The sequence below is a fragment of the Listeria sp. ILCC796 genome, from assembly GCF_900186175.1.
Classification (GTDB): domain Bacteria; phylum Bacillota; class Bacilli; order Lactobacillales; family Listeriaceae; genus Listeria; species Listeria goaensis.
Genome location: NZ_FYBV01000001.1, coordinates 288,357 through 403,699 on the forward strand (window position 1 = coordinate 288,357; position 115,343 = coordinate 403,699).

A 115,343-nucleotide genomic window follows, 5' to 3' on the forward strand; every position below is an offset into this window, starting at 1 on the left:
TGGAAATCGCATGGTTTTAAGCGCGAAAGAACAAGACTTATACCATTTTTATGCGCATATTGTGCCAAAGCTTAGCGAATATGTTGCAATCTTCATGGCAGACGGTATGGAAAACATGGCATTTCAAGATATTCAGCCAGTGACTTCCTTTGATGTGGCAGAAAACAATACGTTTCTATCAGTGTCCTTCCAATTTTTGGGCATTCCAGAAGATGAAACAAAAGATGTACTTTTATCCTTACGTGAGAAAAAAACGTATCATCGTTTAAAAAATGGCCAATTTTTATCGCTTGAAGACGAAAGCTTTGAGCAAATTAAACGGATTTTCGAATTGCTTGATGTTCGGCAAAATGAAGTCAAACAAACGATGCAGTTGCCCGTCTATCGCGGCATCCAGCTTTATGAACTGGAAAAAGGCCAACAAGATCGGCAAAAATTCAGTAAGAAATATCGCGAATTGCTCGAAGAAGTCCAACATTTTTCCGATGAACATTATAACGTTCCAAAAGCGCTAAATACCACACTTCGCGACTACCAAATTGTTGGCTTTGAATGGATGAAATCCCTTTCGAAATACCAACTAGGTGGCGTGTTAGCTGATGATATGGGGCTTGGGAAAACCATTCAAACGATTGCATTTCTTTTATCTGAGCTGGAGGAAAACGCAGAACTCGAGCCAATTTTAATCGTGACACCAGCCTCGCTCCTCTATAACTGGCTAAATGAATTCCAGACGTTTGCAAGTAGCATAAACGTGGAAATAGTGGAAGGAAGCAAGTTTTCACGCGCAGAACAATTGGCGGAACTCAAAAAAAATCAAGTGTATTTGATTTCTTATCAAACGCTGCGCCAAGATGCGGATTTGCTTGAAGGCAACTTGTTCCATACAATTATTTTAGATGAATCACAAATGATTAAAAACTATACGACGAAAGTTTCTCAGGCAGTCAGATTGCTCGACCGTAAATCGATGTTTGCGCTTAGCGGAACACCACTTGAAAATTCGGTGGATGAATTATGGACGATTTTTCAAACGATTTTACCAGGCTTTTTCCCGTCACTACGCAAATTTAAAGAGGTCGACCATCAACATGTAGCTGCGCTCATTCGACCGTTTTTACTTCGACGGCTCAAAAAGGATGTCGCGCGTGAATTGCCTGAGAAAATCGAAACGAATCTTTATTCAGAGCTTACAACTGAACAGAAACAAATTTATTTAGCCTATGTGGAAAAAATTCAAGCTGAACTTGCTTCCGGCGGCTTAAATCAAGGTGAGGAGCATATTCGTTTGCTTGCCGGTTTGACGCGCCTTAGACAGATTTGCTGTGATCCGCGCTTATTTATGCCAGAATACACAGGGGAGTCAAGCAAAGTTACGCAACTGTTCGATACGCTTGGGACAGCACTTCAAGGGGAGAAACGTGTTCTTATTTTCTCTCAATTTACAAGTATGCTACAATTAATTGCAGAAGGATGCGAAGAACAAGAAATTCCGTATTTTTATCTCGATGGAAAAACGAATGCAAAAAAACGTGTCGACGATGTCTTAGCTTTTAATCAAGGAGAAAAAAATGTGTTTTTAATATCCTTAAAGGCAGGCGGCACGGGTTTAAATTTAACGGGTGCCGATACGGTCATTCTATTCGACCTGTGGTGGAATCCCGCGATTGAAGAACAGGCGGCTAGTCGAGCGCACCGAATTGGACAAAAGAAAGTCGTGCAAGTCATTCGCTTTATTGCAAGAGGAACGATTGAGGAACGCATTTTTGAGCTTCAACAAAAGAAACAAGCCTTAGTAGATGCGCTCATTCAACCTGGTGAACAATTGCTTAACAAACTCACCATTGATGAGATGAAAGCACTACTTACATTTAATAAAGAAGGGATGCGTTGAAAAATGGATAAATGGGAAGTTTTGTCAGTAGAAAATGAAGAGGAAGCAGTCAAACAAATCGAACAACTTGTTCAAAAAGGATATACAAAAGAGGATATTTCTGTTCTAGCTAAAAATAAGAAAATGAGTGAGGAAATAGCCGAACGAACTGAAACAGAACAGGAACGCCCAGTAAACGAAGAAGCATTCGGCATCATTTCGGGTATTCTGCAAAGTTTAAGTGGCGCCATTGTCATTCCGCAAGCATATAATCCGAAGTACGGTGCACTCTATGCAGCAGGCCCATTTGCTAAATGGTTTTCACGTACAAATGATAAAACGGTGAAACGTCTACTAGAGGATTTCGATTTAACAGATGAACAAATCGCTCATTTTGTTAGCGAACTTGATGAAGGTAAATTATTATTGCTCGCAAGATAGGCATAAAAAGGCATAACTTTATGCCTTTTTTTATGCTTATAACTAAAACTTATTGTGTTTATGCAAAATAACTTAGTTTACTTATCATGTACTTTCCAGTAAAATAAAGTAGGGAATATCAATCGTTTCGAAATGAAGGAGGAAACGTGGATGACAAACTTGAAAGCGAAAGCAAAATCATCTTTTCAATTGGATGATAAAACGTATCACTATTTTAAATTAAAATCGTTAGAAGCGAACATTGAAAGGTTGCCTTATTCGATTCGAGTGCTCTTGGAATCGGTTTTAAGACAGAGCGACGGCAAGGCAATCACAGAAGAACATATTAAGGGGCTTAGCAATTGGTCGAAAGAAGCAAGTCAAAACGACGGAGAAGTTCCGTTTAAACCTGCACGAGTGATTTTACAAGACTTTACGGGTGTCCCTGCTGTTGTTGACTTGGCTTCACTACGTAAAGCGATGGCGGACTTGGGGGGCGATCCGGAGAAAATCAATCCGGAAATTCCAGTAGACCTTGTTGTGGACCACTCTGTTCAAGTAGACAGCTATGCAAATCCAGAAGCGCTTAAAATCAACATGGAGCTTGAGTTTCAGCGCAATATGGAACGTTATCAGTTCTTGAACTGGGCGCAGAAGTCATTTGATAATTACCGCGCTGTGCCGCCTGCAACTGGAATTGTGCATCAAGTCAATCTGGAATATTTGGCGAGCGTTGTTATCGCAAAAGAGGAAAGCGGCGAAACTATCGTGTTCCCAGATACACTCGTTGGGACCGACAGCCATACAACGATGATTAACGGTATTGGGGTGCTCGGCTGGGGCGTTGGCGGGATTGAGGCTGAAGCAGGAATGCTCGGACAACCTTCGTATTTCCCAATTCCTGAAGTTATCGGTGTGAAGCTGACAGGCGCTCTACCGAACGGCGCAACGGCTACGGATTTTGCACTTAAAGTGACACAAGTTCTTCGGGAGAAAAAAGTCGTAGGGAAGTTCGTGGAATTTTATGGACCAGGCGTGTCGACGTTACCGCTTGCAGACCGCGCAACGGTGGCTAACATGGCGCCAGAGTACGGGGCAACTTGTGGATTTTTCCCTGTTGATGCCGAGTCACTGACATACTTGCGTTTAACGGGCCGCAACGAGGAACAAATTCGCCTTGTTGAAGCTTATTTAAAAGAAAATGATTTATTCTTTACGAAAGAAAACCGTGAGCCTGATTATACAGATACGGTAGAAATTAACTTAAGCGAAATTGAAGCGAATCTTTCAGGACCGAAACGTCCGCAAGATTTAATTCCTTTATCTGATATGAAGGAAACGTTCCAAAAATCCATCTCAGCGCCTGCTGGTAATCAAGGATTCGGCTTAGAGCCAGATGCGCTAAATAAACATGCGAAAGTCGTGTACGGAAACGGCGATGAATCCGTGATGAAAACAGGTTCGGTTGCCATAGCCGCGATTACAAGTTGCACAAACACGTCCAATCCATATGTCATGCTTTCAGCCGGCTTAGTCGCAAAAAAAGCAGTGGAACTTGGACTTGAAGTGCCTAAATTTGTGAAAACTTCGCTTGCTCCTGGTTCAAAAGTAGTAACCGGTTATTTGGAGAAAGCAGGATTGCTACCTTATTTAGATAAACTTGGCTTTGATTTAGTCGGCTACGGTTGTACAACATGTATCGGGAATTCTGGTCCATTAAAAGATGAAATTGAAGCGGCGATTCAAGAAAATGATTTGCTTGTGTCAGCTGTTCTTAGTGGAAATCGAAATTTTGAAGGTCGGATTCATGCGCTTGTAAAAGCGAACTTTTTAGCTTCGCCTCCGCTTGTTGTGGCATATGCCTTAGCGGGCACAACAAATATCGATTTAGAAAATGAGCCAATTGGGCACGGAAATGACGGAAAGGCGTACTTCCTAAAAGATATTTGGCCTTCTTCAAACGAAGTGAAACAACTTGTGGAAGAAACCGTAACACCTGAACTATTCCGCGAACAATACGCGCGTGTTTTTGATGAAAATAAAGCATGGAATGCCATCAATACAACAGATGAGGCGCTTTATCAGTGGGACGATACTTCAACGTATATCGCTAACCCACCATTTTTTGAAAACTTATCGAAGGAAAAAGGAAAAGTGGAAACTTTGTCTGACCTTCGGGTGATAGGGAAGTTCGGTGACTCCGTTACGACTGACCACATTTCACCGGCCGGCGCCATTGGGAAAGATACTCCAGCAGGTCAATTTTTACAAGCGCAAGGTGTTGCGATTCGCGACTTCAACTCATATGGCTCAAGACGAGGCCATCATGATGTGATGATGCGCGGAACGTTTGCGAATATTCGCATCAAAAATCAAATCGCAGAAGGTACAGAAGGTGGCTACACAACTTATTTCCCGACAAAGGAAGTCATGTCTATCTACGATGCTTCACGCAAATATATGGCTGATGGCACTGGTCTAGTTATCCTTGCCGGCGATGATTACGGAATGGGGTCTTCACGCGACTGGGCAGCCAAAGGAACAAATTTACTTGGGATTAAAACGGTCATCGCGAAAAGCTACGAGCGAATTCACCGTTCCAACCTCGTCATGATGGGCGTCTTGCCACTTCAATTTAAACAAGGTGAAGGTGCTGACGCACTCGGCTTGACAGGCGAAGAAACATTCCACGTTGCCATTGATGAATCCGTCACACCAAGAAGTCTTGTTGAAGTGACCGCTACTTCACCAAACGGTAAAGTAACGACATTCGAAGCGATTGCCCGCTTTGATTCAGAAGTTGAAATCGACTACTACCGCCACGGTGGTATTTTGCAAATGGTTTTACGCGGAAAACTAGAAAATTAATCCGAAAGACCGCTTTTCAGAAAGCGGTCTTTTTTTAATTGCATTTAGCGAACTAATGTTCTATAATGGGTGGAGAAAGGAAAATGAGATGCGAAAAAACACGTTATTAATTTTACTTATTATTAGTTTGATGCTTAGTTTAATCACGTCTATAAGTGGTTATAAAATTCCGTTGCCACCACTTGTTTTAGTTATTTTCACAGCAATCTGTCTTGCACTAGGGCTGATGGAGTGGCGAGCAAAGCATTTTTATTTTGCGTATGTCGCGTTTTTTTGTGGTGCATTTCTGTGCATGCAGTATATTTTAGGAGGATGAGTGTTTATGAGTGAACAAAAGCGATGTAGTTGGGCAGCGAATGGCGATGCTGTCATGCTGGCGTATCATGATGATGAATGGTGCAAGCCGAGCTACGAGGATACATATCTTTTTGAGCTTTTAAACTTAGAGGGGGCTCAAGCTGGCTTATCTTGGCGCACGATATTGAATAAGCGAGCAGGGTACCAAGAAGCCTTTTTACAATTTGATATTGACGCTTGCGCCAAACTGACAGACGAAGAGTTGGCAGACATCGTGAGTAATGCCGCCATTATCCGAAATAAAGCGAAAGTGAATGCCGTTAGAACGAATGCGCAGGCTACCCAAAAGGTGCAGGCAGAATTTGGTTCATTTTCAAAATATATGTGGCATTTTACAGACGATAAAGTGATGAATCATCAACTTAGTGAAGATCAGGAAATGCCGGCGAAAGATGAACTCTCCGAACGAGTAAGTAAAGACATGAAAAAACGCGGCTTTAAGTTTGTCGGCCCCGTCATTGTATATTCCTATCTACAGGCAATCGGTGTGATTAATGATCACGCGGTAACTTGTGCTTATAACCAGCAATGAGTTAAAATTAAAAGAAGCATAAATCCAGGAATAGTACCATTTTCAAAAATGGTTTTTCTGGAATTATGCTTCTTTTTATTGTCGTTTCAAATTTAGATTAACTAAGTGCGACATCTCGTTTTCTAAAGAAATAAAAGCTGATGCCAAGAAATATCAGCACATAGACTGCAAGCCCCGAAATGATTTGCCAAATCGCTAAATCTCCAGCGATGGGGTTTCCAGTAACAGCACTGTTCAAGTTTAACAAGTTAAATATAAGCCATTTCAACCAGTCATATTTTTCGATTGCGATTGGTAAGAGGGCTGAAAGAATAGAACCAGAGAACAATACCCCTAAACTTACACCAACAGCAAGTGCTTGAGAGCGAACAACGGCTGAGAACAAGAAGGCAATACTTGCATAAACAATCATCATAATAAAATTAGAGCCGAGCAGAAGTAGCGCAGATTGCAACGCATTTAATGCCCCAGAATCTGGTGATACTGGCATGAGATACGCCCCGCTAGGCAAAATGAATGAGAATAAGAATGCAGAAATAAATAGCACAATGCTCGTAATCACAGCATACAGAATGACAACCGCAAGCTTAGATGCAAGAATTTGACTTCGTGAGTAAGGCCGAGCTAAAAGCAATTTAATTGTTCCACCCGAAAATTCGGAAGCAACGATCATACTTGCTATGACAGCAACTAGAATGCTCGCAATCATATTCATAGTACCAAGACTTGCAAAAAATTCTGCACCAGTCATAGAACTTACAGATGACATTGGTATTTTACCTTCATCAGCATAAACTTGATAATAATCTATTTGTTTTTGGATGTTTTCCTGATCTTCTTTTGGAGCTGCTTCCTTTGAAACTTTTAAAGCAGCGACAGAATCTTTAGGAGAAAGGACCTTTTCTGTATAACCAGTTGCTTTATTCTCATTTTGTGCGTTCCAGTAGTCATCTTCTGAAATAGGTTGTCCGTCCGCATTATAATAAGATGTAATTCCTTGTGGTTGCAGCTTTTCTTCCACACCGTCTGTTCTTGAAATCGTGAACATCAACATAGTCATCAAGAAAATCAGAACAACAAGAATAATTTGCATACTCCAACTTGATTTTTTTAGAAATAATTTTTGAAACTCGTTTTGAATTAAACGCATTAGATTTCCCCCCCGTTTGTAAGTGCTAAGAAGCGATCTTCGAGTGAGAATTGAACTTTGGATAATTCAAGAATGTCCAAATTAGCCCGGATAAGTGCGCGGGCGATTTCTGGAAGGACTTCGCGCGTCACATTTAACACAAACTGATTCTCTCTTTGTTCAATGATTTCGAGGTCAAGCGTGTCTAATACGAGCTTAGCGCTAGCGCCGTCTGAAACCTCAAGTGTGACTTTTAACGTTTTATCCGCAGTTAAATCTGTCATTTTCTCAATGTGCGTCAGATGCCCTTTGTCAATAATGGCAAAGCGATCCGTAATTTGTTGAATTTCAGCTAAGAGATGACTTGAAATTAAAACAGAAGTGCCATTTGCAGCGAGTTCTTTAATCAGCGTTCGAAATTCCGCCATGCCTTGTGGGTCAAGCCCATTTGTTGGTTCATCGAGAATGAGTAGGGCAGGTTCATGAATTAAAGCTTGTGCAACGCCAAGACGCTGGCGCATACCAAGAGAATACGTTCTAACTTTATTATGAATCGCATGACTCAATTTTACTTTTTCCACAATCGCGCTAATTTCCTCATCTGAAATATCTTTTCGACTCATACGCGCAAATTGCTTTAAATTTTTCCAGCCAGACATATACATGTAAAATTCAGGATTTTCAATGATAGCCCCAATATTTTGAATGGCTTCTTTGAAGTTTTCGTCTAAATTGACCCCGCAGATGGAAACTTGCCCATTTGTTTTCGAGATTAACCCAACGATGGAGCGAATAATCGTTGTTTTTCCTGCACCATTTGGTCCAAGTAAACCGAAAACTTCCCCTTTTTCAATTTCAAAACTAATGTTATGTATGATTTCTTTTTTGCCAATTTTTTTCGAGATATTTTCAAGTTGTAACACCGTTTCAGGCATTTGCTCACTTCCTTTTTCACAGAATATAATCAGTATACACAAAATCTACACAATTAACATGAATCTATAGATTGGTCATCGATTAGGTCTTTAGGTGTAGAAAAAAACAACTTGCTATGTAAGCTTGGCATACTTACATGCAAGTTGTTTTTAGAGATTGTATATTGGGGAATGAAGATAACAATCTACGCTACTCATTTCTTTAAAGGTGGGAGCGAGTCTTCATTAAACGCCTTTGTAAGCTTCAACATAAATTTGTTTCAATTCGCTGACAAGAGGTTGTTTTGGATTCGCTGTTGTACATTGGTCCATAAAGGCGCGATCAGCTAATGTGTCTACAACGGCATCAAATTGTTTCTTATCAACATTTTGTCCTTTAAGACTCATATCAATTCCGATGTCTTTACCTAACTTAATGATGGCATCAACAAGGGAAGCAACGCCTTCTGCCGCAGTATTCGCTTTTAATCCAAGAATACGAGCAATGCGAGCATAATCTTCGTCAGCAGTAAAGCTTTCATATTTAGGGAATAAAGCATGTTTTCTAGGTTTAAGCGCATTGTAGCGAATAACGTGTGGCATTAAGATAGCGTTCGCACGACCGTGTGGAATGTGGAATTCCGGTCCGATTTTATGTGCTAAACTATGGTTGATTCCAAGGAATGCATTCGCAAAAGCCATACCAGCTAGGGCAGAGGCATTATGCATTTTCTCACGTGCATCCTCATCCCCTTTAAGAACAGAATCGCGTAAGTTGGCGAACACTAATTCAATCGCTTGAATGGATAAACCACGTGTATAGTCGCTTGCCATAACAGAAACGTAAGACTCAATAGCATGCGTTAACACGTCCATACCAGTATCAGCTGTGATGTGTGCTGGAACAGTTGTGACATACTGTGCATCAACAATAGCAACATCTGGCGTAAGTTCATAATCAGCAAGCGGATATTTAATGTTGTTTTCTTTGTCAGTAATAACTGCAAATGGCGTTACTTCAGATCCAGTACCACTTGTAGTTGGGATAGCAACAAATTTAGCTTTTTCCCCAAGTTTAGGGTATTTGAACGTACGTTTACGAATATCCAAGAATTTTTGTTTTAAGCCAAAGAACGAAGCTTCAGGATGCTCATAAAACAACCACATACCTTTTGCCGCGTCCATAGCGGAACCACCACCGAGCGCGATAATGCAATCTGGTTTAAAGTCTTTCATAAGTTCTGCACCTTTATAAACGGTGACATCAGACGGATCTGGTTCAACGTCAGCAAACACTTGATAATCCACATCGTTTGAACGACGTTTTAAGTGGTCGATAACAACGTCAACGTACTTAAATTGTACCATTCCAGGGTCAGTCACGATAAATACGCGATTTAAACCTTCCATTTTTTGCAAGTATTGCGTGGAATATTTTTCAAAGAATACTTTCGGTGGTAATTTAAACCATTGCATATTATTTCTCCGATCTGCGATACGCTTTACATTTAAAAGGTTCGTTGCACTAACGTTTTGCGAAACAGAGTTTTTACCGTAAGAACCACATCCAAGTGTAAGGGAAGGGATAAAGCCGTTATAAATGTCTCCGATACCGCCTTGAGCAGATGGTGCATTCACGATAATACGGCAAGCTTTCATACGAATACCAAATTGTTTTTGCGCTTCACTATCTGTTGAATGAATAACAGCTGAGTGACCTAAACCGCCATATTCAAGCATTTCTTCTGCGCGGTCGAAAGCTTCTGCTTGATTTTTCGCTTCAATGAAAGCAAGAACTGGGCTTAATTTTTCATGAGAAAGCGGATATTTATCACCCACGCCTTTAATTTCAGCGATTAAAATTTTCGTTGTTTCTGGAACTTTAAAGCCAGCTTGTTCAGCAATCCAAGCAGGGGATTTACCAACAACGTCAGGGTTTAATGTGCCTTTTTCAGGGTTGATAACATAGCTTTCAAGTTTTTTGAATTCAGCGCCTTTTACAAAATAGCAATCGTTAGCAGCGAATTCTTCTTTCACTTCTTTCACAATTTCTTTGTCAACGATGACAGCTTGCTCAGACGCACAAATCATACCTTGGTCAAATGATTTAGAAAGAATGATGTCGTTAACAGCGCGTTTAATTTTTGCTGTTTTATCGATGTAAGCAGGAACGTTACCAGGACCAACGCCTAGTGCCGGTTTACCAGTTGAGTAAGCGGATTTAACCATTCCAGCTCCACCTGTAGCAAGAACTAATGCAACTTTATCATGATTCATAAGTTGTTTTGTTGACTCAAGAGATGGCTTTTCAACCCATTGAATACAGTTTTCAGGTGCGCCAGCTTTTACAGCTGCTTCATATACGACACGTGCCGCTTCAGACGAACATTTTTGAGCACTTGGGTGGAAAGCAAAGATAATAGGATTACGCGTTTTAATGGCAATAATCGCTTTAAATAAAGTTGTTGAAGTTGGATTGGTTACGGGTGTAACACCAGCAACAACGCCAACTGGCTCAGCAATTTCGATAACACCAGTTTGTTTATCTTCGTTAATGATGCCTACCGTTTTATTTGCTTTAATGTTATTCCAAATATATTCCGTTGCGAAAATATTTTTGATACATTTATCTTCATATAATCCACGACCAGTTTCTTCTACAGCCATTTTTGCAAGTGGCATATGTTGGTCAAGTCCTGCAACAGCCATTGCATGCACGATGGAATCAATTTGTTCCTGCGTGTAATTTTCAAAGGCTTTTAGCGCTTCTGCACCGTTGTTTGCTAACTTATCAATCACTTTTTGAACTTCTAAAACTTCGCGAGTAGCTTCTTCTTTAATTGCCATATTTACAACCTCCTAGAATTATAAGGGACTTAAAATGTCCAACAAAGACTTAAAACGTCCCTATGTGTTTAAAAAAATTTGGCAGTCGACTTTTACCAGCTTTTTTAAGGTGTGACTTGATTACACCGTTAGTATACCTCAGCATAAAAAGTTTGTAAATAGTTTCACGTGAAAAGATTCACAAAATATTAAAATTAAGTCTTAAGGTCTATTTCGAAAGCGTTTTCTGGTTCTTTTGTTTTAGAAAAAAAGGGGAATGAAAAATTAGGCTTGCAATTTAAATTTAATTTTGTTAAGATGAGAACAACTTAAAATAACAGCGTGAATGAAAGAGTAAGTAACCTAAAAAATTGTTTCAAGAGAGCCTGCGGTTGGTGTGAGCCGGTAACAATGATTAGTGTGAATGGACTTTCTAGCTCTAAACTGAACGGGGTAACCAAGTAGGATTTAGCGATTAAGCCTTATCGTTATACAAGGCACCATTTAGCTTTTGGCAGATGGAATAAAGTGAACTTAAATTTTTAAGTTAATCAAGGTGGCACCACGGGTCTTCCGTCCTTGTCTAGTAATTAGACATGGACGGGAGACCCTTTTCGTTTTATATGAAAAAGCACGAAGCAGGAAGAGTACTTTATTCGGAAAGTATAGAGAGCAAGCGGTTGGTGGAAGCTTGTCTGGAAAAATAAAGGAATGGGCCTTGCGCGTTCAATCTTGAACTAATAGTAGGGATTGACGGTTTGTTACCGTTAAAAACAAGAGATTAAGAAAGCATTTTCTTAAACAAGAGGTGGTACCGCGACACGTTCGCCCTCTAAAGGACAATTTGTTCTTTAGAGGGCTTTTTATTTTGAAAAAGGAGAGATGTGTGATGCAAAAAACAATTGAAGCAGATACATTGACGATTCCGCTAATTTATAAGCGATTAAGTGGAAAAAATAAAAGCTTGCTGGAAGGGACGGCAAAAGATGCTGAGGCAGGCAGATATTCGATTATCGCGTTTAATCCCGTACATGAAATTCAAATTTTTGGCAACACGTTCATTTTGGACGGCATCGAAACATTGGCAGAAGATCCGCTTGAAAAATTGTACGAACAAATTGTATTTATGGAAAGAGAAAAATTACCACTTCCATTTGAAGCAGGGGCCATTGGTTATGTTGGCTATGATATGGTGCGCCTTTATGAAAATATCGGAGAACCAAAATGCGATGATTTAAACCTGCCAGATGCGCACTTCTTTTTATACGATTCCTACGTCATTTATGATCATAAATTGGAGCGCTTGACGCTAGTTGAGGATAATGCCTATTCTAAGCGTGAGGACACGGAATTGCAGGCGGCGCTTGTAGACTTGGAACATGAAATTTTCACCCCCAAAAAAGGGGAAGCAGATCCGGCTCGGCTTGAATCGTTCGCCTTTAAAAGTCGACTTGAGAAGGCAGCATTTATGGAAAAAGTAGCGCGTGCGAAAGCATTTATTGAAGCGGGGGACTTTTTCCAAGTTGTCTTGTCGCAGCGGCTCGAAGCAAAGTTCACGGGCGATGCCTTTTCGTTTTATCGCAAGCTCCGCCTCCTTAATCCATCTCCGTATTTATTTTTTATCGACTTTGGAGAAACGAAGCTAATTGGTTCATCGCCAGAAAGCTTAGTTAGCGTAAACGGCGACTTTGTGCAAACCAATCCAATTGCTGGCACTAGAAAACGAGGTCAGTCAGCAGCTGAAGATAAAATGTTAGCCGCCGAACTGTTGGCTGATGAAAAAGAGCTTGCAGAGCACCGTATGTTGGTCGACTTGGGGAGAAATGATATCGGGCGTGTGAGCTCGGTCGGCTCCGTTTCAGTTCCCATCTATTTAACTATCGAACGCTATCGTTTCGTGATGCATCTCGTATCTGTTGTGGAAGGACGACTATTGCCGGAATTGCATGCTTTTGATGCTCTGAAATCTGTTTTGCCTGCTGGAACCGTAAGCGGTGCCCCGAAAATTCGAGCGATGCAGCGACTTTATGAATGGGAAGATGTGAAACGTGGCCCGTACGGTGGTGCGGTAGGCTATGTGACGAAACGGGGAAACGCCGATTTTGCGCTTGCTATTCGGATGGCGGTCATCCATAAAGAGCATGTTTATGTTCAAGCGGGGGCTGGTATTGTTTATGATTCTGACCCAGAAAGTGAATATGATGAAACGTTACAAAAGGCAAAAGCGTTACTGGAGGTGGGAAAATGATTCTTTTGGTCGATAATTATGATTCGTTCACGTATAACTTGGCGCAATTTATTCAGGAGTTTGCCGAAGTTGAAGTTATTCGAAATGATGCGGACAACTTGTTCCAACGTGCAGAGATGGCGAGTGGCATTATTTTATCACCGGGACCGGGAAAACCTTCTGCTGCTGGAAATTTAGAAGCGCTTATTCAGAAGAAGGCGAATGAAACGCCGATTTTAGGAATTTGTCTAGGGCATCAGGCAATTGGTGAGGTTTTTGGCGCGAATGTCAGCCAAGCAAATGAAATTCGCCACGGGAAAATTTCGCAGATGACATGCGCCGAATCGGAACTATTTCAAGGCTTGCCAACAACGTTTGAAGTAATGCGCTATCACTCACTAATTGTTCAAAAAAACAGTTTGGGTGCAGAACTTTGCTCGCTTGGGGAAGCACTTGATGACAAGGAAATGATGGCGATGCAAGTTCGCGGTAAGCCGGTGTTCGGTTTGCAATTCCACCCTGAATCAATTGGCACGCCTTTTGGAAAACAGATTATTGGGAATTTTATTGAAATTACAAAAAAGGAAGGTGGAGTGAAAAATGGATAGGACGATGGAAAAATTATACGCGAAAGAAAATTTGTCAGAACTAGAAATGAGCAGTTTAGCGACAGACATGCTCCAAGGAAAACTATCCGAGATTGAAATTTCCGCAGTCTTAATGGCTTTGAAAATAAAAGGCGAGACACTAGATGAAATTTCCGGTTTAGCAAGCACTATGCAAAAATTGGCTATGAAAATCCCGTACGCAAAAGGCGATGCGATGGACAATTGCGGCACAGGTGGAGATAAATCGAATACATTTAACATTAGTACAACAAGCGCATTTGTACTTGCGGCAGGGGGAATCAAAATGGCCAAACACGGCAATCGTAGTGTATCGAGTCGCTCTGGAAGCGCTGATGTTTGTTCGGAGCTAGGTATTGAAATTGCTTTAACGCCTGACAAAATGGCTTATCTCCTCGAAAATGTCGGAATCGCCTTCTTGTTTGCGCCAAACATTCATCCCGCAATGAAATACGTGATGCACGTCCGCCAAACACTTAAAACACCGACCATTTTCAACTTAATTGGACCGATGACGAATCCCGTACCACTCGAGGCGCAGCTCATGGGGAGTTACCGGCGAGATCTTTTACGCGAAACCGCACTAGCACTCGGAAAACTTGGCCGCAAGCGTGCGGTTGTAGTCAATGGCGCGGGTTATATGGACGAAGCCACTTTACTTGGGGAAAATCATATCGCCGTGTATGCGGACGGAAGCCTCCAAGAGTTGACGTTTTCGCCTGATGATGTGGGATTAAAAAAGACGACGCGTGAACAAATTCAAGGTGGCGATGCGAAACGAAATAGCCAAATTTTAACACGTGTTTTAGACAATGAAGAAGGACCTTGTTTGGATACGGTTTTACTGAATGCAGGACTTGGTTTTTATGCGTACGGGAAAGTCACGACGATAGAAGAGGGTGTTCTCATGGCTCGAAAAATTGTTGCAAGCGGTGAAGCGAAGTACAAATTGCAGGAATTGTTAGCTGCACAAAAGGAGGTTTTAGTAGGATGACAACATTTTTAGATAAAATATTAATGGAAAAACGCAAAGAAGTGGCGAAAATGGAAGAACAAGTGCTGCAAGTTCAGCCTGACAAGCCAAATTTTCTAACGTTTTTAGCGAACAATCCTGAAAGAATGCAACTAATTGCAGAAGTGAAGCGAGCTTCGCCGTCTAAGGGAGCGATTAATTTGAACGTGGACCCAGTTAAGCAAGCAAAAGCCTATGAGCAAGCGGGTGCTGGTCTCATTTCTGTTCTAACAGATGAAATCTTTTTTAAAGGTTCCATGGCGGATTTACAAGCTGTTGCGCAGGCGGTTTCTGTCCCCGTTTTATGCAAAGACTTTATTATTAGTGAAAAGCAGATGATTCGTGCGAAAAATTGCGGTGCGTCAGTTATTTTACTTATTGTGGCGGCGCTTAGTGAGCCACAACTTAAAAGCTTATATGAAAAGGCTGTTGAAATCGGCTTGTTGCCACTTGTTGAAGTGCATGACCTCGAGGAATTAAAAATTGCTGAGTGGATAGGCGCTAAATTAATTGGTGTGAATAATCGAAATTTAAGTACCTTTGAAGTAGATATTGCGGTGAGTGAATCACTTGCAAAAGAAATGGTCAATCAATCCGCATTTTATATAAGTGAATCAGGATTTAAGACGGCAGAAGACGTTCAGCGCGTGCGGAAAAATTATCGTGCTGTTCTCGTTGGCGAAGCGTTAATGCGTGAAAAAAATCCGCGCGAGGCAGCAGAAAGGTTGCGTGTTCTGCGATGAAAGTGAAGATTTGTGGTTTGAAAACAGTAGCTGATGCGAAATTCGCAGCCGAAATGGGGGCAGACATGATCGGCTTCGTTTTCGCTAAAAGCAAGCGCCAAGTGCAAGTCGAAGAAGCACGCAAAATGGCAGCAGTCTTACCAGATAATGTTTTAAAAGTAGGCGTTTTTGTGAATCCTGATTTGGAGGAAGTTTTATTTTTAAAAGAAAATGTGCCGCTTGATATCGTTCAACTTCACGGGAGTGAGACACCGGAATTTGCGGCGAAAGTTGGCCCAACAATCAAGGCTTTTAAAGTGCGGGACGGCGAAATAATTGGCGATGTTTCTGCGTATCAGGATAGCCTAATTTTGCTCGATGCACCACCTAAAGAATTTGAAGGCGGTTCAGGCGAGACCTTTGATTGGGAGAAAATAGGTATGGGCGATTTGCCAAAAAGCCGCCTTATCATTGCCGGCGGGCTAAACCCGCAAAACGTCACAGAAGCCATTCAAATTTTCGAGCCGTTTGGCGTGGATGTTTCGTCTGGCGTAGAAACAAATGATGTGAAAGACCAAATGAAAATCAAAGCATTTATTAAACATGCAAAAGGAGCGGATAATCATGCACTACGATGCACCGAATGAAAAAGGTTTTTACGGGAGTTACGGCGGACGCTTCGTTCCAGAATCACTGATGCGTGCGGTTTTAGAATTAGAAGAAGCGTATCAAAAGCTGTCTGAAACGAAGGAATTTAAGGAAGAACTGGCGGATTATTTAAAACAATATGTGGGGCGCGAAACGCCGCTTTATTTAGCCCAACAACTAACGGATTATGCTGGCGGGGCGAAAATTTATTTGAAGCGTGAAGATTTGAATCACACGGGTGCGCATAAAATCAACAATACGATTGGGCAGGCGCTCCTTGCGAAGTCGATGGGCAAGAAAAAGGTGGTCGCAGAAACAGGAGCGGGTCAACATGGTGTTGCAACGGCAACGGTTGCAGCGTTGTTCAATATGGAATGCACCATTTTTATGGGCGAGGAGGATATTAAAAGGCAGTCACTAAACGTGTTTCGCATGGAGCTTCTAGGTGCGAAAGTCGTGAGCGTCACTTCTGGGAGTAGAACGCTAAAAGATGCGGTGAATGAAACGTTACGTTACTGGGTGGAACACATTGAGGATACACATTATATTATGGGTTCTGTGCTCGGACCGCACCCTTTTCCGCAAATTGTTCGCGATTTCCAAAGTGTCATCGGAAAAGAAGCGCGAGCGCAACATTTAGCGGCAGAAGGAAAACTGCCAGATGCAGTCGTAGCCTGTGTTGGCGGCGGCAGTAACGCCATGGGATTATTCTATCCATTTGTGGCAGATGAAGCTGTCGCAATGATTGGCGTTGAGGCCGCGGGATTAGGATTAGAAACAAATTTCCAAGCTGCATCGATTACAAACGGGAAAAAAGGGGTGCTACACGGTGCGATGATGGACGTGTTGCAAGATGAAAATGGCCAAATTTTAGAAGCCTTTTCGATTTCTGCCGGATTAGATTATCCAGGGATTGGACCGGAACATTCTTATTTTAATCAATTGGGGAGAGCGAGCTATACGTCCGTTACTGATGATGAAGCGGTTCAAGCATTCCAGCTACTTTGCCAAACAGAAGGGATTATTCCCGCGTTAGAAAGTTCCCATGCAATTAGTTATGCCGTTAAACTTGCAAAGACGCTTCCAAAAGATGCAAGCATCATCGTTTGTTTGTCAGGCCGCGGGGACAAAGATGTCGATCAAATGAAGGCGAGATTAAAGGGGGAAGCAGAATGAAAACTTTGACGCGCGTACTAAACGAACGAAAAGCTCAACATAAACCACTTATTGTGCCCTACATTATGGCGGGGGACGGTGGACTCGATACATTACCTGAAACCATTTCTTTTTTGGAGGAAAACGGAGTCGCTGCCATCGAAATTGGTATACCGTTTTCCGACCCAGTTGCAGACGGACCAATTATTCAGCAAGCGGGACTACGCGCTTTAAACGAGCAAATAAGCTTAAGAGACATTGTGAAGACGCTGCAACACACACAATCAAACGTGCCACTCGTCATGATGACCTATTTTAATCCCATCTTCCAAATTGGTGTCCCGACATTTATCGAAAGTTTGCGCGGAACAAACGTAAAAGGCTTAATCATTCCCGATTTGCCGTATGAGCATCAAGATTTACTGACGCCATACCTTGACGATGCAGATATCGCCCTCGTGCCACTCGTTTCCTTAACTAGTTCCAAACAGCGAATCGAGCAGATTGTAAAAGATGCAGAAGGCTTCATTTATGCTGTAACGGTGAACGGAACGACAGGAACAAGACAAACGTTTGGAGAAAATATTGGCTCTCATTTGCAAAACTTAAAAGCGCAAACGGACATTCCTGTTTTAGCTGGCTTCGGTGTATCAAAAGTGGAACATGTCGAACAATTTATGCAAGTCGCGGACGGGGTTGTCATCGGGAGTAAAATTGTGTCGCTCCTTCATGAGGCGAAGCACGCGGAATTGGCTGATTTTTTAACCAAAGTCAGTGAGGTTTAGCTCGGTTTGACGGGTCGCTTGCGGTATGGTAAAGTCAGTGAGAAAGCGTGGTGTTTGTATGCCTGAAATTTATTTAAAACAAGCAAAAACGACAACGATTATTATTGCGCTTGTTTCCATTTTGCAAGCGATTCTTGCGATCGTAGGCTTAGTCACAGTGGTGCTCGTGATTCCTAATCAGGAAGAATTAAAGCTGACGCAAGCAGTGATTCGTACGGCACTTGTGAATACGTCAATCAACGTGATCTTTTTCGTGCTTTTTTCGGTTTTATTCTTGCTTGCGTATCGCCGTTTAAGAAAAGGGCTTCTCGTTCGTGTAAGACTCTATATGTTTTATATTGTATTCATGATTCTTTCTATCATTCTTGGCATGGTGAATGGCGGATTTAATTTGAGCAGTTTACTTATACCGGGAATGTTAATTCTACTCAGCGTGATTGCGATTTCTTCACTGCGTAAGGGAATGAGCGAGAAGGTAGAATGAATAAAAGGAATGAACTTTGAAAAAGGGCTTTAGCTTGCTACTTACAGTTCTTTTTAAGTTTGTTCTTTTTTTTTGGAGAATAAAGTGGTAAAGTTAACAAGAGACTAAACGGTTGGCAATACCTGTCATCTGTTTGAAGAATATTCTAATTTTTAGTAAAGGAAGTTTGAAGATGGGTTCAAAACTGCTTAGAGGAACGTTTATCCTGACACTTGGTACGCTTCTTTCCAAGGTGCTCGGGATTTTGTATGTCATACCTTTTTACGCGATTGTCGGGGGCGACGATCCGATGCTTCTTTACAACTTTGGTTATGTCCCGTACCAATTGTTTTTAAGTGTGGCAACTGCTGGGATTCCACTTGCTGTTGCAAAATACATAGCGAAATATAATGCGATGGAAGAATATGAAATTGGTCGCCGCTTGTTCCGAACGGGGATTTATCTAATGATTGTTTCAGGTATTATTTGCTTCATCGCAATGTACTCACTTGCACCATTTCTTGCTAGCTTACAACAGCTAGAAGGTGGCTACAGTCTGGCAGATGGTATCCAAGTCATTCGAGCAGTTAGTTTTGCTCTTCTTATCATTCCAGTCATGAGCTTACTTCGCGGTTTTTTCCAAGGATACAATTCCATGGGACCGTCTGCAGTATCGCAAGTCGTCGAACAACTTGTGCGCATTTTGTTCTTGCTTGCCAGCACATTTGTAGTACTTTACGTATTAGATGGCAGTATCGTAACAGCCATTAGTATGGCGACGTTTTCTGCCTTTGTCGGTGCGCTAGCTAGTTTTGCCCTATTAGTTTGGTATTACTTTAAACGTAAACCTGGGCTTGACCGCATGTTAGTAGACAGCCGAAATGAGCTTAAAGTATCGATTCCAACCTTATATAAACAAATCATTTTATCGGCGATTCCTTTTATCATTGTTGGCTCAGCCACTTCACTTTACCAATTAATCGATCAGTTTACGATGGGGCGAGTTTTACAATATATCGGCGTAACAGCCAACCAAGTAAAAGAATATGTGGCGGTTATTAACTTCGACGTTCAAAAATTAATCATGATTCCCGGAACGCTCGCGATAGCCTTCTCCATGGCGCTCGTTCCACTCGTAACAGCCGCTTACGTACGCAACGAAAAAGAACAAGTAAAACGCCAATTAAATGATGTCTTCCAAATCTTGCTCTTTTTAACCATTCCAGCTTGCATCGGTATCGCTTTACTTGCAAGACCTTTATTTACGGTTTTCTTTAAAGCGAATGAAGTAGGGACTGACTTGCTGCAATTTTTTGCGCCAATCGCCGTCTTATTTTCCTTATTCGGAGTAACAGCTGCGGTTCTTCAAGGGATTGACGAACAGCGTTTCACCGTTTTAGGATTACTTCTCGGCCTGCTCGCAAAATCAGTCTTACAAATGCCGCTTATCATGCTTTGGGAAGCGAAAGGTTCCATTCTAGCAACTGGTATCGGCTATGCCGTTTCATGCGTATTCATGCTCATTATTATTAAAAAATACGTGCGTTTTTCATTCGGACTTGTCTTCCGAAGGGTGATTCTATTTATCTTTTTAACGCTCATCATGTCGGCAGCCGTTTTAGCAGTCTACTTCCCACTATCATTCGTTTTAAGTCCGGACCACAAAATGACTGCCACTATTTTAGTCATCATTTGCGGCGGTATCGGAGCTGTTGTATATGCCTATCTTGCCTTTAAATTGCATCTTGCAGATAAATTATTTGGCCCACGAGGAACGAGATTGCGCCAAAAATTAGGCATTAAATAAAAGAAAAAACGTCTTGCTTACATCATGCAAGGCGTTTTTCTTTTACTTTTTTTTAGAAAAGCAGAGATTTCCTTAGGTGATTTGAAAATTTTCACAGGTGTTGTTTCTTGCTTAAGCCGCTTGAGAAGCTCATTGCGTCTTTTCGGAAAATCCCAAACGAATTTCAAAAATTCGCCGTCTAGTCGTTCTGGACAACCAATTGCAGCATCTGGTCGCGTTTTGCCATAATTTTGAATTAACCGTTTTAGGACGCGAAAAAAATAAATGCGCCTCGGATAATCTAAAAAGATGATGCAATTGGACGGCGGAAATCTTGTTTTCCATGTATCCGTATAATTGCCTTCGATAATCCAGTTTTCCGCTAAGGAGGTGAGTTCTTCCACTTGTTTCAGAAATTCATCTTTAGGAATAGGCTCCCAGTTAGGCTTGCAAAATAAAGTATCTAAGTGAATAACGGGAATTTCGAGCGCATAACCAAGTTCTCTAGCCAATGTTGATTTTCCGGCCCCAGAAGGACCAATAATGTTAATGCGATACATATTTTCCCCCAATCAGTGCTGAAATGGATAGCTATTCTCTCATTTTACAGCACAACTGTCAATTTTCTTATTCATCTTGCATTTCGCTAAAAATCTTCAAATAAGTTGGTAGCTCTCGTGAAATTTGCGTCGGAAGCACAACGAAGTTTTTTTTCGCTAAAATATCGCCAATATAACTATGGAAGAAAACGCCAGCTAAAACACCGTGTAGCGGTATGGTCGTTTGTTTCATCAAACCGGCAATGATACCACTTAGCGTATCGCCCATTCCACCAGTCGCCATGGCAGGCGAACCGTATATATTTTGCCAATTTTCCTCCGCAGTCAGCACTTTCGTTCGATGCCCTTTTAAAACAATCGTGGCGTCAAGTGAATGGCGAACTTCATCTGGTGTCGCTTCGTCTTGGGGTGCCAGTTTTTTTAAGCGCTCCCATTCACCAGCATGTGGAGTGAAATAAAGCGCGCAATTTGTTTTAGGTAAATTGCCTTTCGCATAAAGTGTAATCCCGTCACCATCAATAATGATGTTTTGGTGATTTTCAGCATGTTGTAATATAAATTCCATTAGCGTATACGCTTCATCATCAAGACCAAGTCCCGGACCAATTAGAATGGTATCAAAAGTTGGCAACAAGCGTTTTAATTCAACTAATTTTGCGTAATCTAAAAACATGCATTCTGGTAAGCGGCTATGTAAACTAGAACGATTGACGCGGTGCGAGGCGAGTGTTGTTAATCCAGCGCCGCTATACACGCTTCCCTCTGCTGCTAGAATGGCTGCTCCGCCGTACATTTCGTTGCCAGCAACTATGAGAACTTTGCCGTATTGATTTTTATATCCTTCATCTTCACGTTTTGGAATAAAGCTGCAAATCGCTTTTGGCGTTATTTTTTTCATAAATGCCACATCCTTTTATAAAAATTGGATTTTATTCGCCAAAGAAGATAAAATAGGTGGCGGATAATTTATTTTAATTTTATCGAAGGATAGGGGTGTTTGTAAAATGAAACCTGTATTTCCAGCCGTAAAAGCCGTTATCGTACAGGACGGGCATTTTTTAGCTTTAAAACGATCGGAGCAAGAAGAAGAGGTATACGATTTACCAGGAGGGAGAATGAACTACGGTGAAACGCATGCTGAATGTCTTTTTCGTGAGGTTTATGAAGAAACAGCTTTACAAGTACAACCATTTATTTTGTATGATACGTGGGAATTTTTTCATACAGATTACCAAATTACAGGCGTGATTTACTTAGTGTCAATGCCAAATGACGGCGAAATTAACTTGTCGGATGAACATAAAGCTTACAAATGGTTGCCGCTTTCAAAAGCGGGTATAGAAGATTTAGATGTTGTCTTTAGTTCGCGAATGAATCGTTGGGATTTTGATGCGATAAAAGGGATCATGTAATTATTTTATGAAAACCTAGGTTTCTACTTTCTTATGTAGGAAAAAGGGTTTACAATGGTAGTGCAGAGTTTATTTTGGAAGGAATGAAGAAAATGACGGAAATCAATTGGCAAAAAGAAGTAGAAAGTAGAAAAGACGCTTTCTTAAAGGATTTAGAAGGGCTACTCCGGATTCCAAGTGTACGTGATGACGCAAAAGCAACCACTGAAGCTCCTTTTGGACCAGATGTAAAACAAGCACTAGATTATATGATTGCTTTAGGTGAAAAAGATGGTTTTACAACAAAAGAAGTAGGCAATGTTGCTGGACATATTGAGTACGGAGCAGGCGATGAACTTGTTGGTGTTCTTGGACATGTTGACGTCGTACCAGTTGGAGATGGCTGGACAAATGGACCTTTTGAACCAGTACTGAAAGATGGCAAACTTTATGCGCGCGGCGTAGCCGACGATAAAGGACCAACAATTGCCGGTTATTATGCACTAAAAATCTTAAAAGAGTTAGATTTACCGATTTCAAAAAGAATTCGCATTATTGTGGGTTCAGATGAAGAAAGTGGTATGAGCTGTGTTGAGCGTTATTTTGAAACAGAAGAACAGCCGACTGTCGCGTTCGTTCCAGATGCTGAGTTCCCAATCATTCATGCTGAAAAAGGGATTTCTGAACTTGACGTTTCGTTTAAAGACAGCAAATCAGACAGTTATCAAGCTTTCCAATTGGTAAGCTTTGAATCAGGTGCGCGTTATAATATGGTGCCAGATCATGCGAGTGCTGTTTTACAAGAAGTAAAAGACGTTGATTTGTTAAAACAAGAATTTCATAATTTCCTTTCAAGCCATGATGTAACAGGGGAATTTGACGTGAGTGCGAAGTCCGTTACACTTTCCGTTGTAGGTAAATCTGCGCATGCGATGGAACCGAATAACGGCGTCAATGCAGGACTCCACCTAGTTGCCTTTTTAGGTAAATTCGAGTTGACTGGAACGGCAAATGATTTTGTCACGTTCGGTCGCGATTATTTATACAATGATTCGCGCGCAGTTAAACTTGGTATCAACTATGAAGATAAAGAAAGTGGCGACTTGACGATGAACGTCGGCATCATTCGCTACAGCTTAGAGGAAGGTGGACGTTATGGTCTTAACTTCCGCTATCCAGTAACAGCAAACATGGACCGTCTTAAAACGAAGATGGAAACAGTTGTATTTGAATATAACGGTCGCTATACGCACTATGATGATTCCAAACCATTGTTCGTACCACAAGACCACCCGCTTATTCAAACGCTGCAAGAAGTATACACGAACCAAACAGGCGAAGAAGCAACTCTTCTTGCTATTGGTGGTGGGACTTACGCGCGCCATTTAGAAACAGGTGTCGCATTTGGAGCTCTCTTCCCAGGACGTGAAGACACAATGCACCAAAAAGATGAGTTTAGCTATTTTGATGATTTATTAAAAGCGACAGCTATTTACGCTGAAGCTCTTTACAAATTAGCAAAATAAGGAGTATAATTGAAAAAATTCTAGCTGCTGCGTTAGTTTCGTGGCAGCTTTTACTTTAATAAAGGAGTGAGTTACTTGAAAGTATTAGTTGGAGATAAAATCGTAGACCGAGAAGATGCCTACGTTGATATTGAGGACCGCGGGTATCAATTTGGTGACGGTGTTTATGAAGTGGTACGTATGTATAACGGGAAATTTTTCACCGCCGAAGAACATATTGATCGCTTATATGCGAGTGCGTCAAAAATTGATTTAGTCATTCCTTTCCCTAAAGAAAAGCTCTATAATTCTCTTTTAGAGCTTGCAAAAGCAAATCAAATTTCGACAGGAAATGTATACTTACAAGTAACACGAGGCATACAGCAACCGAGAAACCATATTATTCCCGACGAGTTTCCCCTTGAAGGAATTTTGACGGCAGCAGCCCGAGAAGTGCCACGAAATGAAGCACAATTTGTCACTGGCGGAACGGCAATAACGGAAGAAGATGTACGCTGGTTACGCTGTGATATTAAGAGCATTAGCTTACTTGGCAATATTTTAGCCAAAAATAAAGCCCATCAAAAAGGGGCGCTAGAAGCTATTCTCCATCGTGGTGATTTAGTCACAGAATGTTCAGCTTCCAATGTTTCAATTATTAAAGATGGTACATTAATTACGCATGCCGCGGATAATTTAATTTTAAACGGGATTACAAGACAAGTGATTTTAAAAGCCGCAGAAAAAGGGGCAATCCCTTATGAAGAACGCGATTTTACAGTACAAGAATTATTGAATGCCGACGAAGTTTTCATTTCGAGTACAACGCTTGAAGTAACCCCCATCACAAAAATTGATGAAACAGTCATTGGAAACGGAGAACGTGGACCGCTTACAGCACAATTACATCAATTATTTGAAGAAGAAATTGTCGCAGCTTGCGGCGCTTTTGTGAAAGAAAATATTTAATTATGACAGGGAGGAACACTCCCTGTTTTTTATATGTAAAAAATTACATATATGGCCTAAGCGCTCGTATATAAGGATTGATAACGCTTTCTCTTGGGGAGAGACGAAAAAACCGCCTTGACCTGATTAGAATAAAGGCGTATAATTCATTTTGCTAATTGTTCGCATGCGAATTATTCCTATGCAAACAATTGTAAAAGGGGGTAAGATTTTGTGGATGAGAAGTTAGTAAGAGAAGTTATTTTGTCTTTTCGTGAAGTGTCTCGAAAAACGCATCAATATCTAGCTGAAGAGGCAGACAAACGTGGTATCACAACAACACAATTACTTGCTCTAAGTTCATTAAAACGTGAGCCTCATCTTACGCTTGGTGAGTTAGCAGACCGAATGAAATTAAGTAAAAGTACGACATCAGGAATCGTTGATCGTCTTGTTAAAGCTGGATTTTTAACACGAAATCGGGTGGAGCTAAACCGCCGGACGTTAAATTTAGCCTTGACAGAACTTGGCGAAGAGAAGGCGTCCACTACATATGATGTTTTCTTTAAACGACTTGAACCAATACTTGAAATTGGTGAGCGCGAACTTACGGAAATGCTTGCAACACATCAGCAAATGATTCAAATTTTAGAAAGAGGGATGCAAGAATGAATGTACAGGCGAAGACGACCTCGGTAAAAAGAAACGGTATTTTAATAGTTATGCTGATGGGTGCTTTTGTAACAATTTTAAATCAGACACTAATGAATGTAGCTTTACCGAGTATTATGAAAGATTTTAACATTACAGCGAGTCAAGGACAGTGGCTATCTACAGGTTTCATGCTTGTAAATGGTGTCATGATTCCAATGACCGCATTTTTGATAGAGCGATTTACAACTAGACAGCTTTATTTATTTGCGATGATTACCTTTGCAATTGGGACCGCAATTGGGGGATTTGCGCAAAATTATACGATGCTTATTGCTGGGCGTATGGTTCAAGCGGTTGGTGCCGGAATTGTTATGCCACTTTTAACGGTGGTTGTTTTAAATCTATTTCCAATTGAACGACGTGGCCGTGCGATGGGACTTATTGGCCTTGCCATGAACTTTGCACCCGCAATTGGTCCGACGCTTTCAGGGTGGATTGTCCAAGAATATGCTTGGCGCGATTTATTTTTCATCATCATTCCATTTGCGATTGTCGATATTATCGTAGCCATTTTCTTACTGCGAAATGTTGGGAAACGTTCATTTCCTAAATTGGATGTTCTTGGCGTCGTCATGTCAACAGTTGGTTTCGGGAGCTTATTACTCGGATTTAGTAATGCTGGAGACCATGACTGGCTTACGTTTAAAGTCGTTGGTTTTATCGCGATTGGGCTTGTTGTTCTTTCGCTATTCATTTGGTACCAAGGGAGAGCCAAAACGCCACTTCTTAACTTTAAGGTTTTTAAAAATCCAACCTTTGCTTTAACCACGATTATTAGTTTCTTTGTTTTTATGGGTCTTTTTGGAGGCATGCTGTTACTGCCAATATTCTTGCAAAATGTGCGCGGCTTTTCACCGCTAGATTCTGGTTTAGTTCTGCTTCCAGGAGCGCTTATAACGGCTGTTTTATCGCCAGTTACGGGGATGATGTTTGACCGATTTGGTGCGAAATATTTGTCGTTAGTAGGTCTTATTATTATGACTGGAGCGACGTTTATGTTTTCGAACATTGGTGAATCGACAACACTTACTTATATTGTTATAGTCCAAACGATTCGTGCGGGTGGAATGGCCATGGTCATGATGCCACTTCAAACAGCGGCGCTCAACTCTCTTCCGCTTGAGATGGCGTCACACGGCTCTGCAATGTTTAATACAATGCGACAAGTTGCCGGGTCAATTGGAACAGCAGCGCTCATCACTGTAATGTCTAAAAGTGCTAGCAGCTTCGCAAATTCACTCAGCGCAACTGATGTCGTTGGAAAGACGAAAGAACAGCTTGCGAATCACGTTCTGATTCACGGGATTGATACAGCCTTTTTGATTGCCGCACTCTCAAGCGTTATTGCGTGCGTTCTAACGTTATTCATTCGTAAAAATCCTTCTGGACTAAATCCAGTTGTCCATAAAAATTAATTTGAAATCCGCCTAAAAAACCAGTAGGCGGATTTTTCACTTCAAAAAAATGAAAGCCCGAACATATGTTGACTTGACTTACTTCCGTTGGAGAAGTACAATCAATTTTAGACATGATTTATTTGCGAAGTAATGAATCATTTACTAAAAAGGTGTGTTTCAAGATGAAGGATTATTTTTTTGGGGCTGAATATGAAATAAGTTCTGCCGGCGGAGAAACCGGTCAAGCTTTTGTTGCGAGAAAGGAAGACGAAAAATTCTTTTTAAAGAGGAATTCTTCGCCTTTTTTAGCTGCGCTCTCTGCTGAGAACATTGTTCCTAAACTTGTATGGACAAGACGTGTTGAAAATGGAGATGTTATTACAGCGCAAAAATGGGTCGAAGCTCATATTTTAGACGCAGATGAAATGATGGATAAACGCGTGGCACAACTTTTAAGTAAAATTCATCGCTCGAAGCCACTAAAAAAAATGTTGCGGAAAATCGAGAACAGTTCTTTATCTTCTGAAAAAATGCTCGCGAATTTAAACAGCTTTAAGGAACAGTTTAACGAAGCAGAAAATGTGGCCTATACATACCTTTTAGATCATGCTGAGCAAATAAATTCAGATGAGCTGGTCGTTTGTCACGGGGATATGAACCATAGCAACTGGATGATTTCCTTAAAAGACGAGCTCTATTTAGTTGATTGGGATTCCGCGATGCTTGCCGATCACGCAAGCGATTTAGCGATGCTCCTTTATCAATATATCTCACGAAATAAGTGGGGCGAGTGGCTAAGTGCATACGGAGAAGCATACTCGGAAAAACTGCACCACAAGTTAAAATGGTACGGTTTATGTCAGGCATTAACACGTATTTATGCGGCTAATCTAGCCGAGCAAGAACGTTCAAAAGCGAGCGAGCTTTTAAAAGTAATCTTAGAAGATAATGAGGTGTAACCAATTCATGCGTGTAAAGCATAAACCATGGGCGAAAGATAAATTGCTAAGCCATCCTGAAGTTTGCGTCGCAAATCCGGCTGACTTTAAAGGGAAGTGGCAAGAGCTTTTTGGCAATCAAAATCCCATTCACATTGAAATCGGCTCAGGAAAAGGCCAATTTGTAAGCGGCATGGCTAAACAAAATCCGGAAATCAATTATATCGGCATTGAAGTCGTTGAAAGCGTACTTGTTGTTGCGCTTGATAAAGTATTAAATGCGGGCGTTTCAAACGCACGTCTATTGTCTGTTGACGGTGCAGCACTACTTGAATATTTTGAACCGGGCGAAGTGGCGCGAATTTATTTGAATTTTTCTGATCCATGGCCAAAAAAACGGCATACGAAGCGGCGCTTGACGAACCCGACCTTTTTAGATATTTATAAAGCGCTTTTGCCAACTGATGGTGAAATCCATTTTAAAACGGATAATCGTGGATTGTTTGAATATTCGCTCGTTGCATTTTCTGACTATGGCTTGCAACTAAGCTATGTGTCACTCGATTTGCATGCCGACGAAATCAGCGACAATGTGATGACGGAATACGAAGAGAAATTTTCACAAAAAGGCTTTCCAATTTACCGTTTAGAAGCATCATTTAAATAAACGAAACAAGAAGTTGCTCAGCGCGACTTCTTTTCTATAATAATATTATGTAAACAAGGGGTGCTCTTATGAAAATTGGCAAAATTGAAATTCATTGGTTAAGAGGCGGAAAATTGGCGTTTGATGGTGGGGCGATGTTTGGCGTTGTACCAAAAGCGCTTTGGAAGAAAAAATATCCGGTCAATGAAGCCAACCAAATTGCGGCATATGCCGATCCAATGTACTTAAAAGTCGCAGGCAAACATGTCCTAATTGATGCAGGACTGGGGGTAAACCGACTTACAGAAAAACAAAAAAGGAATTTTTCCGTAGAAGAAGAATCTTTTATCGTTCAGGATTTAGCTCGTTTAGGTGTGACGCCTGAAGAAATTGACTTTGTGCTCATGACGCACTTGCACTTCGATCATGTGACAGGGTTGACGGGAACTGCTGAGGACGGAACACTCACATCGGTTTTTCCGAATGCAAAAATTATTGCTTCTGAAACGGAATGGGACGAGATGCGCGCCCCAAATATTCGCTCAAAAGCGACGTACTGGCCGGAAAATTGGCAAAAAATTGAAGCCCAAATACATACTTATTCGGAAAAAATGGAGGTTCTTCCTGGCGTGACGATGCATCATACGGGGGGCCACAGTGCGGGACACGGTATCGTTGAAATTTCTTCTGACGGGATGCACGCCGTTCATTTAGGCGACATTTTCCCAACACACGCGCATTTAAATCCACTATGGGTGACTGCCTATGATGACTATCCAATGGACAGCATTTTTGCGAAAGAAAAATTGTTCGCCAAATGGATGGATGAGCAAACATGGTTTTTATTTTACCATGATGCATTTTATGAAGCGATTCAACTCAATCGCGCTGGCGAGATAACGAATAAAATGGAAAAGAAAAGGGGCTGATAAGCTTCTTTTTTTTGCGCTCAAAATTAACATAGGGGGCAGGGGTATATCTATCTGAATACTTATAGGGGGTATTGTAAAATTGCATAAAAATGCCCCTTCATGTAAAAGGGGCATGCTCTCTTATGTAAGGTATACGTCAATAATCGTACCCGTTTTTGCATCTGCAATAAATTCAAACTGTTTCTTTTCGCCTTCGCGAATTGCCGTAATTCCGCCGTGATATACGAAAGTATCAATCGCATATTTTTTATAATGCTGTTTTTTTAGTTGAATCCAAGAGCCTTCAATAGGTCCTTCCTTTTTAAAAGCATCTTTGACATTTTCTAAAATAACATCACCAGATATCGATTTATCCGAAAGACAGTAATGGTTCAGTAAATGACCAGCAGCAGCGCCAAAAGCAGCACCTGCAATAAAAGCTTTCCAGTCCATGTTTTTCCTCCCTCAATAATTTCCCTCTATGTGCGAAATTTACTCACGTACTCATTATACTACACTTTCGGAAAATGGAAAGTATTTTTAATGACGCTTTCAAAACACACGTAATCTTGCTATACTAAAAGAGTTAGAGCGAAAGGGTGGTTAACAGTGAAAGAAGAAACATTAAAATTGTTTAAAACATTGACCGAGTTACAAGGAACATCCGGTGATGAATTTCGAGTGCGGGATTTTGTACGAAAAGAAATTGAACCAGTTTCAGACGAGGTCATTCAAGACGGGTTAGGCGGCATTTTTGGTGTGCGACACGGCGACGCAGCTGGCCCGCGCATTCTAGTTGCTGGACATATGGATGAAGTAGGCTTTATGGTGACACAGATTACAAAAGCCGGTATGCTCCGCTTTCAAACAATTGGTGGTTGGAATCCGCAAGTCATGCAAGCGCAGCGCGTTCAGGTTATGACAGAGAGCGGCCCAGTCATTGGCGTCATCGCGTCTGTACCGCCACATTTAATGTCCGATGCAGAACGAAATAAACCAACGGATCCAAAAAACCTCCTGATTGATATTGGCGCCGACTCCAATGAAGAAGCAAAAGAACTCGGACTTAAACCGGGGCAATTTATCGTGCCAGTATCTGAATTTACACCGCTCGCAAATCCGAAGAAAATTTTAGCAAAAGCTTGGGACAACCGTTATGGTGTCGGGCTCGCAATTGAACTTTTAAAAGAGCTTAAAGGCGAAGCACTCCCTAATACATTGTTTTCAGGAGCTAACGTCCAAGAAGAAGTCGGACTTAGGGGCGCTGGCGTAAGTGCTAATATGATTCAACCAGACTTGTTCTTCGCTTTAGATGCTAGCCCTGCAAACGACACAACAGGAGACAAAACACAGTTTGGTCAACTTGGTAAAGGCTTCTTAATGCGGATTTTTGATCGAACGATGATTATGCACCGAGGCATGCGCGAATTTTTACTCGATACAGCCGAAAGCAATCAAATTCCGTATCAATATTTCACATCACCAGGTGGCACAGACGCTGGGAAAGTACATACTTCGTTAAGCGGCATTCCAAGCGCGGTTATCGGTATCCCATCAAGATATATTCATTCCAGCAATTCTATTTTGCACGTCGATGACTACGCTGCTGCCAAAGAAATGATTACAACCATCATTCGAAGTCTCGACCAAACAACATACAACACCATACGTGAAAATGCTTAGGTTTTTGAAAAAAGCGACGGTTTTAATCGGTGTGGCTCTTCTCATGAGTGGCGTCATCTGTTTCATTTTAAGTGCGCTAAAGATTGGAAACTTCGAGCAAGGCTGGGCGCTCACCGCTTTTGTAGCAGGGGTGATGATACTCATTTATGAAGGCTTGCAATTTTATATCGCAGAACGCAAAAAAGCACGAAAATCAAATCGCTGATTTTCGTGCTTTTTTGCGACTAGCCAAATGTATAATGAAGCACTTTTGCCGCAGCTTCAATGGTTGCAACAGTCACGTTCGCGCGTTCTGACAATTCTTTTAACGGGTGATGCAATTTTTCCGGGCGAATTAAGATGAGCGGTTTTCCGCTCGCAACAGCGAACGAGGCGTCCGATGCCGTATTCCACTGCTTAAATTCTTCCCCAAAATAGGCCACCACAAGATCGGCTTTATTTAAAAAAAGCTGTGTTCGGAGATTGTTGATTTTGGAAGCTTGGATGTCGCGATATAGCGCGTTTGGTTGCTCGCCTAGGATAACTTCGCCGATAGAATCTGATTTTTCATGGTTTTCTTCTGGACCAGTGAATGTGAATGAAACACCTTGTATGTTGCTAATTGCATGACGCAATTCGTTTCGCCAATCAGAATGGATTTCGCCAGCTAAATAAATGTTATAGTTCATTTTTATAACACTCCTTTCTCATTTATCATAACGAAAAAAAGAAAACGCTTCAAATGTTTTACAGAAAGCGGATTTCTGGACGAATGGCACAACTTTAGGTACGATTTAACAAGGAAGAACTTAAAGGAGCGTTTTAAAATGAAAAATTTAGAATCTGTTGAGCAGTTTCAACAAGTAAAAGAACAAGGAAAAACCGTTTTTATGTTTAGTGCGGATTGGTGTGGCGATTGCCGTTTTATCGAGCCTGTCATGCCAGAAATCGAAGCAGAAAATGAAGACTTTGCTTTTTATCATGTTGACCGTGATGAATTTATCGATTTATGCGCAGAACTAGCGATTTTCGGCATTCCAAGTTTTTTAGCATTTGAAGACGGGGAAGAAATTGGCCGCTTTGTCAGCAAAGATCGTAAAACAAAAGAAGAAATCAATGACTTTTTAGCTGCGCTTTAAAAGGAGGAAGCTCTTTGAAAATCACGACACTTGCCATGAAAGCAAAATTAGAAGACATGTTACGAAAAGATGGAAGAACGTTTTCTTTCGATAGGGAAAAAGAACGTTTAAAAGTTTCAGAAAATGAGCATACGATAACGCTATCCGTTCCGCAAATCATTGCACGATTTGAAGAAGAAGGGGAGGCCTCCTTTCAAAAAGTCGTGTATTACGTCAATGAAGGCTTTCAGGCGAGCCGTCAAAAAGTCAATTTAAGTGGAAATAGCGACAAAATTTTGCCTGTTATTCGTGCTGGCTCTTTTCCGCAAAAAACAAAAGCGGGAGAAAAATTATTTTGCGAGAAACATACAGCCGAAACAAACATTTTTTATGTTTTTGATACAGGAAAAGCCTACAAATTTTTAACGGAAAATGATTTAGAAGCGGCGAACATTTCGCCAAATGATTTGCGCAACAGCGCCATGCAAAATGTAAGAAAACTAGATACGCCACTGAAGAAGGATACAGTTTCCGGCAATGACTTTTATTTTTTAAGAACGAATGATGGTTATGACGCCAGTCGCGTTTGCAATGACGCCTTTTTAGCGGAGATGCGTGCCAAGTTCACGGGTGAAATGGTCCTTGCGATACCACATCAAGATGTACTGATTTTAGCCGACATCAAAAACAATACTGGCTATGATGTGTTGGCACACATGACGATGCAATTTTTTTCAGAAGGAATTGTTCCAGTTACCTCTTTGCCATTTGTGTATAATAATGGTAAACTGGAACCGATATTTATTATGGCGAAAAATAGACCAAAGGAGTAGGGGAACTTGATAGCAAACGTATTTTACAATGAAAAAGGAATCGGCGACACCCTAATTGTTGCCATCAAAGACATTAATCGATACACACGTTCTTTTGAGAAAAAAGGCGATGTAGTACGAATTTTTGACACTGAAACAGGCGATTTAAGCGGCTTTAACATTTTCAACGCTTCCAATTATTTCGCACTACAAGCAAATGGAAAAGTCAAATTGACGGAAGAATTTGTCGCAAAAATGCAAGAGGTGATTAAAAACGCCGGCTTTGCTGACAATTTAGATATCGATTTATCACCAAAATTTGTCGTGGGTTACGTTGAAAGTATCGAAAAACATCCAAATGCCGATAAACTTCGCATTTGCCAAGTGAGTGTTAAAAACGAGCAATTACAAATTGTTTGCGGCGCACCAAATGTTGATGCAGGCCAAAAAGTAGTTGTTGCAAAAATTGGTGCAGTGATGCCAAGCGGACTGGTCATCAAACCATCTAACTTACGTGGTGTCGATTCTTTCGGGATGTTATGCGCTGCGCGAGAATTAGCGATTCCAGATGCGCCACAAGAAAAAGGTATTTTAGTTTTAGAGGCCGACAATGAAGTCGGCGCAGCTTTTCCAGTTTCTTTTTAATCCAATCAAACTAGCTAGCATCGTCTAGCTAGTTTTTTTTGTAAATAAAAGTGTGTACAATACTGCTTCGAAATGTTCTTTTTTTACCTAAGAATTGGGATATAAGATTATATTATGACCCCTTTGAAGCTTTATACAGCAACGGTTAAAGTAGGTTCTGAAATATTAATGACGAAATTACGATGGTCATGTATAGCTTTAATTATTTTTCTCTGTTAGAATCAAAAAAGAAAATCAAAATTAGGTGTGATAGATATGGGATGGTTAAAAGATTTTTTCTTTGGGGATTTTGAAGATTCAAAAGAAGAAGTGCCGAAACAGCAGACGGCAGTCGTAGAAACCAAAATAAAACGAGAACAACCAAAAGTGAATATGAAAAGGACCGCAGAACGTCCAGTAAATATAGGGCAAAAAAAACGGACAGTCGCAACGAAAATGGTATATGAATACCCAAAAGGTAATTTTCGCTTTCCAGTTATACCTGACAAAGCGCAGGCAGAAAGGGTACCAGTTGTGCAAACGAGAAATAATACAATCGATAAAGTGGCACAAACGCACACTACTGTAGAAAATAAAGTTGTAGCGAAAGAAAAATTCACGCCGACAGATGTTCCGTCGCCAGTTTTTGCTTTCCATAAACGACCAAGCCATTTTGAATTTGATTTAGATGACCAAACATCTGAAAAGCCAACACAAGAACGCATTTCGTTAATTACTGAAGAAGTGGAGCAGTTTGTGGAGGAAAAACCGGAAGTTATTGAGGATTTAAATACAGCTGTAGTCACGGAAGAACCAGTTTTCCAAAAAAGCGAAGAAGTGAAAGAACCTCAAGTGAAAAAAACAGAAAAAACGTTTTCGCAGAAAAAAACAGCAACGAAATCGCATATTCCGTTTAATGTCATGATGGTAAATAACGATCAGAAAGACGAGTCAAAAGAGGAAGCGGATTCCTATTTGGCGCAAACGGAGCAAGTTGTGACCGTTCCTGAGAAAAAAGTGCGAGAAGAGGGGGAGCAACCGTCCTCTTACTATCTTCCTTCGCTGCGCCTATTAAGTCCTCCAGTTTCATCGAACAAGGATGAGGGCTGGCTTGATTATCAGGAAGAGCTTTTGAATGAAACGCTAAAAAACTTTAATGTGGAAGCGCATGTTGTGAACCGAACGCAAGGTCCATCAGTGACGCGTTTTGAAGTACAACCTGAAAAAGGTGTTAAAGTAAGCAAAATTACGAATTTAACTGATGATATTAAATTGAGCTTGGCGGCAAAAGATATTCGAATTGAAGCACCGATTCCAGGGAAAAGCACAATCGGTATTGAAATTCCCAATCCTTCTAGCCGACCAGTGATGATTTCTGAAATTATGAATACATCGATTTTCCAAGAGAACCATTCTCCGCTAACCGCCGCGCTTGGGCTCGATATTTCAGGAGCGCCTATCGTGACGGATTTGCAAAAAATGCCACATGGACTTATTGCAGGGGCAACGGGTTCAGGGAAAAGTGTGTGTATTAACTCGCTCTTAGTTAGCTTGCTTTATAAAGCGCGACCAGATCAACTAAAACTACTTTTAATTGATCCGAAAATGGTCGAGCTAGCACCGTATAATCGTATTCCACACCTCGTGAGTCCGGTTATTACTGATGCAAAAGCAGCCACAGCAGCGTTAAAATGGGCTGTTGAAGAGATGGAAAGACGCTACCAGCTATTCTCGCATACAGGGGTTCGCAATATGGAGCGTTATAATCAATTATCAGAAGCAGAAGGGCACTCTGGGGAAAAACTCCCGTATATTTTAATCGTAATTGACGAATTAGCCGACTTAATGATGGTCGCTCCAAATGATGTGGAAGAGTCAATTAGTCGCATTGCTCAAAAAGCTAGAGCTTGTGGTATTCATATGATTGTGGCGACACAACGTCCGTCTGTTGACGTTATTACGGGACTTATTAAAGCAAATATTCCAACACGTGTTTCCTTTTCCGTATCGAGTTCGATTGATTCACGAACGATTCTTGACGCCACTGGTGCTGAGAAGTTGCTTGGAAAAGGGGATATGCTCTTTTTACCAAGTGGCGTAAGTAAACCAGTCAGACTGCAAGGAACGTTTGTAAGTGATGAAGAAATTGATGCAGTTGTTAGTCATGTACGTAACCAAGGAGAGCCAAGCTATTTATTTGTGGAAGAAGAGCTCCTTGCGAAAGAAACGCTACGTGAGGAGGAAGATGAACTTTTTGATGAAGCTTGCGATTTTGTGATGAATCAAAAAGCCGCTTCAACTTCGCTTCTACAACGTCATTTTAGAATTGGCTATAATCGCGCGGCGAGACTGATGGAAACATTAGAAAACTATAATATTGTTTCAGGTACGAATGGTTCTAAGCCACGAGATGTAATTATCACACATGAGCAGCTTGAAAAGTTGCGGAATAAAGATACGGCAAACTAGGGCTAAATTCATATGAAAGCGCAGATAATGAATAAATTAAAACGTTTTCTTACTTGATTATCTAAGCCTTTTTCCGTGATTTAGAAGAATCGTTGTTCTAAACAGGCGATAAATGCTATAATATAACGAGTGAACGAGTGCATAAACTATTTTACATTAAACACTATTATGAACAGGAAATAAGATGATGTCTAAAATTACAGGATATATATCTTTTTAGACACCCTCTTCAAGTTGAAAATACGGGGGTTCGAAACAATGACAACTTATCATTTTGTTGGGATTAAAGGCGCGGGAATGAGTGCGTTAGCTCAAATTTTACATGATAAAGGATACAAAGTGCAGGGCAGCGATGTTGAGAAGTATTTCTTTACACAAAAAGTATTAGAAGATAAATCTATTCCAATTTTCCCATTTGGTGCAGAAAACATCAAAGAAGGTTTAACTATTGTGGCTGGTAATGCTTTTCCAGATACGCATGAGGAAATTTCAAAAGCATTAGAAATGGATTTGCCAGTTATTCGTTACCATAAATTCTTAGGCCAATTGTTAGATGGTTATACTAGTGTGGCGGTGACAGGTTCTCATGGCAAAACATCAACAACGGGTTTACTTTCGCATGTATTAGAAGCCATCAAACCAACGTCTTATTTAATTGGTGACGGTACTGGTAAAGGGGATAAAAACGCGGAATATTTTGCTATAGAAGCGTGTGAATATCAACGTCATTTCCTTGCATATAAGCCTACATATGCGATCATGACAAATATTGACTGGGATCATCCTGATTACTTTAAAAGTGTCGATGATGTTTTTAACGCGTTTGAATCTTTTGGTAAGCAGGTAAAAAAAGCTGTCTTTGCTTTAGGTGATGACGTTCAACTTCGTCGCTTAGAAGACGTGTTAACTATTCCAGTTGTTTATTTTGGCTTTGGCAGTGAAAATGAATACATCGCAAAAAATGTTGTTAAAAAAACAACAGGCACTTTATTCGATGTTTACCATGAAGACAAACTTTTAGGGAACTTCGAAATTCCAACTTACGGGGATCATAATGTTTTAAATGCTCTTAGCGTTATTTCGCTTGCTCATTATGACCAGTTAAGCATGGAAGAAGTGAAAAAAGAGTTACTTACATTCGAAGGTGTAAAAAGACGTTTTAGCATTACGGAAAAAGCGAATCAAATTTTAGTGGATGATTATGCACATCACCCATCTGAAATTCGTGCAACAGTGAATGCGGCGCGACAAAAATACCCTGATAAACAAGTAGTTGCGGTTTTTCAACCACATACTTTTACACGCACAAAAGCATTTTTACAAGGTTTTGCTGATAGTTTGAATTTAGCAGATGAAGTTTATCTGTGCGATATTTTTGGTTCAGCCCGGGAAAAAACTGGGAATTTAACCATCTATGATTTGGCCAAAAAAACAAAAGGAAATCATGTTATTAAAGAAGAGCATACTGATGCACTTCTTGCTTACGATAATGCTGTCATTTTATTTATGGGGGCTGGAGATGTTCAAAAATTCCAAGCCGCTTATGAAAAAGTACTAGATAACCAATCGAAAACACAAGCATTAGGAGAAAAAGCTGCATTTTAATTTGAACGATTAAGCTGGTACTTTTGTATCAGCTCTTTTCTAAATATGACACTAAAAAGCAACTAGGAGGGAATTTTGACGTGGCTATTCGTTTAGTAGGCAATAAGGCGCCAGATTTCTGTGAACTGGCAGTAATGCCGGATTCGACCATCAAAAAGCGAAGTCTAGCAGATTTTTTAACATCTGATAAATGGCTCGTGCTGTTTTTTTATCCGAAAGATTTTACGTTCATTTGTCCGGCAGAAATCAACGCGATTTCGGCTAGAGTAAAGGAATTCCAAAAACTGAACACGGAAATTGTCGGCATCTCAACAGATAGTGTTCAAACGCACTTAGAGTGGATACAAACGCCCATTTCAAAAGGCGGAATTGGTCAACTCACCTATCCTTTACTTGAAGATGTATCGCGCACTGTAGCGCTGAATTATGGTGTTTTTGACGAAGAAAATGAAGAAGCCTTGCGTGGACTTTTTATTATCGACCCAACTGGAAAAATTCAATACGAAACGATTCATGTGAACACCGTATCACGCGAAGTCGATGAAATTTTACGAGTACTTACAACTTTGCAAACCGGTGGACTGTGCGAAATAGAGTGGTAAAAAGAGTCCGTGACATAAATGAAAAGAAGCATAAACTCAGTAAAGCCCGATGGCATTATTACTGGATTTATGCTTCTTTGTTTTTCCGCTATCTAATTACCTGTATCTTTTAAACTAAGTTTGCGGGATTTAAAATTTCTAATTCAGGTAACACGAATAAACCATCTTTACGAATTAAAACATCGTCAAAATAAATTTCCCCGCCGCCGTATTCCTTGCGCTGAATGTTAACTAAATCCCAGTGAATTGCAGAAGTGTTGCCGTTATACGCCTCGTCATAGCATTGTCCCGGCGTGAAATGGAAACTACCTTCGATTTTTTCATCAAATAAAATGTCGCCCATCGGTTCATGAATGAATGGATTCACACCAATTGCGAATTCGCCGATGAAACGGGCTCCGTCATCTGTGTTTAAAATTTCATTGATGCGTTCGGTATCATTAGCTGTAGCTTCAATAATTTGACCGTTTTCAAATGTAAACGACACATTTTCAAAAACAAAGCCTTGGTAGGGACTTGGCGCGTTGTAGCTTAATGTTCCTTGTACAGAGTCGCGAACCGGTGCCGTATAGACTTCGCCATCAGGAATATTTAGTTCGCCTGCACATTTAACAGCAGGAATATCCTTAATCGAAAAACGCAAATCAGTCCCAGGGCCCACGAGATGCACCTTATCAGTTTTATTCATTAAAGCAACTAAACTATCCATGGCAGCACTCATTTTCGCGTAGTCGAGTGTACAGACATCAAAATAAAAGTCCTCAAAACCTTCCGTACTCATACCGGACAGTTGCGCCATTGAAGAAGTTGGATAACGTAAAACAACCCACCTCGTTTGTTTTACACGAATATCCGTGTGCATTTTTCCAAGCGTACCACCAGAAATTTTCATTTTTTCAGCAGGAACGTCAGATAATTCGTTAATGTTGTCGCCGGAACGAAGACCGATGTAAGCGTCCATTTCTTTCATCACAGCCCCTTCAAAAGAAGCCATAAGTTCGTACTGCTCTTTATTTGCTCCGAGTAAAAGGGCGCGGTCGATTTTAGGTTCTTTGATAGAAACAAATGGGCAACCGCCAGCGTCATAGGCTTCCTTCACCAAAGCTTGAACAAGTTCTGTTTGCAAACCAAAGTTTTCAATTAATACTTTTTCGCCTTTTTGAAGTTTGATGGAATAGTTGATGAGATTATAGGCTAATTTTTGGATACGTGGATCTTTCATTTAAATGCCTCCCTAAAAGTTTTCTCTCTTATTTTACATGAAAAAAGAAGGAATGGGAACGCATAAAAATTCATTTTATTTTATTTTTTCGTTTGAAATTGCTAAAATAGATGTGTAACACGTGAAATCGTTTTAGTTTTACATAATTAACGATAGGGTAAAGAAGTAGAATATGGAGGTGTGAGTACATGATTGTCATTCTATATATTGCAGCACTCATCGCGGCAATCGGCTTATTTGTTATTGCAATTTACTTAAGCAAGACGTTGAAATCAACATCACAAACACTTGATGAAGTAGCAAAAACAGTAGACAAGATGGCGACAGAGCTACAAGGAATTTCGGGGGAAACGCAAAAAATACTCGACAAAACAAATGATTTACTTGAAGATGTGAACGGAAAAGTTGCGAAAGTCGACCCAGTTTTTGATGCTATTGGTGATGTTGGAACTTCTCTACTTGGCTTAAGTCAATCTGTTCGTGAACTTGCAACATTAGCGACGAACAAAGTTTCTGCAAACGATAAAAAAATTGCTCAAGCAGTTTCGATCAGCAACTCAATCCTTGCTTTTAAAGACAAAATGAAAGCAAGCAAAAGAGCTAAGGAAGCCGCAAAAGAAGCTACGAACGAAACAATATCTTGATGGAGGGGAAAAAAATGGCAGATAAAGATGGTTTAAATGTAAAAGATTTTCTAATTGGTGGTTTAATCGGCGGGATTGTCGGTTCAGTAACGGCTTTGCTTTTAGCGCCTAAGTCAGGAAAAGAATTGCGTAGTGATTTAAATGAACATGTGGATGTACTTAAAGAAAAAGGTAACGAATGGAAAGATGTTGCCTACGAAAAAGGTATTGAAATTGGCGGTGTTGCTAAAGACAAAACAAGCCAATTAAAAGATTCCGCAGGTGGTTTTGTAGAAGTGGTAAGAGACAAGTCACAGCAATTAGCAGATACAGTTGCTAAACAAGGTAAATCAGTAAAAGATGTCGTTTTAAAAAATAAAGAAGAAGATATTGAGGCTGCGTCTGAAGCTGCTGAAAACGTGAAAGAAGAAGTGGAAAGCGCTTCTAAAGGCGTACAAAAAGCTGCTGATAAAGCTAAATCCGATGCTAAAAAAACAATCGAGTCAGGCAAAGAGGAAGCCGAAAAAATAATTAAAAAATAAAGCTTAAAAACATTGCACTAATTTGGTGCAATGTTTTTTTGTCGAAAAGGTTGCCAAATCATGTGAGGAATGATAATATAACTGGTATAACTCTTTATCACTTAAAAGCGATTAAGCGTAAAAGAATGATGACAAAGAACGAGTTATCCTCTATAATGAATGGTAATCTTTATATAAGGTAACAGAAGGGTGGAATACTGATGGTGAACAAAGACTTAGATGCGCTTCGCAATCAAGTGGACGAGCTCAACCTTGAATTGCTAAATGTGATTAACAAGCGCGCAAATTTAGTGCAAGAAATTGGTAAAATTAAAGGAGTGCAAGGTTCGCTACGATTTGATCCACTCCGCGAAAGAGAAATGTTAAATCAAATTGTTGAAAGCAATAATGGACCATTTGAGGATTCAACAATTGAACATTTGTTTAAAGAAATCTTTAAAGCTGGACTCGAATTACAAGAAGAGGACCATTCCAAAGCGCTTCTTGTTTCTCGTAAAAATAAAAAAGAAGATACCATTGTCAATGTCAATGGCCTTCCAATTGGAAACGGGGAACCGGTTTTTGTTTTTGGACCATGTTCGGTTGAATCCTACGACCAAGTGGCAGCAGTGGCAGCTTCTATTCGCGATAAAGGCCTCAAATTAATTCGTGGCGGAGCGTTTAAACCGCGCACAAGTCCGTATGACTTCCAAGGTCTTGGTCTTGAAGGCTTGCAAATTTTAAAGCGCATTTCAGATGAGTATGGTTTAGGCGTGATTAGCGAAATTGTGACGCCTGCTGATATTGAAACGGCACTTGATTATGTGGATGTTATTCAAATTGGCGCACGCAACATGCAAAACTTCGAACTATTAAAAGAAGCTGGTCGTGTGAATAAACCTATTCTTTTAAAACGTGGTTTGTCGGCTACAATTGAGGAATTCATTGGGGCGGCAGAATATATTATGTCCCAAGGAAATGGTCAAATTATTTTATGCGAGCGCGGAATTAGAACGTATGAGAAGGCAACTCGGAATACGTTAGACATTTCTGCTGTTCCGATTTTAAAGAAAGAAACGCATTTGCCTGTTATGGTTGATGTGACGCATTCCACTGGCCGTAAAGATTTACTCTTGCCATGTGCGAAGGCGGCGCTTGCGATTGAAGCGGACGGTGTGATGGCGGAAGTTCATCCAGATCCTGCTGTTGCGCTTTCTGATTCTGCACAGCAAATGAACATTCCAGAGTTTGATGCTTTCTGGGAAGAAATTTTAGCATCAAAATTAATGGCTCATCGAGTAAAATAAAAAAGGAGTAGCTTTCTGCATGCGGAGAGCTACTATTTTCCATTCAAAAGTAAGCCTTTTCATATCGAAATATGTATATTCATGGTGTATCCATGCTATTTTAATATGAAAATAAATGAAAAACAGAGATGAAAACAATTGCATAACACAAATGTTTGCTGTATGATAAAGTGAAGGTAAGCATGTTTACGTTTACATTGGAAGCAACTTGCTTCTTTAAATATTTTTTTGGAGTGTGAATTGAGATGAATGTGACCATTTATGATGTTGCACGTGAAGCGAATGTGTCAATGGCAACGGTATCACGTGTCGTGAACGGAAATCCAAATGTTAAACCCGTAACAAGAAAAAAAGTTTTAGATGTCATTAATCAGTTAGGCTATCGTCCAAATGCTGTCGCACGAGGGCTTGCTAGCAAACGAACAACAACAGTTGGCGTTATTATTCCTGATATTTCCAACGTTTTTTATGCGGAGCTTGCACGAGGGATTGAAGATATTGCGACGATGTATAAATACAATATTATTCTAAGTAGCTCGGACGAAAACGAAGATAAAGAACTGCAAGTTTTGAATACTTTATTAGGAAAGCAAGTGGATGGCATCATCTATATGGGTGAAAAAATTACGGCGCAATTGCAAGAGGAGTTTGATCGCTCGCCAGCACCTGTAGTACTCGCTGGAGCTGTCGATATGGAACAGAAACTTGCTTCTGTCAATATTGATTACCGGGAAGCTACAAAATCGGCTGTCGCGCGCTTTATAGCAAACGGGCACAAACAAATCGCGTTTATCACGGGTTCTTTAGATGAGCCAGTTAACCGCGAGTTTAAGCTAGAAGGGTATAAAGATGCGCTTAAAGAAGCTAAAATTAAGTACGACGAAACCTATGTCATCGAAGCGGATTATAACTACGATGCTGGGGTAAAAGCTTGGGAAAAACTTTCTGGATTAAAATCGAGACCAAATGCGGCTATCGTGACCGATGATGAACTGGCTATCGGCGTCTTAAATGCCGCACTAGATGCTGGTGTCAGCGTTCCTGATGAGCTAGAAGTGATGACAAGCAATAATACGAAACTAACACTTATGGCGCGCCCACAATTATCGACAATTGTTCAACCGCTTTATGATATTGGTGCCGTAGCCATGCGTCTTTTAACGAAGCTCATGACAAATGAAGATGTCGAAGAAAAAACAGTTGTTTTACCGCATAGCGAAAAACTTCGCGGTACGACAAAGTAAAACAAATCTTGACGAACGATTTTAATAATGGTATAACTAAAACTATAATTTGAATATGTAAATGACAATGAACGGACGAAGTAGTTTCTTATCCCTGTTACAAGAGAACCAGTGGTTGCTGTAAACTGGTACAAATAAGGAATGAATTACATCCTGGAGTCACGTTGCAGCAGTGCAGCCGGTTAAAAACCGTTAAACAATGAAGTTCAAAGTTGGGTGGTACCACGTTAACACGTCCCTTCGCTATTTTTAGCGGAGGGCTTTTTTATTGACTAAAAACGAGAAAGAAGGTTTTAAAATGAATATTATCGATGAACTAGAATGGCGCGGAGCAATTTATCAGCAGACAGATGAGGCTGGCTTGCGCGAATTAACCGCAAAAGAGTCCATTTCATTATATTGCGGCATTGACCCAACAGGAGATTCCATGCATATTGGACATTTGATTCCCTTTATGATTTTGCGTCGCTTTCAAGACGCTGGTCACCGTCCGATTATTTTAGTTGGCGGCGCTACAGGAACGATTGGAGACCCAAGTGGCAAAAAAGAAGAGCGCAAGCTGCAATCGCTTGAACAAATTAATCAAAACGTCGCAAGTTTACGCGCCCAACTTGGTCAAATTTTTGACTTCGAGGGAAATAGTGCTGCAACCATGGTGAATAACTATGACTGGACAAAGGATTTATCCGTACTTGATTTTCTTCGTGATTACGGGAAAAACTTTAACGTGAATACAATGCTTGCCAAGGATATCGTAGCAAGCCGTCTAGAGGTCGGTATTTCGTTTACGGAGTTTGCTTACCAAATCTTACAGGCGATGGATTACAATCATCTATATGAACACAACAATTGCCGCTTGCAAATCGGCGGTTCCGATCAGTGGGGAAATATTACGGCAGGCCTCGACTTAATCCGCAAAAAACAAGGTGAAAACGCGAAAGCATTCGGCTTAACGATTCCACTTTTAACGAAAGCAGACGGAACGAAATTCGGGAAAACAGAAGGCGGCGCAATTTGGTTAAACGCAGAAAAAACAACGCCATATGAATTTTATCAATTTTGGATTAATACAGATGACCGTGATGTCGTGAAATACTTAAAATACTTTACATTCTTGTCTGAGACAGAAATTAACGATTTAGCACGTCAAGTAGAAGAAGAGCCTCATTTGCGTGCGGCACAAAAAACGCTTGCGGCAGAAATGACAAAATTCATCCATGATGAGGCGGCTCTTAGTCAGGCGATAAAAATTTCGGCGGCGCTTTTCAGTGGCGATGTAGCGAGTTTGACGGCAGCAGAAATTGAACAAGGTTTTAAAGATGTGCCAACTTTTGAAGCGGGAACAGATGAAGCAAAATTAGTTGATTGGCTAGTTGATCTTGGTATCGAGCCTTCTAAACGCCAGTCGCGCGAGGATATTTCTAATGGTGCCATTTATATTAACGGAGAGCGGACGCAAGACCTTGAAAAAGTAATTGGTGCTTCTGACCGCATTGAAGGACAATTTACGATTGTTAGACGCGGAAAGAAAAAATATTTCTTAGTCCGTTACGCGTAAATCAAAAAAAGGAATTTCACTTTAACCAGTGAAATTCCTTTTTTTAATTAACTTTTTCTTGTGCTTCTTTTGGAATGTCTGTTTTTTGAACTTCTTCATAGGAAGTAACGCCTTTTATCGGTTTGGTATAGATTTTCAAGTAGGCGCCTTTGCGCAAGTTTTTAATGGCAGAAAAATCAAGCTCTTTTTTCTCACCGTCTTCATTAAAGCCCGGAAGCGAGTAGTTATAACGTGTGGATTGGGCATGTTCATTTTCTTTTTCGCCATCTGTTGTGATTTTTGTATAGTAAGTGTCTGCCCCGATGTGATTATAATTCATAAAATAGTAGCCTCCACCAATAAGTAAGGCTAAAACAGCTACTGTAATAATTGTACCCCATAATGCTTTCATAAAAAATACCAACTTTCTTTTGTTATTGTATAAATGTAGTATAGCAAGCGAAAGTAGGGGATTCCCTCGATGTAGATGACAAAGTGGAATGTTTGGCTTACAGTTTTGAAAGTGTGATTGTCATATAAAAAAACCCTTTGCAAGAAGCAAAGGGTTTTGACTGAAGTGTCATTAGACGATTAACGAGAGTAGAACTCAACGATAAACGCTTCATTAATTTCAGCAGCAAGTTCAGAACGCTCAGGAAGGCGGTTTAAAGAACCTTCTAATTTATCAGCATCAAATGTTACGTACTCAGGTACGAAGCTAGATACTTCTAAGCTTTCAGCAATTGCAGAGTTTTTAGCAGATTTTTCACGAATGCTGATTGCTTGACCTACAGAAACTTGGTAGGAAGGAATATCAACACGTTTTCCGTCTACTAGAATGTGACCATGGTTTACAAGTTGACGAGCTGCACGACGAGTGCGCGCAAGACCCATGCGGTAAACCAAGTTGTCAAGGCGTTGTTCAAGTAAAATCATGAAGTTTTCACCATGTTTACCTTGAAGTTTGCCTGCTTTGTTGAACGTGTTTTTGAATTGACGTTCAGTTAGTCCATACATATGACGCAATTTTTGCTTTTCAGCTTGTTGCAAACCATATTCAGACATTTTTTTACGTTGGTTAGGACCATGTTGTCCTGGAGCGTACGGACGACGCTCTAATTCTTTACCAGTACCGGAAAGTGAAATCCCAAGACGACGGGAAATTTTCCAGCTTGGACCAGTGTATCGAGCCATTAAAGACTCCTCCTTTTAATTTGTTTTTTGGCATAAAACAAACGAGTTTGCATCACTGCTAGGGCAGTTTACCTTCATATATCTTCACCTATGCAGCCGCAGGGTTACACAATATACCACAGAAATCTGGGGGTAAACAACTTACTAGAGCTCATCAAACAAGCTGCATTTTACACGCCTTCTAGTATAGTATAAAAACACCAGTATTGTCAACTGATTTCAGCGATGATTAAGTCTCTCATTTTCTCAAGCCATTTTTGATCAGTTGCATCAAAACGTGATGTGATAGGGCTGTCGATATCTAACACGCCAATCATTTTGCCGTTTTTTGAAAGAGGAATCACAATTTCGGATTGACTCGCCGCATCACAAGCAATGTGTCCGGGAAAGGCGTTAACATCTTCAACGATATACGTTTTCTGGTCTTTCAATGCACTTCCACAAACGCCTCGACCGTTCGGAATACGAATGCAGGCTGGGAGACCTTGAAATGGACCGAGAACAAGTTGATCGCTCTCTTCTTCATATAAATAAAAACCAACCCAATTAATAGTGTCTAAAGCTTGATTTAAAAGGGCGGATACATTACTTAAATTCGCGATCATGTTTGATTCACCTTGAATGAGTGCAGCCACTTGTTTAAAGGCTAGTTCGTAATTTTGTTCTTTTGAGCCTTGAAATTTTGGGATTTCAATCATAATTTCACCACATTTCTATGTTCATTTATGCAAGAAGTATAGCATAATTTAAAAAGTAGCTTCTAGCAGAATGACTTTTTTTCAAAAAAATGAAGTTAACGGGAGTAAAATTTTCTAAATCATGGTAGAATAAAGGATGAATTAGGTCGTGCCTAGCACTTTAATTAGGGCTTTGTAAGAAAGCTAAGGACAGCATTTGTGGAAATGGAGGATTTTGGATGTTTTTTTATATTTTAATAGGGATAATACTTGTTGCTATTGCCCTTTTCGGCGCTGGCTATTTACTAAAAAAGAAACATTATACGAGAATTAATTCACTTGAGGAGCAAAAATTGGCGCTTAGGGATCGTCCAGTAATTGATGAGCTTTCAAAAGTGAAAAAATTAAAATTGACGGGGCAAACGGAAGAATTATTTGAATCTTGGAGAAGGTCATGGGATGAAATTGAAACGCGACTTTTCCCTGATGTTGAAGAAGTATTGATGGAAGCAGAGATGAATACGGATAAGTACCGTTTTGGCTCGGCGACCCAAAATGAAAATGATTTAGAGCAGATGCTAGTTATGATTGACCGGCAGATGAATCAAATTTTAAACGGCTTAAAGGAACTTCTAACGAGCGAGGAAAAAAATGCGCAGGAAAGCCGGGCGACGAAGGAAAAGTTAGCGGAAATGCGTCGCGTGATTTTAACACAAGGTTTTAAGCTTGGTGGAACGCTTGAACGTTATGAGGCGGCACTTAATGAAGCGGGTGAAAAAATTAACCGCTATGATGACTACACGGATCAAGGGGATCATTTAGAGGCTCGTGAAATTATTATTTTAGCCAAAAAAGATTTACAGGTTTTAGAAGAAGAAATGGAGAAGACGCCGAAACTGCTACATGAAACCGAAACAGTGTTAGCGGGCGATTTAGAGCAGCTTAAAGAGGGCTATGCGGAAATGATACAGGCTGGCTACTTTTTGGAACAACTTGAGTTTGATAAAGAACATGCGAGATTGACGGATCAAGTGAAGAAAGCCAATGACCTCGTGCTAAAGGGGGAACTTTCTGATGCGGAAACGTTAATTGCTGAAATACATACGGAAATTAATTTGTTTTATGATGCGCTTGAAGGCGAAGTTCATGCGAAAAATTTTGTTAGTGAAAACCGCGCTGCAGTTTCTGATAAACTTGAGGCGCAAATTGAACTTTCAGCGAAACTTGCTGAACAAATTGCGGAAGTGAAAGAAACGTACCATGTTTCTGAAGAAGAGCTTGCGACTTATCTTGCCACTTCAGCAAATCTCGCGGATCAAAAAGAGATTTTCAGCCAAACACTTGCGAAGCTTAGCGAGCAAAAGATGGCCTATTCTGTCATTCAAGATGCATTAAAAGAGATTGACGATAAACTGTTAACTATTGCAGTTGAGCAAGATAAAATTGGCGAGGATTTACGCTCGCTTAGAAAAGATGAACTTGAAGCGCGTGAAGATATGGAGCGTATGAAGCGTCAAACGGTACAACTGAAGCGCCAAATTGACCGAGCGCGCCTGCCTGGTGTTCCAGCTGAATATGATGAACTTGAAGGACATATGTATGAAGCGCTTGAAAAAATGGAAGAAAGTTTGAGTGATCGCCCGCTTAAAATGAAAACAGTTTCGAAAAACTGGCAAACTGCGAAAGAAGATTTAGAACATATTTCGGGTAAGGTCGCTGAGATTATTGAAAATGCGGCGCTTGTTGAGTCGGTTATTCAATACGCGAACCGTTATCGCTTTGAAAGTCAAGAGCTTGATGCGGAACTCAAAAAAGCAGAACAGCATTTCTACGAAGATTTCCAATACAAAAAAGCACTTGAAATTGCTGTCACCGCACTTGAAAAAGTGGAAGTCGGTGCATTTAAGAAAATCGAAAAAGCATTTTCTGAGGTGTAATCAATTTTGTTTATTAAAGACAATCAGACTGATGATAAACGGCACTCTTCGTCGTTTGCCATCAGTCTGTACTTCTTTTTCTTGACATGTGTGGTAAAATAGTGAAGGATAACTTTTAGGAGGCGCATGTCCCAAATGATTTATTTTGATAATAGTGCTACGACAAAGCCTTATGCAGCAGCACTTGAAACATATACAAAAGTGGCGAGCCATTATTTCGCTAACCCTTCTTCTTTGCATAAATTTGGACAAAAAGTGCGGGAGCTTCACGAGGAAGCGAGGAAACAAATTGCGACACTCATGTCGGCTCGCACTGAAGAAATTATTTTCACATCAGGTGGAACAGAAAGTAATAATTTAGCCATTAAAGGCATTGCCCATGCATATCAAAATCGCGGTAAACATCTTATTACAACACAAGTCGAACACCCTTCGGTTAAAAATGTGATGCAAGAGCTCGAACAAAACGGCTTTAGCGTGACTTATTTACCAGTGACAGAAACCGGGCAAATTCGCCTTGAAGATTTAAAAAAAGCATTACGTAAAGATACGATTTTAGTGTCGATTATGCATGTTAATAATGAAGTTGGTGCGGTTCAGCCCATTCAAGAAGTGGCCGATCTTTTAGCAGAAACAGAAATGCCGCTTTTCCATGTTGATAACGTACAAGGATTCGCAAAAATGGAGCTTGACCTTGCGAAAATTGATGCGATGTCCATCTCTGGGCATAAATTGCACGGTTTGCGTGGTACAGGCGTCCTATACAAGAAAAACAAGCTAAACCTCCAACCAGAAATGCTTGGCGGTGGTCAGGAGCTGGGGTTAAGGAGCGGCACAGAGAATACAGCAGGCATAGTAGCGCTTGCCAAAGCAATGCGTTTATCGCTCGAAGATTTCCAGAAGAAAGTTTCTAATTTGACCAATTTACGCGACTTCCTACTAGCAGAAATTAGCAAGCTTGACGGTGTCACGATTCACACTGATGCAGCTAGTTCCGCGCCGCACATCATTTGTTTTTCCGTTAAAAAGCAACGCGGCGAAGTGCTTGTTCACGCTTTGGAGGAAAAGGAGGTTTTTGTTTCGACCACAAGTGCCTGCTCCTCGCGCGCTAAGCTTGAAAGCAGTACGCTCCACGCAATGAAAGTCCCGGAAAACCAGGCGACGGGGGCCATTCGGCTAAGCTTATCTTATGAAAATACAAGCTATGAAGCGGAACAATTTATTGGAATTTTAAAAGATATTTTACAAAAAATTAATGAAGTGGTGAAATAATGAAATTCGAACGTATTTTAATTCGTTACGGCGAATTATCGACAAAAGGAAAAAATCGCAAACAATTTGTGGCGCGCCTGGCGACGAATGTTAAGCGCGTTTTAAAGGATATGCCAGAAATTAAAGTGCACGGCGAACGCGACCGGATGCAGCTCTATTTGAACGGCGCGGATTATAAGCTTGCGATGGAACGTTTAAAGCCGATTTTTGGGATTCAATCATTTAGTCCCGTCGTGAAAGCTGAACTTGATGTGGCTAAAATAAACGAAGCGGCTTACGAACTTGTGAAGGCACATCATCAAGCGGGTGGCACGTTTAAAGTGGCGGCTAGACGGAGTTTTCGTGACTTCCCGCTCGATTCAAACGAGCTCAATCAAGAAGTCGGTGCTTTTGTGCTTCGAAACCTAGAAGATTTATCGGTTAATGTCAAAAAGCCAGACTTGAAACTAAACGTTGAAGTCCGTTCAGACGGCGTGTTTTTATCCTGCGAAACGATTTTAGGGGCTGGTGGTTTGCCAGTTAGTTCTTCGGGGCGTGCGATGCTCATGTTATCTGGTGGAATTGATAGTCCTGTTGCGGGTTATCTGGCGATGAAACGCGGTGTTGAGGTAGAAGCGATGCATTTCCATAGTCCACCGTACACGAGCGAGCAGGCGAAGCAAAAAGCGATTGATTTGGCGCGTAAGATTGCGAAATATAGCGGGCAAATTCAAATGCATATGGTGCCGTTTACAGAAATTCAAGAAACCATTAAGAAACAAGTGCCGGAAAGCTATATCATGACCGTCACGCGGCGTCTGATGCTCCGAATTACGGATCTGCTTAGGCAAAAGCGAAATGGTCTTGCCATTGTAAACGGCGAGAGTTTGGGCCAAGTGGCGAGTCAAACGCTAGAAAGTATGCTAGCTATTAATGCAGTGACGACAACGCCGATTATTCGACCGGTTGTATCGATGGATAAAAATGAAATCATTAAAATTGCGCAAGACATTGATACATTTGAGCTTTCCATTCAACCGTTTGAAGACTGTTGTACGATTTTTACGCCAGCAGCACCAAAAACAAAGCCAAAATTAGAGAAAGTCTTGCACTATGAAAGTTTCATTGATTTCGATGCGCTTATAGACAAAGCTTTAGCAGGAATTGAAACATTTTCTGTGGAAGTAGCGGAAGAGGCTGAAATCAAAGATGAGTTTGCAGACTTATTTTAACTAGAAAGAGAGGCTGCTAGATGGAAAAGCTGAAAAATTGGTTAATTCAAACGTTCCCGTGGTATACGGAGAAGATTCATAGTATTTTTATGTATCTTGTTATGGGAGGATTTGCAACGGTTATCAATGTTGTTTCCTTTTGGTTCTTTGCTTCTTTCTTGGAGTGGGATTACCGACTTGCCAATACGATAGCGTGGATTTTATCTGTGCTGTTTGCTTATTTTTCAAATAAAAAGTATGTATTCGAAAGCTATACACCTGGTTTTAGAGAAAAATTAGCTGAATTTACGTCATTTGTAGGATTTCGATTTATTACTTTTCTAATCGATATGGCCCTAATGGTCGTGTTCATTGACGTTTTCTACATGAACGAAACGTGGGCGAAAATATTGGTAAATATCGTGGTTCTCGTACTGAATTACGTATTTAGCAAATGGATAATTTTTAAAATAAGAAAGCCAAATTAACGAAAACCTTAAATTGAAGTGATAGCACTTTGATTTAAGGTTTTTTATTTTTTTATAAAAAACCATTTGACATTATAAATATACAATATTATAATGAATATTAATATTTTGAAAATCAGATATGGGGTGATGTGCATGAAAGTTTCTATTGTAGGAGCAACAGGTTATAGCGGTTTAGAGCTGATTCGGATTTTGCATAATCATCCGAACTTTGATATCGTTTCTATACATAATTATTCAAATGTCGGTATAGAAATTACGACGCTTTTTCCACATTTAAAATCGATATACAGCGGCATTTTAGAAGAAGTCATCCCAGAACGCATTATGGCACAAGCTGATTGCGTTCTTTTTGCAACTCCAGCTGGTGTTTCGAGCACGGCAGCAATTCCGTTTATGAAAGCTGGTTTTCCGGTGATTGATTTATCAGGCGACTTTCGGTTAGGGGCAGAAAGCTATGAAAAATGGTATAACAAAGCGCCGGCGGATGCCGTTTATTTAGAAAAAATGGCATATGGCTTGGCGGAATTTAGGCAAAACTTGGCGGCGAAATGGGTCGCGAATCCTGGGTGTTATGCCACGTCTGTTTTATTACCGCTATTGCCGCTCATTTCAGAAGTGAAGCTTTCTAGTCCGATTGTGATTGATGCGAAATCAGGCGCTTCAGGAGCGGGGAAGGTGCCAAGTGAGGCGAATCATTTTGTTCATGTTCATGACAATCTGAGTGTCTATAAATTGAACGAGCATCAGCATATTCCAGAAATCATGCGAATTTTAAAGCAGCGAAATCAGTTGAGCCCTAAAATTCAATTTTCAACGTCGCTTTTGCCAGTTGCGCGGGGCATTTTATCGACGATTTATCTTGCACTTGATGAAGTGGAGGCTAGGCGGTGCGAAGCGATTTTGCAAACTACTTTTGCACAGAAAAAGTTTGTTCGGATTCAGCCGCTCGGCAAGCTGCCAAATATTAAACATGTTATTGGCTCAAATTTCTGTGATATTGGGCTGGCGTATAATACTGAAACAGGAATTTTAACTGTCGTTTCTGTGCTGGATAATTTAGTAAAAGGGGCTTCTGGGCAGGCTGTTCAAAATTTAAATTTGATGTTCGGTTTGGAGGAAAGTACTGGGCTCCTTCATTCGCCGATTTTTCCTTAGAAAGGGGAGCTTTTACATGGAAGTAATCAAAGGGAGCATTGCATCGCCAAAAGGCTTTTATGCAGACGGAAAGCATGCGGGATTAAAACGGAAGAGGAAAGATATAGGTTGGATTTTTTCGGAAGTTCCAGCAAGTGCGGCGGTTGTTTATACGACCAATCAAATTCAGGCGGCACCAATTCAAGTGACGAAACAGGCGATGAAAGTAAGTGACACGCTCCAAGCGGTTGTCGTAAACAGCGGTAATGCTAATGCATGCACGGGAAAACGGGGACTCGAAGATGCTTTTTATATGCAAGACTGTGCGGCGAAGCAATTGGGTGTCGCGAATGAGGCGGTCGCTGTCTGTTCAACGGGCGTAATTGGGGAGTTTTTGGAGCTCGATAAAATCACGAATGGGATTAAAATGTTGCGGTTAAAACATGGTCAGGCAAGTGATTTCGAGGAAGCCATTTTAACCACAGATACGCGAGAAAAACAAATAGTAGTGCAGGACATGATTGGCGGACAACTTGTGACGCTGAGCGGTGTTGCGAAAGGATCTGGAATGATTCATCCGAATATGGCAACGATGCTGGCATTTTTGACGACTGACGCCAATATTTCAAGTGAAATTTTGCAAGTGCTAGTGAAACAATTAGTGAATGAAACGTTTAATCAAATTACAGTTGATGGAGATACATCAACAAATGACATGGTAATTGTACTCGCGAATGGTCTTGCCGAACACGAAGCATTGACAGAAGAAAATCCTGAATTTAAAAAATTTTCGGATATGTTATATGTGGTCTTTGAACATTTGGCAAAGGCGATTGCTCGTGACGGTGAAGGTGCAACGAAACTTATTGAGGTGGCTGTTAATGGGGCGACGAGCGAACTTGACGCGAGGATGATTGCGAAAAAAATTGTTTCTTCGAGTTTGGTGAAGACGGCAATGTTTGGCGGTGACGCGAACTGGGGGCGCATCATTTGTGCGATTGGATATTCTGGCGGCAGGTTTTCGCCTGACTACATTTCGATTCGCGTAGGGCCACACCTTATTTTAAACAAGAGTGAAGCTTGTAAGTATTCGGAAGCGGCGCTACAAGATTATTTGCGGGAAGCGGAGCTGATTCGGATTGAAGTGGATCTGCATGTGGGACTTGAAACGGGTCTTGCTTGGGGCTGTGATTTGAGTTATGAATATGTCAAAATTAACGCCTGTTACCGGACGTGAAGGAGTTGTGTTGATGGAAGATATCATTGTTGTGAAACTTGGTGGACTGGCGAGTCAGGCGTTAGATGAGCAGTTTTTTGGTCAAATTCAAAAATGGCGTCTGGAAAACAAGAAAATTGTGATGGTTCACGGTGGTGGGAAATACATTAGCGAAATGATGGCGCGCCTAAACATGCCGGTTGAGATGAAAAATGGGCGACGGGTGACGACGAAAGAAACGCTTGAGATTACAAAAATGGTGTTGATTGGGCAAGTACAACCGGAAATTTCTGCAAAGTTTCAAAAAGAAAATATTCCGCTCCTTGGTCTAAATGCAGGCGATGCGAGTTTGCTTGAAGCGATGCCGGCAAATGAGGCGGGGCTAGGATTTGTTGGCGAAATAAAGCGGGTAAATGCGGGATTGCTGATGGAACTGTTAGCGGTCAATTCGGTTCTCCTACTCGCACCGCTCGGCATTGACGAAAACCAACAGTGGTGGAATGTGAACGCTGATTCGGCTGCTTGCGCTGTAGCGTCAGCTCTGCAAGCGCGTACCTTTTACCTGCTAACAGATGTTCCGGGTGTCAAACAAAATAATGTTGTTTTACGCGATATGACGACAAATAAAATTAATTTTTTGATTGAAAATGGAGATGTTAGTGGTGGCATGATTCCCAAACTTGAAAGTGCCAAGCTCGCTATTCAAAGTGGCGTCGAAAATGTTTTCATCACAAGCCAAATTGGTATAGCAGGAACGCAAATAAAACAGGAGGTAACGACATCATGACACATTTATTCCCAACCTATCAACGCTTGCCAATTGAGCTAGTTTCAGGAAGCGGTACGGTGGTATACGATGAACAAGGCAAACATTATTTAGATTTTACGAGTGGAATTGGGGTTTGCAATTTGGGGCATGTTAATCCTTTAGTACATCAGGCGGTTAGCGCGCAACTAGACCAAATTTGGCACACATCTAATTTATTTTTAAACCAAAAGCAAGAACGTGTGGCGGCGCTACTTGCGAAGGGGAATTTAACATATGCTTTTTTCTGCAACAGTGGTGCCGAGGCAAATGAAGCGGCAATTAAGCTTGCTAGAAAGCATACAGGACGTACGAAAATGATTACATTTGAGCAGTCTTTTCACGGGCGAACATTTGGGGCAATGGCGGCGACGGGACAAGAAAAGGTGAAAACTGGTTTTGGAAAGATGCTAGAAGGTTTCATTTATGCGCCTTACAATGACTTCGCTACTTTTCAAAATTTATTGGATAAAGATGTGGCCGCGGTAATGCTTGAAATTGTGCAAGGTGAAGGTGGTGTCCACCCGGCGAGTCATGAATTTTTGCAGAAAGTTTCGGGGTTATGTAAGCAAAACGGAACGCTCCTCATTGTAGATGAAGTACAAACGGGAATGGGGCGCACTGGAACGATGTACGCGTATGAACAGGCTGGAATTGAACCAGATATTATAACGCTTGCAAAAGGGCTCGGGAATGGCTTACCAATTGGTGCGATAGTTGGTGACGCGAAATTGTTTGCTACTTTTTCAAATGGAACGCATGGCTCAACTTTTGGTGGGAATCAAGTTGTGCTGGTAGCGGCTGAAACGGTCGTGACGCAAATTTCAAATGCTGCTTTTCTAGCAGAGGTTAGAGAAAAGGCAGCTTATTTCAGAGGGAAGTTAGCTACGCTTACAGAATACGAGGTCGTGAAGGAAGTCCGCGGCGAAGGTTTCTTGCTAGGCATTGAACTTCAAACGAATGCAGGAGGTATCCTTCAAAAGGCAAGGGAGAACGGTTTGTTGCTTTTAAGCGCGGGAGAAAAGGTTGTGCGAATTATGCCACCACTCACGGTTTCACGGCAGGAGCTCGATGCTGCATTTTTAGTTCTACAAAAAATTTTGAAAGAAGGGTGAAAACATGCAAATAAAAGCGGAGAAAACAGTTGGGAAAGATTTATTGACACTTTTGGAATGGGAAAAAGAGGAGATTTTGGATTTGCTTACGGTCGCACTTGATATGAAAACAAACCCTGCCGATTATAGCCACGCGCTTAGCGGGAAAATTCTTGGCATGATTTTCGATAAGCCTTCAACGCGGACGCGTGTTTCGTTTGAGGCGGGGATTTTGCAACTTGGTGGACAAGCGATTGTGATGAACGCAAAAGAGCTTCAAATTGGGCGGGGCGAGCCGATTATCGATACGGCTAACGTGCTTGATGAATATTTGGACGCTATAATGATTCGAACGTTCAGTCATGAAAATGTTGAAGAACTTGCGACGCACGCTAAAATCCCGGTTATAAATGGGCTGACCGATCTGCATCACCCGTGCCAAGCGCTAGCGGATTTACTCACCATTTTTGAAGTGAAAGATCGGTTTGATGGCGTAAAGCTGGCTTATGTTGGCGACGGAAATAATGTTTGTCATTCGCTACTCCTTGCCTGTGCGAAGGTGGGGCTTGATATGACGTTTGCAACGCCAGAAAATTTCGCTGTAAGTCCTAACATTCTGGCGCTCGCGAAGCAACTCGCGGCAAATAGTGGGGCAAGTATAGAGCACACTGCCGATCCAGTTACCGCAGTAAACGATGCCGATTTCATCTACACAGATGTGTGGACGAGCATGGGGCAAGAAGAGGAAAATCAAGTACGATTACAAACTTTTGGGGAAAATTATCAAGTAAATGAAACGCTAGCAAGCCACGCAAAACCAGATTATCACTTCCTGCATTGTTTACCTGCACACCGCGGCGAAGAAGTGAGTAGTGAGGTCATTGATAATCCGCTGCATTCGCTTATTTATCAGCAAGCGGGTAATCGACTGCATGCGCAAAAAGCTTTGCTAGTTGCCGTTTTAAAAGAATCTGTACGCTGATTTTTAATAAGTAAAGAACCTACCATTTGGCAGGTTCTTTTATTCATTATAAGAAATTGCGTTTTACTTTGTCCCAGAAAGAGTTGTCTGGAAGTTTAATAATGTTGATGAAACGGTCGCCGACTTCTAAGTTGATTTCGTGGACGTGTTGAATACTTAGTGCTTCGCTATCCATGCCGATAAGAGGGAATTCATTGTTTCCTTCAGAACCTAGGACGATTTTAAGTTTGCGTTTTGGACTTAAAATGAACGATGAACCGAGCGTTCTGAAACGATTGTTGTTGAGTGATGCTAGTTCACTAACTTGCATAGAAGGGAGTAAAGGGTCAACAATAGAGCCATTAACAGACTTATTGTAAGCCGTACTTCCAGTTGGCGTTGAAATAACCATGCCATCGCCACGGAATGTTTCAAAGTGGCTACCGTTAATGTAAAGGTCCATGGTTAGCGTTCGGATAATTGAAGAACGAATGTTAAACTCATTTAGTACATAAAAAGCTTTCGTATTGTTCACGGTTCCGTAAATCGTTGGATATCTTCTAACGAGCCAGCGTTCCTCAGAAGCCGCTTTGATGATTTCATCTAATTGATGGATATGGAAGTCGCAATATTGACCGAGCTGTTCAGTTAGAGCAATCCCAGCGTATAAGCAATCTTGACGATAATTTGTTTCACGAACGGATTTTAGAAAAGCACCATCACCACCGATACTAATAATAACGGTTGCTTTTTGATAGTCTTCTGTTAGTTCAAAACCATAATCTGTTGTGATTTTCTTTAAATCTTTCGCGATTTTATGCAGTTCTTCGGTTTTCCGGTAAGAAAAGTGGAAAATTTGTTTTGACATGTTTGTCCCTCCAGTGGCAATTTCAAAATTTTAGTAGAAAATCTTCTTTATTATCATATCATGCTTTTCAAAAGATTGCTTTTTAAAACTGAAAATTTTTAGTTGTCGAGATGTTTTTCTCTTGATACACTTACATTATCTGTAAATAAAAAAGGAGAGAAAATAATGAATGCTAAACGATGGATTGCACTGTTACTTGTTTTTGTTATCGTCATCATCTCAGGGGTTGCAAAAATCACCTCTACATTTTTAACGAGTGACAAGGAAGAACAGCGTACAAAAAGCGTTGTGAGTTCGCTACTTTCTAACAATGAATTAACAGAAGAAGAAATTAAAACCGGAGATGCCGATAAGGTAGCGATTTTATCTGTAGATGGCACCATTCAAAACACGGGAGAAGACGCATCGTTATTTAGTTCAACAGGTTATAATCATGTTACATTTATGGAAGAGCTTGAAGCTGTTCGAAAAGACACCAAAGTGAAAGCTGTATTGCTTTATGTCAATTCACCTGGTGGTGGAGTGATGGAATCCGCACAAATTCGTGATAAAATCTTGCAAATTAAAGCTGAACGAAAAATTCCATTTTACGTTTCGATGGGAAGTATGGCCGCATCAGGCGGTTATTATATTTCGGCACCGGCCGACAAAATTTTTGCAAGTAAAGAAACGTTAACTGGGTCGCTCGGCGTTATTATGCGTGGCTATGATTATAGTGAATTGATGAAAAAAGTAGGAATTTCTGACAATACCATTAAAAGTGGTGAATATAAAGATATCATGAGTGGCTCAAGACCGATGACCTCTGAAGAGAAGCAAATTATGCAACGTATGATTGATGATTCCTATAATGAATTCGTTCAAGTTGTCGCAGAAGGACGCGGCATGCCAGAAGCAGAAGTGAGAAAAATCGCCGACGGTCGGATTTATGATGGTCGCCAAGCAAAGGAAAACGGCTTGATTGATGAATTCGGCTATCAAGAAACCGCTCTCGCCGCTTTACAAAAAGATTATGATCTACAAGACGCAACGGTTTTTAAATATGATACACCAACAGGCTTTAGCAGTTTCTTCTCAAGCGCCGCTACTTCGCTAAGCGGAAAAAACGCTGATTTAATCGCGATTATGAAACAAACCGGCACGCTTGAAGCACCACGCATGATGTATCTTTACGGAGAATAAGGAGGGGATTATTTTGGAAGAAAAAGAACGACAAGTTTATCATTACGAAGCGCCAAGTTCACCTTTTCGGAAAATACCAAAACCCTATTTCGCCGGATTTTGGATTCGCTTTTTTGCCTATATCGTGGATTTAATTGTGATTGCCGCTTTAAATGGGATAATTGTCAATCCGGTTTTGCGCGTATTACAAGTTGACATGTCAGGCGGACTTTTTAGTTTGGTTGGTTTCGTCAAAACCATTCTTTTCTTGCTGTATTTTATTCTAATGACAAAGTTTTTCGCGCAAACACTTGGGAAAATAATTTTTGGGTTAAAAGTCATTCGAGAAGACGGCGAAAAATTAACATGGCTCAACGTTTTATTTCGCGAAGGTGCCTTGAGATTTATCCAAAAAACCATTTTGCCGCTTTACTTCGTTGTTGCCTTTACGCCGCACAAGCAAGGTGTTGCAGATTTGATGGAAAAAACAGCCGTTGTCCATGAAAATTTAATGGCGCTTTCTGAAAGCAGATTAATGGCTTGAAGGACAAATTTTCCCTACAATAGAGAAGTGGAAAGCTAAAGGAGGAGATTTTTATGGCAAATGTTACATTTAAAGGGAATCCGGTAACACTTCTAGGTAGCGAACAAAAAGTTGGAGCATTGGCGCCTGATTTCACGGTGTTAAATCGGGATTTAGAACCAGTCACGCTACATGATTTTGACGGCAAAGTGCGCATCATTAGCGTCATACCATCGATTGATACGAGTGTCTGCTCACAACAAACTCGCCGTTTTAATGAAGAGGCGAGTGGGTTAGAAAATACGGTTGTGTTAACGATTTCGGTTGACCTACCTTTTGCCCAAAAGAAATGGTGTGCTTCTTCCGGACTTGAAGACGTGATTACACTTTCTGATCACCGCGACTTGTCGTTTGGAGAAGCTTACGGGGTTGTTATGAAGGAGTTACGCTTGCTCGCCCGTGCCGTTTTTGTTGTAGACGCATCAGGTAAAATTGTTTATGCGGAGTATGTGCCAGAGGGAACGAATCATCCAAACTATGAAAAAGCGATTGAAAGTGCTAAACAAGCCTAATAAAACCAGTCGCCTTGATGGCAAATAGTAAAGCTTCTTGTTTAACAGCTCTCTGTCTTGTGATAGGGAGCTGTTTTCCTGTATCAATTTTGCCTAGAAACTGTATTAAAAGAGCATTTTTCTTTAAAAGAAAATGCTTTTAAGTTGGTAGGAAATGCTGTATAATATTTTGTGGTGTTAGTAATGAAAAAAATTCGAGGTGTTATTTTTGGGAAATACAGCAACTCCGGAAATATTCCAAGTGCTTGATGAAACGGCAATTATTTTGCAAAATGCACTTGAAATGAGCTATTTGGAAGCCGTTTATGAAACTAGCGAGAATTTATTTCAACATGAAGTTTTGCAAAAAGACGAATTATCCGATGAGCAAGTCAAAAAATTGATGGCGCAATATGACACCATTCAATTAGCGGATTTTGCCGCAGAAGATATTCGTAAAAGTTTTCAACTCGCGCTTTTAAAAGGCATGAAGCATGGAATTCAAATGAATCATCAAATGACGCCGGATTCGATTGGTTTTATTTTAACGTATTTAGTGGAAAAGGCTATGAAATCAAGAGAACAAATCACTGTGCTTGATCCAGCTGTTGGAACGGCCAACTTGTTAACAACGATGATGAACCAACTGACATTAAAAGATAACGTTTCGGTTGCGGCTACTGGTGTCGAAGTGGATGATTTGCTTATTTCGCTTGCCCTTGTGAGTGCTGATTTGCAAGGTGTACCAGTCAATTTGATTCATCAGGATGGTCTTAGCAATTTATTAGTTGATCCAGTAGATGTTGTGATTAGCGATTTGCCTATTGGCTACTATCCGAATGATACACGTGCGGAAGATTTTGAGTTACACCGAACAGACGGACATTCATTTGCTCACTATTTATTTATCGAGCAAGGGATGCGTTACACAAAACCAGGCGGCTATTTATTTTTCCTTGTGCCAGATGCCATGTTTAGCACAGCTGATTTTGCAAAACTAGATCGCTTTGTAAAAAAATATGGCTATATGCAAGGAATCATCAAGTTACCTGATTCTCTATTTAAGTCAGAAGAAGCACGAAAAAGCATTTTAATGTTACAAAAAGACGGAGACAATGTCCGTAAGCCAAAAGAAGTTTTACTGGCCAATCTATCTTCACTTTCTGATCCGCGCATTACTGCGCCGATCTTGGCACAGATTGAAGATTGGTTCCGTGAAAATAAACGAGAAGGGAATTGAACAAAACAAAATGGAAAAAACAATTGCGATTAACGCTGGAAGCTCATCACTCAAATTTCAACTTTATGACATGCCCTCTGAGGAAGTCATTACGAAAGGTATTGTCGAACGTATTGGCTTAAAGGATTCAATCTTCACGATTTCTGTAGACGGAGAGAAAATCACCGAAACAACAGATATTCCGGATCATGAAGTAGCCGTTCAAATGCTACTAGAAAAATTAATTTCTAACAACATTATCGCATCTTATGATGAAATTACAGGTGTTGGTCATCGTGTTGTACATGGTGGAGAAAAATTCCCTGATTCTATTTTTATTGATGAACAAGTTATTCAAGATATTGAAGAGCTTTCCGAGCTTGCGCCGCTTCATAATCCTGCGAACGTAACCGGAATTAAAGCTTTCAAAAAAATCTTACCTAATATTATTTCGGTTGCTGTATTTGATACAGCATTCCATCAAACGATGCCAGAAGCGAGCTACTTATACAGCTTGCCGTATAGCTATTATGAGGATTATGGCATTCGTAAATATGGTTTCCACGGTACAAGTCATAAATATGTATCGGAACGTGCGGCAGAGCTTCTAGGTCGTCCTGTAGAAGAATTACGCCTATTAACATGTCACCTCGGAAATGGCGCAAGTATCGCTGCTATCGAAGGTGGTAAATCGATGGATACTTCAATGGGCTTCACGCCACTTGCAGGGGTTTCCATGGGAACTCGTTCAGGAAACATTGACCCAGCACTTATTCCTTTCATTATGGAAAAAACGGGAAAAACGGCTGAACAAGTTTTAGACGTTTTGAATAAAGAATCAGGCATGCTTGGGGTATCTGGTATTTCAAGCGACCTTCGTGACCTTGAGCAAGAAGCTTCAAAAGGAAACGAACGCGCTGATTTGGCGCTGGAAGTTTTTGTTGACCGTATCCATAAATATATCGGTTCTTATGCAGCGCGCATGAACGGTGTTGATGCTATCATCTTTACAGCTGGAATCGGTGAAAACAGTTCTTTCATTCGTGAACGTGTTTTACGCGGCTTAGAATTCATGGGCGTTTACTGGGATCCAGCACTTAACCAAGTTCACGGCGAAGAAGCATTCCTAAACTACCCGCATTCGCCAGTTAAAGTTATTGTTATCCCAACAAATGAAGAATTAATGATTGCACGTGATGTTGAACGGATTAAAGCTGAGCGCGCATAATGAATAGATTTATAGAAGTGGAATTCAAGCAGAGTATTAGTGCTTGACTCCACTTCTTTTATTTTCCCCTATATATCTTTGTTTTTTAGTCAGTTAATTTGATATAATTATATTAAAATGAATTAACTACAAATGGGGAGGAAGCAACATGGCAAAAAGCTTTTACAGTACAATGAAGAAAATAGGTAGAGAAGTCGATCGTCAATCGAGAGCAAACGCTAGAGAAGTAGAACGACGACGTAAAGAAGAAATCAAAAGACAAAAGGAGTATGAAAAACAACAGTTAGCTTATGAAAAAGAACGTGCAATAGAATATGCAAAATCAACCACTGAAGAAGTACAATCTGAAAGAGAGGCGTTGAACAATGTCATTGATACGATTCAATTTGACAGTGAGGCGTCGAATTTTCAAGATTTAAAAGAAGTAACACCATTTTTAAATGAAAAACCTGTTCCACCTATTACTAAGAAGAATCCAGAAAAACCTGTTTTAAAATATAATTTTGTAGATAAATTATCGAATAATAGGCAATTAAAGAAAAAGGAAGCCTATGATAATGCATTAATTAAATGGGATAGTGAGCTCAAAAAAGTTGAAGAGTACAATGCAAGTTTATATAAAAAATATGAAGCAGATTTAACTGTATATTTGAAAGGCGAAGAGGAATTTCTAAAAAAACAAGATGAGCATAATAAATATATTCAAGAATTAGAAGATGGTTTAATAATGGGCAAGCAGGAAAGCATTGAATTATATTATAACCGTGTATTTGAAAGCTTGATATATGATTTTGATTTAGAAACATTATCTAACATAGAATACAGAGAAACAGGTAAAATACTTCTCGTTGATTATTATTTACCAACTCGAGAAATTATTCCTAGACTTAAGTTAATGAAGTATGTCCAATCTAGAAAAGAGTTTACTGAATCACAAATTTCTGAAAAACAAACAAATGATGTATACAATAACTTGCTATATAGCCTTATTTTAGAGGTGACAAATGTTATCTATAAAGCTGATGAAAACGCGCATATCGATTCTGTTGTAATAAACGGTTGGTTAGAGGATATCAATCAAGCAACAGGAAATCTAGAGAATTTTTGTCTTATGAGTCTACAAACTAACAAGGAAGATTTTCAAGAACTAAACTTAAGCAGAGTTGAACCGAAAGAATGCTTTAGAAAATTAAAAGGTGTTGCCAAATCGAATCTAAATGATTTAGTTCCAGTTGTTCCGATTCTTACATTAAATCGGGAAGATGAAAGATTTGTAGAATCAAAATCTATTGGAGAAAAAATTAATGGTACAAACCTCGCTACGATGAATTGGGAGGAATTTGAACATCTTGTTCGAGAGTTGTTTGAAAGAGTATTTACGGAAAAAGGAATTGAAATCAAAACTACTCGTTCTTCTAAAGATGGTGGTGTTGATGCAGTAATGTTTGATTCAGACCCTATAACAGGTGGGAAGTTTATTGTTCAAGCTAAAAGGTATACAAATTTAGTTGGTGTTTCTGCAGTTAGAGATTTGTATGGAACTATCATGAACGAAGGTGCTACAAAAGGGATTTTAGTAACAACTTCTGACTATGGCCCTGATTCCTATGAATTCGCTAGAAACAAGCCTATTTCTTTGTTAAATGGGAATAATTTATTAAGCATGTTATCAGAGCATGGATATGAAAATATTCGAATTGATTTAAAAGAAAAATAAGAAAGACCCTAGACAATTTCATCTAAGGTCATTGGCGACTATGGTTATCCTAGTCGTTTTTTTTACTCTACATACTCAGGTTCATCATTTCTCACAACAAGCACGTCGCAAGGGGAGTGACGAATAATGTACTCAGAAACACTACCAATAAGTAAACGTTCAACCGCATTCAAACCGGTTGCACCACACATAATTAAATCAGCTTGGAATGCTTTTGCAGCTTCTTTAGTAATCGCTGTTTTCGGGGAGCCATATTCAATGTAAGTTTCTACGTTTGTTACGCCAGCTTTTAAAGCATCTTCTTTATAACCACTTAAAAGTTCATCCGCATATTCTGTCGCTTTATCTGCCATGCTCGTGTCATAATTCGCCACTGATGAAAAAGCACGTGTATCGATAACATGAACAAGTCCAAGGGAACCATCATTTCGTTTTGCCACTTGGATCGCTTTTTGGAATGCGCGCTCCGCTTCTTTTGATCCATCCACCGCTACTAGAATTCGTTTGTATTGTTGTAACATAAAATAACCTCCCAAGATAATTTTTTCTATACTTTATATTTTACCCCTTTTTGGAAAAAACAACCACAAAAATGGCGAAAATTTTTGAATAAGAAGAGGTAAGTTTATTCATCCTTTTGCATAGGAAAAGATTGTGATAAAAAGCGCATAAAGGCAGGGCATGACGTAATGAATAAATTTGTTAAAATTGAAGTTTTATTATTGCTCAATTTAGGAATATTGTGTTAGAATTTAAATGTAAGCGGTTAACTATAGGTATATTTCACTACAAAAGGAGAGGTTTTAAATGATTATAGGTGTACCGAAAGAAATAAAAAACAATGAAAACCGAGTTGCAATGACACCAGCTAGCGTACTTTCTTACGTCAATGCTGGACACCATGTTTTAGTCGAAAAAAATGCGGGTTTAGGTTCGAATTTTCATGATGCTGATTACGCGAGTGCAGGGGCGAAAATCGTAGACACAGCAAAAGAAGTTTGGGCTGCTGAAATGGTCGTAAAAGTAAAAGAACCGATTGCTTCTGAATATCAATATTTCCGTGAAGGCTTGCTTCTTTTCACATATTTACATTTAGCGAACGAACCAGAACTAACCGAAGCTTTAGTTAAAAATAAAGTAAACAGTGTGGCGTATGAAACCGTAGAACTCGATGACCGCTCGTTACCGCTTCTAAGTCCAATGAGTGAAGTGGCAGGACGAATGGCGACCCAAATTGGTGCGCAGTTTCTCCAAAAAATCCACGGTGGCATGGGCGTTTTACTTAGCGGTGTGCCCGGGGTTGAGCGGAGCAATGTCACCATTATTGGCGGAGGTATGGCAGGAACCAATGCTGCTAAAATTGCAATTGGTTTAGGTGCCAAAGTCACGATTTTAGATTTAAATTTGCATCGTCTTCGCGAATTAGATGACATTTTTGGCAATGATGTTACGACGTTAATGAGTAACGATTTCAACATTGAAGAGTCCGTGAAAAATTCCGATCTCGTCATCGGCGCCGTTTTAATTCCCGGAGCAAGAGCACCGAAACTCGTGAAAGAACATATGGTTAAACAAATGAAACCAGGCTCTGTTTTAGTAGATATCGCCATCGATCAAGGTGGCATCTTTGAAACGAGCGACCGCGTGACAACTCATGACAATCCAACCTATGAAAAATATGGTGTTGTTCATTACGCAGTAGCAAACATGCCAGGTGCCGTGCCGCGTACATCAACAATGGCACTTACAAACGCAACATTACAATATGGCTTAAAACTGGCGAACCAAGGTCTTATTCAAGCCGTGACGAACGATTTCCATCTCTATAAAGGTGTCAATACCTTTGAAGGAAACGTCACTTATCAAGCAGTAGCCCGCGATTTAGGCTATGATTATAAGGAGCTAAGCACACTCTTAAATAATACAACAGCGAAATAGGCAAACAAAAAACGAACTTTTCGTTCCTTGAAAAGTTCGTTTTTTGTTTCTTAATGAATCACTAATAATTCTTTCGGGAACTCCGTTAAAATTTCATATCCCTCTTTTGTCACCACAATATCATCTTCAATCCGAACGCCTGCAACACCCGGAACATAAATACCTGGCTCGATTGTAAAGACCATATTTTCCGCAAGCGGCATATCATTTGTTTCCGTAATAGAAGGGAATTCATGAACGCTAGCACCCAAACCGTGTCCAAGCCGGTGCGGGAAATAATCGCCGTATCCAGCGTCACGAATCGTGTTTCGAGCCGTCAAATCGAGCTCTTTAGCCGGCGCACCAGCGCGAACTTTCGCAATCGCTTTTTGCTGCGCATCTAAAACCGTATCGTAGATGTTCTTTTGCTCCGCGGAAATCTCACCAAACGCAACTGTGCGCGTAATATCCGAACAATAACCTTTATGAACAACCCCTAAATCAAATAGGACTAAATCGCCTTTTTTGATTTTTGTGTCACCCGGTGTTCCATGTGGAAGTGCGCCATTCTTGCCGGTCAAAACCATCGTATCAAAACTCATTTTAGAAACGCCTTTTTTCTTCATTTCGTATTCGATTTTGGCCACAATCTCGGCTTCTGTTTTCCCCTCAGCAATTTCATCAATGCCAACTTGAACGGCATAATCAGCAAGGAGTGCGGCTTCTTTTAAAATTTTAAGTTCGTCTGGTGTTTTGACAAGGCGAATCATTTGGATTTTATGCTCAATTGGCGCAAAAGAAGTGGAGCTGAATTTGCCTGAAAGTTGCTCAAAACGGTCCAAAGTAATGTGGTTTTTCTCAAGCGCAATCTTGGTCGGATTTTTAACCCGAGCTTGAATTTGTTCGGCAATGATTTTAAAAGGATCTTCGGTGTCGCTGTAGCCGTAAACATCGTGTTTCCAGCCACTCGTCTTCGCATCTTCGACTTCAAGACCGGGCGTGAATAGAAACGGCGGATGGTCTGCAAAAACAATTAATCCGAGTACGCGTTCGTGTGGATCGCTGTGATAGCCTGTGAAGTACGCAATGTTTTCTGGCTCGGTAATAAAGGCAGCCGAGGCATTTTGCTCTTTTAACCAATTTTCTAAAACATCAATATTTTTCTCCATTTTTTTTACCTTCTTTCCGAAGCGAGTTCCTCTTCATCATAGCACGATTTTTAGCTTTTCGCACGCTTTCAGTTGCTTTTCTATTCTAATAAATATAAAATTAGAGTGGTACAGATAAAGCTATGTATATCAGTGGTTCGTTTTATTTTTTCTGTAGCTTTGTCATCTATACTATAGCAGTTTATAACACAAAAAATGCGAAGGGAAGTTTTGAATGTGAAAATTTCATTTCACGGGCAGTCATGTATCAAAATGACAACGGGCGAACGGACAATACTCATTGATCCTTTTATTTCAGGCAATCCAGCATGTGATTTAGTTGTAGCGGAACAAAAACCAGATTATATCGCGGTAACTCACGGACATGATGATCATGTTGGGGACACAGTGGAAATCGCCAAACAATCAGGCGCAACGATAATTTGTAACGCAGAACTCGCTGCTTTTTTCAGTTTACAAGGCGTCCAAAATATTGCACCCATGCACATTGGGGGAAAAAGGGAGTTTGACTTTGGAACGGTTAAATTGACACAAGCCTTCCATGGTTCTTCTACCGTTGTAGACGGCCAAATTGTCAACTTAGGTTTGCCAAATGGATTTGTTTTTACTTTGGAAGGAAAATCTGTTTACCATGCTGGCGATACGGGCCTTTTCTCCGATATGAAACTAATTGGCGAACGAAATTCGCTTGAATTAGCCTTTTTGCCAATTGGTGATAATTTTACGATGGGACCAGATGATGCCAAAATTGCGGCTGACTTTTTACAGGCGAAAACAGTTATTCCAATACATTACAATACATTTCCACTTATCGAACAAAATGCCGAAGCGTTTGTAAATTCACTATCTGCGAATATTACTGGAAAAGTGATGGAAATAGGAGACGAAATCGAAGTTTAAAGAAATAGGTGAAAAAATTGGCTACTAAACATGAACAAATATTAAAATACATTGAAAATCTTGCTGTTGGCGAAAAAATTTCGGTGCGAAAAATCGCAAAAAATCTATCTGTTAGTGAGGGTACCGCTTATCGGGCCATTAAAGACGCAGAAATTATCGGTTTCGTGTCAACGATAAAAAGAGTTGGAACACTCCGAATTGAACGGAAGCAAAAAGATAGTATTGAAAAATTAACATTTGCTGAAATAGTCAATATGATTGATGGTCAAGTGCTCGGTGGACGGGAAGGCTTATATAAATCACTGAATAAATTCGTCATTGGTGCGATGACGGTTGAAGCGATGGAACGCTATACCGACGCTGGAAATTTAGTCATTGTCGGAAATCGCGAACGTGCACATGAACTGGCACTACATAGAGGCGCTGCCGTTTTGATTACAGGTGGTTTTGATACAAACGATGAAGTGAAACGTTTAGCAGATGAAAAAGAATTACCGATTCTTTCAACTTCTTACGATACGTTTACAGTCGCAACGATGATTAACCGCGCCATTTATGACCAATTAATCAAAAAAGAAGTCGTTCTCGTGGAAGATATTTCAACACCGCTTGAAGACATTGCTTATTTAGACACATCTGGAAAAGTTGCTGATTGGCATAAATTGCAAGAAAAAACAGGGCACAGTCGCTTTCCAGTTGTCAATAAAGCGAATCGTCTTGTTGGCATGGTTACAAATAAAGATGTGATTGATAAAAATCAAGCTATCTCAATTGAACGCGTCATGACAAAGAACCCGCTGACGGTTGGATCAAAAATGAGCGTAGCCTCTGTGGCGCATATGATGGTATGGGAAAGCATTGAAGTTATCCCTGTTGTAAAAGATGATTTAACTTTACTTGGCATTGTTAGTCGCCAAGACATTTTAAAATCGATGCAAATGATTCAAAAACAACCTCAAATTGGTGAAACAATTGATGATACCATTGCAAAACAACTTGATGAAAAAGAAACGGACGATCAAGAACATACGTATGAATTTAAAGTGACACCGCAAATGACCAACTCACTTGGAACGTTGTCATACGGTGTGTTCACGCAGCTCGTTTGCGATGTCGTGCAACAAAAATTATTTACGATGAAAAAAAGAAATGTCGCTATCGAAAACGTCACGATGTACTTTTTAAAACCGGTTCAAATGGATGCGACTCTTTCCATTAAGCCGCGTGTTCTTGAAATGGGACGAAAAGCGGGGAAACTTGACGTTGAATTATACTTAGAAGGTATTTTAACCGGAAAAGCCATTGTCGCTTGCCAAATGATGGAGCGCTAACTTAAAAGAGGTGTAGAAATGAAAAAGAAAATTTTAGATGAAATCAAAGCGTATGAAACCATTATTTTACATCGACATGTACGCCCCGATCCAGATGCCTACGGTTCACAAATGGGACTAGCGGAAATCATTCGCGCTACTTTTCCAAAAAAGAAGGTTTTTGCAGTTGGTACTCCTGAACCGACGCTATCTTTTTTAGGCGAACTGGACGAGATTCCAGACGAAGTATACGCGAGTGCACTTGTTATCGTTTGCGATACAGCCAATACCGAACGGATTGATGATGCGCGTTATTCAAGCGGCGCGAAATTAATCAAAATAGACCACCATCCAAACGACGACGCTTACGGCGACTTACTATGGGTTGATACGAGCGCTTCTTCGTGCAGCGAAATGATCACTTCTTTTTACGAAAACTTCTCGGAAGAGCTTGTTTTGAATGAAACTGCGGCAAGACTCCTTTTTGCTGGCATAGTTGGCGATACGGGCAGATTTTTATATCAAAGTACAACAGAAGAGACTTTGCGCCTAGCCGCAAAACTTGTCACCTTTCCGTTTGATCGATTCATGCTATTTCAAAACCTTTATCAGCGACCGCTTAAAACCGTGAAACTATCCGGCTATATCTTCGAAAATCTCAACATGCATCAAAACGGGGCCGCAACCATTTATATTTCCAAAGAAATTTTGAAGAAATTTGATGTTTCCGCAAAAGAAGCTTCTGATTTAGTCAGTTCTATTGAAAACATTGAAGGTTTAAAGGCGTGGATAATGTTCGTTGAGGATGGTGAAGAAATTCGCGCTCGCCTCCGTTCAAAAGGACCAATTATTAACGGGCTTGCCAAAGAATATCGGGGCGGCGGACATCCACTTGCATCTGGTGCAACTGTTTATACGCAAGAGGAAGTTTCGGAAATGGAACAAAAACTTGATCAAATTTGTGAACGCGCATGACCAAAAGGGGCTGTCAAATTGACACCCCCTTTTTTTACGAACATACTTTCTTTTTTTGCATGCAAAAGCTATAATAAAAGGAGAACAACTCGAAAGGAGCGAGGATAGTGGGATTTGTTCATTTACAAGTGGCGAGCGCCTATCATTTGCTGTCGAGCACAGCGCGAATTTCAGAACTCGTCCAAACGGCGAAAGATTACCATTATTCTGCGTTAGCAATTACAGATAAAAATGCACTTTACGGAGCGATTGAATTTTATACGACCTGCAAAAAAGAAGGGATTAAGCCGATAATTGGGATGACCATTGATATTGAAGGTGTCATAAATCCCGGAAACACATACGAACTTGTTTTACTTGCCGAAACGACAGAAGGCTATTACAACCTTTTAAAAATAGCTAGTGCAATTAAAACGCGAGAAGAAGGCGAGGAGATGCCACTAAAATGGCTGCGCTCTTATTGCGATGGGATTATTGCGCTTTCGCCCGGACGAACGGGTGAGATTGAACAGCTACTTTTAGACGGAAATCAAGTTGCCGCACTAGAAGTTGTTTCAGAATGGCAAAGTATATTTGGTGAGACTAATTTTTATTTGACGCTTCAGAAGCATCAGGCAAATATGGCACAGGCTGTTGCCGAATTTGCGCAGTCCAATGGGCTTTTCGTTGTCGCATCGAAAAATGTGCGTTACATGCGGCCAAAAGACATACAAGCGACCACGGTTTTGCAGGCTATTCGCGATAATCAAACGGTCGATTGGACATCACTCGAACTCGTTGGGCCAACTTATTTTGCAAGTCCTGATGAAATGGCACGCGACTACACGTCTAGTTTTGAGCAGGAGGCCTTAATGCGGGCTGGCGAAATAGCGGACCGGTGTAACGCAGAAGTCGCTATGCACCAACATCTTTTACCTCGCTTTCCTTTAGAAAAAGGGGAACTTGCGCCAGACGTTTTGCAAGAAGTGGCAAGAGCTGGGCTCGTCTCGCGCGGGCTTGACGGCCGTCCTGAATACGAGGAGCGGCTTTCCTACGAACTTGATGTCATTGTTCGAATGGGTTTTGCGGATTACTTTTTGATTGTGTGGGACGTGATGAAATATGCACGGGAACACGATATTTTAACGGGACCGGGGCGTGGCTCTGCTGCGGGTTCGCTCGTTTCGTATGCCTTGCAGATTACCGATGTCGATCCGATTTTGTACAATTTACTATTTGAGCGCTTTTTAAATCCTGAGCGGGTGACGATGCCCGATATTGACTTGGATTTCCCAGATAATAAACGCGATGACGTTATTTCTTATGTCGTTCACAAATACGGCGAGAAGCATGTTGCGCAAATCGGCACGTTTGGAACGCTTGCGGCGAAAGCGGCGATTCGTGATACGGCACGAACATTTGGTTTAAACACGGTACAACTCGCGGAGTGGGCGAAATTAATTCCGAATCAGCTTGGTATTACGCTTGCGAAAGCACGTGAGCTAAACGACCGCCTTGACCGACATATTGCGAGCACAAAAGAAAATGAAATGATATGGGACGTCGCTTGTCAGCTTGAAGGCTTGCCGCGCCATATTTCAACGCACGCAGCCGGCATCGTCATCTCGGACAAGCCGCTAGTGAGCCAAGTACCGCTACAGGCAGGCAGTAACGCTGCCCTTTTGACGCAATACCCGATGAATGATTTAGAAGCTATTGGTTTGCTTAAAATGGATTTTCTAGGTTTGCGTAACTTAAGTTTATTAGATCGCGTTTTGCGTTCAGTAAACTACAATCGCAAATTGTCTTTAACCATTCAAGACATTCCTTTAGACGATAAAAAAACGCTTGAATTGTTTAGACGCGGTGATACAACGGGTGTGTTCCAATTTGAATCAGACGGCATCAGGCGTGTGCTCCGCAATTTGCAGCCGACTTCCTTTGAAGACATTGTGGCGGTTGATGCGCTTTACCGTCCAGGACCAATGGAGCAAATCGACACGTTTATTGCGCGAAAACATGGCAAACAAGCCGCCCAATACCCACATCCCGATTTAAAGCCGATTTTAGAAGTCACGTATGGCGTTATCGTGTACCAAGAACAAATTATTCAAGTGGCGAATCAAATGGCAGGGTTCTCGCTTGGTGAGGCCGATTTACTTCGCCGTGCAGTCAGCAAGAAGAAAGCCGACGTTTTAAACGAGCAGCGCCAACATTTTGTGCTTGGATCCGTCAAAAAAGGCTATTTGGAATCGAGTGCAAATGAAGTTTACGATATGATTGTGCGCTTCGCCAATTACGGCTTTAACCGCAGTCATGCCGCAGCCTATTCCAAAATCGCGTTTCAGCTTGCCTACTTAAAGGCCCATTTCCCCGCAGAATTTATGTCCGCCTTACTTAGTTCGGTTTTCGGAAATGATGCGAAAATCAGCCAATATGTAACGGAAGTGAAAAAATACGGCATTTCGATGCTTCCGCCTAGTATCAACAAAAGTCATTATTATTTCCAAGTAGAAGGAGACGCCATTCGTTATAGTTTTCGCGTCATTCGAAAAGTGCCGAATAAATTTATTTTGGCTTTCATCGAAGAGCGTAAAATGAAGCCGTTCCAAGATTTCTTTGATTTTTGTGAGCGCATGCCAAGCAAAATGATGACGCGAATCATTTTAGAAGCGCTCATTTATGCGGGCTGTTTTGATGAGTTTGGTAAAGAGCGCGCAACGCTCATCGCGTCCATTGACGGGGCACTTCAATTTACGAATTTACTTGGAAATGATGAAAAAGGTATGAATTTATTTACGGAAGATGATGATTTCCTAAAATCCATCAAGCCTCGGTACCGCGAAGTGCCGCCTTTAACTGAGCAGGAAATGCTAGAGCTTGAGAAAGAATATACGGGGCAATATGTGTCCTCACACCCGATTTCACGCTATCAAGATAAAATGCAGAAACTAAACATGCCAGCTCTTCATGAACTAAAAAAAGGGCAGAAAGCTACAATTGGGGCCTATATTTTAAATCAAAAAATCATTCGTACGAAAAAAGGGGAAAACATGTGTTTCTTGACCATCAGTGATGATAGTAAAGAATTGAGTGCTGTGTTATTCCCCGAAGCATATCGGCAATTTGCGGCGCTCACTGAAAAAGGGAGTTTAGTTGCGTTGCAAGTTAAAATGGACGAGCGGAACGGGGAACTTCAGGCGGTTGTGCAACACGTGCAAACACTGGATTCTTTGGAGCTTCCAAAACGGTTGTTTTTAAAAGTGGAAGAGAAATCAGCACTTGAAAAAATACGTCAACTTGCAAAAGCGAATCCAGGGCCATCGGTTGTTGTCGTCCATCTTTCAGGAACGCGCGAAACGATGGCGCTCCCCGCGAAATTAAACGTAACCTTTTCAACCAAATTAGAAAAAGAATTAAAAGATTGGCTAGGAGAACAAAATGTTGTGTTCAAGTAAAATAATTTTTTCATTTCCTATACGATATAAAAATATGGTATAGTTTAGAGTGGAAAACGATGCTTGCAGTCTGCTAACGCATTTTAGTGGGCTGCTGTTTCTTTAAAAGAAATAATTTTCCTATCCGTAGCAGTTATTTTAAGCACTTATATATTTTTATTTTCGTTATGGATAATTTAAAAAGCATAGATAGGGGAGGTTTCATCTTTGTTAGGAGATTTATTTACGAAGCCAAAGAAGAAAAAATATGCGGCCATTCCTACTGAAGGAGCGAAACGCGATGTTCCTGAAGGGATTATGACCAAATGTCCAAAATGCAAAAAAATTATGTACACCAAAGAGCTCGAGAAAAATTTGATGGTGTGTAGTCATTGTGGTTTTCATCATCCTATCGGAGCCAGAAAAAGAATTGAAATGTTGGTAGATGAGAATTCTTTTCGTGAACTGAATCCAGAACTAACAGCAGCAAATCCTCTTGGGTTTGAAAATTACATGGAAAAAATCGAGAAAGATAAAGAAACAACCGATTTAAATGAAGCCATTTTAACGGGGCATGCAGAAATTGATGGGCAGCCGCTTGTTGTTGCTGTCATGGATTCACGTTTCCGTATGGCGAGTATGGGATCTGTTGTTGGGGAGAAGATTTTGTTAGCGGTAGAAGAAGCGGACCGCACAGGAGAGCCTTTTGTCATCTTTACGGCATCAGGTGGTGCGCGCATGCAAGAAGGAATGCTTTCCCTTATGCAAATGGCGAAAACATCGGCGGCGTTCAAACGATTCAGCAATCATAAAGGGCTCATTATTACGGTGATGACGCATCCGACGACAGGCGGCGTTTCGGCAAGTTTTGCCTCACTAGGCGATTTTAACTTTGCGGAACCAGGTGCGCTAATCGGTTTTGCCGGTAGACGAGTCATTGAACAGACAGTGCGCGAAGAACTTCCAGAAGATTTTCAAACCGCAGAATTTTTATTAAAACATGGGCAACTTGATGCGGTCATTTCAAGACTGGAACTAAGAGAGAAACTGCGTTTTCTGCTAGAGTTTCACCAAAAACCAGGTGAGGAGGCGACCGAATCAAATGGCGAATGAAATGGATTTTGAACAGCCAGTACTCGAACTGCGAACAAAAATTGCTGACTTAAAAGAGTACAATGAAAAGTCAGATGTGGACCTTACAAAGGAAATTGAAAAACTTGAACATCGTTTAGCGAAACTTGAAGATGATATTTATAGCAACATGTCTGCGTGGGATAAGTTTCAAGTAGCGAGACATCCTGAGCGTCCGACAACGCTTGATTATATCAATCTTTTGTTTGAAGATTTTATGGAGCTGCACGGTGATCGTTATTTTGGCGATGATCCAGCGATTGTTGGTGGCGTGGCTAAATACCGCGGCATTCCGGTCACGGTCATTGGACATCAGCGCGGGAAAGATACGAAAGATAATTTATATCGTAATTTCGGTATGCCTCACCCAGAAGGTTTTAGAAAATCCCTGCGTCTTATGAAGCAAGCTAATAAGTTTGGGCGGCCGATTATTTGTTTTATTGATACGAAAGGGGCATATCCTGGACGCGCTGCTGAGGAACGCGGACAAAGTGAAGCTATTGCGCGCAATCTTTATGAAATGAGCGATTTAGAAGTTCCCGTTATTTCCATTGTAATTGGTGAAGGTGGCAGCGGAGGGGCGCTTGCGCTTGGTTTAGGTAACCAAATTTTCATGTTAGAAAATGCGGTTTTTTCCGTTATTTCACCAGAAGGCGCTGCTGCGATTTTATGGAAAGATGCGAGCATGGCGAAAAAAGCGGCAGAATCGATGCGCATTACGGCAGAAGATTTATTTGACTTAGGCATTACAGATGGTATCATTCCAGAAGTTCTAGGCGGTGCGCATCAAAATGTTAAGGAACAGGCGAAACGGATTGATGAAACGCTAGCCAAATCAATTCGCACATTAACATCCTTTACGAAAGAACAATTAATAGAACAACGCTATACAAAATTTAAAAAAATTGGCGTATATGCCGATATGTAAAATTGGGCGTGGTATGTTTTGTTGCAAAACGTATCATGCTTCTTTTTATGTTGTGAGCTTTTTAGCAAGCTTGTTTTTGTATAGACCAATTAACTTGGAATCGCGAAACTAATTGTTTGCGCATACTTAACCAATATTTTTCAAACAGGAAAAGATTTGTAAAAAGTCTGTATTCATACTTTTCATTTTATGTATTTTCATGTAAAATAAGAGCGTGTAATGGAAAAATATCATTTTCTGAGGTGGTAGTAAAAGATGAAACGTATTGCAATTTTAACAAGTGGCGGGGACGCGCCAGGTATGAATGCTGCAGCCCGTGCTGTTGTTCGTAAGGCTATTTATGCAGGGTTAGAAGTTTACGGAATTAATTATGGTTTCCTTGGTTTAGTGAACGGTAATATTCATAAACTTGAACTTGGCTCTGTTGGCGATAAAGTACAACGTGGTGGTACCTTCTTGTATTCAGCTCGCTATCCGGAGTTCGCTACAGAAGAAGGTCAGTTGAAAGGAATCGAACAACTGAAAAAACATCAAATTGATGGTCTTGTTGTAATTGGTGGAGATGGTTCCTATCACGGGGCTGAAGCGCTCACAAAACGCGGCTTCCCAACCATTGGAATTCCTGGAACGATTGATAACGATATTTCTGGAACTGATTTTACGATTGGGTTTGATACTGCGCTTAATACGGTATTGGATGCGCTCGATAAAATTCGCGACACAGCGACAAGTCATGAACGTACTTTCATTATTGAAGTTATGGGCCGTGATGCTGGTGATATCGCACTTTGGTCTGGTCTTGCAGGCGGAGCAGAAGCTATTATCGTACCAGAAGAAGAATTTAAAATGGACGAAATTGTTGCTCGCTTAAATAAAGGGCGTGAACGCGGTAAAAAACATAGTATTATTGTTGTTGCTGAAGGCGTAATGTCTGGTAATGAATTTGCGAACCGCCTTGCTGAATACGGCGATTATCACGCACGTGTAACAGTTCTTGGACACGTACAACGTGGTGGTAGCCCAACAGCCTTTGACCGTGTTTTAGCAAGCCGTTTAGGGTCACGTGCGGTTGATTTATTGATTGAAAATCGCGGTGGTCTGGCAGTCGGAATCCGTGAAAATAAAATCGTGGAAAACGACATTACAGAAATTTTAAAAGAAAAACATAAATTGGATGATGACATGTTTAAACTGGCATCGATTCTTTCGATTTAATTGAAATTCGGTCACCGGGACGAACTTTGGTGGCCTTTTTTCGCGAAGATTTATGAAAATAATTCATGAAAATGTGGAGATTGTCAAGTTGCACAAAAAAGTATGAGGAATGATAGCAACTTGCATAAAAGTTCACAAACAGCTTGTGTCCTATGGCTGTTACTGGTAAAATGAGTAAGATGTGTTTATAATGAAAAGTATGAATGGTAGTTTCTAGGAGGAATAGGAAAATGAAAAAAACGAAAATTGTTTGTACAATCGGACCTGCTAGTGAATCAGTAGAAACACTAGTAAAATTAATCGAATCAGGAATGAACGTTGCACGTTTGAATTTCTCACACGGTGATTACGAGGAGCACGGCGCACGTATTCAAAATATCCGTGAAGCAGCGAAAAAAACTGGGAAACCAGTTGCTTTGTTACTTGACACAAAAGGTCCAGAAATCCGTACGAATGACATGGTCGGTGGAAAACTTGAATTTACAACAGGAGACGTTGTTCGTATCTCCATGACTCCAGTTGAAGGTACAAAAGAAAAATTCTCTGTTACTTACGGTGAACTTTTTGACGATGTTGAAATTGGTTCTAGCATTCTTTTAGATGATGGTCTAATCGGCTTAGAAGTTACAGAAAAAGACGCAAGCAACCGCGAATTAGTTACAAAAGTTTTAAACGCAGGTGTTTTAAAAAATAAAAAAGGTGTTAACGTTCCTAACGTTTCTATTAACTTACCTGGAATTACCGAAAAAGATGCGAATGACATCCGTTTTGGTTTAGAACAAGGTATTGATTTTATTGCGGCTTCATTTGTTCGTCGTGCTTCTGACGTGTTAGAAATTACTAAAATCTTAGAAGATAACGATGCAACTCACGTTCAAATTATTCCTAAAATCGAAAACCAAGAAGGTGTCGACAATATCGATGAAATCCTTCAAGTTTCTCAAGGTTTAATGGTTGCACGTGGTGACCTTGGTGTTGAAATTCCGGCTGAGGAAGTTCCAATTGTACAAAAAGAATTAATCCGTAAATGTAATAAATTAGGAAAACCAGTTGTAACAGCTACTCAAATGCTTGATTCTATGCAACGTAACCCGCGCCCAACACGTGCGGAAGCGTCAGACGTAGCGAATGCTATCTTTGATGGTACTGATGCCATCATGCTTTCAGGTGAAACAGCTGCTGGGGATTATCCAGTTGAATCCGTTCAAATGATGGCAAAAATCGCACTTCGCACTGAAGAAGCACTTATCGCGCAAGACAAATTTGCGCTTAAAATGCATGCTAATACGGATATGACTGAAGCAATTGGTCAAGCAGTAGGACACACTGCTCGTAATTTAGATGTTCAAACAATTGTTGCTGCGACACAAAGTGGTCATACCGCACGCATGATTTCGAAATACCGTCCAAAATCTCATATTTTAGCGGTCACATTTAACGAACATGTTTGTCGTGCATTGGCACTTTCATGGGGCGTATATGCGCGTCTAGCAGAACCAGTTCAAAATACAGATGATATGTTTGATCTTGCTGTTAAAGAATCCATTGCTTCTGGATTAGCACAACAAGGCGATTTAATCATCATCACAGCTGGTGTACCAGTAACTGAAAGTGGTACAACAAACTTGATGAAGATCCAACTAATCGGTGAAAAAGTCGTAAAAGGCCACGGAATCGGACGTAGTTCTGTAAGTGGAAAAGCGATTGTAGCGAAAACAAATGAAGAAGCGCTAGCTAAAGCTGAAGAAGGCGGAATTCTAGTTGTGAAGACAACAGATAAAGACATGATGGCAGCATTTGAGAAGAGTGCCGCAGTTATCGTCGAAGAAGGTGGCTTAACTAGCCATGCTGCTGTTGTAGGAATTAATTTAGGCATTCCAGTCGTTGTGGGTGCAAAAGATGCGACATCTTTAATCAACGACGGTGAAACTGTTACAGTTGACGCACGCCAAGGCAGCGTATATAACGGTAAAACAGCAACACACTAAAATGAAATAATCTAAAAATAACTAACAAAAGGCTAAGACGCTAAGAGTGTCTTAGCCTTTTGTTTTTTTATCAAAGCAAAATGCGTTATAATAAAAATATGATTATCATTGGAGTTGATAGCTTGAAAAATGTATTTTTATATTGGATTTTATACGGCTTTGTTGAACTTCTTATTTATGTGTGGCTGTTTAAGGCAATTGGTTTTTGGCCGCTTGTTTTTGTTCAAATTGCTTCAACGACACTTGGCGTTTATATGTTTAAAAAAGTAGGGCGGAATATTTTTAGAAATATTCGTGATGGTCGAACGGTGGCGCCGTATTTGCTAGATACAATTTGTTTCTTTATTTCTGCGCTATTATTGACCATTCCGGGTATTTTAACAACGATTCTTGGTTTGCTGCTTTTCATTCCTTTTATACGGAACCTCATAAAACCAAGGCTCGCGAAATGGTTTACGACTAAAAAACATAAAACAGACTACTATTTTGATATGTAAAAAGTGCGGGCTGTGAAAAGCTCGCTTCTTTTTGAAAAAACTTTAATAGCATTTTCTTATGTTGTTTTCAAAATAAGATAGGTTTGTTTTATACTATTTCTCCATTTTATGCTATAATATTTTCTATCTTGTGTGTTTTCAAGGTAGCAAGAAGGGTGTCAAAAATGTTTACAGAAAGCATGCTATTTTTACTCTTATTTTTATTACTAGGGATTATCGCCAAAAACAACTCATTAATTATTGGCGTGGCGGTTGTCATTTTACTAAAACTTTTTGCGGGAAATACAAAGATTATGGAAGTGGTTCAAGCAAAAGGGATCAATTGGGGGGTTACCATTATTACGATTGCCATCTTGATTCCGATTGCGACAGGACAAATTGGCTTTAAAGACCTGATTGAATCGTTTAAGTCACCAGCTGGTTGGATTGGCTTATCGGCGGGTATCTTAGTATCCATTTTATCTAGAAAAGGTGTTAGTTATATGGCTGCGGATCCGCAAATTACGGTTTCGCTCGTTTTTGGGACGATATTAGCTGTTGTGTTATTTCGAGGCATTGCAGCTGGCCCTGTTATTGCGGCAGGGATTGCCTACATGGCCATGCAACTGGTTACTTTCTTTACAAAATAAGAAGCGTGAAGGAGGATTTCTATGACAGTTTCAAAAGGATTAGAAAATGTTTACGTAGCAGAAACGTCTATTAGTTCGATTATAGACGATACATTAAAATATGTGGGCTACTCGATTGATGATTTAGTCGAAAATAATGTGAGCTTTGAGGAAGTTGTTTACTTGCTCTGGCATCTTAGACTTCCGAATAAGGAAGAGTTGATTAAGTTTAAAGATGAAATTAATGAGCATATGGCTATATCTGACACGATTATTACGAGTTTACGCATGCAAAATCATCAAAAATTACACCCGATGAGTGTGCTCCGGACAACGGTTTCAATGCTGGGTGTGTTTGATACAGAATCGGAGCTTGATGACGGTGAGTCCATTTATAAAAAAGGGTTGCGTTTACAGGCGAAAATGCCGACAATTGTTGCTGCTTTTGCGCGCATTCGTAGAGGACTTGATCCAATTTCACCAAAGCCTGGGCTCAGTGTTGCAGCTAATTTCCTGTATATGATGACAGGGGAAGAAGCTGATCCTCTATCTGTTGAGGCGATGAATAAGGCGCTTGTACTACACGCTGACCATGAATTTAACGCTTCAACTTTCACAGCGCGTGTTTGCGTCGCGACCTTATCAGATGTATACTCCGGGGTTACTGCAGCGATTGGTGCTCTAAAAGGACCTCTCCACGGGGGAGCAAATGAACGAGTTTTTGATATGCTTGTAGAAATTGATAGTGCTTCTAGTAATGTGCGCGACTATATTCAATATAAAATCGACCAAAAACAAAAAATTATGGGCTTCGGGCACCGTGTTTACCGCGGCGGCGACCCACGTGCGAAACATTTAAAAGAAATGTCTGAGCGTCTTACAAAAGAAAAAAACGAGGAAAAATGGTTTGAACTGTCTAGCCAGGTAGAAGAAGCTGTTTGGGAATTAAAGCATTTGCGTCCAAACGTTGACTTTTATTCGGCGTCGGTCTATCATGCGCTTGGAATTGATGCAGATTTATTTACGCTTGTCTTCTCGGTAAGTCGAGTCTCAGGCTGGCTGGCACATATTTTTGAACAATATCGTGATAATCGCTTAATTCGCCCGCGTGCGATTTACGTAGGGCCAGAAGCGCGCGTTTATCAACCAATTGAAAAGAGAGTTTAAGGAGGAAAATGGAATGGCTGAAAAAATCACTGTACAAAATGGCGTTTTAAATACACCAAATGAACCGATTATCCCTTTTATTGAAGGAGACGGGACTGGACCAGATATTTGGCGTGCTGCACGTCGTGTCCTCGATGCTGCTGTCAAAGAAGCTTATGCAGGAACTCGTAAAATCGAATGGAAAGAAGTGCTTGCTGGTGAAAAAGCATTCGATCAAACAGGCGAATGGCTGCCACAAGAAACGCTTGACACAATTCGTGAATACTTCATTGCGATTAAAGGCCCACTTACAACACCAATTGGTGGCGGAATTCGTTCGTTAAACGTTGCACTTCGTCAAGAATTAGACTTATACGTTTGCCTTCGTCCAGTTCGTTATTTTAACGGTGTACCTTCGCCTGTTAAACGACCGGAGGACACTGATATGGTCATTTTCCGAGAAAATACGGAAGACATTTATGCAGGCATTGAGTTTAAAGAAGGTAGTGCAGAAGCTGAAAAACTCATTTCATTCTTAAAAACTGAATTTGGCGTTGATAAAATTCGTTTTCCTGAAACGTCTGGAATTGGCGTCAAACCAGTTTCTAAAGAAGGGACTGAGCGCCTTGTTCGTGCGGCTATTGAATATGCGATTAGTGAAAAACGCGAGTCGGTGACACTTGTCCATAAAGGAAACATTATGAAATTTACCGAAGGGGCGTTTAAAAACTGGGGTTATGAGCTTGCTGAACGCGAGTTTAAGGATCAAGTGTTTACGTGGAATCAATACGACCGCATCAAGGAAGAGCACGGCGCGGCGGAAGCTGATAAAAAACAAAAAGAAGCGCTTCAGACAGGAAAAATTTTAATTAAAGATTCGATTGCGGATATTTTCTTGCAGCAAATTTTAACGCGTCCAGCTGAATTTGATGTTGTGGCGACAATGAACTTGAATGGTGATTACATTTCTGATGCGCTAGCTGCCCAAGTTGGTGGGATTGGAATTGCTCCTGGTGCGAATATTAATTACGACACAGGACATGCCATCTTTGAAGCAACACACGGGACGGCACCGAAATATGCTGGTTTAGATAAAGTAAATCCATCTTCTGTTATTCTTTCAGGGACACTTCTTTTAGAGCATATTGGCTGGGGAGAAGCGGCTAAGAAAATTACTGATTCCATGGAAAAAACCATTGCTAGCAAAACGGTCACATACGATTTCGCTCGTCTAATGGATGGCGCGACCGAAGTTAAATGTTCGGAATTTGCGGATGAATTAATTGGAAATCTATAAAAATGTACAGTTTTACTGGGCTGTATTTGTGAAATGATAAAAAAACGTTCGGAAAAGTTGGAGATAATCTCCAGCTTTTTCTTTTAGCCAATATATATGGTAAAATGGTCATAAGTGAGAACTTGAATAGAAGGAGGTTTTCCTGTGAGTAAATTAGTATTAATCGACGGGAATAGTATTGCAAATCGCGCATTTTATGCGTTGCCATTATTAACAAATGACAAAGGAATTTATACGAATGCGGTGTATGGTTTTGCAATGATGTTAAACAATGTCATCGATAATGAAAAGCCTGACCATGTGTTAGTTGCTTTTGATGCAGGAAAAACAACTTTTCGGCATAAAACGTTTAAAGAATATAAAGGTGGACGACAAAAAACGCCAAGTGAACTTTCGGAACAATTTCCGTTTATTCGTGAGCTTTTAGATGCTTATGACATTCCACGTTATGAGCTAAAAGATTATGAAGCCGATGATATTATTGGCACGCTTGCAAAAAAAGCAGAAAGCGAAAATATGGAAACGGTTATCATTACAGGTGACCGGGATTTAACACAGCTTGCAAGCGAAAAAGTAACGGTTTATATTACTAAAAAAGGCATTACAGATATGGAAAAAAATACGCCGGAGACTTTGCAGGAAAAATATGGTCTTACACCGGAGCAAATTATTGACATGAAAGGTTTAATGGGGGATTCTTCGGATAATATTCCAGGGATTCCGGGCGTTGGGGAAAAAACGGCGCTTAAATTGCTGCATGAATTTGGTGGGACAGTCGAAGGCGTTTTAGCGCGCGCTGATGAAATTTCTGGCAAAAAGCTGAAAGAAAAAGTGCTAGACAATAAAGAGATGGCGATTTTAAGTAAGGAACTGGCGACAATTAATACGGATTCGCCGATTGAAACGTCGCTTGCTGATACGAAATACGCTGGATTCCAGGCGGACAAAGTAGTTCCATTTTTAAAGGAGATGGATTTTAAATCCATTTTGAAAAATTTTGATGATGAAGCAACCGAGAAACAGCCGCTTGCTGAAATTGAATTTGAAACGATAACTGAGTTTACGAGCGCGCATTATGCGGATAAGACGGCCCTTTACATTGAATTAGAAAATGAAAATTATCATACGGCTAGTTTTGTTGGTTTTGCCGTTCATTCGTCAAAAGGGACATTTTTCTTTAATGAAAAGACTGCTCAAGCGAGTGAAGCGTTTAAAAACTGGCTTTCCTCAGAAAAAAGTCAAAAGATTGTGTACGACGCGAAAAAAACAAAGGTGGCGGCGAGTCGCCTTGGAATTCTCTCGGAAGGGCTGACTTTCGATATTATGCTTGCTTCGTATTTGCTCAATCCGTCAGACAACATTGATGATTTTGCGAGCGTTGTGGTGCGCCATGATTATGATAATGTGCAAACGGACGAGGCGATTTACGGTAAAGGGGCTAAGCGCGCTATTCCGGAAGAAGAAATTGTTGCAAAACATTTAGCTTATAAGGCGGTTGCTACATTTGAGCTTGAAAAGCCGCTCATTCGTGAACTTGAAAACAATGAACAATTAGCGCTTATGACTGACCTAGAACTGCCGCTTTCAATTGTTTTGGCAGACATGGAAATGCAGGGCGTTCGTGTGGATTCGAAGCGGTTGCTGGAAATGAAGGCGGAGCTTTCCGAACGAATTGCGACGCTTGAAAAATCGATTCATTCGCTCGCTGGTTATGAATTTAATATTAATTCACCGAAACAACTTGGTGTCGTTTTATTTGAAAAGCTGAATTTGCCTGTTATTAAGAAAACTAAAACGGGTTATTCAACCGCTGCTGATGTTTTGGAAGCTTTATCTGGCAGTCATGCGATTATCGATGAAATTTTAGTGTATCGCCAGCTTGGAAAAATTCAGTCAACTTATATTGAAGGCTTGCTAAAAGTGATCGACAAGGAAACGCAAAAGGTGCACACGCGTTTCAATCAGACTTTAGCTCAAACGGGTCGTTTAAGCTCGGTGGATCCGAATCTTCAAAATATCCCAATTCGTCTGGAGGAAGGGCGGAAAATTCGACAGGCGTTTGTGCCGAGTGTCGCGGGTTGGAAGATTTTTTCGGCCGATTATTCGCAGGTGGAACTTCGTGTATTGGCACATATTTCGGGTGATGAGAACTTAATTTATGCCTTCCAGCATGACTACGATATTCATACGAAAACGGCGATGGACGTTTTTCATGTGAGTGAGGGCGAAGTGGATTCGCTCATGCGTCGGCAAGCGAAGGCGGTTAATTTTGGGATTGTTTACGGGATTAGCGATTATGGTTTGTCACAAAATCTTGGGATTACGCGAAAAGAAGCGAAGGATTTTATTGACCGCTATTTTGCGAGCTATCCTGATGTGCAAGAATACATGCATTCTATCGTACGTTTTGCAAAAGAAAAAGGATACGTGGAAACGATTTTACATCGCAGACGCTACATTCCTGAAATTACGAGTCGAAACTTCAATGTTCGTAGTTTTGCTGAACGGACGGCGATGAATACGCCTATTCAAGGTAGTGCTGCTGATATTATTAAAAAAGCGATGATTTTGATGCAAGATCGTTTAGAGAAAGAGAAATTAGAAGCGCGCTTACTACTTCAAGTGCATGATGAACTGATTTTTGAAGCTCCTGAACATGAAATTGAGATTTTAGAAAAAATCGTTCCGGATGTTATGGAAAATGCAGCTCTGTTAAACGTTCCGCTAAAAGTGGATACGGCATTTGGAAACACTTGGTATGACGCGAAGTAAGGAGCTATTATGCCAGAATTACCAGAAGTTGAAAACGTTCGAAGTACACTTTCAGACCTTATTATCTCGAAAAAAATTGACCAAGTGACGGTAAATGTACCGAAAATGATTGTACAGCCTGAAGCGGATGAATTCGTTCATTTGCTTGTGGGAGAAAAATTCGAAGCGGTCAGACGCCGTGGCAAATTTCTCATTTTTGATTTAACGAATTGTTCCATCTTGGCACATTTACGCATGGAAGGGAAATTTCGATTGCATCACGAAACCGATGAAGTTTCGAAGCATACGCATGTTATTTTCCATTTTACTGATCAAACGGAATTGCGCTTTTTAGATGTTCGTAAATTTGGCACGCTTGAACTGATTGAAAAATTTGGTGAAGCAAAAACGCGTTCCATTCAAAAATTGGGTCCTGAACCGCTTGATGCGCAGTTTTTGAAAGCGCCATTTGCGGCTGGCTTAAAGAAAACAACACGTGCGATTAAAACTGTGCTTTTAGACCAAAAGTTAGTTGCAGGGGTTGGAAATATTTACGCGGACGAAATTTGTTTTATGGCGAAAGTGATGCCAACTCGGCCGGCGAATTCCTTGACAAATACTGAAATTACGCGCATTTATGAGGCGACAAAAACGATTATGGCAGAGGCTGTTGAACTGGGCGGCTCCACGATTCGCACCTATGTGAATTCAGAAGGAAAACTCGGTCGTTATCAGGAAAAACTGGTTGTGTATGGTCAAAGCGGCGAGCCTTGCCCGATTTGCGGGACGGAAATTGAAAAAATAAAATTAAATGGACGCGGGACGCATTTTTGTCCAAAATGCCAAAAGTAGGTGGAAATGATGGGAATGACAATCGGACTTACGGGAAGCATTGCAACGGGAAAATCGACGGTTAGCAAAATGCTGCAAGATGCTGGTGTTCCAGTGGTTGATGCGGATATTTCAGCGCGCGAAGTCGTCATGCCGGGTACAACTGGACTCAAGCAAATTGCTGAGGCTTTTGGGACGGATATTTTACAAGCAGATGGGACGCTTAATCGCGCCAAACTTGGCGAAATCATTTTCGAAGACGCGGCGAAACGAGAATTGCTGAATCAAATTGTCCATCCACTTGTACGTGCCGATATGCTCGCTAAACGACGAATCCTTTTTTCTAAAGGGGAAAAGTGGGTTGTGTTTGATATTCCTCTCTTGTTTGAAAGTAAATTGACAGATTTAGTCGATATTACGCTTGTCGTGGCAACGAGCGAAGAAACGCAGTTAGCGCGGCTCAAGAAACGCAATCATTTAACTGAAAAAGAAGCGCGGCTTAGAATAGAAAGTCAAATGCCCATCGCCGAAAAACGACTTTATGCAGATATCGTCATTGATAATGATGATTCGCTTGCTACAACAAGAAAACAAGTGGATGAGTTTTTACAGCGACTAAAGTCATGGTATAATGAATAAAAAAGAAATGAGTCTTAGGAGTTGAACGAATGAATGAAATGTCCTACGTGCAAATATAATGGTACACGTGTTGTGGATTCAAGACCAGCTGATGATGGAAACTCCATTCGTAGAAGACGTGAATGTGAGAAATGCGGTTTTCGTTTTACAACCTTTGAAAAAGTGGAAGAAAGTCCGCTTGTTGTCGTAAAGAAAGACGGGGCACGCGAGGAATTTGCTCGTGAGAAAGTGCGCCGTGGTCTAATTCGCGCTTGTGAAAAGCGTCCTGTTAGCATGGAACAACTAGAAGAAATTGTAACGGAAATTGAGCGCGAACTTCGAAATATCGGAGATAGCGAAGTTCCTTCTGACCTCATCGGCGAAAAAGTGATGAATAAACTTGCGAAGCTTGATGAAGTTGCCTATGTGCGCTTTGCTTCGGTATATCGTCAGTTTAAAGATATTAATGTGTTTGTAGATGAATTAAAAGAACTTATGGATAAAAATAAAAAAGGATGATAGCAGTTGAGTGAATTCTGGATGGAACTTAGACCCGTCGATGCTTATCGTGTCAAAATGAACGGCGTCATCACACATTTCGATCAAAAAGTGGCGACAATGCTTTATCAGCCGCTCATGGGCGCGAATTGTCTTGCTATTTATCAGACGCTTCTTGCTGAAGTCGAGGAGAATCGCTTGTGGAGCAAAGAACACGCGCATACACAACTTCTAAATATGCTTTCTTTAAGCTTAAAGGATTTTTTTGATGCGCGCATAAAACTTGAAGGTTTGGGACTCCTAAAAACCTACGTGCAGACAGAAAATGAAGACCGTCGTTATGTGTATGAAGTCTTGCCACCGCTAAGTCCTGCGCAATTCTTCAACGATGGTTTATTAAATATTTATTTGTATAGTAAAATCGGGGCGCGCCAGTACAACCGGCTACGTCAATTTTTTGCTGATGATGCCTTTCATGAGCCCGATTTTCAAGAAGTGACGCGTGCCTTCCAAGACGTGTTTGAAGCGTTTCGCTTGAATGAAGTGGCGAGTCCAGAAGTGGAAAACGAAGAGTTGTTTGCTAAAAATCGGCCGAAAGAAATTGAACTGGACGCGAAAAATTTTGATTTCAAGACGTTCTACCAAATTTTGTCGCCGAATTTAATTCGCCGTTCTGCCATCACAAAAGAAGTGGAGCAGACGATTTTAAATATGAATAGCATTTACGGCACCGCTGAAAAGGAAATGACGAGCTTTTTATATCGCGCATTAAATACAGACGGATCCATCAATTGCGAACTTTTGCGGAAAATCATTCGGGACAGCTATCAAATTGAGTACCGCGCTCTGCCGACTTTGCAGACGAAGCAGGAAAGTGTAGACGCAGCGCCTCCGCTCGAAATGAATGACGAAACAGCGTTACAACTCTACCTTGAACGTGTGACCCCGTTCCAACTTTTAGTCGATATTGCGGACGGAGCAACGCCTGCTGAAACGGATTTACGCGTTGTCGAGGACGTGATGACACAACAAAATTTACCAGAACCCGTCATGAATGTGCTCATTGAATACGTCCTTTTACGGCTTGACCGCAAGCTTTCGAAGAACTACATGATGACGATTGCGGCTCATTGGAAGCGTAAAAATGTGAAGACGGCAAAGGAAGCAATGGAGCTGGCGCTTTCTGAACATGAGAAATATAAACGTTTGAAGGAAGAACCGGAAAATAACACAAAACGAAATCGTCATTTTTCCCAAAATAAAAGAAAAGAAGTGCTGCCAGATTGGTTCGATAAAGAAGAAACCAAACCAGCAGACAGTAAACTCTCGGATAAAGAGAAAACAGCACTTGAAGAGCAAGTTCAAAAAATAAAAGAACAATTGAAAAGGTAGGTGAAACAAGTGGATAAAATCGAACGTACGCTAGGCCAGTTATTTGAAGGACGGGACTTTGAAAAGGAATACCAACAAGTGAAAGAACAAGTCCTGTCGTATGAACCTATTCGCGCATTTTTGGCGGAAAACAAGACGGATATTTCCGAACAAATGATCAATCAAAATATTTCTAACCTTTATGAATTTATGACGCAAGACCGAAATTTTAAAGAAAAGAAAGAAACGCTTATGCCTGGATACGCGCCAAAACTTGTTTTAAACGGTGAATTTATGACGGTGACATACTATCCAACACCAGAAAAAATCGAACAAGACAAGCGCCGTGCTGTAGAAAGACGGATTCGCTCGCTTTATATGCCGAAACAAGTTGTCGAAGCCTCGCTCGACCAATTTTACACAGATGAGGATGCGCGGCAATATGCGCTCGTGGAAGCTTTTAATTTTTTGAAAGAATATGAAGCTGATGCTGGCATGGTAAAAGGCTTATATATTCATGGTAGTTTTGGTACAGGAAAGTCCTATTTGCTAGGAGCCATTGCAAGAGAACTCGCGCTACGCGGCGTTTCGACAACGCTTGTTTATTTACCTGAGTTCATGCGTGAGATTAAGCAATCGATTTCTGATAATACCGTAGGCGAAAAAATCCAGTTTGCCAAAGAAACAGAAGTCCTTATGCTCGATGATATTGGGGCAGAAGCGATGACAGCTTGGACGCGCGATGAAGTGCTTGGCGCGATTTTACAATTCCGCATGCAAGAGCAACTGCCAACATTTTTCTCATCGAACTACAACATGGCACAACTCGAAAACCACCTTACTTTTTCACAAAACGGGATGGAAGAGCAGCTAAAAGCACGACGCATCATGGAGCGCATTCGCTTTTTAGCCAAAGAAATCGAATTGAACGGCACCAATCGCCGAAATTAAAATTTTTAAAGAAAAGCTTGCAAAAAAATTTCTTTGTGCGTATAATGAGTACTAATAAATCACAAGTAATGATAAGGACAACCGCTTAATGGCATGTTTCAGAGATGGAGGGGTAGCTGAGAACCTCCTAACAGTAAATTAAGTTGGACCACCTTTGAACTTCTATCTGGAACGCTTAGCTAGTAAAGATAGACGATTCGCTCACGTTAACGGCGACAAGAGGGAGTAAGCTCGTCTTATTCCAAATCTTGGGTGGAACCACGAGTATACAAACTCGTCCCTTGTTTAGAGGGGCGAGTTTTTTTGTTGTTCTTTATTCATTAGTTGTAATCTAAATAAAGGAGTAGATCACATGAAAATTTCATTCCCAGATGGCGCAGTAAAAGAATTTGATAAGGGCGTTTCAACTGCAGACATCGCAGAATCAATCAGCCCAAGTCTTAAAAAGAAAGCATTAGCAGGAAAAATAAATGGCACATTGGTTGACTTAGTGACACCAATTGAAGAAGACGGGGCAATTGAAATTGTGACTCCTGACCACGCGGATGCGCTTGGCATTTTACGTCACAGCTCCGCTCACCTTTTAGCTCAAGCGGTAAAACGATTATATCCAGATGCTAAATTTGGCGTTGGACCAGCGATTGACACAGGATTTTACTATGACATTGATACAGACAGCGTGATTAGTGAAGAATCATTTGCTGCGATTGAAAAAGAAATGCAAAGTATTGTGCGCGAAAACTTACCTATTTCTCGCGAAGTGGTTTCTCGTGACGAAGCAATTAAACGGTTTAAGGCTATCAATGATCCTTATAAAATTGAATTAATTGATGCCATTCCTGAAGATGAGAACGTCACAATTTATACGCAAGGCGAGTTTTTCGACTTATGCCGCGGAATTCACGTGCCATCTACAGGCAAAATCCAAATTTTCAAATTGTTGAGTGTTGCTGGGGCATATTGGCGTGGTGACAGCAATAATAAAATGCTTCAACGGATTTACGGAACTGCCTTTTTCGATAAGAAAGACTTGGCGAACTTTTTAAAAATGCAAGAAGAGGCTCGTGAACGTGACCATCGTAAACTTGGAAAAGAGCTCGATTTATTTGCAAACTCAGCTGAAGTTGGTCAAGGGTTGCCACTATGGTTACCGAAAGGCGCAACAATTCGCCGCGTGATTGAGCGTTACATTGTAGATAAAGAAGAACGTTTAGGTTATAATCACGTCTACACTCCAGTAATGGCGAATGTTGAGTTGTATAAAACAAGTGGTCACTGGGATCACTATCATGAAGATATGTTCCCAACTATGAAAATGGATAATGAAGAGCTAGTTCTTCGCCCAATGAACTGCCCACACCACATGATGATTTATAAAAATGACATTCATAGTTACCGAGAATTACCAATTCGTATCGCGGAACTTGGTCTTATGCACCGCTACGAAATGAGTGGAGCACTTTCTGGCTTACAACGTGTTCGAGGCATGACTTTAAACGACGCACACGTTTTCGTTCGTCCTGACCAAATTAAAGATGAGTTTAAACGCGTGTTGGAACTTATTTTAGAAGTGTATAAAGACTTCAATATCAACGACTTTAATTTCCGTCTAAGCTACCGCGATCCTGAAAACACTGAAAAATACTTTGATGATGATGCGATGTGGGAAAAAGCGCAAACTATGTTAAAAGAAGCGATGGACGAAATGGGCATGGATTATTTCGAAGCAGAAGGTGAAGCTGCTTTCTACGGACCGAAACTCGACGTGCAAGTTAAAACTGCGATTGGCAAGGAAGAAACACTTTCGACAGTACAACTGGACTTCTTGCTCCCTGAACGCTTTGATTTAACTTATATCGGGGAAGACGGGGAAAAACATCGCCCAGTCGTGATTCACCGCGGTGTAGTTTCGACGATGGAACGTTTTGTTGCCTACCTAATTGAAGAGTATAAAGGGGCTTTCCCAACTTGGCTTGCGCCCGTGCAAATGGAAATTATCCCAGTTAATGCAGATGCACATTTAGCCTATGCAAAAGATGTGCAAGACAAATTGCAACGCGCTGGTCTACGTGTAGAAATTGATGACCGCAATGAGAAACTCGGGTATAAAATCCGCGAAGCGCAAACTCAAAAAATCCCTTACGCACTCGTTCTTGGGGATCAGGAAGCAGAAAGCGGCGAAGTAAATGTCCGTAAGTACGGTTCAAAAGACTCCGAAACAATAAAACTAGAAGACTTTATCCAAAAAGTGCTTCAAGAAGTGAATAAATATTAAGCAAATGCGCTTTTCTTGCAATAGTTGTTGTGAGAAAAGCGTTTTTCCGTTATACTAGAACGAGATTAGAAAAGCGAGGGCTTAAATTATGGATGTAAATCATGTAGAACTTGTCATTAGTGCGGTTTGGCAAGAGCAATATCCGGCAGACTCTTTGCCTGAATTTGCGCTAGCAGGACGCTCTAACGTTGGGAAATCTTCATTTATCAATAAAATGATTCGCAGAAAAAGCATGGCGCGAATCTCACAAAAACCTGGCAAAACGCAGACACTTAATTTTTATAAAATAGAAGAAAAATTTTATTTTGTCGATGTTCCAGGCTACGGTTTTGCTAAAGTTTCTAAGCGTGAGCGTGAAAAGTGGGGCGAAATGATTGAAACGTATATTACTTCACGCGAACAATTGCGGGCAGTCATTCAAATTGTTGATTTAAGACACAAACCAACAAATGACGATGTAATGATGTACGAATTTCTTAAATACTATCAAATTCCTGTCATTATTATTGCGACAAAGGCAGATAAAATCCCGCGTAGTAAATGGCAGAAACATGCTAAAATCGTACGCGAAACACTCGATTTTGATAAAGATGATAATTTCGTCATGTTCTCTTCGGAAACAGGTATGGGGAAAGAAGAGGCATGGGAATTCATTGAACAAAAGATGAGCTGAATGACGACCATTCAAGCTCATTTTTTTGTGGCAGATTATAATTTTTACAAACTAGCTAATTGAACTTCGACCTAGTAAAATGCTAAAATAAAATTATCTCAATTGTAGGGGGACTTTTAGATGTACATATTGTCTGTCGGGCTTAACCATAAAACGGCACCCATCGAGATTAGGGAGAAGCTCGTCTTCCAAACATCAGCAGCAGAACTGGCACTGAGCACATTAAACGAGGAAAAAAGCATCCTTGAAAATGTGATTATTTCAACATGCAATCGAACCGAAATTTTCGCTGTTGTGGATCAGCTTCACACAGCGCGTTATTATATGAAACGCTTTCTTGCAGAATGGTTTCAAGAAGATATGGATACACTCGCGAATTACCTCTTTTTTTACGAGGAAAAACAGGCCGTTAAGCATCTCTTTGAAGTTGCTGCCGGGCTGGATTCACTCGTTTTGGGGGAAACGCAAATTTTAGGTCAAGTCAAACAAGCTTTCCAATTGGCGCAATCAGTTGGAACAACCGGAACGCTATTAAACCAGCTTTTTCCTGAAGCGATTCGATTTGCAAAAAAGACACACCATGATACACGAATAAATGAAAATGCGGTTTCAGTGAGCTACGCAGCCGTTGAAGTCGCAAAATCAATTCATACAAACTTAGATAAGCAATCCGTCTTATTACTTGGCGCTGGCAAAATGAGCGAACTCGCATTAAAAAATTTAACTGGCAGTGGTGTGCAAAATGTTACAATTATGAACCGAACCGAGCAGACTGGTTTTGAGCTCGCACGTCATTTTCATGCGTCGTTTTCACCGATGCAAAAATTACAAGTGAAAATGGAACAAGCGGATATCATTATCGTTTCAACTGGGGCAAATGAATTCGTTATTACGGAAAGCATGGCAAAAAATGCCGTTTTAAAACGGTCAAAGCCACTGCTCATTATCGATATTGCTCTGCCACGTAATGTCGAACCTGCATGCGCACAATTAGCCAATGTATTCTTATATGATTTAGATGATCTGGATGGTATTATTTCGGCAAATACGGAAGAACGCAAACAAATCGTTAAGGCCTTAGAATTTGAAATTGAAGCCGAAACTGCTGCCTTTTTTGAATGGGAGAAGCAGTTAGGTGTTGTTCCTTTAATTCGTGAACTTAGAGAAAAGGCGCTATGCATTCAATCTGAAACGATGAAAAGTCTCGAGAACAAGCTGCCGGGTTTGACGGAGCGTGAGTATGTGCTGATTGGCAAACATATGAAGAGCATTATTAACCAACTTTTAAAAAATCCGGTTTCAGAAATCAAGGAAATGTCCATTGACGCCGATTCTGAAATGAAAATCCAATTATTTAAAGAAATTTTTGGACTGCAGGTAGCTGAATCTTCGCAGAACGCTAAAGAAATGAGGAAAACCTATGAAACGTGAAATAATTGTTGGCTCAAGAAAGAGCAAACTAGCTTTAACGCAGACGGGGCATGTCATCAGCGCATTGCAAGCAAAATTTCCAGATGTTACGTTTAAAATTCATGAAATCGTGACAAAAGGCGACCGAATCTTAGACGTCACGTTAAGTAAAGTTGGTGGAAAAGGACTTTTCGTTTCAGAAGTTGAGCAGGCTTTAGTTGATAAAAAAATTGATTTCGCTGTTCATAGTATGAAAGACGTGCCTTCCGAACTGCAAGAAGGTTTAACAATTGGCGCTATCCCAAAAAGAGAATCTCCTTATGATTGCGTTGTTTTTGTAGAAAAAACCAACTTGGATGAGCTTCCGCAAGGCGCTGTCATTGGAACGAGTAGTTTACGTCGTGCTTCGATGTTAAAACGCTATCGCGCAGATTTTCAAATCAAGTCAATTCGCGGCAACATTGATACGCGCTTAAAAAAATTGTATGCGGAAGATTTCGATGCTATCCTTCTGGCAGAAGCTGGTTTATCGCGTATGGGCTGGCTTTCTGATGAAACGTTAAGACGGCAAACCCTCGATGCCACAACTTGCTTACCGGCAGTCGGACAAGGTGCCCTCGCAATTGAATGCCGAAATGATGACGCAGAAGTACTCGCGATGCTTAGCGAAATCCATGATACAGAAACGGCTTTTTGTGTACGTGCTGAACGCGCCTTTTTAAAAACGCTAAACGGCGGCTGTGAAATCCCAATTGCTGGTTTTGCCCAAAAAGAAGCTGACGGCGGACTTGTCTTCACTGGATTCGTTGGAAGCGTTGATGGCATGACACGCTTAGACGTGCAAACAAGTGGCGACACCCCAGAAACAATTGGCATTGAAGCGGCCAATATCCTTTTAAAGCAGGGCGCAAAAGAACTAATTGACGCGCTTCGTTCGCTATGAAGACGGTCGTTTTAACGCGTGAAGTAGCGAAAAATCACGAGGCCATTCGAAATCTAGAAAAAAAGGCTATTCGCGCTATTTCGATACCACTAATTGAAACACGCCCACTCCCGTTAGAACAAGAAATAATTCTTGATACGTATGACTGGCTTTTTTTTACAAGCCAAAATGCTGTGCACTATTTTTTCAAGCGTTTCAAAAAATGTCCACCTACACTCAAAATAGCTGTCATTGGTTCAAAAACAGCAGATGCCTTAAAAAAATATAATTTGCATGCTGATTTTATTCCGAGCGAATTCGAAACGGAGGCTTTTGTTTTTGAGTGGTTACAATTTATAAGTGGAAATCCGGCGGTCCTTTTTCCGCAAAGCTTGAAGGGGCGGAGCGTTATCCCAACTTTACTAAAAGAAAAAGGGATTTTGGTGAACCGAGTGTTTTTATATGACACGTTTATGCCGGAAGTTGCACCTAGTCAGTTGCGCGCTTTCATGGAAGCAGAAGACAACTTTTACATCGCTTTTGCGAGCCCTTCTGCATGGGAAAATTTCAAAAAAATTATTAAAAAAAAGGCTGTTTGTAAATCAGTTAAAATTGCTTCGATTGGCTCTGTTACAAGTGAAGCAATCGAGCGAGATGGCTTTAAAGTCGATGTTCAGCCGACAATATTTACGATGGATAATTTACTAAAGGAGATAGAAAATGATGAATTTTGATAGACATCGCCGACTAAGGTCATCTGGCGCAATGCGTGACTTAGTTCGTGAAAATACCTTAACAATGAACGACTTCATATACCCACTTTTTATTAAAGAAGAAGGCGATGAGGTGACAGAAGTTGCTTCTATGCCCGGCGTGTACCAATACCCTCTATCTGCATTAAAGCAAGAGATAGAAAGCGTTGTTGCGTGCGGTATCCAAGCAGTCATTTTGTTCGGAATTCCTTCTGAAAAAGATGCAATCGGAACAGGTGCCTTTCATTCGCACGGTATCATTCAAAGAGCGACACAACTGATTAAAGAAACATATCCCAATCTTCTTGTAGTCGCTGATACGTGCCTATGCGAATTTACTGACCACGGGCATTGCGGGCTTGTTCAAGGTGAACGCATTTTAAATGATGAATCGCTTGACATTCTCGTTCAAACCGCTGTCAGCCAAGCGAGTGCCGGAGCTGATATTATTGCGCCGTCCAACATGATGGACGGCTTTGTCCAAGCTATCCGCCGTGGCCTTGACGAAGCAGGTTTTGAAAATATCCCCATCATGTCATATGCCGTGAAATATGCGTCAGCTTTCTATGGCCCGTTTCGTGATGCCGCAGATGGCGCGCCGCAATTTGGCGACCGGAAGACGTATCAGATGGATCCAGCCAATCGCCATGAAGCCTTTTTAGAAGCTAAAAGCGACGAAAAAGAAGGAGCAGACTTTATTATCGTCAAACCCGCTTTAGCGTATTTAGACATTGTCCGCGATGTCCGAAACGAAACACATCTACCCGTTGTCGCCTATAACGTAAGCGGCGAATACGCAATGGTTAAAGCCGCTAGCCAAAACGGTTGGATTGATGAAGAAAAAATCGTGATGGAAATGCTCCTCAGCATGAAGCGCGCAGGGGCTGACTTAATCATCACTTACTTTGCGAAAGATGTTGCGACTTATCTAAACAAGCAGGAGGGATAACATTGGATTTTTCAAACTCAAAAAAAGCTTTTTCTGAAGCAATAAAGCTCATGCCTGGTGGGGTCAACAGCCCTGTTCGGGCATTTAAATCGGTCGACGCAGCACCCGTCTTTATGGACCACGGAACTGGTGCCTATTTAACTGACATCGATGGCAACAACTATATTGATTATGTTTTATCTTGGGGGCCACTCATTTTAGGCCATGCAAATCCAAATGTGGTGGAGGCCCTGACAAAAACTATCCAAAAGGGCACAAGTTTCGGGACGCCCACAGAAATTGAAAATGAATTAGCTAAACTGGTCATTGACCGTGTGCCATCAATTGATATTGTGCGTATGGTTTCTTCAGGTACGGAAGCAACGATGAGCGCCATTCGCCTAGCAAGAGGCTACACAAAACGCGACAAGATTTTAAAATTTGAGGGCAGCTATCACGGTCATGGTGACTCTCTTTTAATTAAAGCAGGGTCTGGTGTCGCAACGCTTGGTTTACCTGACTCTCCCGGTGTCACGAGCGGACTTGCACAAGATACTATTACCGTCCCTTATAACGATTTAGAGAGTGCGCGTCTAGCTTTCAGTCATTACGGCGAGCAAATTGCATGCGTCATCGTTGAACCCGTTGCTGGGAATATGGGTGTGGTTCCACCAATTGCCGGCTTTTTAGAAGGACTTCGCAAGCTCACTACTGAATATGGTAGTCTGCTTATTTTCGATGAAGTAATGACAGGTTTCCGTGTCGATTATTATTCTGCTCAAGGCTACTACGTTGTAACGCCAGACTTAACGTGTCTTGGGAAAGTGATTGGCGGGGGAATGCCCGTTGGCGCTTATGGCGGAAAACGAGAAATTATGGAACAAATTGCTCCAGCTGGGCCTATTTATCAGGCTGGTACATTGTCGGGTAACCCATTAGCTATGACCGCTGGCTATGAAACGATTTCTCAGCTAACGCCACATCACTATGACCAGTTTCGCAGCTTAATTAAACGCATGGAAGAAGGCCTCACAAGTATTTCAGCAAAATATGAAGTGCCGCTATCTATCAATAAGGCGGGTTCCATGTTTGGCTTTTTCTTCACAGACAAAAAAGTGACGAATTTTGAAGAAGCTAAGACGAGCGATTTGAATTTCTTTAATGCTTACTATCGCGAAATGTTAAATCAAGGCATTTTCTTGCCACCATCTCAATTTGAAGGCATTTTCATTTCTACAGCTCATACAGAAAAGGAAATCGATAAGACGCTTGAAGCTTTTGAACAAACGTGTAAAACATTGAAAGCCAATTGACGAAATAGCCTCATTTTGGTAAACTACAAATATATATTGATAAAAAGCTTTGAAGAGGAAGAGTACATTATTTTCGTTTTTTTAGAGAGAAAGTGGTTGGTGAAAACTTTCATTCGAAATAATTGAAGGTAGCCTCGGAGCTGCTTTTCTGAACAATAAAGTAGGAGAAGCCGGTGAAACTCATCGTTAAACGAATGAAGTGCTCAAAATTTTTGAGTAAAAAGGTGGTACCGCGAATCCAAACTCTTTTCGTCCTTTTATAAGGACAAGAAGAGTTTTTTTATTTGATAAAAATAGGAGGTTTTAAGATGGAAAACCAAAATGAAATTGAAATGCCAACTAAATATGAACCAAATAACGTAGAAGAAGGTAAGTATGCTTGGTGGCTTGAACAGGGCTTTTTTAAAGCAGAAGGAAATTTAGAAAAAGAGCCTTATAGCGTTGTAATTCCTCCGCCAAACGTGACTGGTAAACTTCATTTAGGGCACGCTTGGGACACTACATTGCAAGACATTATTACCCGTATGAAACGCATGCAAGGTTTCGATACATTATATTTACCGGGTATGGATCATGCTGGAATCGCTACTCAAGCAAAAGTGGAAGCTAAATTAAAAGAATCAAATATTTCTCGTCATGACATTGGCCGCGAAAATTTTCTTGAGAAATCTTGGGAATGGAAAGAAGAATATGCCTCTTTTATTCGCGAACAATGGGAAAAATTAGGGTTAGGTCTAGACTATTCAAGAGAACGCTTCACGCTAGACGCAGGTCTTTCAGATGCTGTAAAAAAAGTTTTTGTTTCTCTATACGAAAAAGGTTTAATCTACCGCGGACAATATATTATTAACTGGGATCCGGTTGCTAAAACTGCGCTTTCCGATATTGAAGTTATTCATAAGGAAGTGGAAGGAAACTTCTACCATTTAAAATACCCTCTAGCTGATGGTTCTGGCTTTTTAGAAGTGGCAACAACTCGTCCTGAAACCATTCCTGGCGATACAGCGGTTGCTGTGCATCCAAAAGACGAACGCTACGCACATTTAATTGGGAAAACTATTTTACTTCCCATCTTAAATCGCGAAATCCCAATTGTTGCAGATGAGTATGTGGAACGCGACTTTGGCTCTGGCGCTGTTAAAATCACACCCGCTCATGACCCTAATGATTTTGAAGTTGGGAACCGTCATGATTTACCACGGATTATTATTATGAATGAAGACGGTACAATGAACGAAGCTTCTGGTAAGTACAACGGCATGGATCGTTTTGAAGCACGTAAAGCTATCATTCAAGATTTTAAAGAGCTTGATTTATTTATTAAACAAGAACCTCATATGCATGCAGTAGGGCATTCAGAACGTACTGATGCTGTCGTAGAGCCATATTTATCTATGCAATGGTTCGTCAAAATGGGACCTTTAGCAGAAGCTGCTATTGCGATACAAAAAGAAGAAGAAACAAAAGTTAATTTCGTTCCAAATCGCTTTGAGAAGACGTATACCACTTGGATGGAAAACATTCACGATTGGTGTGTATCAAGACAACTATGGTGGGGGCATCGCATTCCTGCTTGGTATCACAAAGAAACTGGCGAGATTTATGTTGGTGAGAAAGCACCAGAAAATATTTCTGAATGGGAACAAGATGAAGATGTCTTAGATACGTGGTTTAGTTCTGCACTTTGGCCTTTTTCAACTATGGGTTGGCCAGATACTGATGCTTCTGATTATAAGCATTTCTTCCCGAATCACACATTAGTAACAGGATACGACATCATTTATTTTTGGGTTTCACGAATGATTTTCCAATCCGTGGAATTCACAGGAGAACGTCCATTCAAAGATACACTTATTCATGGACTTGTACGTGATGCAGAAGGACGTAAAATGTCAAAATCTCTAGGCAATGGCGTAGATCCAATTGATGTTATTGATAAATATGGCGCTGATTCATTGCGTTACACACTATCAACAGGAACCTCACCAGGGCAAGATTTGAAATTTAGCTTTGAAAAAGTTGAAGCATCTTGGAATTTTATTAATAAAATCTGGAACGCTTCACGATTTGCGCTTATTAATATGGATGGCTTACAATACGATGAAATTGATTTATCAAAAATTATTGAAGTAAGTGATAAATGGATATTAACTCGTTTAAATGAAACCATTGAAACTGTTACTGCACTTTCTGAAAAATACGAGTTTGGAGAAGTGGGACGGACATTGTACAATTTTATTTGGGATGAGTTTTGTGATTGGTATATTGAAATTGCAAAAATTTCCTTGTACGGTGAAGATCAAGAAGCGAAGAAAACTACTCGTTCAGTTCTTGCTTTTGTACTGGATAATACAATGCGATTACTTCACCCATTTATGCCATTTGTTACAGAAGAAATTTGGCAAAATTTACCGCATAAAGGCGAGTCTATTACTGTTGCTGCATGGCCGCAAGTAGATGAAAGTCACATTGATCGTGCATCATCTGAAGCAATGAAAACTTTGGTTGATATTATTCGCGCAGTGCGTAACATCCGAGCTGAAGTTAACACACCTTTAAGTAAACAAATTAAAATTGAACTTAAACCAGCCAATAAAAAATTCAAAACCATTTTGGAAGAAAATATTTCTTACCTTGAACGCTTCTGTAATCCAGAAACGTTGACAATTTCTTTTGATTTGACACCATCTGATTCAGCAATGACCGCAGTCATATCCGGTGTAGAAATCTATTTACCATTAGAAGGTTTAATTAATATTGAGGAAGAAATTGCTCGCTTAGAGAAAGAACTTGAGAAGTGGAACAAAGAAGTGGCAAGAGTTCAAGGCAAACTATCCAATGAACGCTTTATTTCAAAAGCTCCGGAAAAAGTTGTTGCAGAAGAAAAAGCGAAAGAACAAGATTATTTAGCTAAAAAAGCATCCGTTGAAGAACGTATTGCTAATTTGAAGAAAAACTAATCTAAATGACAGCCTTATTGAATAAGATAGGGCTGTTTTTTAAGGGAGCTGGTATATTTGAAATTCACTTCATATGATGAAGCTTTAGATTGGATTCATGGAACGTTACGCCTAGGAATTAAACCAGGGCTTTCGCGAATGGAAAAAATGTTAGAAACGCTAGGAAATCCAGAGAAAAAAGCAAAATGGATTCACGTTGCTGGAACTAACGGAAAGGGTTCTACATTAACATTTATTCGCTCCGTTCTTGAAGCAGAAGGATATCGAATTGGGACTTTCACATCCCCATATATCGAACGGTTTAATGAGCGCATTTCTGTCAATAATGAACCGGTTTCAGATGAGATGATTGTAACGTTAGCTAATCGTGTTGCTCCTATAGCTTCCGAAATCGCCAAAACCGATTTTGGCCCTCCATCAGAATTTGAAATTATCACGACAATGATGTTTCTTTACTTTGCAGAATATGATCAAATCGATTTTGGAATCATTGAAGTTGGGTTAGGTGGCCGCCTTGATTCAACGAATGTGTTAACGCCACTTATTTCTGTTATTACAACAATAGGCCTTGATCATATGGAGTTTCTAGGTAATTCTATTGAAGAAATTGCGCTTGAAAAAGGTGGTATTATCAAGCAAAACGTCCCAACCGTTTCAGGTGTAGTTCAACCAAGCGTGATAGATGTATTGCAAAAATTAGCCAATAAGCAAAATTCTACTATTTATTTTTACGGCAAGGATTTTAATTCTAAAAAAGTTTCAAAAAATAGTTTTGTTTTTCATACAAAAAATCAAGAACTTCCTAATCTTGAAACAGGTTTAAATGGTGATCACCAAATTCAAAACGCTTCTGTTGCCATTCAAACGTTATTTATTTTACGGGAAATAGGTGATATTTCTCTAACTACGAAATCTATTTATCAAGGCTTAAAAGAGGCTTTTTGGCCGGGAAGATTAGAAAAAATTCAAGGGCTGCCTAATTTTGTCTTGGACGGCGCACACAACCCTGAAGGCATTCAATCGCTTATTAATAATTTACAACACGAAGATAATATAGAACTTCTAATTAGCATTTTAAGTGATAAAGATTATACGAGTATGATTCAATCTCTAAAAAAACTTCAACATGTACAGCTCTATCTAACAACTTTTGATTTTCCAAGATCTCTTTCGAAGGACGATGTGAAACGAATTTCAAAAGAAAACGGAATAAACGCTGTACTAGATTGGAAAGAATTTATACAGGAAAAACAATCGGCTAAATTGACGACGACTATATATATTTCAGGCTCGCTCTATTTTATTTCGGAAGTTCGAAAATTTTTATTAAGAAAGTAGTGTTTGATTTTCTCCTCCTAGATGGGGGAGTTTTTTTAATATAGTTTATCGCAAACTAAAATGCAAACGGTGAAAAAAAGATTTTACGAAGAAAGTCTGCCTACAAAATTGCATTTTTAACTAAGCAAACTTTACGAATTTAAATGTAATTCATTTCCAAAATAGATTTTTATCAATATGACTTTCTTAAAAAATACTGATAGAATCTAGAAAAAATGGAGGTTCAAATAAATTGTGCTATATGTTTGTTTTTATTTACAGTTCGATCTTTGGTTCTTTTTTACACGTTTGCGCGCAAAATTCACCACAAAAGAAACCATTTCTATTTCGTCATTCTCATTGCGATTACTGCAAACAGGAAATCTCATTCAAACACATGATTCCAATTGTTTCATATATCGTCCAAAAAGGGAAAACAATTTGCTGTCAAAAAGCGCTACACAAGATGTATTTTTGGCAAGAAATTACTTTTCCAATTTTAATGCTTGTCCTGTATCAATTTTATCTTATGCATCATATCGGTATGGTTCATTTCATTGTATTTCTCTTTTTGTATTATTTTCTTTTAACAGATATTTATTTTCTGCATGTTCCTAACCTTGCATTGGGCTTTTTTCTAACAATAATACTCATTTTTCAATTTTTAAATCAAGCGGTTTTATTCGCTACTATACAACTTATAATTAGCTTTATCGCTTATAGTGCCTGTTATTATTTTGTCAAAAAAGGATTTGGACTAGGGGATATTAAAATATTGATTATTCTAGGTACTGCAGTTGGATTTGCAACAAGTTATAAAATATTTATCTACGCGCTGACAATTGCTGCCATTTCTTTAGGTGTAGCCTGTTTAACCCATAAAATTTCGCGAAAAAAAATGATTCCTTTTGTCCCATTTATATTTCTTGGGTATTTAAGTTATTTATGTTTGAAAGTCGGTGGATTTGAATGAATTTAAAATTGGACGACCCGCCTAGGGAAAAATTAGTAAGGCATGGCCCTGATGCACTAACTCTCTCTGAATTGATGGCTTTAATTATTGAAACAGGAACAAAAAACGAGTCTGTCCTTTCTGTGGCGAATCGGATTGTTATGCGCTTTAGGGAACTGGATAGCGTTCAACACGCTACAATCGAAGAATTTCAAAAAATAAATGGTATCGGCATTGCAAAAGCTGCGAAAATTGTTGCAGCACTTGAAATGGGAAAAAGGCTAAATCAAAACGAAAAAAGCACAACTTATGTGATAAAAACACCGTTTGATGCAGTTTCAATTGTGCAGCCGGAACTTAGTTTTTTATATCAAGAACATTTTCACTGTGTCTTTTTAAATGTTAAAAATCAAATTATTCATCGCGAAACAGTGTTTATCGGTAGTTTAAACATTAGTGTTGTGCACCCACGTGAAGTTTTTCGAATTGCACTAAAATTATCTGCTGCTTCGCTTATTTGTTTTCATAATCATCCATCTGGTGATCCAACGCCTTCACAAGAAGATATCAGAGTCACAAAACGGCTTGCAAATTCTGGTGAGCTATTAGGTATTCGCCTGCTAGACCACATTATTATAGGCAAAAACAGCCATCTTAGTATGAAAGAAAAAAAGTATTTCTAAAGAAAACTTTAATTTTATTTCTTCTTATTAAAAATTAATGCCGTGATGAAACAGTTATGTTATAATGTAATGGTTGTATATGTGTTTAGATAGAAATAGTGGCACTCGAGGGATAAGGTAAACTTAATTTTTGAACTGTGCAAATGTGTCAGCTTCATTGATTACTTATACAAAAGTTAATTTTTGAAAGAAAAGGAGAATACAGATGTTTGGATTTGGAAACAAAGATATCGGCATTGACTTAGGAACTGCGAATACACTTGTATACATGAAAGGAAAGAGCATTGTTTTAAGAGAGCCTTCCGTTGTTGCAATGAAGAAAGACACGCAAGAAATAGTGGCAGTTGGTAATGAAGCTAAAAATATGATTGGTAGAACACCAGGCAATATTGTAGCTATTCGTCCAATGAAGGACGGGGTAATCGCGGATTATGATACAACAGCAGCAATGATGAAGTATTATATCCAAAAAGCTAGCAAAGGAATGAGCGCTAGCAAACCATTTGTAATGATTTGTGTTCCTTCTGGCATCACTGGCGTAGAAAAACGAGCAGTTATTGATGCAACAAGACAAGCTGGGGCAAAAGATGCTTATACAATTGAAGAACCATTCGCTGCAGCAATTGGTGCTGGGCTTCCTGTATGGGATCCGACTGGTAGCATGGTTGTCGATATTGGTGGGGGAACTACTGAAGTTGCTGTTATTTCTCTAGGAGGTATTGTCACAAGCCGTTCAGTACGTACTGCAGGTGATGACCTTGATGAATCTATTATTAATTACATTCGTAAAAAATATAACTTACTTATTGGCGATCGTACTGCTGAGTCCATTAAAATGGAAATTGGTTCTGCCGATGCTACAAATCTCAATTTAGAACCTTTCAGTATACGTGGTCGTGATTTGGTAACAGGCTTACCAAAAACAATCGAAGTAACACCTGAAGAAGTTAGCGAAGCACTATCCGATACCATTTCAGCTATTATTGATGCAGTTAAGAGTACACTTGAAAATACACCACCTGAATTGTCAGCTGATATTATGGATAAAGGTATTGTACTTACTGGCGGAGGTGCGTTACTGCGCAATTTAGACTCTGTCATTTCTGAAGAAACAAAAATGCCTGTAATTATTGCGGATGAGCCGCTTGATTGTGTGGCAATTGGGACAGGGAAAGCACTTGAAAATATGGACTTGTATAAAAAGAAAAAAATGAACTAAATGGAACACTCATTTATTTCAACTAGAAAGTGTTAGCTTCAAATCGAAAAAAGAGGATTAACGAGATGAGGTGTTCATTATGCCACAATTTTTTCTAAATAAGCGTTTAATTATTATGCTGATAGCTATCATTGTTCTTGTGGCCCTTGTCGGTTTTTCTCTCAGAGACAGAGAAAATGCATCGTGGCCTGAACAATTTGTAAAAGATGTTGTTGGTTTTGGAGAAAATGTTGTTTCGAAACCAGCAAGCTTTGTTTCTGGTGTTATAAGTGGCGCGCAAGATTTAAAAAATACTTATACAGAGAATGAGCATTTAAAAGAACGTTTAGAAGAATTGGCGCAACTGGAAAGTGATGTTGCAGATTTACGAAAAGAGAATAAAGAATTAAAGGACTCACTTAATATTCAATCGAGTTTAAGCGATTATGATCCTATAAACGGGTCTGTCATTTCACGTAATCCGACAAATTGGAATGAGCAAGTTGAGATTGATAAAGGTTCAAGAGATGGCGTGAAACCTGATATGGCGGTTGTTACATCAGGTGGGCTAGTTGGGCGAATAACGACAACTGGTGCAAAGTCATCAACTGTTGAGCTATTGACATCGTCTGACACGCGTAATCGTGTTTCGGCAATGGTTCAAGGTAGCGCCTCGGCTTATGGGATTATTAATGGTTATAATAGTGATGATAAGTTATTGGAATTAAAACAATTACCTTATGATATGAAGTTTACGAAAGGCCAAAAGATTGTGACGTCGGGACTTGGTGGGAAATTCCCATCTGGCATTTTTATTGGAACCATTGAAAAAGTTGAAACAGATAAAATGGGATTGTCACAAACTGCTTATGTAAAGCCAGGTGCTGATATGTATGATTTAAATCATGTGACGATTTTAAAACGTACTGCGGAAACTTCTACGTCTGGTGATGAAAATACTGATTCGTCTGGAGGCAATTAGTCATGAATGTCAAGAAAATCATTTGGCTTCCGGCAATCATGATTGGTACTTTTATTTTAGAAGGTGTCGTTAGTCTTCAATTTGGACACGTATTATTTGGAGAAGAGAGATTGTTTATTCCTCATTTTCTTCTTATTATGTTAGTCATTATGACAGCTTTTTACAGACGAAATACGACGCTTATTTATGCATTTACTTTAGGGATTTTATTTGATATTTATTATACGGGTGTTATGGGTATTTACTTTGCTATTTTCCCATTCATCGTTTATATAACAGATAAGTTCTTGAAGGTTTTGCAGAATAATATCGTTCTAGTTGGCTTGATAGCTGTTTTTAATGTTATATTATGTGAAGTACTTGTTTATGCGTTTTATTATTTAATTGGAACAACGACAATGAGTTTCCCGGAATTCATTGATTATAGATTGTGGACAACGCTTATATTGAATTTTGCTTTTTATTTAGTTGTTTTCTTTCCGTTCCGATATTTCTTATTCAAATTAAAAAAATCTGAATCCTAATAAAAACAGCTAAAATCGTGTGAGTCATTATCAAGTATGGAAGGTTGCTATGCTTGATAAGCACGATTAAGCTGTTTTTTATGTTAAAGAGATAAAAGTTCTGCTATAATAAAACAAGCAATCGGTTTTAAGAAAATGAGTTTAGCGGGGTGATATGGGAATGAAAAAGAATGTCCAAATGAAAGGAACAAAAGAAGGTATTCAAATTTTCTTAAGCGACACTGCAAGTATTAACGAACTAGAAGCAGAATTGATTAGCCTTTTAAAAGAACAAAAAACAGCACCTTATTCTGGCGAGAAACTTTCGGTCCAAGTCCAAATTGGGAACCGGCTTTTTTCAGAAGAGGAAGAGGCTAGAATTGCGAAAATTATCGTTCAAAATAGCCAAATGAAGATTGGTGCTTTTTATAGTAACGTGATGACGAAGGCGGATGCGAAAAAGTGGAAAGAAGCAGATCAAATCTATTCGCTCGCAACAATCATTCGGTCTGGGCAGGTTATTCAAGTTACAGGTGATGTGCTTCTTATTGGTGACATTAATCCTGGTGGGCAAATACGGTCAACTGGAAATATTTTTGTCTTAGGGCAGATTAAAGGAATTGTACACGCTGGTTTTGAAGGCGATAAAGATTCGGTCATTGCTGGTAAATTCTTATATCCTTCGCAAGTGCGTATTGCGGAAAAGTTTTTTGGCTTTGATAGTGAAGATTATAAGGATATCGCGGATACGGAACTATTTTCAGCCTATATTCGCGAAGATGAAATCATAATTGATGACATACATAAAATTAGGAAAATTAGACCTGAAATTTCGAATTTTGAGGGAGGACGATAAACATGGGTGAGGCTATAGTCATTACTTCTGGGAAAGGTGGCGTTGGAAAAACAACTTCAACTGCCAATCTAGGAACAGCACTTGCACTTCAAGGCAAAAAAGTCTGCTTGGTTGATATGGATATTGGCCTTCGAAACTTAGATGTAGTACTTGGACTGGAAAACCGAATTATTTACGATTTAGTAGATGTAATCGAAGGGAGATGCAAGATTCATCAAGCTTTAATTAAAGATAAGCGTTTTGATGATTTACTGTTTCTTTTACCAGCTGCGCAAACTACGGATAAAACAGCTGTAAGTGCTGATCAAATGAAAACGTTAATCGATGAGCTAAAACCGGATTACGAATATATTTTAATTGATTCACCTGCAGGTATAGAAACTGGATATAAAAATGCTGTAGCTGGAGCTGATAAAGCCATTGTTGTTACAACACCTGAAATTTCTGCGGTTCGTGATGCAGATAGAATTATTGGTTTACTCGAAAATGAAGATATCGAGCCACCAAAATTAATTATTAATCGTATCCGTACACAAATGATGCAAAATGGGGATGTTATGGATATTGATGAAATTACAACGCATTTGTCCATCGAACTTCTAGGTATTATTATTGATGACGATGAGGTTATTCGTTCTTCAAATAGTGGCGATCCAGTTGCAATGTTACCGAATAATCGGGCATCACAAGGCTATAGAAACATTGTACGCCGCATTTTAGGCGAATCCATTCCACTTATGTCGATTGAAACTAAAAAAGAAGGCTTTTTTGCACGGTTAAAAAAACTTTTTAGTGGTAAATAATAGATGAGACAGGCCCTCTGAAAAGGGGGCTTTTTTTAAAGAAGGTGGGGATTTTAATGCCGCAACTTATTATTAATGCAAAAAATACGGAAAAACGAATTGCTGTCACTCATAATAAACAATTGGTTGATTTTCAACTTTTTCGGCCGAGCCAAAATGCTCAAGTAGGTCATATTTTTTTAGCGCAAATTGAAAAGATTGATAAAAAATTAGATGCTGCTTTTTTGAATCTTGGGTTTGAAAAGGGCTTCCTACATTTAAAAGACTTGCCTGAATACGTTGCCGCAACGCAAGGCGCACGTTTGCTTGTACAAGTTGTTCGAATGGGGTCGAAAACAAAATTGCCTCTTGTTACGGGGATTGTCGAGGTTTCAAATTCTTATTTGGTTTATATGAAAGGAAAATCATATGTATCGGTTTCAAAGCGCATAACTGAAAATGAGAAAACGAGGTTACGGGACACAGTGACCAATATTTTAAAGCCAGAAGAAGCGGTTATTATCCGTTCTGATGCGGAAAATTTGGCGGAAGCGGAGCTTTTTTCGCACTTGGAAGAATTGCGCGGGGAATTCGCTTTGCTTGAGCAGAAAGCGGCGAAACAAAAGCGTCCGGGACTTATTCATGCATCAGAAGATTTATTTTTTGAAAAAATCACACGTTTTATCGAGGCTTATCAGGTGAAAGAAGTTTTTTCTGATGTTTCCTTTCCGTTTGCTACAAAGTTAGTGGCAGACGATGATATTTTTGATACGTTTAAGCTGAGCGGGAGCCTTGTCAAATTGTTGCAGCCTATCGTTCATCTAAAAAACGGGTCTTCCTTGTTTATTGAAAAAACCGAAGCAATGTGGGTGATTGATGTGAATTCAGGGAGCTTTTCAGGTGATTTCACGAAGGAAAAAACAGTATCAAAAGTGAATTTTGAAGCTATTCCTGAAATTTTACGTCAAATGCGCCTGCGACAAATTAGTGGGTTTATTGTGATTGACTTTATTGGTGGTATGTCTGATGTTGATCATGCAAAACTTTTGGAGGAAATGGAACGTTTGGTGAGAGAAGAACTCGTGACAACACAAGTTGCTGGTTTTTCGAAAACAGGGCTTATGCAACTAACACGGCGAAAAAAAGAGGCCTCTCTTCTTGAAATCACTTCTGATGTATGTCCAAGTTGCAAAGGGATAGGGCATGTGAAATCTGCCAATTCACTTGCGTATGAACTCGAACGAGAGCTTAAAACATATAACCTTAGTTCGCTTAATTTTATTTTAATCATCACAACGGAAGCTGTTTTATCTGCTTTTTTAGATTTAGGCGTTTTAGCTGACGCACCAATTGACTGGGAAATTGCAGATGAAACGGTATCTTTTTATCAAATTGCGCGAGTAGAATAAAGATTGACACTAGAGACTCTGTATGATATTATTTTACTGTTATGTTTGTAGCGCACCACGCTACAACCGCACAGAATTGGGTCAAGTGCATTTTTGCCCCCAACGATGGCGAGTCTGAGTATGAGGAGGTGCAAGTATGTACGCAATTATTGAAACTGGTGGGAAACAAATCAAAGTGGAAGCTGGCCAAGAAATCTATGTTGAGAAATTAGCAGGAGAAGTTGGTGATGTGGTAACTTTTGATAAAGTTCTTTTCGTAGGCGGCGATGCAGCTAAGGTGGGTGTTCCTTTTGTTGAAGGAGCAACTGTTACGGCTAAGCTTACAAAACAAGGTCGCGCTAAGAAACTTACGGTTTATAAATATAAACCTAAGAAGAACTACCACAAAAAACAAGGTCATCGTCAACCTTACACAAAATTAACGATTGATGCAATCAATGCTTAATTTGAAAGGACGAAACCATGATTCAAGTCAATATTAATTGGAAAAATGAACAAATTGTTTCGTTTACAATGAGTGGACATGCTGATTTTGCGGAAAATGGGAGAGATCTTGTTTGTGCAGGGGCGTCATCCATTGTTTTTGGAATGATTGGTGCTTTAGAAGATATGGAAGGTGTTCCCCCGATTTTTGAAGAGGAATCCGGTTATCTTTTTTACACAGTTCCAGAAGAATTTGTAGCAAACAGTAATGTTCAAATCCTATTAAATGGAATGGTGAATCAACTTAGGTCATTAGCGTACAGCTATCCTGATCATATTAAAATAAACTCCAAATAGGAGGTGTATTTCATGTTAAAATTTGATATTCAACATTTTGCCCACAAAAAAGGCGGTGGTTCCACTTCCAATGGTCGTGATTCCGAGTCTAAACGTCTAGGAGCGAAACGTGCAGACGGTCAATTCGTTACTGGCGGTTCCATCCTTTATCGTCAACGTGGAACAAAAATTTATCCAGGAACTAACGTTGGTCGTGGAGGCGATGATACACTTTTCGCTAAAACTGACGGCGTCGTACGTTTTGAACGTATGGGTCGTGACAAGAAAAAAGTTAGTGTTTATCCTGCTGCGCAAGAAGCGTAAAATCAAAACCGAGGTGTTTATCACCTTGGTTTTTTTATGTGAAAATATTTCTGTCATAGCTGAAAATCGTTACATAAGAATGAAATATATCCTTCCCACATGTGAAAAATATAGCAAGTTCATTCGTTGACAGCGCTTTCCTAGTGTGATTTAATAGAACCAAGTTAATCAACTTGTCAGGAGAAGAGATGACAATCAGAACGGCAATTTTCATAATTTGCCAATGTTTTGGTTGTCATTCTTTTTTTGAAATAAAATGAAGTTTGGCTTGTTCGTTAAGGGGAATAAAAGAAAGACGGACCAAACTTAAGGATAAAAAGGAGATGTTCTAAATGATTGACACTAGTTTAGGCACACAGTTCTTAGGAGAGTTACTGGGGACTGCTGTACTGGTACTTTTTGGGGGAGGCGTTGTAGCTGGCGTTTCACTCAAATGGTCTAAAGCTGAGAATGCAGGCTGGGTCGTTGTTGCGATTGCCTGGGGACTCGCCGTTACAATGGGCGTTTATGTTTCCGGTTACATGAGCATGGCGCACTTAAATCCTGCTGTAACCGTTGGAATGGCGCTTGCAGGAGCATTCCCTTGGGACTATGTTCTCCCGTATATTGCCGCTCAGTTTATCGGCGCATTTATTGGGGCAACACTCGTCTGGTTACACTACTACCCGCACTGGAAAAAAACAGAAGATAAAGCGACAAAATTAGGCGTTTTCTCAACTGCACCAGCAATTCGGCATTATACATCTAACTTTTTTGGTGAAGCATTAGGTACTTTTATTTTAGTTTTTGGGTTATTATCTTTAGGAGCGAACCAATTTGCTAACGGCTTGAATCCACTTGCTGTTGGCGGACTAATCGTTGTAATTGGTATGAGTCTAGGTGGAACGACAGGTTATGCCATTAATCCCGCTCGTGATTTAGGACCGCGTATTGCTCACTTTGTTTGGCCAATTTCGGGAAAAGGTGGCTCAGATTGGTCTTATTCTTGGGTCCCAGTCCTTGGACCAATTTTAGGCGGAGGACTTGGAGCACTTGTTTATAACGCTGTCGTAAATAAAGACATGGGTGTCTGGTTATGGGTTTTTGCGGCATTATTCGTACTCGTTTTAATTTTTGCAATGACAATCGACAAGAAAAAAGATTTAGTATAATACACATAAGATAATCTGGGGATGAGCGTATCCCCAAAATACTTAAAGGAGGCAATTGTAGTGGAAAAAAAATACATTTTAGCGCTCGATCAAGGGACAACCAGTTCACGGGCAATGATTATTGATAGTGACGGCGAAGTTATTGGGGTAGAACAAGAAGAATTTGAACAAATTTTCCCAAAGCCAGGTTGGGTGGAACATAATGCAAACGAAATTTGGGCTTCCATACTAGCCGTCATTGCAGGCGTTCTGTTGAAAACGAATATTTCCTCTAAACAAATTGCGGGTATCGGGATTACTAACCAACGTGAAACAGCTGTTGTTTGGGATAAGGAAACTGGAAATCCAATCTATAATGCAATTGTTTGGCAATCGCGCCAAACGGCAGACATTTGTAAGGAGCTAAAAGAAGCAGGCAAGGAAGATATGGTTCGTGAAAAAACGGGTCTTTTAATTGACGCTTATTTTTCAGGTACGAAAGTTCGGTGGATTTTAGACAATGTGGAAGGCGCACAAGAACGCGCTGAAAATGGGGAATTACTATTTGGAACGATTGATAGTTGGCTTGTTTGGAAATTAACTGGCGGAAAAGCTCATGTCACAGATTATTCTAACGCATCACGTACACTGCTCTACAATATTTATGATTTGAAATGGGACGATGAACTACTGGATATGTTAAATATTCCAAAATCGATGCTTCCTGAAGTTCGTCCTTCTTCTGAGGTTTATGAAACAACCGTACCTTACCATTTCTTTGGCGAGGAAGTCCCAGTGGCAGGCATTGCCGGTGACCAGCAATCTGCTTTATTCGGACAAGGTTGTTTTGAAAGTGGTATGGCGAAAAATACGTATGGAACGGGTTGCTTCTTGCTCATGAATACTGGAGAAAAGGCAGTTCGGTCTGAAAATGGCTTGCTGACAACACTTGCATGGGGATTAGATGGAAAAGTGGAGTATGCGCTAGAAGGTAGTATTTTCGTTGCTGGATCAGCTATTCAGTGGTTACGCGATGGTTTACGTATGTTACGTCAATCAAGCGACTCACAAGGCTATGCAGAAAAGATTGAGTCCTCTGATGGTGTTTATGTCGTACCGGCGTTTGTTGGACTAGGCGCACCATATTGGGATTCAGATGTGCGTGGTGCTGTTTTCGGATTAACGCGCGGCACAGAGAAAGAGCAATTTGTTCGGGCGACTCTTGAATCACTGGCGTATCAAACACGTGATGTGCTTCATGCGATGGAGGAAGACTCGAAGATTAAGCTTAAAGCCCTTCGTGTTGATGGAGGTGCTTCCGCAAACGATTTTCTGATGCAGTTCCAGGCGGACATTTTGAATGTTCCAGTTGAGCGGCCAGACAATTTGGAGACGACCGTTTTAGGCGCTGCGTATTTGGCGGGTCTTGCGGTTGGTGTTTGGGAAGACAAAAACGAAATCGTCAAACGTTGGAAACTCGACAAGAAATTTGAAGTTGAAATGAAGGACGATGAACGCGAAACGCTATATGAAGGCTGGCACAAAGCTGTTAAAGCGGCGCAAGCATTTAAATAAGAAAAGAAGAGGTGTTAGGATGTTTCTAGCACCTTTTTTTGTGCGCGTAAATAAAATGTTGTGTGATTGGCAATTTTATTGATATAATGTTAAATAAGACTTTTAAAGAACGGGAGATTAAAACGATATGTTTGTAGATCAGGTTAAGATAAATGTAAAAGCGGGGAATGGCGGCGATGGTATGGTTGCTTTTCGTCGCGAGAAATTCGTTCCAAATGGTGGACCTGCTGGTGGCGACGGTGGCAAAGGGGCCAATGTTGTTTTTCAAGTAGATGAAGGATTGCGTACTTTAGTCGATTTTCGTTTTAAACGCAAATTTAAAGCGGAACACGGAGAAAACGGAATGAGTAAAAGTATGCATGGACGTGGTGCAAGCGATTTAGTTATCCCTGTCCCGCCTGGTACGCTTGTGAAAGATCTTGATACGGACGAAACGATTGCAGATTTAGTGGCACACGGACAGCGTGCTATTATCGCCAAAGGTGGACGCGGGGGACGCGGAAATAAACGTTTTGCAACACCAGCGAATCCTGCACCAGAGCTATCTGAAAACGGAGAACCGGGACAAGAACGCAATATTCAGCTTGAATTAAAAGTGCTTGCTGATGTGGGGCTAGTTGGATTCCCAAGCGTTGGGAAATCAACACTACTTTCAATTGTTTCTGCGGCGCGCCCAAAAATTGCTGCGTATCATTTTACGACGCTTGTTCCAAACTTAGGTATGGTGGATACAGGCGATGGTCGTAGTTTTGTAATGGCTGACTTGCCGGGGCTCATTGAAGGCGCGAGCCAAGGTGTTGGTTTAGGACACCAATTTTTACGCCACATTGAACGGACGCGTGTCATTGTACACGTCGTAGATATGTCTGGTGCGGAAGGCCGCGAACCTTATGAAGATTTCGTGACGATAAATAAGGAGCTTGAAGAATACAATTTACGCCTTTTAGAGCGTCCGCAAATCGTCGTGGCGAACAAGATGGATATGCCGGATGCTGAACTTAATTTGCAAAAATTCAAAGAAAAACTAGACGAGGATATTCCCGTTTTTCCAATCTCAGCTTTAACTAAAACAGGGTTGAATGCTCTCCTACTCGCTATCGCTGACAAGCTGGAAACAACGCCTGAATTCCCGCTCGATGAACTGCTCGAAAAAGAAGAAGAAAATACGGTGTTATATAAATTTGAAGCAGAAGAACCTGATTTTGTCATTTCACGTGACCCAGACGGCGCTTTTGTGTTAAGTGGTGAAAAAGTAGAGCGACTATTTGCGATGACAAACTTCGAAAGAGATGCTTCGATTAATCGCTTTGCAAGACAGCTCCGTGCGATGGGCGTTGATGAGGAACTCCGTAAGCGCGGTGCGGAAGATGGCGACACGGTTCGCCTGCTTGATTTTGAATTCGAATTCCAAGAGTAACCGGCGCCGTTTTGGCGTAGAAAACTAAAATCAGGCTGATAAACATGTTTATCAGCCTGATACTTGGTTAGAAAGGAGCGTTTACCTTATGAAAATTGCTTATCTTGGACCTGCGGCTTCTTTTACGCATAGTGCGGCGAAGAGTGCTTTTCCTACGGCTGATTTAATTCCTGCTACCTCTATTCCAGAGTGCATTATGACGATTCAAAATAACGAAGTCGATGCGGCTGTCGTTCCTGTTGAAAACACGATTGAAGGTGGCGTAAATATTACGCTTGATTACTTGTTTCACTTTTCAAATGTGCCTATTCAGGCGGAACTTGTTTTGCCCATTGCCCAACATATTATGGTACATAAAATGAATGCGGCTTCTTGGCAGTCTGTTCAAAAAGTCATGAGTCACCCACAAGGGCTCGCACAATGTGAGACTTTTTTGAAAGAAGAATTATACGGCGCGGTGCGCGAAGCAACTCCTTCTACGGCTTATGCTGCTAAATGGGTGAGTGAACATGAAAATGAGCTTGTGGCGGCTATTGCACCGCGTATGGCGGCTTTAGAATACGGACTTCAAATTGTGAAGGAAAATGCGCAAGATATCGAGTTAAACCAAACGCGTTTTGTCGTTTTAAGTAGGGAAAAGATGTCGATTCCTTTAAAAAAAGAAGAGGAAAAAACGTCCGTGAGCGTTCTTCTACCAAACAATATTCCCGGTGCCTTACATAAAATTTTATCGACGTTTGCTTGGCGGAATATTGATATGAGCAAAATC

107 protein-coding genes and 5 other annotated features (2 of these 112 cut by a window edge) are annotated in these 115,343 nt (G+C 40.4%); of the genes, 93 read left to right on the forward strand and 14 right to left on the reverse strand.

Annotated elements, in window-relative coordinates; genetic code table 11:
- The 5 genes from CFS04_RS01395 to CFS04_RS01415 form a co-directional block, all read left to right on the forward strand.
- Window positions 1–1,894, forward strand: partial view of a DEAD/DEAH box helicase gene (locus tag CFS04_RS01395; RefSeq protein ID WP_088808813.1) — the 3' portion only. 1,322 nt of this gene lie to the left of the window's left edge; only the last 1,894 of its 3,216 coding nucleotides appear in the window; its start codon lies beyond the left edge, outside the window; it ends in the stop codon at window positions 1,892–1,894.
- 3 nt (window positions 1,895–1,897) lie between these two features.
- Window positions 1,898–2,314, forward strand: coding sequence for a general stress protein (locus CFS04_RS01400; RefSeq protein ID WP_088808814.1), 417 nt, complete (start codon window positions 1,898–1,900; stop codon window positions 2,312–2,314).
- A gap of 150 nt (window positions 2,315–2,464) precedes the next feature.
- The gene (acnA, locus tag CFS04_RS01405) at window positions 2,465–5,161 is read left to right on the forward strand and encodes an aconitate hydratase AcnA (protein WP_088808815.1); all 2,697 of its coding nucleotides are present in this window, start codon (window positions 2,465–2,467) and stop codon (window positions 5,159–5,161) included.
- Window positions 5,162–5,249: 88 nt separating this feature from the next.
- Window positions 5,250–5,477, forward strand: a complete 228-nt coding sequence (locus tag CFS04_RS01410) for a hypothetical protein (protein ID WP_255377762.1) — start codon at window positions 5,250–5,252, stop codon at window positions 5,475–5,477.
- Between the two features lie 6 nt (window positions 5,478–5,483).
- Window positions 5,484–6,050, forward strand: coding sequence for a DNA-3-methyladenine glycosylase I (locus CFS04_RS01415; protein WP_088808817.1), 567 nt, complete (start codon window positions 5,484–5,486; stop codon window positions 6,048–6,050).
- Between the two features lie 97 nt (window positions 6,051–6,147).
- Here CFS04_RS01415 and CFS04_RS01420 read toward each other — a convergent pair whose 3' ends face one another.
- The 3 genes from CFS04_RS01420 to adhE all read right to left on the reverse strand — a co-directional run bounded on the left by CFS04_RS01420 (window position 6,148) and on the right by adhE (window position 10,940).
- The gene (locus tag CFS04_RS01420; protein ID WP_088808818.1) at window positions 6,148–7,200 is read right to left on the reverse strand and encodes an ABC transporter permease subunit; all 1,053 of its coding nucleotides are present in this window, start codon (window positions 7,198–7,200) and stop codon (window positions 6,148–6,150) included.
- Window positions 7,200–8,114 carry an ABC transporter ATP-binding protein gene (locus tag CFS04_RS01425; RefSeq protein WP_088808819.1) on the reverse strand — a complete coding sequence of 305 codons (915 nt, stop codon included), beginning with the start codon at window positions 8,112–8,114 and terminating at the stop codon, window positions 7,200–7,202. Before CFS04_RS01425 ends, CFS04_RS01420 begins: the two co-directional genes overlap by 1 nt.
- A gap of 225 nt (window positions 8,115–8,339) precedes the next feature.
- A complete protein-coding gene (gene adhE / locus CFS04_RS01430) occupies window positions 8,340–10,940 on the reverse strand; it encodes a bifunctional acetaldehyde-CoA/alcohol dehydrogenase (RefSeq protein ID WP_088808820.1) in 2,601 nt (866 codons plus the stop codon).
- Between the two features lie 313 nt (window positions 10,941–11,253).
- Window positions 11,254–11,503, forward strand: a binding site (T-box leader).
- Window positions 11,504–11,544: 41 nt separating this feature from the next.
- Window positions 11,545–11,755: a binding site (T-box leader), on the forward strand.
- A 53-nt stretch (window positions 11,756–11,808) separates the two neighbouring features.
- On the opposite strand from adhE, the gene trpE reads away from it, so the two are divergent.
- The 9 genes from trpE (at window position 11,809) to CFS04_RS01475 (ending at window position 20,364) form a co-directional block, all read left to right on the forward strand.
- Entirely contained in the window at window positions 11,809–13,167 is a 1,359-nt protein-coding gene (gene trpE, locus CFS04_RS01435) for an anthranilate synthase component I (protein WP_088808821.1), read from the forward strand.
- Complete coding sequence (locus CFS04_RS01440) at window positions 13,164–13,754, forward strand: aminodeoxychorismate/anthranilate synthase component II (RefSeq protein WP_088808822.1); 591 nt, start codon at window positions 13,164–13,166, stop codon at window positions 13,752–13,754. The genes trpE and CFS04_RS01440 overlap by 4 nt, the downstream gene beginning before the upstream one ends.
- Entirely contained in the window at window positions 13,747–14,766 is a 1,020-nt protein-coding gene (gene trpD, locus CFS04_RS01445) for an anthranilate phosphoribosyltransferase (protein WP_088808823.1), read from the forward strand. Before CFS04_RS01440 ends, trpD begins: the two co-directional genes overlap by 8 nt.
- Entirely contained in the window at window positions 14,763–15,527 is a 765-nt protein-coding gene (gene trpC / locus CFS04_RS01450) for an indole-3-glycerol phosphate synthase TrpC (RefSeq protein WP_088808824.1), read from the forward strand. Before trpD ends, trpC begins: the two co-directional genes overlap by 4 nt.
- Window positions 15,524–16,153 (forward strand): phosphoribosylanthranilate isomerase, encoded by a 630-nt coding sequence (locus CFS04_RS01455; protein ID WP_088808825.1) that lies wholly within the window; start codon window positions 15,524–15,526, stop codon window positions 16,151–16,153. Before trpC ends, CFS04_RS01455 begins: the two co-directional genes overlap by 4 nt.
- Window positions 16,131–17,330 (forward strand): tryptophan synthase subunit beta, encoded by a 1,200-nt coding sequence (trpB, locus tag CFS04_RS01460; protein WP_088808826.1) that lies wholly within the window; start codon window positions 16,131–16,133, stop codon window positions 17,328–17,330. Before CFS04_RS01455 ends, trpB begins: the two co-directional genes overlap by 23 nt.
- Window positions 17,327–18,094 carry a tryptophan synthase subunit alpha gene (gene trpA / locus CFS04_RS01465; protein WP_088808827.1) on the forward strand — a complete coding sequence of 256 codons (768 nt, stop codon included), beginning with the start codon at window positions 17,327–17,329 and terminating at the stop codon, window positions 18,092–18,094. The genes trpB and trpA overlap by 4 nt, the downstream gene beginning before the upstream one ends.
- Window positions 18,095–18,152: 58 nt before the next feature.
- On the forward strand, window positions 18,153–18,578 hold the full coding sequence (locus CFS04_RS01470) for a hypothetical protein (protein ID WP_088808828.1): 426 nt from the start codon (window positions 18,153–18,155) through the stop codon (window positions 18,576–18,578).
- A gap of 172 nt (window positions 18,579–18,750) precedes the next feature.
- On the forward strand, window positions 18,751–20,364 hold the full coding sequence (locus CFS04_RS01475) for a polysaccharide biosynthesis protein (RefSeq protein WP_088808829.1): 1,614 nt from the start codon (window positions 18,751–18,753) through the stop codon (window positions 20,362–20,364).
- Window positions 20,365–20,381: 17 nt separating this feature from the next.
- Here CFS04_RS01475 and CFS04_RS01480 read toward each other — a convergent pair whose 3' ends face one another.
- On the reverse strand, window positions 20,382–20,903 hold the full coding sequence (locus tag CFS04_RS01480) for a topology modulation protein (protein WP_088808830.1): 522 nt from the start codon (window positions 20,901–20,903) through the stop codon (window positions 20,382–20,384).
- Window positions 20,904–20,970: 67 nt separating this feature from the next.
- Window positions 20,971–21,801 (reverse strand): NAD(P)H-hydrate dehydratase, encoded by an 831-nt coding sequence (locus tag CFS04_RS01485; protein WP_088808831.1) that lies wholly within the window; start codon window positions 21,799–21,801, stop codon window positions 20,971–20,973.
- Between the two features lie 106 nt (window positions 21,802–21,907).
- Here CFS04_RS01485 and CFS04_RS01490 point away from each other — a divergent pair, with 106 nt between their 5' ends.
- The 8 genes from CFS04_RS01490 to CFS04_RS01525 all read left to right on the forward strand — a co-directional run bounded on the left by CFS04_RS01490 (window position 21,908) and on the right by CFS04_RS01525 (window position 29,371).
- Entirely contained in the window at window positions 21,908–22,315 is a 408-nt protein-coding gene (locus tag CFS04_RS01490; protein WP_088808832.1) for an NUDIX domain-containing protein, read from the forward strand.
- A 92-nt stretch (window positions 22,316–22,407) separates the two neighbouring features.
- A complete protein-coding gene (gene pepV / locus CFS04_RS01495; RefSeq protein ID WP_088808833.1) occupies window positions 22,408–23,820 on the forward strand; it encodes a dipeptidase PepV in 1,413 nt (470 codons plus the stop codon).
- A gap of 75 nt (window positions 23,821–23,895) precedes the next feature.
- The gene (dat, locus tag CFS04_RS01500; protein ID WP_088808834.1) at window positions 23,896–24,768 is read left to right on the forward strand and encodes a D-amino-acid transaminase; all 873 of its coding nucleotides are present in this window, start codon (window positions 23,896–23,898) and stop codon (window positions 24,766–24,768) included.
- Window positions 24,769–24,981: 213 nt separating this feature from the next.
- Window positions 24,982–25,419 (forward strand): MarR family winged helix-turn-helix transcriptional regulator, encoded by a 438-nt coding sequence (locus CFS04_RS01505; RefSeq protein WP_088808835.1) that lies wholly within the window; start codon window positions 24,982–24,984, stop codon window positions 25,417–25,419.
- Window positions 25,416–26,876, forward strand: coding sequence for a multidrug efflux MFS transporter MdrM (mdrM, locus tag CFS04_RS01510; RefSeq protein ID WP_088808836.1), 1,461 nt, complete (start codon window positions 25,416–25,418; stop codon window positions 26,874–26,876). The genes CFS04_RS01505 and mdrM overlap by 4 nt, the downstream gene beginning before the upstream one ends.
- 164 nt (window positions 26,877–27,040) lie before the next feature.
- Complete coding sequence (locus tag CFS04_RS01515) at window positions 27,041–27,817, forward strand: phosphotransferase family protein (RefSeq protein ID WP_088808837.1); 777 nt, start codon at window positions 27,041–27,043, stop codon at window positions 27,815–27,817.
- Window positions 27,818–27,824: 7 nt separating this feature from the next.
- Complete coding sequence (trmB, locus tag CFS04_RS01520) at window positions 27,825–28,463, forward strand: tRNA (guanosine(46)-N7)-methyltransferase TrmB (RefSeq protein WP_088808838.1); 639 nt, start codon at window positions 27,825–27,827, stop codon at window positions 28,461–28,463.
- A gap of 68 nt (window positions 28,464–28,531) precedes the next feature.
- The gene (locus CFS04_RS01525) at window positions 28,532–29,371 is read left to right on the forward strand and encodes an MBL fold metallo-hydrolase (RefSeq protein ID WP_088808839.1); all 840 of its coding nucleotides are present in this window, start codon (window positions 28,532–28,534) and stop codon (window positions 29,369–29,371) included.
- A 123-nt stretch (window positions 29,372–29,494) separates the two neighbouring features.
- Here the strand turns inward: CFS04_RS01525 and CFS04_RS01530 are convergent, their stop codons facing one another.
- Window positions 29,495–29,806 carry a PepSY domain-containing protein gene (locus CFS04_RS01530; RefSeq protein WP_088808840.1) on the reverse strand — a complete coding sequence of 104 codons (312 nt, stop codon included), beginning with the start codon at window positions 29,804–29,806 and terminating at the stop codon, window positions 29,495–29,497.
- A 156-nt stretch (window positions 29,807–29,962) separates the two neighbouring features.
- Here CFS04_RS01530 and CFS04_RS01535 point away from each other — a divergent pair, with 156 nt between their 5' ends.
- Entirely contained in the window at window positions 29,963–31,036 is a 1,074-nt protein-coding gene (locus CFS04_RS01535; protein ID WP_088808841.1) for a M42 family metallopeptidase, read from the forward strand.
- A gap of 4 nt (window positions 31,037–31,040) precedes the next feature.
- A complete protein-coding gene (locus tag CFS04_RS01540) occupies window positions 31,041–31,241 on the forward strand; it encodes a hypothetical protein (protein WP_240310277.1) in 201 nt (66 codons plus the stop codon).
- 19 nt (window positions 31,242–31,260) lie between these two features.
- On the opposite strand, the gene CFS04_RS01545 is transcribed toward CFS04_RS01540, so the two are convergent.
- Window positions 31,261–31,704, reverse strand: a complete 444-nt coding sequence (locus tag CFS04_RS01545) for a YtoQ family protein (protein ID WP_088808843.1) — start codon at window positions 31,702–31,704, stop codon at window positions 31,261–31,263.
- Window positions 31,705–31,779: 75 nt separating this feature from the next.
- Between CFS04_RS01545 and CFS04_RS01550 the strand changes: the two genes are divergently transcribed.
- From CFS04_RS01550 to CFS04_RS01575, 6 genes are all read left to right on the forward strand, one after another.
- On the forward strand, window positions 31,780–32,154 hold the full coding sequence (locus tag CFS04_RS01550; protein WP_088808844.1) for a thioredoxin family protein: 375 nt from the start codon (window positions 31,780–31,782) through the stop codon (window positions 32,152–32,154).
- Window positions 32,155–32,189: 35 nt separating this feature from the next.
- Entirely contained in the window at window positions 32,190–32,966 is a 777-nt protein-coding gene (locus tag CFS04_RS01555) for a DUF1444 domain-containing protein (protein ID WP_088809072.1), read from the forward strand.
- Window positions 32,967–32,972: 6 nt separating this feature from the next.
- On the forward strand, window positions 32,973–33,590 hold the full coding sequence (gene ytpR, locus CFS04_RS01560; protein WP_088808845.1) for a YtpR family tRNA-binding protein: 618 nt from the start codon (window positions 32,973–32,975) through the stop codon (window positions 33,588–33,590).
- 255 nt (window positions 33,591–33,845) lie between these two features.
- Window positions 33,846–36,038 carry a DNA translocase FtsK gene (locus tag CFS04_RS01565; RefSeq protein WP_088808846.1) on the forward strand — a complete coding sequence of 731 codons (2,193 nt, stop codon included), beginning with the start codon at window positions 33,846–33,848 and terminating at the stop codon, window positions 36,036–36,038.
- A 258-nt stretch (window positions 36,039–36,296) separates the two neighbouring features.
- The gene (gene murC, locus CFS04_RS01570) at window positions 36,297–37,643 is read left to right on the forward strand and encodes a UDP-N-acetylmuramate--L-alanine ligase (RefSeq protein WP_088808847.1); all 1,347 of its coding nucleotides are present in this window, start codon (window positions 36,297–36,299) and stop codon (window positions 37,641–37,643) included.
- A gap of 80 nt (window positions 37,644–37,723) precedes the next feature.
- Complete coding sequence (locus tag CFS04_RS01575; RefSeq protein ID WP_088808848.1) at window positions 37,724–38,245, forward strand: peroxiredoxin; 522 nt, start codon at window positions 37,724–37,726, stop codon at window positions 38,243–38,245.
- A gap of 109 nt (window positions 38,246–38,354) precedes the next feature.
- Here the strand turns inward: CFS04_RS01575 and CFS04_RS01580 are convergent, their stop codons facing one another.
- Complete coding sequence (locus CFS04_RS01580; protein WP_088808849.1) at window positions 38,355–39,467, reverse strand: aminopeptidase; 1,113 nt, start codon at window positions 39,465–39,467, stop codon at window positions 38,355–38,357.
- A 188-nt stretch (window positions 39,468–39,655) separates the two neighbouring features.
- On the opposite strand from CFS04_RS01580, the gene CFS04_RS01585 reads away from it, so the two are divergent.
- The 5 genes from CFS04_RS01585 (at window position 39,656) to tyrS (ending at window position 44,720) form a co-directional block, all read left to right on the forward strand.
- On the forward strand, window positions 39,656–40,111 hold the full coding sequence (locus CFS04_RS01585) for a DUF948 domain-containing protein (RefSeq protein ID WP_088808850.1): 456 nt from the start codon (window positions 39,656–39,658) through the stop codon (window positions 40,109–40,111).
- A gap of 14 nt (window positions 40,112–40,125) precedes the next feature.
- The gene (locus tag CFS04_RS01590; RefSeq protein ID WP_088808851.1) at window positions 40,126–40,632 is read left to right on the forward strand and encodes a YtxH domain-containing protein; all 507 of its coding nucleotides are present in this window, start codon (window positions 40,126–40,128) and stop codon (window positions 40,630–40,632) included.
- A gap of 200 nt (window positions 40,633–40,832) precedes the next feature.
- Window positions 40,833–41,918, forward strand: a complete 1,086-nt coding sequence (locus tag CFS04_RS01595; RefSeq protein ID WP_088808852.1) for a bifunctional 3-deoxy-7-phosphoheptulonate synthase/chorismate mutase — start codon at window positions 40,833–40,835, stop codon at window positions 41,916–41,918.
- Window positions 41,919–42,163: 245 nt separating this feature from the next.
- Window positions 42,164–43,162 carry a catabolite control protein A gene (gene ccpA, locus CFS04_RS01600; RefSeq protein WP_088808853.1) on the forward strand — a complete coding sequence of 333 codons (999 nt, stop codon included), beginning with the start codon at window positions 42,164–42,166 and terminating at the stop codon, window positions 43,160–43,162.
- Between the two features lie 298 nt (window positions 43,163–43,460).
- Window positions 43,461–44,720 (forward strand): tyrosine--tRNA ligase, encoded by a 1,260-nt coding sequence (gene tyrS / locus CFS04_RS01605; RefSeq protein WP_088809073.1) that lies wholly within the window; start codon window positions 43,461–43,463, stop codon window positions 44,718–44,720.
- 43 nt (window positions 44,721–44,763) lie between these two features.
- Here tyrS and CFS04_RS01610 read toward each other — a convergent pair whose 3' ends face one another.
- From CFS04_RS01610 to CFS04_RS01620, 3 genes are all read right to left on the reverse strand, one after another.
- Window positions 44,764–45,111 carry a YxeA family protein gene (locus tag CFS04_RS01610; protein WP_088808854.1) on the reverse strand — a complete coding sequence of 116 codons (348 nt, stop codon included), beginning with the start codon at window positions 45,109–45,111 and terminating at the stop codon, window positions 44,764–44,766.
- A 179-nt stretch (window positions 45,112–45,290) separates the two neighbouring features.
- Entirely contained in the window at window positions 45,291–45,893 is a 603-nt protein-coding gene (gene rpsD / locus CFS04_RS01615) for a 30S ribosomal protein S4 (RefSeq protein WP_088808855.1), read from the reverse strand.
- Window positions 45,894–46,102: 209 nt separating this feature from the next.
- The gene (locus CFS04_RS01620) at window positions 46,103–46,591 is read right to left on the reverse strand and encodes a GAF domain-containing protein (RefSeq protein ID WP_088808856.1); all 489 of its coding nucleotides are present in this window, start codon (window positions 46,589–46,591) and stop codon (window positions 46,103–46,105) included.
- A gap of 218 nt (window positions 46,592–46,809) precedes the next feature.
- Here CFS04_RS01620 and CFS04_RS01625 point away from each other — a divergent pair, with 218 nt between their 5' ends.
- The 9 genes from CFS04_RS01625 to argF all read left to right on the forward strand — a co-directional run bounded on the left by CFS04_RS01625 (window position 46,810) and on the right by argF (window position 56,691).
- Entirely contained in the window at window positions 46,810–48,507 is a 1,698-nt protein-coding gene (locus tag CFS04_RS01625; RefSeq protein ID WP_088808857.1) for a septation ring formation regulator EzrA, read from the forward strand.
- Between the two features lie 135 nt (window positions 48,508–48,642).
- Window positions 48,643–49,779, forward strand: coding sequence for a cysteine desulfurase family protein (locus CFS04_RS01630; protein ID WP_088808858.1), 1,137 nt, complete (start codon window positions 48,643–48,645; stop codon window positions 49,777–49,779).
- Window positions 49,779–50,990, forward strand: coding sequence for a tRNA uracil 4-sulfurtransferase ThiI (gene thiI / locus CFS04_RS01635; protein WP_088808859.1), 1,212 nt, complete (start codon window positions 49,779–49,781; stop codon window positions 50,988–50,990). Before CFS04_RS01630 ends, thiI begins: the two co-directional genes overlap by 1 nt.
- A gap of 20 nt (window positions 50,991–51,010) precedes the next feature.
- Window positions 51,011–51,457, forward strand: coding sequence for a GtrA family protein (locus CFS04_RS01640; protein ID WP_088808860.1), 447 nt, complete (start codon window positions 51,011–51,013; stop codon window positions 51,455–51,457).
- A gap of 135 nt (window positions 51,458–51,592) precedes the next feature.
- Window positions 51,593–52,615 (forward strand): N-acetyl-gamma-glutamyl-phosphate reductase, encoded by a 1,023-nt coding sequence (argC, locus tag CFS04_RS01645; RefSeq protein WP_088808861.1) that lies wholly within the window; start codon window positions 51,593–51,595, stop codon window positions 52,613–52,615.
- A 16-nt stretch (window positions 52,616–52,631) separates the two neighbouring features.
- Window positions 52,632–53,831: a bifunctional glutamate N-acetyltransferase/amino-acid acetyltransferase ArgJ gene (argJ, locus tag CFS04_RS01650; RefSeq protein WP_088808862.1), complete on the forward strand. Its 1,200-nt coding sequence runs from the start codon at window positions 52,632–52,634 to the stop codon at window positions 53,829–53,831.
- A 13-nt stretch (window positions 53,832–53,844) separates the two neighbouring features.
- Window positions 53,845–54,597, forward strand: coding sequence for an acetylglutamate kinase (gene argB / locus CFS04_RS01655; protein ID WP_088808863.1), 753 nt, complete (start codon window positions 53,845–53,847; stop codon window positions 54,595–54,597).
- Complete coding sequence (locus CFS04_RS01660; RefSeq protein WP_088808864.1) at window positions 54,594–55,730, forward strand: acetylornithine transaminase; 1,137 nt, start codon at window positions 54,594–54,596, stop codon at window positions 55,728–55,730. Before argB ends, CFS04_RS01660 begins: the two co-directional genes overlap by 4 nt.
- 4 nt (window positions 55,731–55,734) lie before the next feature.
- Window positions 55,735–56,691, forward strand: a complete 957-nt coding sequence (gene argF / locus CFS04_RS01665; RefSeq protein ID WP_088808865.1) for an ornithine carbamoyltransferase — start codon at window positions 55,735–55,737, stop codon at window positions 56,689–56,691.
- Window positions 56,692–56,737: 46 nt separating this feature from the next.
- On the opposite strand, the gene CFS04_RS01670 is transcribed toward argF, so the two are convergent.
- A complete protein-coding gene (locus CFS04_RS01670) occupies window positions 56,738–57,538 on the reverse strand; it encodes an NAD kinase (protein ID WP_088808866.1) in 801 nt (266 codons plus the stop codon).
- A gap of 165 nt (window positions 57,539–57,703) precedes the next feature.
- Here CFS04_RS01670 and sppA point away from each other — a divergent pair, with 165 nt between their 5' ends.
- From sppA to CFS04_RS01700, 6 genes are all read left to right on the forward strand, one after another.
- Window positions 57,704–58,720, forward strand: coding sequence for a signal peptide peptidase SppA (sppA, locus tag CFS04_RS01675; protein ID WP_088808867.1), 1,017 nt, complete (start codon window positions 57,704–57,706; stop codon window positions 58,718–58,720).
- Between the two features lie 7 nt (window positions 58,721–58,727).
- Window positions 58,728–59,243, forward strand: a complete 516-nt coding sequence (locus CFS04_RS01680; RefSeq protein WP_255377281.1) for an RDD family protein — start codon at window positions 58,728–58,730, stop codon at window positions 59,241–59,243.
- Window positions 59,244–59,296: 53 nt separating this feature from the next.
- Window positions 59,297–59,794, forward strand: a complete 498-nt coding sequence (gene tpx, locus CFS04_RS01685; protein ID WP_088808869.1) for a thiol peroxidase — start codon at window positions 59,297–59,299, stop codon at window positions 59,792–59,794.
- A 208-nt stretch (window positions 59,795–60,002) separates the two neighbouring features.
- Window positions 60,003–61,013 (forward strand): class I SAM-dependent methyltransferase, encoded by a 1,011-nt coding sequence (locus CFS04_RS01690; protein ID WP_088808870.1) that lies wholly within the window; start codon window positions 60,003–60,005, stop codon window positions 61,011–61,013.
- Window positions 61,014–61,023: 10 nt separating this feature from the next.
- Window positions 61,024–62,220, forward strand: a complete 1,197-nt coding sequence (locus tag CFS04_RS01695; protein WP_088809074.1) for an acetate kinase — start codon at window positions 61,024–61,026, stop codon at window positions 62,218–62,220.
- Between the two features lie 148 nt (window positions 62,221–62,368).
- Window positions 62,369–63,937 (forward strand): restriction endonuclease, encoded by a 1,569-nt coding sequence (locus CFS04_RS01700; RefSeq protein WP_088808871.1) that lies wholly within the window; start codon window positions 62,369–62,371, stop codon window positions 63,935–63,937.
- Window positions 63,938–63,999: 62 nt separating this feature from the next.
- Here the strand turns inward: CFS04_RS01700 and CFS04_RS01705 are convergent, their stop codons facing one another.
- Window positions 64,000–64,458, reverse strand: a complete 459-nt coding sequence (locus CFS04_RS01705; protein WP_088808872.1) for a universal stress protein — start codon at window positions 64,456–64,458, stop codon at window positions 64,000–64,002.
- A 286-nt stretch (window positions 64,459–64,744) separates the two neighbouring features.
- On the opposite strand from CFS04_RS01705, the gene ald reads away from it, so the two are divergent.
- A complete protein-coding gene (ald, locus tag CFS04_RS01710; protein WP_088808873.1) occupies window positions 64,745–65,875 on the forward strand; it encodes an alanine dehydrogenase in 1,131 nt (376 codons plus the stop codon).
- Window positions 65,876–65,925: 50 nt separating this feature from the next.
- Here ald and CFS04_RS01715 read toward each other — a convergent pair whose 3' ends face one another.
- Window positions 65,926–67,023 (reverse strand): Xaa-Pro peptidase family protein, encoded by a 1,098-nt coding sequence (locus tag CFS04_RS01715; protein WP_088808874.1) that lies wholly within the window; start codon window positions 67,021–67,023, stop codon window positions 65,926–65,928.
- Between the two features lie 216 nt (window positions 67,024–67,239).
- Here CFS04_RS01715 and CFS04_RS01720 point away from each other — a divergent pair, with 216 nt between their 5' ends.
- The 42 genes from CFS04_RS01720 to pheA form a co-directional block, all read left to right on the forward strand.
- Window positions 67,240–67,923 carry a metal-dependent hydrolase gene (locus CFS04_RS01720; protein ID WP_088808875.1) on the forward strand — a complete coding sequence of 228 codons (684 nt, stop codon included), beginning with the start codon at window positions 67,240–67,242 and terminating at the stop codon, window positions 67,921–67,923.
- Window positions 67,924–67,940: 17 nt separating this feature from the next.
- The gene (gene ytoI / locus CFS04_RS01725; RefSeq protein ID WP_088809075.1) at window positions 67,941–69,254 is read left to right on the forward strand and encodes a CBS-HotDog domain-containing transcription factor YtoI; all 1,314 of its coding nucleotides are present in this window, start codon (window positions 67,941–67,943) and stop codon (window positions 69,252–69,254) included.
- A gap of 18 nt (window positions 69,255–69,272) precedes the next feature.
- Window positions 69,273–70,208, forward strand: coding sequence for a bifunctional oligoribonuclease/PAP phosphatase NrnA (locus tag CFS04_RS01730; protein WP_088808876.1), 936 nt, complete (start codon window positions 69,273–69,275; stop codon window positions 70,206–70,208).
- 107 nt (window positions 70,209–70,315) lie between these two features.
- Entirely contained in the window at window positions 70,316–73,645 is a 3,330-nt protein-coding gene (dnaE, locus tag CFS04_RS01735; RefSeq protein WP_088808877.1) for a DNA polymerase III subunit alpha, read from the forward strand.
- Between the two features lie 207 nt (window positions 73,646–73,852).
- On the forward strand, window positions 73,853–74,737 hold the full coding sequence (gene accD / locus CFS04_RS01740; protein WP_088808878.1) for an acetyl-CoA carboxylase, carboxyltransferase subunit beta: 885 nt from the start codon (window positions 73,853–73,855) through the stop codon (window positions 74,735–74,737).
- The gene (gene accA / locus CFS04_RS01745) at window positions 74,727–75,683 is read left to right on the forward strand and encodes an acetyl-CoA carboxylase carboxyl transferase subunit alpha (protein ID WP_088808879.1); all 957 of its coding nucleotides are present in this window, start codon (window positions 74,727–74,729) and stop codon (window positions 75,681–75,683) included. Before accD ends, accA begins: the two co-directional genes overlap by 11 nt.
- A 255-nt stretch (window positions 75,684–75,938) precedes the next feature.
- Window positions 75,939–76,898 carry a 6-phosphofructokinase gene (gene pfkA, locus CFS04_RS01750; RefSeq protein WP_088808880.1) on the forward strand — a complete coding sequence of 320 codons (960 nt, stop codon included), beginning with the start codon at window positions 75,939–75,941 and terminating at the stop codon, window positions 76,896–76,898.
- Between the two features lie 230 nt (window positions 76,899–77,128).
- Window positions 77,129–78,886: a pyruvate kinase gene (gene pyk, locus CFS04_RS01755; protein ID WP_088808881.1), complete on the forward strand. Its 1,758-nt coding sequence runs from the start codon at window positions 77,129–77,131 to the stop codon at window positions 78,884–78,886.
- Between the two features lie 122 nt (window positions 78,887–79,008).
- Complete coding sequence (locus CFS04_RS01760) at window positions 79,009–79,383, forward strand: FxsA family protein (RefSeq protein ID WP_088809076.1); 375 nt, start codon at window positions 79,009–79,011, stop codon at window positions 79,381–79,383.
- A 164-nt stretch (window positions 79,384–79,547) separates the two neighbouring features.
- Window positions 79,548–80,012, forward strand: coding sequence for a DUF441 domain-containing protein (locus tag CFS04_RS01765; RefSeq protein WP_088808882.1), 465 nt, complete (start codon window positions 79,548–79,550; stop codon window positions 80,010–80,012).
- A 21-nt stretch (window positions 80,013–80,033) separates the two neighbouring features.
- On the forward strand, window positions 80,034–81,158 hold the full coding sequence (citZ, locus tag CFS04_RS01770; RefSeq protein WP_088808883.1) for a citrate synthase: 1,125 nt from the start codon (window positions 80,034–80,036) through the stop codon (window positions 81,156–81,158).
- A gap of 13 nt (window positions 81,159–81,171) precedes the next feature.
- Entirely contained in the window at window positions 81,172–82,434 is a 1,263-nt protein-coding gene (gene icd / locus CFS04_RS01775) for an NADP-dependent isocitrate dehydrogenase (protein WP_088808884.1), read from the forward strand.
- A gap of 144 nt (window positions 82,435–82,578) precedes the next feature.
- Complete coding sequence (gene polA / locus CFS04_RS01780) at window positions 82,579–85,206, forward strand: DNA polymerase I (protein ID WP_088808885.1); 2,628 nt, start codon at window positions 82,579–82,581, stop codon at window positions 85,204–85,206.
- Window positions 85,207–85,215: 9 nt separating this feature from the next.
- Window positions 85,216–86,037, forward strand: a complete 822-nt coding sequence (mutM, locus tag CFS04_RS01785; protein WP_088808886.1) for a DNA-formamidopyrimidine glycosylase — start codon at window positions 85,216–85,218, stop codon at window positions 86,035–86,037.
- Between the two features lie 9 nt (window positions 86,038–86,046).
- Window positions 86,047–86,655 carry a dephospho-CoA kinase gene (gene coaE / locus CFS04_RS01790; protein WP_088808887.1) on the forward strand — a complete coding sequence of 203 codons (609 nt, stop codon included), beginning with the start codon at window positions 86,047–86,049 and terminating at the stop codon, window positions 86,653–86,655.
- A gap of 33 nt (window positions 86,656–86,688) precedes the next feature.
- Window positions 86,689–87,153, forward strand: a complete 465-nt coding sequence (gene nrdR, locus CFS04_RS01795; protein WP_088808888.1) for a transcriptional regulator NrdR — start codon at window positions 86,689–86,691, stop codon at window positions 87,151–87,153.
- Between the two features lie 6 nt (window positions 87,154–87,159).
- The gene (locus tag CFS04_RS01800; protein WP_088808889.1) at window positions 87,160–88,524 is read left to right on the forward strand and encodes a replication initiation and membrane attachment family protein; all 1,365 of its coding nucleotides are present in this window, start codon (window positions 87,160–87,162) and stop codon (window positions 88,522–88,524) included.
- Window positions 88,525–88,533: 9 nt separating this feature from the next.
- On the forward strand, window positions 88,534–89,454 hold the full coding sequence (gene dnaI, locus CFS04_RS01805; protein ID WP_088808890.1) for a primosomal protein DnaI: 921 nt from the start codon (window positions 88,534–88,536) through the stop codon (window positions 89,452–89,454).
- 59 nt (window positions 89,455–89,513) lie between these two features.
- Window positions 89,514–89,739 (forward strand) — a binding site (T-box leader).
- A 67-nt stretch (window positions 89,740–89,806) separates the two neighbouring features.
- The gene (gene thrS / locus CFS04_RS01810) at window positions 89,807–91,729 is read left to right on the forward strand and encodes a threonine--tRNA ligase (RefSeq protein WP_088808891.1); all 1,923 of its coding nucleotides are present in this window, start codon (window positions 89,807–89,809) and stop codon (window positions 91,727–91,729) included.
- 88 nt (window positions 91,730–91,817) lie between these two features.
- Entirely contained in the window at window positions 91,818–92,402 is a 585-nt protein-coding gene (gene yihA, locus CFS04_RS01815; protein ID WP_088808892.1) for a ribosome biogenesis GTP-binding protein YihA/YsxC, read from the forward strand.
- A gap of 120 nt (window positions 92,403–92,522) precedes the next feature.
- Window positions 92,523–93,833, forward strand: coding sequence for a glutamyl-tRNA reductase (hemA, locus tag CFS04_RS01820; RefSeq protein ID WP_088808893.1), 1,311 nt, complete (start codon window positions 92,523–92,525; stop codon window positions 93,831–93,833).
- On the forward strand, window positions 93,823–94,755 hold the full coding sequence (gene hemC, locus CFS04_RS01825; RefSeq protein WP_088808894.1) for a hydroxymethylbilane synthase: 933 nt from the start codon (window positions 93,823–93,825) through the stop codon (window positions 94,753–94,755). The genes hemA and hemC overlap by 11 nt, the downstream gene beginning before the upstream one ends.
- Window positions 94,752–95,468, forward strand: coding sequence for a uroporphyrinogen-III synthase (locus CFS04_RS01830; protein ID WP_088808895.1), 717 nt, complete (start codon window positions 94,752–94,754; stop codon window positions 95,466–95,468). Before hemC ends, CFS04_RS01830 begins: the two co-directional genes overlap by 4 nt.
- The gene (gene hemB / locus CFS04_RS01835; protein ID WP_369821457.1) at window positions 95,458–96,435 is read left to right on the forward strand and encodes a porphobilinogen synthase; all 978 of its coding nucleotides are present in this window, start codon (window positions 95,458–95,460) and stop codon (window positions 96,433–96,435) included. The genes CFS04_RS01830 and hemB overlap by 11 nt, the downstream gene beginning before the upstream one ends.
- A 2-nt stretch (window positions 96,436–96,437) precedes the next feature.
- On the forward strand, window positions 96,438–97,727 hold the full coding sequence (gene hemL / locus CFS04_RS01840) for a glutamate-1-semialdehyde 2,1-aminomutase (protein ID WP_088808897.1): 1,290 nt from the start codon (window positions 96,438–96,440) through the stop codon (window positions 97,725–97,727).
- Window positions 97,728–97,767: 40 nt separating this feature from the next.
- Window positions 97,768–97,987 (forward strand) — a binding site (T-box leader).
- 48 nt (window positions 97,988–98,035) lie between these two features.
- On the forward strand, window positions 98,036–100,687 hold the full coding sequence (locus CFS04_RS01845; protein WP_088808898.1) for a valine--tRNA ligase: 2,652 nt from the start codon (window positions 98,036–98,038) through the stop codon (window positions 100,685–100,687).
- Between the two features lie 57 nt (window positions 100,688–100,744).
- Window positions 100,745–102,025: a folylpolyglutamate synthase/dihydrofolate synthase family protein gene (locus CFS04_RS01850; protein ID WP_088808899.1), complete on the forward strand. Its 1,281-nt coding sequence runs from the start codon at window positions 100,745–100,747 to the stop codon at window positions 102,023–102,025.
- Window positions 102,026–102,266: 241 nt separating this feature from the next.
- Complete coding sequence (locus CFS04_RS01855) at window positions 102,267–102,977, forward strand: A24 family peptidase (protein ID WP_088814581.1); 711 nt, start codon at window positions 102,267–102,269, stop codon at window positions 102,975–102,977.
- Complete coding sequence (gene radC / locus CFS04_RS01860; protein ID WP_088808901.1) at window positions 102,974–103,639, forward strand: DNA repair protein RadC; 666 nt, start codon at window positions 102,974–102,976, stop codon at window positions 103,637–103,639. The genes CFS04_RS01855 and radC overlap by 4 nt, the downstream gene beginning before the upstream one ends.
- 205 nt (window positions 103,640–103,844) lie before the next feature.
- Window positions 103,845–104,858 (forward strand): rod shape-determining protein, encoded by a 1,014-nt coding sequence (locus CFS04_RS01865; protein ID WP_088808902.1) that lies wholly within the window; start codon window positions 103,845–103,847, stop codon window positions 104,856–104,858.
- A 79-nt stretch (window positions 104,859–104,937) separates the two neighbouring features.
- Entirely contained in the window at window positions 104,938–105,819 is an 882-nt protein-coding gene (mreC, locus tag CFS04_RS01870) for a rod shape-determining protein MreC (protein ID WP_088808903.1), read from the forward strand.
- A gap of 2 nt (window positions 105,820–105,821) precedes the next feature.
- Window positions 105,822–106,343 (forward strand): rod shape-determining protein MreD, encoded by a 522-nt coding sequence (gene mreD / locus CFS04_RS01875; RefSeq protein WP_088808904.1) that lies wholly within the window; start codon window positions 105,822–105,824, stop codon window positions 106,341–106,343.
- A 160-nt stretch (window positions 106,344–106,503) separates the two neighbouring features.
- Window positions 106,504–107,178 (forward strand): septum site-determining protein MinC, encoded by a 675-nt coding sequence (gene minC, locus CFS04_RS01880; RefSeq protein WP_088808905.1) that lies wholly within the window; start codon window positions 106,504–106,506, stop codon window positions 107,176–107,178.
- Between the two features lie 2 nt (window positions 107,179–107,180).
- On the forward strand, window positions 107,181–107,981 hold the full coding sequence (minD, locus tag CFS04_RS01885) for a septum site-determining protein MinD (protein ID WP_088808906.1): 801 nt from the start codon (window positions 107,181–107,183) through the stop codon (window positions 107,979–107,981).
- A 56-nt stretch (window positions 107,982–108,037) separates the two neighbouring features.
- Window positions 108,038–109,369 carry a ribonuclease E/G gene (locus CFS04_RS01890; RefSeq protein WP_088808907.1) on the forward strand — a complete coding sequence of 444 codons (1,332 nt, stop codon included), beginning with the start codon at window positions 108,038–108,040 and terminating at the stop codon, window positions 109,367–109,369.
- A gap of 54 nt (window positions 109,370–109,423) precedes the next feature.
- Window positions 109,424–109,495 (forward strand) — a sequence feature (ribosomal protein L21 leader region).
- 10 nt (window positions 109,496–109,505) lie between these two features.
- Window positions 109,506–109,814: a 50S ribosomal protein L21 gene (gene rplU / locus CFS04_RS01895; protein ID WP_088808908.1), complete on the forward strand. Its 309-nt coding sequence runs from the start codon at window positions 109,506–109,508 to the stop codon at window positions 109,812–109,814.
- Between the two features lie 17 nt (window positions 109,815–109,831).
- Window positions 109,832–110,149: a ribosomal-processing cysteine protease Prp gene (locus tag CFS04_RS01900; protein ID WP_088808909.1), complete on the forward strand. Its 318-nt coding sequence runs from the start codon at window positions 109,832–109,834 to the stop codon at window positions 110,147–110,149.
- Window positions 110,150–110,161: 12 nt separating this feature from the next.
- A complete protein-coding gene (gene rpmA / locus CFS04_RS01905) occupies window positions 110,162–110,452 on the forward strand; it encodes a 50S ribosomal protein L27 (protein ID WP_007475125.1) in 291 nt (96 codons plus the stop codon).
- Window positions 110,453–110,784: 332 nt separating this feature from the next.
- Window positions 110,785–111,603 carry an MIP/aquaporin family protein gene (locus CFS04_RS01910; protein ID WP_088808910.1) on the forward strand — a complete coding sequence of 273 codons (819 nt, stop codon included), beginning with the start codon at window positions 110,785–110,787 and terminating at the stop codon, window positions 111,601–111,603.
- A 60-nt stretch (window positions 111,604–111,663) separates the two neighbouring features.
- Window positions 111,664–113,157, forward strand: a complete 1,494-nt coding sequence (gene glpK / locus CFS04_RS01915; protein ID WP_088808911.1) for a glycerol kinase GlpK — start codon at window positions 111,664–111,666, stop codon at window positions 113,155–113,157.
- A 127-nt stretch (window positions 113,158–113,284) separates the two neighbouring features.
- Window positions 113,285–114,574 carry a GTPase ObgE gene (gene obgE, locus CFS04_RS01920; RefSeq protein ID WP_088808912.1) on the forward strand — a complete coding sequence of 430 codons (1,290 nt, stop codon included), beginning with the start codon at window positions 113,285–113,287 and terminating at the stop codon, window positions 114,572–114,574.
- A gap of 88 nt (window positions 114,575–114,662) precedes the next feature.
- A protein-coding gene (gene pheA / locus CFS04_RS01925) for a prephenate dehydratase (protein ID WP_088808913.1) crosses the window boundary here: on the forward strand, window positions 114,663–115,343 show its 5' portion. The gene runs 165 nt beyond the window's last position; only the first 681 of its 846 coding nucleotides appear in the window; the start codon lies at window positions 114,663–114,665; the stop codon falls past the right edge of the window.

What these genes read in the sequence shown, in the direction of transcription:
- hemA (WP_088808893.1), top strand. Translation starts at nt 92,523, where the DNA reads ATGTACATATTGTCTGTCGGGCTTAACCATAAAACGGCACCCATCGAG.
- CFS04_RS01765 (WP_088808882.1), top strand. Translation starts at nt 79,548, where the DNA reads ATGTTTACAGAAAGCATGCTATTTTTACTCTTATTTTTATTACTAGGG.
- CFS04_RS01590 (WP_088808851.1), top strand. Translation starts at nt 40,126, where the DNA reads ATGGCAGATAAAGATGGTTTAAATGTAAAAGATTTTCTAATTGGTGGT.
- CFS04_RS01490 (WP_088808832.1), top strand. Translation starts at nt 21,908, where the DNA reads ATGAAACCTGTATTTCCAGCCGTAAAAGCCGTTATCGTACAGGACGGG.
- murC (WP_088808847.1), top strand. Translation starts at nt 36,297, where the DNA reads ATGACAACTTATCATTTTGTTGGGATTAAAGGCGCGGGAATGAGTGCG.
- CFS04_RS01890 (WP_088808907.1), top strand. Translation starts at nt 108,038, where the DNA reads ATGCCGCAACTTATTATTAATGCAAAAAATACGGAAAAACGAATTGCT.
- CFS04_RS01900 (WP_088808909.1), top strand. Translation starts at nt 109,832, where the DNA reads ATGATTCAAGTCAATATTAATTGGAAAAATGAACAAATTGTTTCGTTT.
- CFS04_RS01585 (WP_088808850.1), top strand. Translation starts at nt 39,656, where the DNA reads ATGATTGTCATTCTATATATTGCAGCACTCATCGCGGCAATCGGCTTA.
- CFS04_RS01620 (WP_088808856.1), bottom strand. Translation starts at nt 46,591, where the DNA reads ATGATTGAAATCCCAAAATTTCAAGGCTCAAAAGAACAAAATTACGAA.
- CFS04_RS01855 (WP_088814581.1), top strand. Translation starts at nt 102,267, where the DNA reads ATGTTTGTTTTTATTTACAGTTCGATCTTTGGTTCTTTTTTACACGTT.
- trmB (WP_088808838.1), top strand. Translation starts at nt 27,825, where the DNA reads ATGCGTGTAAAGCATAAACCATGGGCGAAAGATAAATTGCTAAGCCAT.
- argC (WP_088808861.1), top strand. Translation starts at nt 51,593, where the DNA reads ATGAAAGTTTCTATTGTAGGAGCAACAGGTTATAGCGGTTTAGAGCTG.
- minC (WP_088808905.1), top strand. Translation starts at nt 106,504, where the DNA reads ATGAAAAAGAATGTCCAAATGAAAGGAACAAAAGAAGGTATTCAAATT.
- argF (WP_088808865.1), top strand. Translation starts at nt 55,735, where the DNA reads ATGCAAATAAAAGCGGAGAAAACAGTTGGGAAAGATTTATTGACACTT.
- coaE (WP_088808887.1), top strand. Translation starts at nt 86,047, where the DNA reads ATGGGAATGACAATCGGACTTACGGGAAGCATTGCAACGGGAAAATCG.
- CFS04_RS01865 (WP_088808902.1), top strand. Translation starts at nt 103,845, where the DNA reads ATGTTTGGATTTGGAAACAAAGATATCGGCATTGACTTAGGAACTGCG.
- CFS04_RS01485 (WP_088808831.1), bottom strand. Translation starts at nt 21,801, where the DNA reads ATGAAAAAAATAACGCCAAAAGCGATTTGCAGCTTTATTCCAAAACGT.
- CFS04_RS01660 (WP_088808864.1), top strand. Translation starts at nt 54,594, where the DNA reads ATGACACATTTATTCCCAACCTATCAACGCTTGCCAATTGAGCTAGTT.
- CFS04_RS01515 (WP_088808837.1), top strand. Translation starts at nt 27,041, where the DNA reads ATGAAGGATTATTTTTTTGGGGCTGAATATGAAATAAGTTCTGCCGGC.
- CFS04_RS01415 (WP_088808817.1), top strand. Translation starts at nt 5,484, where the DNA reads ATGAGTGAACAAAAGCGATGTAGTTGGGCAGCGAATGGCGATGCTGTC.
- trpE (WP_088808821.1), top strand. Translation starts at nt 11,809, where the DNA reads ATGCAAAAAACAATTGAAGCAGATACATTGACGATTCCGCTAATTTAT.
- CFS04_RS01705 (WP_088808872.1), bottom strand. Translation starts at nt 64,458, where the DNA reads ATGTTACAACAATACAAACGAATTCTAGTAGCGGTGGATGGATCAAAA.
- hemB (WP_369821457.1), top strand. Translation starts at nt 95,458, where the DNA reads ATGAATTTTGATAGACATCGCCGACTAAGGTCATCTGGCGCAATGCGT.
- rpmA (WP_007475125.1), top strand. Translation starts at nt 110,162, where the DNA reads ATGTTAAAATTTGATATTCAACATTTTGCCCACAAAAAAGGCGGTGGT.
- CFS04_RS01640 (WP_088808860.1), top strand. Translation starts at nt 51,011, where the DNA reads ATGGAAAAGCTGAAAAATTGGTTAATTCAAACGTTCCCGTGGTATACG.
- mutM (WP_088808886.1), top strand. Translation starts at nt 85,216, where the DNA reads ATGCCAGAATTACCAGAAGTTGAAAACGTTCGAAGTACACTTTCAGAC.
- CFS04_RS01695 (WP_088809074.1), top strand. Translation starts at nt 61,024, where the DNA reads ATGGAAAAAACAATTGCGATTAACGCTGGAAGCTCATCACTCAAATTT.
- yihA (WP_088808892.1), top strand. Translation starts at nt 91,818, where the DNA reads ATGGATGTAAATCATGTAGAACTTGTCATTAGTGCGGTTTGGCAAGAG.
- nrdR (WP_088808888.1), top strand. Translation starts at nt 86,689, where the DNA reads ATGAAATGTCCTACGTGCAAATATAATGGTACACGTGTTGTGGATTCA.
- minD (WP_088808906.1), top strand. Translation starts at nt 107,181, where the DNA reads ATGGGTGAGGCTATAGTCATTACTTCTGGGAAAGGTGGCGTTGGAAAA.
- mdrM (WP_088808836.1), top strand. Translation starts at nt 25,416, where the DNA reads ATGAATGTACAGGCGAAGACGACCTCGGTAAAAAGAAACGGTATTTTA.
- pyk (WP_088808881.1), top strand. Translation starts at nt 77,129, where the DNA reads ATGAAAAAAACGAAAATTGTTTGTACAATCGGACCTGCTAGTGAATCA.
- sppA (WP_088808867.1), top strand. Translation starts at nt 57,704, where the DNA reads ATGAATGCTAAACGATGGATTGCACTGTTACTTGTTTTTGTTATCGTC.
- CFS04_RS01595 (WP_088808852.1), top strand. Translation starts at nt 40,833, where the DNA reads ATGGTGAACAAAGACTTAGATGCGCTTCGCAATCAAGTGGACGAGCTC.
- thrS (WP_088808891.1), top strand. Translation starts at nt 89,807, where the DNA reads ATGAAAATTTCATTCCCAGATGGCGCAGTAAAAGAATTTGATAAGGGC.
- CFS04_RS01475 (WP_088808829.1), top strand. Translation starts at nt 18,751, where the DNA reads ATGGGTTCAAAACTGCTTAGAGGAACGTTTATCCTGACACTTGGTACG.
- CFS04_RS01455 (WP_088808825.1), top strand. Translation starts at nt 15,524, where the DNA reads ATGAAAGTGAAGATTTGTGGTTTGAAAACAGTAGCTGATGCGAAATTC.
- CFS04_RS01630 (WP_088808858.1), top strand. Translation starts at nt 48,643, where the DNA reads ATGATTTATTTTGATAATAGTGCTACGACAAAGCCTTATGCAGCAGCA.
- acnA (WP_088808815.1), top strand. Translation starts at nt 2,465, where the DNA reads ATGACAAACTTGAAAGCGAAAGCAAAATCATCTTTTCAATTGGATGAT.
- trpA (WP_088808827.1), top strand. Translation starts at nt 17,327, where the DNA reads ATGAAAACTTTGACGCGCGTACTAAACGAACGAAAAGCTCAACATAAA.
- trpC (WP_088808824.1), top strand. Translation starts at nt 14,763, where the DNA reads ATGACAACATTTTTAGATAAAATATTAATGGAAAAACGCAAAGAAGTG.
- CFS04_RS01610 (WP_088808854.1), bottom strand. Translation starts at nt 45,111, where the DNA reads ATGAAAGCATTATGGGGTACAATTATTACAGTAGCTGTTTTAGCCTTA.
- CFS04_RS01525 (WP_088808839.1), top strand. Translation starts at nt 28,532, where the DNA reads ATGAAAATTGGCAAAATTGAAATTCATTGGTTAAGAGGCGGAAAATTG.
- CFS04_RS01910 (WP_088808910.1), top strand. Translation starts at nt 110,785, where the DNA reads ATGATTGACACTAGTTTAGGCACACAGTTCTTAGGAGAGTTACTGGGG.
- argJ (WP_088808862.1), top strand. Translation starts at nt 52,632, where the DNA reads ATGGAAGTAATCAAAGGGAGCATTGCATCGCCAAAAGGCTTTTATGCA.
- CFS04_RS01700 (WP_088808871.1), top strand. Translation starts at nt 62,369, where the DNA reads ATGGCAAAAAGCTTTTACAGTACAATGAAGAAAATAGGTAGAGAAGTC.
- CFS04_RS01730 (WP_088808876.1), top strand. Translation starts at nt 69,273, where the DNA reads ATGAAAAAGAAAATTTTAGATGAAATCAAAGCGTATGAAACCATTATT.
- argB (WP_088808863.1), top strand. Translation starts at nt 53,845, where the DNA reads ATGGAAGATATCATTGTTGTGAAACTTGGTGGACTGGCGAGTCAGGCG.
- CFS04_RS01845 (WP_088808898.1), top strand. Translation starts at nt 98,036, where the DNA reads ATGGAAAACCAAAATGAAATTGAAATGCCAACTAAATATGAACCAAAT.
- CFS04_RS01470 (WP_088808828.1), top strand. Translation starts at nt 18,153, where the DNA reads ATGCCTGAAATTTATTTAAAACAAGCAAAAACGACAACGATTATTATT.
- mreD (WP_088808904.1), top strand. Translation starts at nt 105,822, where the DNA reads ATGAATGTCAAGAAAATCATTTGGCTTCCGGCAATCATGATTGGTACT.
- thiI (WP_088808859.1), top strand. Translation starts at nt 49,779, where the DNA reads ATGAAATTCGAACGTATTTTAATTCGTTACGGCGAATTATCGACAAAA.
- CFS04_RS01830 (WP_088808895.1), top strand. Translation starts at nt 94,752, where the DNA reads ATGAAGACGGTCGTTTTAACGCGTGAAGTAGCGAAAAATCACGAGGCC.
- tpx (WP_088808869.1), top strand. Translation starts at nt 59,297, where the DNA reads ATGGCAAATGTTACATTTAAAGGGAATCCGGTAACACTTCTAGGTAGC.
- ccpA (WP_088808853.1), top strand. Translation starts at nt 42,164, where the DNA reads ATGAATGTGACCATTTATGATGTTGCACGTGAAGCGAATGTGTCAATG.
- CFS04_RS01625 (WP_088808857.1), top strand. Translation starts at nt 46,810, where the DNA reads ATGTTTTTTTATATTTTAATAGGGATAATACTTGTTGCTATTGCCCTT.
- pfkA (WP_088808880.1), top strand. Translation starts at nt 75,939, where the DNA reads ATGAAACGTATTGCAATTTTAACAAGTGGCGGGGACGCGCCAGGTATG.
- rpsD (WP_088808855.1), bottom strand. Translation starts at nt 45,893, where the DNA reads ATGGCTCGATACACTGGTCCAAGCTGGAAAATTTCCCGTCGTCTTGGG.
- CFS04_RS01530 (WP_088808840.1), bottom strand. Translation starts at nt 29,806, where the DNA reads ATGGACTGGAAAGCTTTTATTGCAGGTGCTGCTTTTGGCGCTGCTGCT.
- rplU (WP_088808908.1), top strand. Translation starts at nt 109,506, where the DNA reads ATGTACGCAATTATTGAAACTGGTGGGAAACAAATCAAAGTGGAAGCT.
- adhE (WP_088808820.1), bottom strand. Translation starts at nt 10,940, where the DNA reads ATGGCAATTAAAGAAGAAGCTACTCGCGAAGTTTTAGAAGTTCAAAAA.
- CFS04_RS01715 (WP_088808874.1), bottom strand. Translation starts at nt 67,023, where the DNA reads ATGGAGAAAAATATTGATGTTTTAGAAAATTGGTTAAAAGAGCAAAAT.
- tyrS (WP_088809073.1), top strand. Translation starts at nt 43,461, where the DNA reads ATGAATATTATCGATGAACTAGAATGGCGCGGAGCAATTTATCAGCAG.
- pepV (WP_088808833.1), top strand. Translation starts at nt 22,408, where the DNA reads ATGACGGAAATCAATTGGCAAAAAGAAGTAGAAAGTAGAAAAGACGCT.
- radC (WP_088808901.1), top strand. Translation starts at nt 102,974, where the DNA reads ATGAATTTAAAATTGGACGACCCGCCTAGGGAAAAATTAGTAAGGCAT.
- CFS04_RS01410 (WP_255377762.1), top strand. Translation starts at nt 5,250, where the DNA reads ATGCGAAAAAACACGTTATTAATTTTACTTATTATTAGTTTGATGCTT.
- ald (WP_088808873.1), top strand. Translation starts at nt 64,745, where the DNA reads ATGATTATAGGTGTACCGAAAGAAATAAAAAACAATGAAAACCGAGTT.
- trpB (WP_088808826.1), top strand. Translation starts at nt 16,131, where the DNA reads ATGCACTACGATGCACCGAATGAAAAAGGTTTTTACGGGAGTTACGGC.
- CFS04_RS01425 (WP_088808819.1), bottom strand. Translation starts at nt 8,114, where the DNA reads ATGCCTGAAACGGTGTTACAACTTGAAAATATCTCGAAAAAAATTGGC.
- CFS04_RS01545 (WP_088808843.1), bottom strand. Translation starts at nt 31,704, where the DNA reads ATGAACTATAACATTTATTTAGCTGGCGAAATCCATTCTGATTGGCGA.
- hemC (WP_088808894.1), top strand. Translation starts at nt 93,823, where the DNA reads ATGAAACGTGAAATAATTGTTGGCTCAAGAAAGAGCAAACTAGCTTTA.
- CFS04_RS01670 (WP_088808866.1), bottom strand. Translation starts at nt 57,538, where the DNA reads ATGTCAAAACAAATTTTCCACTTTTCTTACCGGAAAACCGAAGAACTG.
- mreC (WP_088808903.1), top strand. Translation starts at nt 104,938, where the DNA reads ATGCCACAATTTTTTCTAAATAAGCGTTTAATTATTATGCTGATAGCT.
- icd (WP_088808884.1), top strand. Translation starts at nt 81,172, where the DNA reads ATGGCTGAAAAAATCACTGTACAAAATGGCGTTTTAAATACACCAAAT.
- CFS04_RS01480 (WP_088808830.1), bottom strand. Translation starts at nt 20,903, where the DNA reads ATGTATCGCATTAACATTATTGGTCCTTCTGGGGCCGGAAAATCAACA.
- CFS04_RS01555 (WP_088809072.1), top strand. Translation starts at nt 32,190, where the DNA reads ATGAAAGCAAAATTAGAAGACATGTTACGAAAAGATGGAAGAACGTTT.
- trpD (WP_088808823.1), top strand. Translation starts at nt 13,747, where the DNA reads ATGGATAGGACGATGGAAAAATTATACGCGAAAGAAAATTTGTCAGAA.
- accA (WP_088808879.1), top strand. Translation starts at nt 74,727, where the DNA reads ATGGCGAATGAAATGGATTTTGAACAGCCAGTACTCGAACTGCGAACA.
- CFS04_RS01400 (WP_088808814.1), top strand. Translation starts at nt 1,898, where the DNA reads ATGGATAAATGGGAAGTTTTGTCAGTAGAAAATGAAGAGGAAGCAGTC.
- obgE (WP_088808912.1), top strand. Translation starts at nt 113,285, where the DNA reads ATGTTTGTAGATCAGGTTAAGATAAATGTAAAAGCGGGGAATGGCGGC.
- CFS04_RS01565 (WP_088808846.1), top strand. Translation starts at nt 33,846, where the DNA reads ATGGGATGGTTAAAAGATTTTTTCTTTGGGGATTTTGAAGATTCAAAA.
- CFS04_RS01580 (WP_088808849.1), bottom strand. Translation starts at nt 39,467, where the DNA reads ATGAAAGATCCACGTATCCAAAAATTAGCCTATAATCTCATCAACTAT.
- CFS04_RS01440 (WP_088808822.1), top strand. Translation starts at nt 13,164, where the DNA reads ATGATTCTTTTGGTCGATAATTATGATTCGTTCACGTATAACTTGGCG.
- citZ (WP_088808883.1), top strand. Translation starts at nt 80,034, where the DNA reads ATGACAGTTTCAAAAGGATTAGAAAATGTTTACGTAGCAGAAACGTCT.
- CFS04_RS01420 (WP_088808818.1), bottom strand. Translation starts at nt 7,200, where the DNA reads ATGCGTTTAATTCAAAACGAGTTTCAAAAATTATTTCTAAAAAAATCA.